Below are 114289 nucleotides of genomic sequence, written 5' to 3' on the forward strand. Positions count from 1 at the left end.
CACCGACACGCCGAGGCGTATCCGATATGCCACACCCCGGGGGATTCGGTCGGTGGACACGCATAGACTCGCTACACCAACCCCCGCGAGCCCTTGGGAGGAAGGACCGTCTTGGCCGCTCCGTCCGGATCGTTCGTTCACCTGCACAACCACACCGAGTATTCGATGCTCGACGGTGCGGCCAAAATCTCGCCGTTGTTCGCCGAGGCGAAGCGGCTGGGCATGACCGCGGTCGGGATGACCGACCACGGCAATATGTACGGGGCCGCCGAGTTCTACAACTCCGCCAAGAAACACGACATCAAGCCGATCATAGGCATCGAGGCGTACATCGCACCCGAGTCGCGGTTCAACACCAAACGCGTCCAATGGGGCGATCCGAGCCAGAAGAGCGACGACGTCTCCGGCTCCGGCGCCTACACCCATATGACGATGGTCGCCGAGAACGCGACCGGCCTCCGGAACCTGTTCACACTGTCCTCGCTCGCCTCCATCGAGGGCCAGCTCGGCAAGTGGGCGCGCATGGACGACGAGATCATCGCCCACCACGCCGAGGGCATCATCGCCACCACCGGCTGTCCGTCGGGGGAGGTGCAGACCCGGCTGCGGCTCGGCCACGAACGTGAGGCCCTGGAGGCCGCGGCCAAGTGGCAGGAGATCTTCGGGAAGGACAATTTCTTCCTCGAGGTGATGGACCACGGGCTGTCCATCGAACGGCGGGTGCGCGAGGGGCTGCTCGAGATCGGCCGCAAACTCGGTATCCGACCGCTGGCCACCAACGACTGCCACTACGTCACCAAGGACCAGGCGGGCAACCACGAGGCGCTGCTGTGCGTGCAGACCGGTAAAACCCTGTCCGACCCGACGCGCTTCAAATTCGACGGCGACGGCTACTACCTGAAGTCCGCCGAGGAGATGCGCGCCCTCTGGGAGGCCGAGGTCCCCGGCGCCTGCGACAACACCCTCTGGATCGGCGAGCGGGTGCAGTCCTACGCGGAGGTGTGGGAGCACCGGGACCGGATGCCGGTCTTCCCGGTGCCCGAAGGCGAGACCCAGGCCAGCTGGCTGCGTCGGGAGGTCAAGCGCGGGCTGGAGCGGCGGTTCCCGAACGGGGTGCCGCAGGAGTATCTGTCGCGCGCCGACTACGAGCTCGACGTGATCATCGAAATGGGCTTCCCCGCCTACTTCCTCGTGGTCGGCGACCTCATCGGCCACGCGCGCGAGGTCGGTATCCGGGTCGGTCCCGGCCGTGGTTCGGCGGCCGGTTCGCTGGTCGCCTACGCCATGGGTATCACCAATATCGACCCGATTCCGCACGGTCTGCTGTTCGAGCGGTTCCTCAACCCCGAGCGCGTGTCGATGCCCGATATCGATATCGACTTCGACGATCGCCGCCGCGGTGAGATGGTCCGCTATGCCACCGAGCGGTGGGGCAGTGACCGGGTCGCGCAGGTGATCACCTTCGGCACCATCAAGACCAAGGCCGCCATCAAGGACTCCGCGCGCGTCCAGTTCGGCCAGCCCGGTTTCGCCATCGCCGACCAGATCTCCAAGGCGCTGCCGCCGCCGATCATGGCCAAGGACATTCCGCTGTCCGGGATCATGGACCCCGAGCACGAGCGGTACAAGGAGGCCACCGAGGTCCGCGAGCTCATCAACAGCAACCCGGACGTCGCGAAGATCTACGAAACCGCCCGGGGCCTCGAGGGCCTGATCCGCAACGCCGGTGTGCACGCCTGCGCGGTGATCATGTCCTCCGAACCGCTCATGGACGCGATCCCGCTGTGGAAGCGAGCGCAGGACGGCGCCATCATCACCGGCTGGGACTATCCGTCGTGTGAGGCCATCGGCCTGCTGAAGATGGACTTCCTGGGCCTGCGCAACCTCACCGTCATCGGTGACGCCCTGGACAACATCAAGGCCAACCGCGGTATCGACCTGGATATGGACAACCTGCCGCTGGACGATCCGCCCACCTATGAGTTGCTGTCGCGCGGTGACACCCTCGGCGTGTTCCAGCTCGATGGCAGTGCCATGCGGGACCTGCTGCGCCGTATGCAGCCCACCGGCTTCGAGGACATCGTCGCCGTGCTCGCGCTGTACCGTCCGGGCCCGATGGGCATGAACGCGCACAACGACTACGCCGACCGCAAGAACGGCCGGCAAGAGGTCAAACCCATCCATCCGGAGCTCGAGGAACCGCTGCGCGACATCCTGGCCGATACCTACGGGTTGATCGTGTACCAGGAGCAGATCATGCAGATCGCGCAGAAGGTGGCCGGGTACTCGCTCGGTCGAGCCGATATTCTGCGCCGCGCCATGGGCAAGAAGAAGGCCGAGGTACTGGAGGCCGAGTTCGAGGGCTTCGAAGCGGGCATGCTGGCCAACGGCTTCTCCAAAACGGCCATCAAGGCACTGTGGGATACCATCCTCCCGTTCGCCGGTTACGCGTTCAATAAATCGCATGCGGCGGGCTACGGTCTGGTGTCGTTCTGGACCGCCTATCTCAAGGCCAACTACCCGGCCGAGTACATGGCCGGTCTGCTCACCTCCGTCGGCGACGACAAGGACAAGGCCGCGGTCTACCTCTCGGACTGTCGCCATCTCGGAATCACCGTGCTGCCACCGGATGTCAACGAATCCGAACAGAACTTCGCCTCGGTGGGCGCCGATATCCGTTTCGGGCTGGGCGCGGTGCGCAATGTGGGGACGAATGTCGTCTCCTCGATTATCGCCGCCCGCAGGGAGAAGTCGAAGTTCGCCGACTTCTCCGACTATCTGAACAAGATCGACGCCATCGCCTGCACCAAGAAGGTCACCGAATCCCTCATCAAGGCAGGTGCGTTCGACTCTCTCGGTCATCCCCGTAAGGGTCTGATGATGGTGCACTCCGATGCCATCGATGCGGTGATGTCCACCAAGAAGGCCGAGGCCATAGGCCAGTTCGACCTGTTCGGCGGGATGGACGACGGCGACGATTCGGTGGCGTCGGTGTTCAGCGTGAAGGTTCCCGACGAGGAATGGGAGACCAAACACCGCCTCGCGCTGGAACGGGAGATGCTGGGCCTGTATGTTTCCGGGCACCCCCTCAACGGCATCGAACATGTGCTGGCGGCCCAGGCCGACACCCAGATCCCCGCCATTCTGGAAGGCGATGTCAAGGACGGCACCCAGGTGACCGTCGGCGGCATCCTGGCATCGGTGAACCGACGTATCAACAAGAACGGTCTGGCCTGGGCCTCGGCCCAGTTGGAGGATCTCAGCGGTGGTATCGAGGTGCTGTTCTTCCCGCAGTCCTATTCGGTATACGGGATGGACGTCGTCGAGGACGCGGTGGTGCTGGTGCGCGGGCGGGTCTCGGTGCGCGACGACCGGGTCTCGTTGATCGCCAACGATCTCGCGGTACCGGACCTGTCCACGATCGGTGTGGCGAAACCCCTGTCGGTGACCATCTCCACCCGGATGTGCACACCGGAGAAGATCCGCGAGCTCAAACGGGTGCTCATCCGGCATCCCGGAACGTCCGATGTGCACGTGCGCCATATCGGGGCCCGGGACAAGGCGACCGTGCTCAAGCTCTCCGACAGTCTTCGGGTTTCGCCGTCCTCGGCGCTGATGGGTGATCTCAAGGCCCTTCTCGGCCCGAACTGCCTGGCGAGCTAGCCGGGCATGAAAAGGGGCGGGACGCGGAGGGTCCGCGCCCGCCCCGGAGCAGAAGAGTGATCGATCGATGGAAAACGGGCATCACCTCGCTTTCGGTCGATACCGAGTGTGGATCGGACACGCCGTCACTGCGGCGGAGGTCCACGCTGGGTCGCGCGCGGACCGGGTGTTGGTCGGCCACACAGCCATCGCACCGGTTTCCGGGGTGCGGTATCGGTGCGGGGCGGTATCAGCCGTGCCGGAGCCTGCCGACGGGGGCGAAGCGGCGCCCGGGTCGGCGCTTCGGCTGCGACCATGATCGCGTCGACCTCGGCGAACAGCAGTTCGAGATCGGGGTCGAGCGTCGGCACACCCGGTTCGGGTGCGTCCGGTCGGATATTCGCGCCGATCACGGCCCACCTCCGGACAAGGTCGAGCTCGACGGCTCAGACGTCGATGGCCTGCTGCCGGTTCGTGCGGGCGATCTCGATCTTGCGTGGCTTGGCCTTCTCCGCCACCGGGATCACCAGTCGCAGCACGCCATCGGCGTAGTCGGCGCTGATCCGGTCGGTGTCGAGATTCTCACCGAGGAACAACTGCCGGCTGAACACGCCGCGCGGCCGCTCGGCCGCGAGCATCTCCCGGTTCGAGTCCAATTCCGGCCGGGATGCCCGCACCGTCACCACATTGCGTTCGATGTCCAGGTCCAGGGATTCGGGATCGACACCGGGAAGGTCGAGTTCGACGACGAACTCTTCGCCCTGCCGCCAGGCGTCCATGGGCATCGCCGCCGGTCGCGCCGCGGTGCCGAACACCTGCTGGGTCAAACGGTCCAGATCGCGGAACGGGTCGGTGCGCATCAGCATTGTGGCCACCTCCAACTCACTCCAATCTCAACTCGTACTGGGCAGATTATCTATGTAATCTGGCATAGATTTTTTATAGCACTCATCTGGCATAGACGCAAGGACCTAAAATAGGAAATCTCAGCGCCTACCAGCAGTGATATGGAGCAGTGGGAAGGAACGACATGTATGGTGTCCGAGCAGACTGAACCGCTACGCCCGGATTCGGCCAGAGGGGTCTACGGGATATCGATCGCCGCCGATCTGGCAGGGGTCGGTGTGCAGACACTCCGACTGTACGAGAGGCACGGGTTGCTCACCCCTGCCCGCAGCGAGGGCGGCACCCGCCGCTACAGCGACGACGATCTGACCCGTCTACGCCGTATCACCACTCTGGCCGCCGCGGGAGTGAATCTCGCGGGTATAGGCCGGATCCTGGATTTGGAGGACACCGTCGCCGAACTGCACGCCGTCAACGCCCGTCTGCGCAAGACGTATCCAGGGCGTTCTCGGAAGACCGAGATCTAGGGCCCGCCGGGCGGGTATCACCCGGCCCGAAATCCGGCGGGCGCCGCGGGGGCCGGTATGTAGGGAGTTCATCGATCATCGTGCGTACCGGACCCTTCTTCGCCTGTGCGATGTCGTGATCCCCGTGGTCATCCCGACCGGTCACCCGGGTGGAGGTTGTGGGCGTACAGGGTGGGTTCACCGTGTTCATAGCCCAGGACACTGATCGCCGCGGTGAAGAGTGCGAAGCGGCGACCTTCGCGGACCTCGAAACCGAGCCAGCGGGCGATGAGGGCGCGGGAGAAATGTCCGTGCCCGACCAGGATCACATCATGGGCCTCGAGGCCGGCGGTAGCGGTGGCCAGAACCCGGTCGGCGCGAGCGCGGATCTGTTCGGTGGATTCACCGCCGGGTACGGTGCCGGTCCAGATGGTCCAGTCGGGCACCTGTTCGCGGATCTGTGGAGTGGTCAGGCCTTCGTACTCGCCGTAGTCCCATTCGGCCAGATCGGGTTCGATTGTCACCGGAGCCAATCCGGCCAGCTCTGCGGTGCTGCGGGCACGTAGCCGCGGACTGACGTATACCCGTGGGGCGCGCAGACGCAGCCCGGTGACGATCCGGCCGGCCGTCGCGGCCTGTCGGGCCCCGGCCGAGGTGAGCGGCAGATCGGTGCGGCCGGTGTGCCGGTGCCGGCTCGACCAACTGGTCTCGCCGTGGCGGACCAACACCACGCGTGCGTCATCGGAGCCGGGCATGAGGTTCATAATGCCCGGTAAACCATCCGGGAGGCCGCCAGGAGGAAACCGCGTGTGGCGTACGAGGGTGGCGTCTCGGGGTGGAATTCCGCAGCACGGACGGCATCAGGCCGCGAGGTCGATGGTGGGATGCCACCGTTTGGCGTACTCGTCGACATATCGCTGTCCGGTTCGGGCGGCGATGGCGCGCATCGGTGTATCGGTTGCCATCCGGGAGATCGACGTGTTCAAGGGCACGTGGCCGCGGTTCATCGATACCCTGTCCCTCGGTATCGTCGTCTCGCCCTGAGCTCGGCCGGGCGATCCGACGGCCGGAACCCGCCGGGTCCGGCCGTCGGATCGCTGATACATGTTCATAAGTGCGGCTGGATAACCACAGGTTGATCGTGGCGAGGCGGACAGTGGCCGGGTACCGGGCGGCGAGTTCGTCATACCGGGTGGCCACTGCCCGAGGCTGTTCGAGGCGGCTGATCGCGCATTCCACAGCGTGCGCCGGGCGTTGCAGCGTAGAACGGTCGCCGGCAAGCACGGGTCCTCGGTGCCGGCCATCCCGACACCTCACATGCCGGATCGAGAAAGCGGGTCCAGGCTCTTCGGCCTCGGGACACGCGGCTCCGCAAGAATTTTCGGTGCGGCGATTCGCCTCGACTTCCAGGGTATGCCGATCTCATGAAGGCGTTGCGCCTCAGGTAACTTGTGTTACTTCCTCTGAGAAACCTTGCTCCTCGGCTCCCAACTCGTGAGCGCTAGGGTGTGTTTCGTTCCGCACGCGTGGCCGCCACAGTGGTTGCCGATGTGGGACCCTGCTCGGTCAAGAGCGTTCCTTCGACGTGCGCTGACAATGTCACAAGACCTAGGAGAAACCGATCGAGTCCGAGACCTCGTTGGCCGATCCAGTGGTCTTTCATATCGCTCTCGGCCCAACCGATGTCATCTGTGGATCAGTCACGGAGCTCCGGATCGGTATCGACGACCGGCCCGCCGCGCTCGCTGCGCACCCACCAACCCCCACCGGCCGGCTCGGCTGCTTCACCGGCGAACTCACTTCCCGACTCGATCCGACGTCGGCCGAACTCGGCTTCTCTTCCCTCGACCCTACTGTCTGACAGTGTGATCACAGCAACAGGAAACCTCGGTGAATGGGTCGGACGGCAGCGAGATCATCGCGAAGATGCTGCAGGCGGCCCAACGCCTCGTCGACGCGCTCGCTAAAAAAGGTGCCACGCGAGTGAGCGAATCCCATCACGAATTGCCGCAGGGAGTTCGGGATGGCCTCGACCGGACCATACACGGTGCAGAGCAGGCCGTAGCCGAATTGGACAGGCTCGATCCGGCCGGGCACGTGAACCGAGATACCGACGCCACACAGTCCGCCACCGAGGGGAGATCACCGGACTCGTCTATCGAGGAGCACACGCGGCGCGGAGGTCGCGACCGATCCGAAATATCTGCGGAAGAGGCCCGAGAGCTGTACGAACAGGTCCGGGATCGGGAACCGGATTTCGCCGGCACCGGGAACCGGGTGAGTCTTGTCGACACGAGCGCGGGACCGGCGGTGATCAGATTCGGATTAGAACGACCGATCGGGACCCTGTTGAAGAAGTGGATGCCGGAGAACGCGGCCATCAACTACGCACGCGAGTGCGGTGTACGAACACCCAAGATCCTCCACGCCGGAACGGATCCCTCGACCGGCCGCGAATTCACGATCATGCAGTACGTCCCCGGTGAAACGTGTAAATTCGATGACCCCGAGGTGATGAACTGGTTGCCTGATCTGCTGGATCAGGTGCAATTGACGTCCTCCGCCCCCTACCGGCGGGAATGAACCTCGATATTCCAGGGTGGCAGCAGCAGATGATCCGGCATGGCGACGAGGTGTACCACAACCTGCCACCGGAGCAACGGTCGAGGCAGGACCAGCTCGGAATCGGGCCGCTGTCGGACTATGTCCGGCCGGACCTCGGCCGCTCGGGCGAGCCGGTTGTCTTCGCCCACAACGACCTCTATCCGCTCAACCTCCGGCTCGATGACCAAGGGAAATTGTGGCTTCTAGATTGGGAAACCGCCGGACCCGGTGATCCGCTCTACAACGCAGTGATGTTCCTCGATCGTATGGGGACAGGGGTGGATGACGCGACCCGCGCTCAGGCAACCAACATGTGGCTCGATCGGATAATGCCTGCAAACTCTGCTGTCGATACCGGAGCAACCCTCGGTATGTACCGCACGATGGAAGACTGGAGGGCAGTAACGATGTGGTCCGGGACGATGCCACGCGACGTATCCGCCGACCCGGGCGGCTTTGAGCAGTGGGTCGACTGGTACGACACGAAATTGTCTCGACATCCCGAACAACCCTGGCCCGATATCCCGAAGGATGAACTGCGCGCACTGCTCCGCGGATGGGTTGAATAACCACTTACCACAAACGGTGGCGCCTCGACGGCGCTTACCGGCAACTACGCGCAGTGGTCCCCGCTCACGGCAACCGGGGTCCCCCTGCCGCCGAGGGGGATTCGCCTTATCCCGGTCGCTTCCCCGACGCCTCTACGGCCGCACACGCACTGCACCAGCACTGACGCCCCGCACCTGACCACGGCAGTACGGACACCAGGCGACCGGCAACGCCGAAACGGAGTATCGGTAAGGAATGTGTCACCGGCCGCAAACGAAAGTTACGCCGACCTGCTCCAGAAATGGCACATCGAGTGGCGGCATGGCCGAACGCTAGCGGCGATAGCCGGCCAGGAAGCGGCCGATACGTTCGATGATCGCCTCGAGGTCGTCGGCGTGGGGGAGGGTGACGATACGGAAATGGTCGGGGCGCGGCCAGTTGAAGCCGGTGCCCTGCACGATGTGCAGTTTCTCCTGGAGCAGCAGGTCCAGGACGAATTTCTCGTCGTCGTGGATGGGATACATGTCGAGGTCGATCCGCGGGAAGGCGTAGATCGCTCCCCTGGGTTTCACGCAGGAGATCCCGGGGATGGCGTTGAGCGCTTCCCAGGCGCGGTCGCGCTGTTCGCGCAGTCGCCCGCCGGGCAGGGTGAGGTCGTAGATGCTCTGATGTCCGCCGAGCGCGGCCTGGATCGCCTGTTGAGCGGGCACGTTCGCGCACAGCCGCAGGCCGGCGAGCATGGTGAGCCCTTCCAGATAGTTCTCCGCGTGGTGTATCGGGCCCGAGACCACCAGCCAACCGGAACGGAACCCCGCGCACCGATATGACTTGGACAGGCCCGAGAAGGTGAGGCACAGCAGGTCGGGGGCGAGCGTGGCGACCGTGGTGTGGGTGAGATCGTCGTAGTAGATCTTGTCGTAGATCTCGTCGGCGAAGACCACGAGGCTGTGCCGGCGGGCTACCTCGAGAACGCTGCGCAGCACCTCCGGCGGGTAGACCGCGCCGGTGGGGTTGTTCGGATTGATGAGGACGATCGCGCGGGTGCGGTCGGTGATCTTGGCCTCGATATCGGCCACATCCGGGTACCAGTCCGAGCCCTCGTCGCAGATGTAGTGCACAGGGCGGCCGCCGTTGAGAGCGGTGGCCGCGGTCCACAGGGGGAAGTCCGGCGCGGGGACGAGTATCTCGTCGCCGTTCTCCAACAGGGCCGTCATCGCCATCATGATCAGTTCGGAGACGCCGTTGCCGAGGAACACCTGCTCGACGTCGATATCGCCGAGGCCCAGGGTCTGGTAGTACTGCACCACCGCCCGGCGGGCCGACAGCAGGCCCTTGGAGGAGGAGTAGCCGCTGGAGATGGGCAGGGTGCGCACAATGTCCTGCAGGATCTCCGCCGGCGCCTCGAATCCGAACGGCAGTGGGTTGCCGGTGTTCAGCTTCACCACATGATGGCCTTCGGCTTCCAGTCGCGCCGCCTGCTCGGCCACCGGCCCGCGAATCTCGTAGGAAATCCCGGCCAGTTTGCTCGACTGTTTGACCTGCATGAACATCCCCTTTCGGCGTTTGTGCCGCCTACTCTACTTGGAAATACCAAGTTATCACTTGGATTTTCCAAGATCTCGGCTACAGTGGTGATGTGCCCCGCCGAAGCTACGACCACTACTGCCCGGTGAGCCGAGCACTCGACGTCATCGGCGACCGGTGGAGTCTGCTGGTGGTCCGTGAACTGAGTTCCGGCCCCCGCCGCTACAGCGACCTGTTCGCCGACCTGCCGGGGATCAGCACCGATGTGCTCGCCGCGCGGCTGAGGGAACTCGAACGCGAGGGCATCCTCACCCGCCGCCGGGTCGGCCCCCGCGCGGCGACCGCGGTCTACGAGCTCACCCCCGCCGGAACGGCCCTGCGCCCGGTACTCGACGCCCTGTCGGGGTGGGGGACGGCGCGCCTGGGCGAACGGCGCGCCACCGACGCCGTCCGCGCGCACTGGTTCGCCCTGCCGCTGGGACACGCCGTCGCCGACCTCGTACCCGAGGGGGTCGTCACCGTTCGGATCGGGGAGACCGTGTTCCACTACGTGATCACCGCAACGGGCCTCACCCATTACGACGGTCCCGCCGATGCCCCGGATGTGGAACTCCACCTCGATCTCGCCGGGGCGACGGAGGTGGCCACCGGGGCGCGCTCGCTCGCGGACGCGGCACGCGAGATCCATCGGCTCCCGAGCCCGACGCGGAACTGAGGCCGGCGGGCCGCGGTGTCGCCCGGACTCGGCGTCCTCTCGCCTTGACGGCGTATATGCCAGGTCAACGCGGTGAATGGGGGCAACACCGTCATTGCCGAAAGTCACCGGATGACCTTACTGTGTAAGTATGAGCAGCGTCGCTTGTGCCGGCACCGCCGGGCCCGAATTCCAGCGTCTCACGTCCGCGTTCGCGCGGGTGTTCGGAACCCGGAAGGGTGCCGGTGCGGCGCTGGCGGTGTATATGAACGGGGAGCCCGTCGTCGATATCTGGACGGGGTATTCCGCTCCCGGGCAACCGTGGACCCGCAATACCGGCGCGCTCGTGTACTCCGCGACCAAAGGTGTGGCCTCCACGGTTATCCACCGGCTCGCCGATCGCGGGCTGATCGACTATTCCGCGCCCGTCGCCGAATACTGGCCCGCCTTCGCCGCAGGCGGCAAGGAGCGGATCACCGTACGCCAGGTGATGACACATTCGGCGGGGCTGTCCGGAATCTCGACCCTGGCCGCGAACGCCGAAGAGGTTCTCGACCACGAGCTCATGGAGGAGCGGCTCGCCGCCGCCACACCGGATCGGCTCCTCGGCGTGCCTGTCTACCACGCGATCACCTACGGGTGGCTGCTCGCCGGAATGGCCCGGTCCATCACCGGCAAGAGCATGAAAGAGCTTTTCCGCGAGGAAGTGTCGGGGCCGCTGGGCACCGACGGTATCCATCTCGGCCGCCCGGACGCCGGTTCCACCGTGACGGTGGCACGAGGGACAGGTTCACATATGAACGCGGCGGGTACGCCATTGGGCCTGTGGCTGCTGGGTGGGCTCGCCCGGGTACCCGGCGCCGCCGGGGCCGCCACCCGGTCGCTGTTCACCCCGGGACTGGAGAAGATCCTCACCGGGGAGGAGCCGCCGATCCTGACCACCGAGATGGCCGCGGGCGGCGGTGTCTGCACCGCGAACGGGCTGGCCACCCTGTACACCCCGCTCGCGTGCGACGGGCTGATCGACGGCCACCGGTACCTGTCCGGGGCCGCCATGCAGGCCATCCGGCGGATCGAGCGGTACCGCCCCGACGGCGGACTGTTCTTCTACCTGCCGCCGCTGTGGCATCTGGGCTATCACACATTCCCCACCAGGGGTGGATGGAGCGCCTTCGGCCATATCGGGCTCGGCGGTTCGTTCGGTCTGGCCGACCCGAGAACGGGCCTGTCGATCGGATTCGTGCACAACCGGCTCTCGCTCGAACGCATCGGCTGGGATATGGCCACACCCGCGTGGCTGCTGCCGCTCATCCTGTCCGGACTGCGGGCATCCGGGCGGATCAGCCGCGATCAGGTACCCGACATCGCGGCCTGAGCCGGCGCGGTACCGGCCGTACCGGTACTCCGCGCGGCCCGGCTCAGGTGAGATAGCGGTAGGCGGACGAGCCCGGTTCGAGCCGTTCGCACTGGACGGGAGAGGCGGCGATCCGCGCGAGCAGCGGGTCGAGTCCCTCCTGGGAGCCGAGTTCGATACCCACCAGGGCGGCGCCGGTTTCCCGGTTGTTGCGTTTGACGTACTCGAACAGGGTGATGTCGTCCTCGGGGCCCAGCACCTCGTCCAGGAAGCGGCGCAGCGCGCCCGGCTCCTGCGGGAAATCCACCAGGAAGTAGTGTTTGAGCCCCTGATAGACAAGGGAACGCTCGATCACCTCGCTGTAACGGGAGACATCGTTGTTGCCGCCGGAGACCAGGCACACCACTGTCGAAGAGGGGGCGAGATCGATTGCGGTGAGCGCCGCGACCGACAGTGCCCCGGCGGGTTCGGCGATGATGCCCTCGTTCTGGTACAGGTCCAGCATGGCGGTGCAGACCGCGCCCTCGTCCACCTGCATCATCCGGAACGTGCCCGCGCCGGGCGGGGGTTCGGTGGCGGTGAGCAGCGGCAGCGAGGCATGCGAGACCACCCGGCCACCGAATCCGGACACCGCCGCGTACGGCACCGAGCCGACCCGGCGCACGGCGGCACCGTCGACGAACGGGTCGATCTCCGGCAGAGTCACCGGGCCGCCCGCGATCAGGGCCGCGGTCATCGAGGCCGCCCCCGCGGGCTCGACACCGAGGATGCCCGTGGCGGGAGAACGTTCCCGCAGATAGGTGCCAATTCCGGCAAGGCAACCCCCGCCACCCACCGGAACCACCACCAGATCGGGCGGGGTGCTCATCTGGACCAGGATCTCGGCGGCGATGGTGCCCTGGCCGGCCGCGGTGCGGGTGTCGTCGAACGGAGGAACCATGGTGGCGCCGGTGCGCTGGACATCGTCCTGGGCGGTCGCCGCCGCGGCGTCATAGGTTTCGCCGACGGCGATGAGCTGTACGTATTCCCCGCCGTGCGCCCGGATTCGGTCGCGCTTCTGTTTGGGGGTGGTGGTCGGCACATAGATACGGCCGGTTATGCCCATGGCCCGGCAGGCGAAGGCGACGCCCTGGGCGTGGTTGCCCGCGCTGGCGGCGACCACGCCCGCCGCGCGTTCGCGTTCGTCGAGCTGCACCACCAGGTTGTAGGCGCCGCGCAGCTTGTAGGAGCGCACCACGGACAGGTCTTCGCGCTTCAGATACACCTGCGCGCCGGTGATCTCGGATAGCCGCGGACAGGGCTGTAGCGGCGTCGCCTCGATAATGTCGGCGAGGCGCTTGGCGGCGGCGTCGATCTCGTCCGCGTTCAGTACGGGACGGGTCAGTGACATGTCTTCGAGCACATCAAGGGGATCGGCCACCCGACCATGCTGCCACCTGCCATATCACGTTGATGCAGTGGGGCCGGCCCTGCGAACAGCCCACCTCCGACCGGGTGGTCTGCGGTCCGCCGCAATCCACCACGCCGGGAACGGCCCGGTGCCGACGGGCCGGTGGAGAGACGGCCCGAAGTCCATGAGCGCTTCGCCGTCCCGGTGGGTAGCGCCCCGGACACCGTGGGGGTCGCCCGGTCCGGGGCAGCTTCGTGCAGAGAAGGGAGGCCCGGACCATACGGTCCCGACCGGCCCGCGCGTACCGATGATCGGACAACGCCCGGGGCTCATGCCGGGCCTGAAGCGGCCGGGACGGCCCCGCACGGTCGGCTTGCCCGGACTCGAGGCGACAACCCGGGGTGACGAGGGCCGAGACCCGTGCGGGCGATGTCGCGGTCGGCCGACGCGAAGCGCTCAATCCTGGGGCGTCAGAACGAAGACCGGGATCTGCCGGTCGGTCTTCTTCTGGTAGTCGGCGTACGGCGGGTAGGCGGCGACCGCCCGCTCCCACCACGCGGCCTTCTCCTCGCCGAAGACCTCGCGTGCGATGTAGTCCTTCTGCGCTGTCCCGTCGCGCAGTTCCACATGCGGTTCGGCGATCACGTTGTAGTACCAGACCGGATGTTTGGGTGCGCCGCCCAGCGAGGCGACCACCGCGTATTCGCCGTTGTGCTCCACCCGCATGAGTGGGGTCTTGCGCAATTTACCGGTCCTGTTGCCCTTGGTGGTGAGAACCACCACGGGCATGCCCTGCAGGGTCGTGCCCTCGGTACCGCCGGAGATCTCATACTTTTCGGCCTGTTCGCGGGCCCAGTCGGACGGGCTGGGTGCGTATTCTCCTGAAAGTGGCATGTCAGCGGCAACGTGTCGGAAGGCCGAAGTGTTCCCGCGGGCCGAGTGACGTGCCGGACGGCGGCAAGTTCGACTTCCCGAACTTCTTCGCGGGGGTATCCTGAACCGGTGGCAGTACTTGGTTCCGCGCAGGCCCATTCCGTCGTCTCGGCCGCGGCGGTGTCCTACGGTGCCGTCGATATCGCGGGTACACGGTGGCCGCTGTACAAGCTGGAGGCGCTGGTGATCGCACTGCTCACCGTTCTTGTTCTGGGGCTCGTCACCGGGTCCGCGCAGACCGCGGTATTGGTGGGGACCGCGGTGGGTGTGCTGCTGTGGGCGATGGGACACTACCGCGCTACGCACGGCAGCCCCCACCCGCGTCCGTGACCAAGTGCGGGTCGAACGTCCGCGGTTAGTACCGAATTTCCCGGGTTCGAGTAGCGCACTACTCGGGAGTCGGCCGTCCGATAGCGGGAAGATCGACGGATGAAGCGTCTCGTAGTGTGCTGCAACGGAACGTGGAAGGCGGAATCCAGCAGGACGGTCTCCACTATCGGCGAGATCGCCCAGACCGTCCGCTATCGGCGACCACGCCGAACGGAGAACCGGTCCAGCAGTGGGTGACCTGTGTGTCCGGGCCCGGCACCCAGGGCTTTCCGGCCGACCGCCGCATAGGCGGTGCGTTCGGAACGGGTGGTCGCTCTCCCGGCCGGCGGTGCCTCGAACGATCCCGCGGACTCGCGCGGACCCGGAGCACCCGGCCGGCTCGTCGACCGGGCATGATCTTCGCTCAGCGCACCAGCAGCGCCACCGGCAGCCGGGCGAACAGTTTCTCCATCCGGGCCCGGCCCTGGAAGGTGTGTCCGGTCAGCCGGTCGGTCCAGCTGCCGCCGGGCAGTTCGAGGAAGGTGTCGCCCCATCCGGTTTCGGCCAGGGCGACGCTGAGCCGCGTGGCGGCGACGATGACCTCCGGCTCCGACCCGAACCGGCCGCGGACGTAGGCGACCAGTTTGTCCTCCTGCTCACCGTAGGCGAACAGGGGTGTGTAGGTGCCGCCGACGAAACAGTCCGGTTTCTCCCGGCGCAACCACAACGCGTAGGCGACGATCCACATTTTCGCCGCCCCCGTGACATCCGGTTCCGGGGTACTGGTCAGCGAATGCAGCATCGCGGCACGCGCGCCGAAGTCCACCGGTCGTCGATTGTCCGGATCGACCAGCGAGTCCTCCCACAGCTCGCAGCCCTGGTAGATATCGGGGATACCGGGGGCGCACAGCTGTAGCAGTTTCTGCGCCAGCGAATCCGACCACGCGTGCGGTGCCAGGTCGTGTGCCAGATCGCCGAGTTGTCCGCCGACCGGTCCGTCGATCACCGTGTCCAGCCAGGTGTGCACCGCGGACTCGAACTCGGTATCGGGGTCCTCCCAGGAGGTGTGTTCGCCGGCTTCGCGCATCGCCTTCTCGGCGAATCGGTGTAATCGCTCGCGCAGGCCCGGCACCGAAGAGGCGGGTCTGCCGTCGGCGGGCCAGATGCCGAACATGTTCTGCAGCAGGAACAGCGCCGTCGCGCCGTCCGGTGGCGGGACCGCCTCCAGCCAGGACGTCACCAGCCGGGCCCAGGTTCGCGATACCTGAGAGAGCACCCCGATCCGGGCACGCACATCCTCGCCGCGTTTGGTGTCGTGGGTGGACAGCGTGGTCATGGAGGCGGGCCAGCGGGCAGCGCGGCCGATATTGGCCAGGTGGAATTCGTTGACCGAATGGCCGAATCGAGCCGGGTTGCCGCCCACGTCCTGCAGCGATACCAGCCGCACCGCCCGGTAGAACATGATGTCCTCCACCGCTTTCGCGGTGACCGCCCCGCTCACCTGGGAGAACCGGGTCGTCGCGGGGCCGCCCGCGGCCAGCGCCCGCACCAACACCGACAGCGGGACCCGGAGTTCGCTGTTGCGCCGCTGCACATCGGCCATCACGGCGCCGATCATCCCGGCCAGCGGCGTGTAGTCGGAGCGGTACACCGGCATGAAGGCCAGCACCTCGATGGTGGCGTTTGTCAGGGCCATGGTGTCGAAATCCTCGGCGTCCGCGTCCTGTTTGATCGCCGTGACCAGGCGGCGGACCTCCGGTGCGAGAACGCTTTCGGCGACCGCGCGTTTGATGCGGTGTTGTTTCTCGCCGATCCAGACGCGGTCGCTGCCGTGGCCGGCGACGGCACGCGACAGTTCGGTGAGCGGTCTCTCGCCGGCCGGGTCGATCAGCACTCCGCCGAAATCGGCGAGTGCCTCGTAGCCGGTGGTGCCGTCGATCGGGAGGGTGGGGTCCAAGGGCTCTCGGTTGGACAGGATCTTCTCCACCAGCAGCAGTCGGTGCGGACCGATGACCCGGCGCAGCCGTGCCAGATAGGACGCCGGATCGGCGAGGCCGTCGGGATGGTCCACCCGGACGCCATCGATCAGGTCGTGATCGCACCAGGCCACGAGTTCCCGGTGGGTGAGGTCGAAGACCTCGGCTTCTTCCTGACGCAGCGCGGCCAGGGTGTTCACCGCGAGGTAGCGGCGGTAGCCGCACACCCCGGACTTCCAGCTCACCAGCCGATAGTGCTGTTTGTCGTGGATGCGCAGGGCGTTGTCGCCGTCGGTGCCGGGGGCGATGGGGAACCGCATATCGTGCAGGGCCAGCATGGGTTCGGGGCCGGTGCGGTCGACGGTGAGCGCGGCGGGGTCGTTCTCGCTCTGCAGCACCGGCAGTGCCAGCCGCCCGCCCGCCCCGTTACCGGGGCTCCAGTCGATATCGAAATAGTGGGCGAACGCCGAGCGGCGGCCGTTGCGCAGTACCTCCCACCACCACCGGTTGTGCTGCGGGTCGCCGACGCCGACATGGTTGGGCACCAGGTCGATGATCAGGCCCATACCGCGGCCGCGTACCTCGTCGGAGAGGGCCTTCAGCCCGCCCGGTCCGCCCAGCGCCGCGGAAACGGTGGTGGGGTCGGTGACGTCGTAGCCGTGCGTGGAACCGGGCAGGGCGGTCATCACCGGCGAGAGGTACAGATGCGAGACGCCCAGTTGCTGCAGGTATTCGGCGATGGCGGCGGCACCCGCGAAGGTCAGTACATCGGGACGCAGTTGCAGGCGGTAGGTGCTGCGCACCGGGGTGTGCCGGACACGACGTCGGGTGGGCACGGTCGGCGGGGCTTCGAACATGCGGTTCTCGGGAATTGGCTCGGTCTTGCGGGGCAGCTCGGTCATGTGAACGGCGCGTCATCCGGAGCGGTGGATGACGAGCCGCGGCAAATCGAGCGCACACATGACATCGACAGTAGCGCCAATGACCGCGGAACCGGTCGGGTGGTGGTCTTTTGGTCAGAGTCCCGCAGAGGGATTCCCAATCCATCGGCGCTCGTAACCGATTCTTCTGGCGAGCCCGGCCAGGGGGCCGAGAACCGCCCGTTGCAGCCATGCCGGGACACCGGCGAGGTAACCGTCCTGCTGTTCCCACAGCAACGCCAGTGCCAACGGGTCGCGCGGGATACCGGAGCGGGTGGTTTTGCCGGCGTTGTCGAGCGCGCACCACAGTTCGAACATGCGCCGATGCCGCAGTGGGGGGCGGATCTCGTGCTCGAGCACGGTATCGGGTTCGTCGCTCCAGAATTCGTGCACCGCGCGCGCGGGCGCCGTCACGGTGTCGCCGGGGCGGACATGGACGGTGCGGCCGTCGATGCGAAAGCGCAGGGCGCCTCGGTGGACGGTCCACTGTTCGGTGAGTACCGGGTGCCAGTGCGGTCCGGCCTGGCGGTCGGGGTTCGGCAGTTCGTGGCGCAGGCGCAGGTATGGGCCCTGCTCGTCGATGCCCTCGGTGAGCAGCGTGACACGGTGTCCGCTCCGGAAGGTGAGTGTGCCGCCGGCTTCCATACGAACATTAGAAAGGTAAGCTTCATAATATGTCAACTCCCGAAGGGCCTTCGCTGCTGAAACTGCTCGTCCGGGCCGCCCGCGCCTTCGAGGACGAACTGAACCGGGAACTGCGCGCCCGGCTGGGTGACGGGCTGCGGCCCGCGCACTACGCGGTCTTTCGGTACCTCGATCCCGCGGGATCGCGGGTAGGGGCGTTGGCCGAGGCGGCGGGAATGACACAGCAGTCGATGGGGGAGTTGATCGGACAGCTGGAGCGGGTCGGGCTGGTGCGGCGGCAGGTGGACCCCGCCGACCGTCGTGCTCGGTTGGTGGTGTGCACCGACGCCGGAGCCGCCGCGCTGCGCATCGCCGGCACGCGGATCGTTCGGATCGAGGGGGTGCTGCGCGCCGACCTGGGCGCCGAGGGATTCGACGAGTTGCGGAACCGACTGGCCCGGGTGATCGATGTCCTGGCGGGGATGCCCGCGGCGGTGTCGGATGGCGGTCCCCGCCCCCTGGATGCGAACACCCCGGGCGATTGCTAACTTGAACAGCGTTCAGGCCGCTGCGGTGCGTGCCGTGCGGCTCTCGCCGACAGCGAAGGACCCGAGCTCTCGTGGCACTGACCCCCGCCGAGATCACCGCCCTCGACGCGAAATATGTTTGGCATCCCTACGGAGGCTTCCCGGCCACCACGGAACCGCTGGTGGTCGCGTCGGCCGCCGGCACCCGCCTGACCCTGGCCGACGGCCGAGAACTGGTCGACGGAATGAGCTCCTGGTGGGCGGCCGTTCACGGCTACCGGCACCCGGTCCTGGACGCGGCCCTGCGGGACCAGTCCGGGCGAATGAGCCATGTGATGTTCGGCGGGCTCACCCACGAACCGGCCGCGCGATTGGCGGAACTGCTGGTGCGCCACACCCCGGAGGGATTGGACAAGGTGTTCCTGTGCGACTCCGGATCGGTATCGGTCGAGGTCGCCGTGAAGATGTGCCTACAGTACTGGCGCTCGCTCGGCCGCCCCGGCAAGCGGCGCCTGCTCACGTGGCGCGGCGGCTACCACGGTGACACGTTCACTCCGATGGGCGTCTGCGACCCGGAGGGCGGGATGCACGCGCTGTGGACCGGTGTGCTGGCCGAACAGGTCTTCGTCTCCGCACCGCCGCGCGACTACCGCGACGACTACGTCCGGGAGTTGGCGGCCGCCCTGGCCGCCCACGCCGATGAGCTGGCGGCGGTGATCGTCGAGCCGGTGGTGCAAGGCGCGGGCGGGATGCGCTGGCACGATCCGCGGTATCTCACCGATCTACGACGGCTGTGCGACGCGCACGAGGTACTGCTGATCTTCGACGAGATCGCCACCGGGTTCGGCCGTACCGGTACCTTCTTCGCCGCCGAACAGGCCGGGGTGGCTCCGGATGTCATCTGTGTCGGCAAGGCTCTGACCGGCGGATATCTCACCCTGGCGGCCACATTGTGCACGGCGGGGATCGCCGAGACGATCAGCGCCGCACACGGCGGGCTCATGCACGGGCCCACCTTCATGGGCAATCCCCTGGCCTGCGCGGTCGCCGTCGCCTCGGTCGAACTGCTGCTGTCACACGACTGGCGCGGGGAGGTGGCGCGTATCGAGGCGGAACTGATCGAGGGCCTGGCACCGGCACGCGAACTGCCGGGCGTGGTCGATGTGCGGGTTCTCGGCGCCATCGGGGTGATCGAACTCGACCGTCCCGTGGATATGCGCGCGGCGACCGGCGCGGCGGTGGCGGCCGGTGCCTGGCTGCGCCCGTTCCGAAATCTCGTCTATGCGATGCCGCCGTTCATCAGCGGCTCGGACGATATCGCGACGATCACCACGGCCATGGTGGCCGCCGCGGCCGCGTGCTGATCAGGCCATCCACGCCGGCACGATCGGATCGCCGCCGTCCGGGGTGCGCACGGCGGCACCGCCCGGGGCGGTGACGAGAGCGGTGTAACCCTGCGATCCCGCGGATATCCGCCGTGGGGTCTCGGCGGGCAGGACGACGGTATCGCCCTCGGTGGCGTCGAGGGGTGTGCCGTCCAGGTCGAAGGTCGCCTGTCCGGTGAGGATGGTCCAGATCTGCTCCGCGTCGCAGTAGTGCACGGGTCCGGAGTTTCCCGCGGCCATATCGACCCGCCACAGGGCCAGCGACGACCCGCCCTGGGTGGGGGAGGCGAGGGTGGTCATCACGGCGTTGGGGGTTTCGGTGCGGCGGGTATCGGACTGTCGGATGACGGGCATGAGCATTGCTCCTTAGAATGGACAACGATACTGTCCATATAGTCAACGAGGTTGTCCATTATGTCAACGGGGTCCCGCGGCTCCGGGTATTCCGGGGAGGCCGGCGGTTATGAGATGCCGCTGCGCATGCTGCTCGGATTCCGTGCCGCCATCGACGAGGTGCATGCGGAACTGGTCGAACACGGGCACGCCGAGTTGCGGCCGATGCACGGTTTCGTCTTCCAGGCCATCGGCCGGATCGGCGGCGCGGACGGCTGTACCGCCGCCGACCTCGGTCGCGCCCTGGGAATCTCGAAACAGGCCGCGGGCAAACATGTCGAGACATTGGAGCGACTCGGATATCTGAAACCCGGACGCGACCCGGCCGATGCCCGACGCAAGGTCTATACGCTCACCGGACGGGCCCTCGACGCGCTGGACAGCTCGGCACGCGCCTTCGACCGCCTCCACCGTCGGTGGGCCGAGCTCATCGGGGCCGCCCGGTTGGCCGCGTTGGAGGCCGATCTGCGCACCCTCACGCCCGGCGAGGTGTTCCGGCTGGATACGCCCGGTTGGTTCGCCTCGTCGTGACCTCTCCGGGGATCCGTTCCGGGCGGCGACGACCGAATGTGTGGACGGCGTGCCGGTGCCTCCGGGGGGTGGGAACTTCCGGCCGGGGTGGGTTCCTGAACGGTGTTCAAGTATGGTGTGCAGCTGTGATGACCGACCCATTGGCCTGGCTGGACGAGCGCGCTGCCGAACGGGTGGATGCCGGACTGCGACGACGGTTGCGGCCCCGGGCGGTGGAATCGGCGGCGCTGGATTTGGCCTCGAACGACTACCTGGGACTGGCGCGCCGGCCCGAGGTGATCGAGGGGGCGATCGATGCGGTGCGCCGCTGGGGCGCCGGCTCGACCGGATCGCGGCTGGTGACCGGGACCACCACCGAACACGAACTGCTCGAAATGGAGCTGGCCGAGTTCACCGGGGCCGAGGCGGGGCTGGTCTTCGCCTCCGGGTACGCCGCCAACCTCGGGGTGGTGACGGCATTGGCCGGGCGGGGTTCGCTCGTGGTCTCCGATGCGAGAAGCCACGCCTCGCTGGTGGACGCCTGCCGGCTGTCGCGGGCACGCGTGGAGATCGCCCCACACTGTGACGTGTCGGTGGTCGACCGGCTGCTCGCCGAGCGCACCGAGGAACGCGCGCTGGTGCTCACCGACTCGGTGTTCAGCGCCGACGGGAACCTGGCGCCGCTCGCCGAACTGCACCGGGTGACCCGGGCCAATGGCGCGGTGCTGATCGTGGACGAGGCGCACGGCATCGGGGTGCGCGGTGCCGGCGGCCGCGGCCTGGTGCACGAGGTGGGCCTGGCGGGGGAGCCGGATCTGGTGGTCACCGCCACCCTGTCGAAAGCCCTCGCGGCGCAGGGGGGCGCGGTATTGGCGAGTCATCGGGTGCGGGCGCACCTGATCGATGCCGCGCGCACATTCATCTTCGATACCGGTCTGGCGCCTGCCGCGGTGGGTGCCGCCCGGGCGGCGCTGCGGGTGCTTCGCGCGGATCCGGGGATGGCCGGGCTGGTCCTGGAGCGGGCGGCCGAGATCGCGCGAATCGCGGACGTGCCCGCACCGGACTCGGCGGTGGTCTCGGTGGTGCTCGGCGACGCGCAAGTGGCCTACGCGGCCGCCATGGCCTGTCGGGAGCGGGGACTGGAGGTGGGCTGTTTCCGTCCGCCGAGCGTGCCGGAGGGCACCTCCCGGCTGCGGATCACCGCCCGCGCCGACCTGTCCACCACCGATATCGACACCATCGCGGTCGTACTCGGCGAGGTGCTGGCGCGTGCCCGCGCCACCGACGCGGTGGCACTGTGAGGCGCCGATGAGTCTGCTGTTCGTCACCGGAACCTCCACCGAGGTCGGGAAAACCGTGGCGACCGCCGCCCTGGCCGTCACCGCCCGTGCCGCCGGACGCACCGTCGCCGTCTGCAAACCGGCCCAAACCGGCGTCGCCGAAGGCGAACCCGGAGATCTGGCCACCGTTGTCGGTCTCGGCGGCGCCACCCACACCGTGGAACTGGCCCGCTACCCCGAGCCACTGGCCCCCGACACCGCCGCCCGTCGCTGCGGCGCGCCCCTGCTCACCCTGACCGAAACCACGGCCGCCGTGGACGATCTGGCCGGCGCCGATGTGGTGCTGGTGGAGGGTGCGGGCGGGTTGCTGGTGCGGCTCGGCGATTTCACCCTGCTCGACCTGGCCCTGGAATTGGAGGCACCCGTACTGGTGGTCACCGCCCCCGGACTCGGCACCCTCAACCACAGCGAGCTGACCACCCGTGTGCTGAACACCGCGGGTGTTCCGTGCGCTGGACTGGTCATCGGCTCCTGGCCGGACAATCCGGATCTGGCGATGCGGACCAACCGCTTCGACCTGCCCCGGGTCACCGGCGCAGACCTGGTCGCGACCCTGCCCGCGGGGGCCGGCTCCTGGCCGCCGGAGAAGTTCCGGGGCGAGGCGCCCACCTGGTTTCCCCAGGCCTGGGTCGAACACTATCTGGCGGCCGGGTAACCCGCTCCTGCTCTTGGGGCGCGGAGTTCGTTGTGCGGCGAGTGGTCGACGCATAAGGTTTCGTCATGTCGACCACCACACGCATCGAATGGGATATCACCGTGTCTCCGGACGCGGGGTACCGGGCCCTGGTCGACGGCGAGGCAGTGCCGATCTGGATGGTGCCCACGGGGGTGACCGGCCGGGCCCACGAATTCGGCGCCTGCGAAGGTGGGCGGTTCGGCATATCCCTCCCCTACGACGACCCGGCGTCCGCCGGGAAATCCGGCGGTGCCACCGACACCCGGCACGGGCGGTTCGAGAAACCGGTAGCCGGTGCGCAGGTGGTGCAGACGATCGAGTTCGAGACGGACGATCCGCAGGTCGCCGGCGTCATGCTAATCACCTACACGCTCACCGGCACCCGGCTGTGCGCCGAACACGACGGAGTGTCCGACGGTGTCCGGCCGGAGGACAACGAACTCGGTTGGCGGATATCGCTGGGCAAACCGACCGCGCTGGTCGAGGGCCGCGCGATACCGGCCTGAGCGGAGCGCCGGACGGTGACCGACAGCAGCGGAGCGGGAGCCCGGATGGCCGAGCCGGACCCGGCCGACGCGGCGACCGGCCCGCTCTGGCAGGCCGTGCAGGCGTTCCGGCTGGTGACCCTGCTGTATGCGATCGGCCAACAGTTCGCCTCGGCGCCGCACTATCACAACCAGCGGCTGAGCTGGGTTTTCATTGCCCTGATGGCGGTGTGGTCGGGGGTGTCGGCGCCGGCGTTGGCGCAGTGGCACACCACGGATGTCGCGCGCACCCGGCGACGGGTGGTGATCGGTGACCATATCGTGGTGATCGGGTTGATCGCCGCCACCCGGCTGGTCGCCGACTACGACTGGTATCACGGACATCAGCCGTTGCCGACCACCATGTGGGCGACCAACGCGGTGATCTCCGCGGCGATCCTGCGCGGGCCGGTGGTCGGCGTAGGGTCCGGGTTGCTGATCGCGGCGGTGATCATCACCGTGCGCGAACAATGGGGCGAGGACGTCTGGAGCGATGCGACCGCACCGGTGCTGGTATCGGTCGGGCTGGCACTGGGACTGGCGGCCAACACCGCACACCGCGCCCAGGAGCAGTTGCAGCGCGCGGTGCGGATGACCGCGGCGGCCGAGGAGCGGGAACGGTTGGCCCGCGAGGTGCACGACGGGGTGTTGCAGGTGCTCAGCTACATCAAACGCCGCGGCAGCGAGATCGGCGGTCCCACCGGCGAGCTGGCGCGGCGGGCCGGCGAGCAGGAAGTGGCGTTGCGGGTGTTGATCTCCGAACAGGGGGCAGGAGGCGACATCGGCGGCGGTGAAGTGGATCTGCGCTCACTGCTGACCGGGTACGCCACCCCGAGGGTCTCGGTGTCGCCGCCGGGCGAACCGGTACCCATCGGGCGGCGGACCGCCGGTGAGATCGCCGCCGCGGTGGCCACCGCACTGCACAATGTCGAATTGCACGCCGGCCCGGACGCCCGCGCCTATGTGCTGGTGGAGGATACCGGGACGGACCTCATTGTCAGCGTGCGCGACGACGGCGTCGGTATCCCACCCGGTCGGCTGGCCGAGGCGGAGGCCGAGGGCCGGATGGGGGTGTCACGGTCGATCACCGGGCGCATCGCCGCGCTCGGTGGCACCGCCGAACTACTCACCGAGGGCGCGGTGGGGGAGGGCACCGAATGGGAGTTCCGGGTGCCGCGCACATCCTGACCTGTCTCGATGCGGTCTGGCACGATGAGTGGGACGAGAACGGCGGAGAGGAGACCTGCGGTGACCGACCCGACCGCGCCCGAGGGGATTTCGGTTATGGTGGTGGACGACCATCCGATGTGGCGCGACGGGGTCTCCCGCGATCTCACCGAGGCCGGTTTCGACGTCGCGGCCACCGCCGCGGATGCCGCCGCGGCCGTCCGACGGGCCGCGGCCGTTCGCCCCACCGTGGTGCTCATGGATATGCGGCTGCCCGACGGCACCGGGGCCCAGGCCACCGCCGAGGTGCTGCGGGTATCGCCCGGCAGCCGGGTGCTGGTGCTGTCGGCGTCGGCGGAACGCGACGACGTCCTGGACGCGGTCAAGGCGGGTGCCTCGGGCTATCTGGTCAAAAGCGCCTCGGTGGCCGAGTTGATCGAGGCCGTGCGGGCCACCGCCGCCGGACAGGCGGTGTTCACTCCGGGCCTGGCCGGGCTGGTCCTCGGCGAATACCGCCGCATGGCCAATGCACCCGCCGATCCCGGCGAACCCCGCCCCGCGCTCACCGATCGGGAGACCGAGGTCCTGCGCATGGTGGCGAAAGGGTTGTCCGCCAAGCAGATCGCGACCCGACTGGGACTGAGCCATCGAACCGTCGAGAACCATGTGCAGGCGACACTGCGCAAACTTCATCTGGCCAACCGGGTGGAACTCACGAGATACGCCATCGAACAAGGTCTCGAATAGTCGGGTCGCGCAAGGCGATGCGGAACCGGGAATCCCGCTGTTCGACGGGCTCGCCTCGGCCGGCGGAAACGCCGTGAAGCGGGAGAAATCGGGTAGATCCCGGCTCGGTGCCGAGTATTCCTACTCATGTCCGGCCGGGCTCGGCACCCGAGCATCGATGATATGACCACGATTATCGATCCGGCGCTGGTCGAGCGCCTGTCCGGCGAGTTCACCACGCTGGGAACGCAGATGGGGGCGCTCGGGCGCGATCTGGGGCTGCTGCGCACGCAGATCCTCGCGAGCGCGCCGGGTGCCGGTCGTGCCGAGACGGTAGCGGCCGAGGACGGTTATCGGGTTGTGGCGGGGGAATCGGCCATATACGCGGAGGCCCCACCGGGAGAGCGGATTGCCGGTGCGGGCACCCGTGGACAGGTCGAGCACCGTACGGTCGCGGAAACCACAGGAGCGGACGAAACCATGTTCGCCGGTGCCGTGAAGCCCGAAGCGGTCGGATCACCTCCGACGGATGCCGAAGCGCGTGCGGGCGATCGGGCGGTTTCGGCAGCGGCGGAGGTCGACCTACAGACCGAGGCGGATGCGCTCGGTGAAGGGGCGGGGACCGCGTCGGCACAGGCGCCGGTGGGTCCTGTCCCGCCCCCGGGCATCACACCCGGGTGGCCGGGGGCGCCGGCGCACACACCGGGCGCGGCCGGTATGCCACCCGGCGGGTGGATTCCGCAATCGCCGTACCGGCCCGGATACGCCGGCGGGATCCCGCCGCGGTACGGCGGCCCGGGCGCCGGAGTACGATCCGACGCGGTACCACCATCCGGTGGATGGCCGAAACCCGTTCCACGGACTCCGTGGTGGCAGCGGGACGGGGTGATCAGCCGGCTACTCGCCGTCTCGGGCGTGGGGGTCACGCTGATCGGTATCGTGATGCTGCTGGTGCTCGCCGCGCAGGCGGGAGTGTTCGGGCCGGTGCCAAGGGTTGTCGCCGGGGCGGCCTTCTCGGCGGCGCTGGTGGGCGTGGGGGTACGGGTGTACGGGCGCGACGGGGGACGGGTGGGCGGTATCGCCTTGGCCGCCACCGGTATCGCCGGCGGCTACCTGGATGTGATCGCGGTGACGGCGATCTACGGATGGATGCATCCGGTGCCGGGATCGGCGGCGGCGTTGGCGGTCGCGGCGGCCGGTGTCGGACTGGCCGTGCGGTGGCGTTCCCAGCCGTTGGCGGTGCTCGTGGTGGCGGGTGCGGCGGCACTGGCGCCGTTCGTGACGGTCGAATTGACACTGCTCGCCTTCCTCATCGCCTTGCAACTGGTATGTCTCCCGGTGCAACTCGGGCGGGACTGGCCGTTCCTGCACCTGGTCCGCACCGTTCCGGCGGTATTGGCGACGCTGGTGACCTGCGCGGTCGCCGCCTTCGACACCGTCGAACGGCACCGGCTGTATCTCTTGCTGCTCGCCGCGGTCGCGGTGGCGGTAGTCGGGCTGGTCGGCGCCGTGGCGGTGGTGCGGCGGCGTCCGTCGGATGTGGTGGCCACCCTGGCCTTCGCAGCCGCGGCCACGCCGCTGCTCGTCGTGCCCGGCCTGTTCGACGGGAGTACCGCCGGTATCGTCGCGGGCTGTTACGCGGGTGTTCTGCTCACGGTGGCGGCCTCGCCGCTGGTGCCGAAACTGCGCGATATCGCTCGCATACCCGGCCATACCGCGACCGCCGCGGCCGTGGTGGGGGCGTTCGCGCTGTTGGAAACCTGTATGCGGGTGGCCGATTCCCGGACCCTGCCCATTGCGCTGTTTCTCGTCGCGCTCGGTTTCTTCGGCGTGGCCGGGCAGCGGCTGTCCCGGGTATCGGCCGGAATCGGCGGCGTTTTCGCGGTTCTCGGCGGGCTGTCCTTCCTCGCCCAGGCCGATCCGGACACCCTCACCTCGCAGCGGATGGCCGAACTGCGGCTGGTGCCGGCCACGGCACTGGCGGCCTTCATCGGTCTGGCACTCGTCGTGGTGGCGGTATGGGGGCTGCGGAAACTGCTCCGGTCGGCCGGACGCGGGGTGGGGAGCTCCGAGGAGCGAGCACTGTGGATCGTGGGCGGTGCGGTCGCGCTGTATCTGGTGAACGCGGCCTCCGTCGCGATCGGCACGGCGACCGGTGTAGCCGATGGTTTCGTCCTCGGCCACAGTGTCGCGACCATGGTGTGGATGGTGGCCGCCACCGGCGCGCTGCTGTACGGTCTGCGCAATCCCACGGCCGTTGTCGCCAGGTCCGCCCTCGGCTGCGGGCTGCTGGTGACGGTCGCGGCGCTGGTCAAACTGTTCACCTTCGATCTGGCCACCCTCGACGGACTCATCCGGGTCGCCGCGTTCCTGGTGGTGGGCATTCTGCTGCTGCTGGCGGGCACCCGTTACGCCCGGGCCTTCGCCGAAGTCGGTAGGCGAAACGAGACGCCGGACAGTCGATGACGTCGCAGGGGATCGGAGCGTCCCGATCGAAACCTCTGATCGGACGCTCCGATGCGCGGGAGCGACGTCGCGGCGGCCGGCCCCCCTCGGCGCCGAACCGTCCCATATCGATCGTGGCAAGGGGGCGGTGGGCGTGCCTACCCTGGCCCGTATGTCGCCGATGAACCCTCGGCCTCCGTCGACCGTCGCCGATTGGGACGATGCGCGGCGCCGGGCCCGACTGCGGGAGACGCGGTTGGGGTACCGGTGGACGACATTGCGTCGCACCCGATTGGCGGTACTGCGGGTGGCTGTGCTGCTGATGTTCGTACTGGTGCTGTTCGCCCAGTACCTGATTCGTGACGTCGCTCCGGAACAGGTCCGGCTGGCCCGCACCGCGCCCGCGCTGCTGCCGGTGGCCGGGCCGGTCGACGACACCGGTTGGGATACCGCGGTGATCGATATGGTCGGTCTCGGCGGGCTCAATGCTGCCGATACCGCCGCGGCGCTGCCATCGCTGCGGCGGATGGGCGTGGTGTGGGCGATCCGATACGACAACACCGGTATCGACACGAAGGTCATCGCCGACCTGGTCATCCGGGCCACCGTCATGTCCGGGGTGCGCAATATCGTCCTGGTCGGACACAGTATGGGCGGGGTGGTGGCGCTCGAGGTCGCCCAACACATCCACACCGGCAGCGACCGCCGACTGGTCGGGGTGTTGTTGGACTGCACCCCGCTGAACCTGGACGCGGTACGTCCGGAAAGCCGCAGCCTGGGCGAGGATATGGTGCGCTGGATGCGGTGGCTGCCCGGCGCCCGGGAAAGCCGTAGCCTGCGCTTGGCGGTGGAGACCTACGCCCGCCGGGACCGATTCCTCGACCACATCGGCGTTCCCGGTATCCGCGTCGACGAACTGGGTGAGACGGTCGCGGATGTGCTGGGGGAGAAGATCTTCAACGACGATGCCGCGAGCAACGGTCTGATCGAGGCGCAGTTCCTGGCGATCGTGGCAGGTGGCGGCGGTGATCATCTGCGGGCGCTGTCCCACTCGGCCCGCGGGAAACCGCGTCCCGCCATCGTGTTCATCCGCCCCCGCGACCCGGCGAACGATCCGGTCGTCGACGTGGCGTATTCGCATCGGGTGCTGATCGAGCGAGTCGGCGGACCCGACGGTTCGCTGCTGGTGGTGCGGCCCCGCAATACCGGCCACGCCAATCCGCGGGAACGGCCCCGGGAATACAACACGGTGATCGAACAGCAGGTACTGCCGTTCATCGAGCGGTACCGGGAGCAGGCCCTCGCCGCGCCGCTGTCGCAGCGAGACAGCGGAGGCGCGTGAGAAGCTCGCCGGCGTCGAGTGACCGAGCGGTACCCCTTCTCCCGCTCAGTGTTTCGTGTTCTCGTTCGCCCGTGTCGTCGGATCGCCGGCGACAATGCGGCGCAGACCGTAGACGAGCGCTCCCGCGGCCACGACCACCGAACCGGTGGCGATGGAGGACAACGGCAGGGTGAACACGAGAGCGAGGCAGCCTGCCAGGCCGAGAGCCGGGAGCAGGCGGGGTGGCCGATTCTCGCTGCGGGTGAGTGTGCAGGCCGAGGCGTTGGCGATGGCGTAGTAGAGCAGTACACCGAAGGAGGAGAAGCCGATTGCCGCGCGTATGTCGGCGGTCGCGGCCACCGCGGCAGCGGTTACGCCGACGGCGATTTCGGCGCGATGCGGCACCCGGTAGCGCGGATGGACGGCGGCCAGGGCGTGGAACAGGTGCCGGTCGCGGGCCATTGCCAGGGTGGTGCGCGAGACGCCGAGGACGAGTGCGAGCAGCGACCCGAGCGCGGCCACGGCGGCCCCGGCCCGCACCACCGGTTCCAGCCAACCGGCTTCCGCGGCCCGCACCACCTCCGTCAGCGGCGCGGGGGTCTGTGCCAGCCGCTGCGGACCCAGCACCAGCAGTGCGGCCACGGCGACCACCGCGTACACGACCAGGGTGATGGCCAGGGCGGTCGGCACGGCACGCGGGATGGTGCGGACGGGATCGCGGACCTCTTCGCCGAGGGTGGCGATGCGCGCGTATCCGGCGAAGGCGAAGAACAACAATCCTGCCGCCTGCAGTACTCCGCCGGCGGTGACGTTGGAACCGAGGTCGAGCCGCGCGGTGTCGGCGACGTCCGAGCCGAACGCGGCCACTGCGACGGCGGCGAGCACCGCCAGTACCACCGCGACGATGAGTCGGGTGAGCCACGCGGATTTCTGCACCCCCGCGTAGTCGACCGCGATCACCGCGACCACCGCGGCGGCCGCGACGGCGTGCGCGTGGGCGGGCCAGGTGTAGAGGCCGACGGTGAGCGCCATCGCCGCACAGGATGCGGTCTTGCCGACCACGAACGCCCACCCGGCCAGATAACCCCAGAATCGGCCGAGCCGTTCCCGCCCGTAGATGTAGGTGCCGCCCGAGGCCGGGTAGCGTGCCGCCAACCGCGCCGAAGAGGTCGCATTGCAGTAGGCGACCATCGCCGCGATCGTCAATCCGATCGGCAGCCCCGACCCGGCGGCGCGGGCGGCGGGCGCGAGAGCGGCGAAGATACCCGCGCCGATCATCGCGCCGAGTCCGATGACGACGGCATCGGTGACACCGAGCCGGCGACGCAGCCGGCCCGCGGTCCCGGGGAGTGCGGGCTCGGGTCGGCCGGCGCCGGTCACCACGTCGGGGCGGGGAGTGAGGTTCGGCACAAGATGCGCCTCACCGCGCGTCGTGGGGTGCGGGCTGGAACAGTTCGACAAGGTTGCCCGCGGGGTCGTGCAACAGGATCTGCTGCCCGCCGGGGCCGCTGATGATGTCGTTGCGGAAACCGATCCCGGCCGCCTGCAGCCTTGTCGTTTCGGCGCGGATATCGTCGACGACGAGTTGGATGCGGTTCCAGCCGGTGCCCGCTGCCGGGACGGCGCCGTCGGGCATGGGACGTCCGGCGGAACTCTGGGGCCCGGCGAGAAGCAACTGCAGCGGACCGCGCCTGACGGCGGCGAAGGCGGGTGCGGCGTCGAAGTCGAGGTCGAAGCCGAGATGGGTGGTGTAGAAGTCGACAGCCGCGCGCACGTCGTCGACGAGGTATCGGACGCGGGCGAGTTCGGTCGGTGCGGTTGCCATGTCCGGATCTCCTTCGGATTATTAGAGGGGTGGGAACCCGATGCGGGTGTCGAGTTCTCGGGCGACGCGCCGGAATTCCGGGTAGGTCGCCGCATCGGAGGTGCCGGAGGCGGAGGGATTGGGCAGGCTCCAGTGCACCGCGACGGCCGGTCCGTGGTCGTGGGGAACCTCGCGGATCCTGTCGCACAACGTGATCACGTAGTCGAAGCGTCGCCCCGCGACAGCGTCCAGTGACTGCGGCTGCCGGAGTTGCGGGTCGATGCCGTAGTCCTCGCGGAGGACCCGGGCCGTGTTCGGGTGCAGCCGCGGTGCGGGATGGCTGCCTGCGCTGGTGACGTCGATGCCCTCGACGCGGTGCCGCAGCAGCGCCTCGGCGATCGGCGACCGCGCGCTGTTGCCGGTGCACAGGAACAGCACCGAACTGCCGTCGTGCCACCGACCGCCCGTGGGCGCCAGTGCCGGATGCAGCGCGGCGGCCGCGTCACCGAACGCGGTGGCGCAGCGCGCCGTATCGAGGTGGTAGTAGCTGTCGCGGCCGTCGAAGCTGCTGCGTCGTGCGGCGACCAGCCCGGCCGCACGCAACAGCCGCAGGTGATACGAGACCAGGTTCTGCGGCTCACCGACGGCGTCGACCAACTCCCGCACCCGGCGGTCGCTGGAGGCCAGTTCGGTCATCAGTGCCCATCGCAGGGGATGGGCCGCCATCCGCATCAGCATCGGGACCGGTACTCGATCGGAAGTCCGCACCCCGCAATATATATCAAACCAATTTGATGCGAAATGATTTGATGGGATTGCCTCGGCTCGGGCCGTGAGTTCGGTCCGGCCGCTCCTCCGGTTCGTGAGCCGTTGTCGGCTGGTGCCGCGGCCGAGCCGACCCGCGACTCCCACCGCCTCCCCGCGCTGCCTGAGGCGGGTCTGCGCCCCGGCAAGCGGCGGGAATCGGCGCGTGCGGGACGTCCCACGGCCGGTGGGCGCGCCGCGCCGGTTCAGCGGAGCGCGGCGCCCAGGCGTTGGCGGATACCGCCGATGAACAGCTGGAGACCGAAATCGAATCGGGCAGTGGGGTCGGGGGTGTCTGCGCCGGGATCGGGGGAGTCGGGGAGGGCGCCGACGGAGTCCATCTGCATCCGGGACTGTTCGTCGACGGTATGGCCGAGCACGTAGTACAGCAGGGCGTAGGCGGCCAGTTCGGCTTCGGCGCGGGACATACCGGCGCGGATCACGGTGCTCGCCATACGCTCTCGGCCCTTGCTGGTGGTGAGGCGGGAGGCGTAGGTGGCGGAGACCAGTTCGGCACCGTCCCGGTAGGTGAGCAGGCAGTCACGGAGCCGGTGGGCGAGCTCGGCGAGGACGCCGGCCCAATCCTCGGCGGTCACCGGTTCTTCCATCGGGGCCAGTATCCGGTCGGCCACGGCACCCAGCAGAGCCTGTTTATCGGTGAAATGCCAGTACAAAGCACCCGGCTGTACCCGTAGGGCGCCGGCGAGGCGGCGCATGGTCAGGTCGGCGAGGCCGTACTGGTCGAGGATGGCGAGGGCCCCGTCGACCACATCGGCCCGGTGCAACTGCACGGTTCGGTCCTCCCGATGGTGTTTTGACTCACTCCTGCCGCTACCCTAGCCTGAACACCGTTCAAGTTCAGTGTCCCGGGATATCGGGACCGGGAGACACCGCCCGCCGGACGAAGGGATTCGCGCTGTGACCCAGGCACCCGTGAGGACCACCGACACCCCAGCGACCACCGACGACATCCTCGCCGTTGCCCGGGAGCAGGTGCTCGAACGCGGCGCCGGGCTCGATCGGGAGCAGACCCTGCGGGTGCTGCGACTCGGCGACGACCGGCTGGAAGAGCTCCTCGAGCTGGCACACGAGGTGCGGATGAAGTGGTGCGGGCCCGAGGTCGAGGTCGAGGGCATCATCAGCCTGAAGACCGGCGGCTGCCCGGAGGACTGCCACTTCTGCTCCCAGTCCGGTCTGTTCCAGTCGCCGGTGCGTGCCGCCTGGCTCGATATCCCCAGCCTGGTGGAGGCGGCCAAGCAGACCGCCAAGACCGGCGCCACCGAATTCTGCATCGTCGCCGCCGTGCGCGGCCCGGACGAGCGGCTGATGGCGCAGGTCGCCGCCGGTGTGGAGGCCATCCGCAACGAGGTCGACATCCAGGTGGCGTGCTCGCTGGGCATGCTCACCCAGGATCAGGTCGACCAGCTCGCCGCCATGGGCGTGCATCGCTACAACCACAACCTGGAAACCGCCCGCTCCCACTTCCCCAACGTGGTCACCACGCACACCTGGGAAGAGCGCTGGGACACCCTGCGCATGGTGCGCGAGGCCGGTATGGAGGTCTGCTGCGGCGGCATCCTCGGCATGGGCGAAACCCTCGAGCAACGCGCCGAATTCGCCGCCGACCTCGCCGAACTCGAACCCGACGAGGTTCCGCTGAACTTCCTCAACCCGCGACCGGGCACCCCCTTCGGCGACCTCGAGGTCCTGCCGGCCGCCGACGCGCTGCGCGCGGTCGCCGCGTTCCGGCTCGCGTTACCGCGCACCATGCTGCGGTTCGCGGGCGGTCGGGAGATCACCCTCGGCGATCTGGGCGCCAAGAAGGGCATCCTCGGCGGTATCAACGCCGTAATCGTCGGCAACTACCTCACCACCCTGGGCCGGCCCGCCGAACAGGACCTGGACCTGCTGGGCGAGCTGAAGATGCCCATCAAGGCTCTCAACGAAACCCTCTGACCGGGGCGAATCGGCCATGTCGGCTGGGAAGGGACCGGTGTCATGGGTACTGTCGACGCTATGGACGACGAGCGCTACAACCCGTTCACGGGCAAGCGGATCGTGCCTGGCATCGATGATCCGACCCCTCGGGCCGCGGTGTCGGGGCTGGAACCGCCGCGGTTCTGCGAACACTGCGGTCGGCGGATGGTCGTGCAGGTCAACCCGGACGGTTGGTGGGCCAAGTGCTCCCGGCACGGGGTGATCCATTCGGCGACGCTGGAACAGCGCTAGTGGTAGCAGGGGAGAACCCGTCCGCGACCGTGCGGGAGGTCCGCGCCGCCGCCGTCGTCCTCGCCGTCGTGGTGCTGTTGAGCGCCGTGGTCGGCGTGGTATGGGGCGTGCTGGCACCCACCAGGAGTTACCTCGTCGTCGAGCCGGATCGGCCGGTGCCGTTCACGGGGGAGAATCTGCACCACTTCGACGCGCTGGCGATATTCGTCTGCGCGGGCGCGGCGACCGGTCTGCTGTCGGCGGTGGGTGCCTGGCGGCTGCGCCGGATGCGGGGACCGATCCAGTTGGTCGGGCTGGTACTCGGCTCGGGCATCGGTGCCGTGGTGATGGCGTGGCTCGGGGAGATCGTCGCCGACCGGCGGCATCCGTTCCCCGACGAGCTCCGGGTGGGGGAGATCGTCATCGAGGCGCCGAGCGTCGAGACCTGGCTCGCTCTCATCGCCCAGCCACTCACCGCCTCGCTGGTGATGCTTTTCCTCGCGGCGCTGAGCACGGGCGTCGACCTCGGGACCGGGTTCGTCAGCGCCTTCGACGAATCCCGGCCATTGCCGCCCGAGTTCGCGCCTTCCACCGGACACCCCCACCACCCGGCTCCGGTGTCCACATTGGTGAGCACCCATCCCCATTAGGTGCTCGCACCGCAGCACAGCGCCTACGGGCCGGGCGAAGGCAGTCCGTCGGAGGCCGGCCGAATGAGTGGCGCGACCGGTTAGGGATGCGCCGCTGCCGGGATCGTCGGCGGTCGGGGAAGTGGACACCCGGCTTCCACTTCATCCGCTCCCGGGTGCGCGCCGTCGTTCGCGTTTCTCCGGGCCGTCCTGCGAGTCCGAGCCGAAGTTCGCGTCTTTCACACGCTGTTCGGCGTGTAGGTTGGTTCCATGGTGATCCGTCGGTTTCGGGACGGCGACCGAACCGAACTGCGGGAGCTGTTCGCCCGCGCGGGGCAGGGTTCGCCGACCGAAAGTCTTTGGGGGAACCCGGCCGCCGAGGCGATGGTCTATCTGGACCCGTATATGGATGTCGAGCCGGAGTCGTTGTTCGTCGCCGAACAGGACGGGATGTTGGTCGGGTACCTCACCGGCTGCGTGGACAGCGCGGCCTTCCCCGATGAGAGCGTCCGGCTGGAACAGGTGATTCGCCGTCACCGCTTGGTCTTTCGTCGTCGCAGCACGGCATTCTTCGCCCGCGCTATGGTCGACGCCATCGGCGCCGCCGTGCGCCGGGTGCCCACCGCGGGCGACTTCACCGATGCTCGGTGGCCCGCGCATCTGCATATCAATGTGGCGCCGGAGGCCCGGGGCACCGGCGCGGCGGATGGGCTGATGCAGCGATGGTTCGAGCGGTTGCGCGAGGTGGGTTCGCCGGGTTGCCATCTCCAGACTCTGGTGGAGAACACCCGGGCCGTACGGTTTTTCGAACGAATGGGTTTCCGGGCCCACGGTTCCGAGCCGCTGGTCCCGGGGCTGCGGTATCGGGGTGCGCGAGTACATCAGCGCACCATGGTGCGTGACCAGGAAACGTAGCGCGCAAGCTTGGTTCTTCAGGGACGGAATGGTGCATCGATTCCGGCGTAAAGGGTGCGAAGGTCGCGCCGCCGCGGTTCCGGTCCCGCAAGGACAACTGTCAGGCGATCCGGCTCACCCGCAACGGGTTCTCGCTGCGTGGCAACGGGAAACTGTATGTGGCCAAGGTCGGCGAATTGCGGGTCCGCTGGTCGCGGCAGCTGCCGTCGGCGCCGTCGTCGGCCACGGCGCCGTACACGACCGCGACCATAATGCCGCGAAGAATATTCTCGCCGCCGGACGGGCGGAGAGGTTGAACGCTTGTGGAGCAGATGTAAGACCCTCACGGGTGGGGGCGGTCGGCGATGAAGCAGAAACCCACCGAGATGCCGCGTAGCGGCATAGTAGGAATCCCGGCCGTTCACGGCCGGGAAGACGTCGAGGTCGGTCGCGCCACTCGGTCCTCTCCGTCTCGAGTGCGATACCGTACGACCACTTCTCGAACGACGCGAAGATCGCCGACACGGCGGCGACCGAGGTGGTCACTTCGATGCTTCCGTGGTGGCGTCATACCCGCACCCCGTACGCTGTGAGCGGTTTCATACGGTTGGGAGGGAGTGATCGTGGTCTTCACGAATTCGCTTGTGGTCGAGGAGATCGACGCGAAGTTCTGGCGGGTTGTCGAACCACTGCACTATGCGGGAGCGGACCGGGAGTTCACGGTGCCCGTCGGGTTCCGCACCGATTTCGCGTCGGTGCCGCGGCCGGTGCTGTGGCTGGTGCCGCGCTACGGCGTGTACACCAAGGCCGCGATCCTGCACGACTATCTGCTGAAATCGGACGAGGTGAGCAAAGCGGACGCGGACGGGATCTTCCGGCGGACGCTGCGGGAGTGCGATGTCTCGGTGCCGCGCCGCCGAATGATGTGGGCGGCGGTGCGTTTCAACAGCAGACTGACGGGCGCCACCGCAGGCGATGTGGTGGCGTTCGCGATCACCGCCGTGCTGTCGCTGCTGTTCCTCGCGATCCCGGCGGCGGTCGTCACCGTTTTCCTGCTGCTGTTCTGGGTGATCGAACTCATTGCCTGGGTGATCACCTGGGCGCTGCCATCGCTGCCGACCCAGGCTCCGCCGCGGCCGGAGATGAAATCCGCCTGAGCGCACCGATCCTCGGCGAAGGTATACGGAATGTCCATGGCGGGAGCGGTCGACGTGTACGGTGACGAGCCGGCCACCGGGAAGCTCGAATACGCGGTCTATCCTTCGCCGTCTTCGAAACGGCTGTCGAATTCCGCGTCGGTTAACCATTCTTTTTCCGGTACGGAATAAACACCTGTATAGTCGTGTCTCTGGATCGCGTAAGAGATCGGAAGGTCTGCATTCAGTTCGTGAAGCAGGTCCGCGAACCAATCGCATAGGTAGTCGATGGCGAGATCGTCCAGGTCCCCGATTTCTTCGGGACTCATTCGATTCACTTCGTCCAGCTGGTCGTAAGCAGAGAACCCGCAACCGAACTCGTCGAATCCTGTCTGGTACAGGGGGGTGCCGGATGCGTCGATATCTATATGGTAGTCGCCGTCTTTCATGGGCCAGGGATTGAGTCCGAAGACGCCACCGTTACCATGCAGCTCGAACATGACGAGCCGGGTATCCGGATGGAAAGGGAAACTCAATATCTGCTTCAGTTCGTCCAGCGTATCTTCACGATCCGCTTCGAACGAAGCGATGATCTTTTCTCGCCATTCATGGTCGAAAATTGGACTCACAGTCTTTCTCGGTTTCGTCGCTGCGGGCCGGACGGGTGTCGGGGCGGGCGGGGATGGGCCTCGACCACGCGCATGGCAGGAAAGTGTAGCCGCAGAAGCTCTTTACATGTCGAGACCGAGGTCCAGCACCCGCACGGAGTGGGTGAGCGCGCCCACCGCCAGATAGTCGACTCCGGTGCGCGCGTAGTCGGCGGCCATATCCAGGGTCAGTCCGCCGGAGGATTCCAATTCGGTCCGCGGGGCGGTGGCGTTGCGGCGCTGCACCGCGGCCTGGGTCTGCCAGAGCGGGAAGTTGTCCAGCAGAACCAGTTCCACGTTCTCGGCGAGGACCGCGTCCAACTGGTCCAGGTTGTCCACCTCGACCTCGCATTCGATATCCGGCGCGAGATCGCGCACCGCGCGCAGGGCGTTCACCACCGATCCCGCGGCGACCACGTGATTGTCCTTGATGAGCGCGGCGTCGCCCAAGCCCATGCGGTGGTTCACGCCGCCGCCGGCGCGGACGGCGTATTTCTGCAGGGCACGCAGGCCCGGTAGGGTCTTGCGGCTGTCGCGGATACGGCATCCGGTGCCGGCCACCGCGTCCACCCATGCGGCGGTGGCGGTGGCGATCCCGGACAGGTGGCACAGCAGGTTGAGCATGGTCCGTTCCGCGACGAGCAGCCCGCGGGTGGGGGCGACGAGGCCCAATACCGTTTCACCGGGCGCGATCCGGGTGCCGTCGGCGACCCGTTCGGTGATCTCGTAGCCGTTCGCGCCGATCACCTCGTCCAGCACCAGCAGGCCCACATCGATACCGGCGACCGTTCCGGGCTCTCGCGCGACCACCGACGCCTTCACTGTCGCGTCGGCGGGGACGGTCGCGGTGGTGGTCACGTCCGGGCCGTACCGCAGATCCTCGCCGAGCGCCGTCCGGGCCACGGCCAGCACCTCCGCGTGGTCGAGCCCCGCATCCAATGCCATTGCTACTCCTGTCTTTCGGTTCGGGCGGGCAGGTGGTGTGCGCTGTCGCCGCCGGTGTGGTCGTGACGCACGTCCGTTCCGCGGTCCGGCGCGGTGCCGCGCCGGGGATTCGTCATATCGGTGCGGGCAGCGTCCGGAATGGCTCGGGTTCGCGGACGACATGCGGCACGCCGCGTTCGTCCAACCGCACCACCGTGCTGCGGCCGAGCGCCGCCACCGGATCCGGATGATCGGAGCGGGTGTGACAGCCGCGGCTCTCGCGCCTGTCCGCCGCCGCGAGCACCAGGACACGTGCGGTCAGGGTCAATGCCGCGTCCTCGAATTCGCCGATCAGGCGGGTCTGTGGCGCTTCGCCGCAAAGCGTCTCGTCCGGTGCGCCCGGGCCGGGCGGGAGTCCGCCGGGAGCCGCGGCCTCGCCGGTGGCCCGGCCCGATTCGGTGGTTCGCAGCGCGTCGGCGAGCGTGCGCGCCGCATGGGCGAGGCCGTCGCCGTCCCGGACCACCGAGGCGTGGGCGGTCATCAGGCGTTGTACCAGGCCACGCGACACGCGCGGTGCGACCCGTGCCGATGAGCGGGTGACCCGGGCGGGTTCGCCGACCCGTTCGACGGCGGCGGCGCCGACCCGTTCACCCATCACCAGTCCCTCCAGCAGACTGTTGGACGCCAGCCGGTTCGCCCCGTGCAGGCCGGTGCGCGCCACCTCGCCCGCGGCGTACAGGCCGGGCACGCCGGTGCGGCCGTGCAGGTCGGTCACCACTCCGCCGCATTGGTAGTGGGCGGCCGGCGCGACCGGGACGAGGTCGGCACCGGGATCGATACCCGCGGCCAGGCAGGAGGCGGTGATGGTGGGGAAGCGGTGGGTGAAACCGGCGACTCCACGCGCGTCGAGGTAGACGTGGTCGTCGCCGAGCAGCCGCATCCGGTCGGCGATCGCCCGGGACACCACATCGCGCGGTGCCAGGTCCCCGCGCGGATGCACACCCGCGGTCACCGAAGCGCCGCGCGCGTCGACCAGTACCGCGCCCTCACCGCGCACCGCCTCGCTGATCAGCGGTTGTCGGCCGAGACCGCCCGGTGTGTAGAGCACGGTGGGGTGAAACTGCACGAACTCCAGATCCGCCACCGTGGCACCGGCCCACAGCGCCAGTGCCACCCCGTCGGCGGTCGCGCCGGGCGGGTTGGTGCTGAGCGCGTACAGCTGACCGAGCCCGCCGGTGGCCAGCAGCACCGAGGGCGCGTGCACGACACCGAGCCCGCGCTCGGATGCCGCGATCACTCCCTGCACCCCGGTATCACCGGTGACGATCTCGAGTACGGCGGTGCCGAACAGCACCGGCAGACCGGCCGCGTTCAACGCCCGCTGCACCTCCGCGCCGGTCGCGTCGCCACCGGCATGGATGATGCGCCGGGTACTGTGCCCGCCTTCGCGGGTCCGCGATACCTGCCCGTCGCGGCCGAGATCGAAGACCGCGCCCAGATCGGTGAGCGCGGCCACCGCGTCCGGTCCGCCCGCGACGATGGATTCGACGGCGTCGAGATCGCACAGCCCGCCTCCGGCCGCCACCGTATCGGCGACATGGGAGTCCACCGAATCCCCGTGCGGCGCGACGACCGCGATACCACCCTGTGCATACTGGGTGGCGGTATCGGTGGGACCGCCCTTGCTCAGGATCAGCACCCGAAGCCCGCGCAGCGAGGCCGCCCGCGCCGCGGTGAGTCCGGCGACTCCGCCGCCGACGACGACCAGGTCGGCCTCGGCGGTCCACCCCACGCCGGGTGTCGGGTCCGCGAGCGGCCGGATGGGGTTCATTCCCCGCCGCCGGGGTTACCGACCTCGATCATGCGCTGGACCGAATTGCGGGCCAGTACGGCGGTTTCCGGGTCGACATGCACCTCGTCGCGGTTCTCGGCCAGGCAGCGCAGCAGCGCGGCGGGCGTGATCATCTTCATGTACTTGCAGGACGCCCGATCGTTGACGGCCCGGAAATCCACGCCCGGGGCGGCCTTGCGCAGCTGGTGCAGCATGCCGACCTCGGTGGCGACCAGCACCTGGTTGGACGTGGCGGCCCGGGCCGCGTCGATCATGCCGCCGGTGGACAGGATGTGCACCCGGTCGGCGGGGAACTCGCCCGCCCCGGCCAGATACAGCGCGGAGGTGGCGCAGCCGCATTCGGGGTGCACGAAGAGTTCGGCGTCGGGGTGGGTGCGGGCCTGTTCGTTCAGTTCATCGCCGTTGATACCGGCGTGGACGTGGCATTCGCCCATCCAGATATGCATGTTCTCCCGGCCGGTGACCCGCTTGACATGTGCGCCGAGGAACTGGTCGGGCAGGAACAGCACTTCCCGGTCGGGGTCGATGGACGCGACCACGTCGACAGCGTTGGACGAGGTGCAGCAGATATCGGTGAGCGCCTTGACGGCCGCCGTCGTGTTCACATACGAGACCACGACCGCGCCCGGGTGCTCGGCCTTCCAGGCACGCAGTTCGTCGGCGGTGATGGAGTCGGCCAGTGAACAACCGGCCCGCTGGTCGGGGATGAGGACGGTTTTCTCGGGGCTGAGGATCTTGGCGGTTTCGGCCATGAAGTGCACACCGCAGAACACGATGGTGTCCGCGTCGGCCTCGGCGGCGATCCGCGACAGCGCCAACGAGTCGCCGACGTGGTGGGCCACGTCCTGGATCTCGGGCAGCTGGTAGTTGTGCGCGAGAATGGTGGCATTGCGCAGCCGGGCGAGGCGCTCGACCTCGGCCGCCCATTCGGGCGTGGCATCGATACCCGTGTAGCCCGACGGACCGTCGTCGATCTGTACCGGCAACGTGGTACCCGCGATCGGGTTGACTGCCGTCGTCGCCATGGTGGCTCCTTCCTTCGTGCGGTCGACGGGCCCGCCGATTCGCACCAAACCAGGTTTTCGACTTATGATCGAAAACATGGCCCATGGTAGCACCATCCATGAATCGCTTACCGCGGTGTTCCAAGTTCGTCGCTTCCCGGCAAACATCACGGCAGATGAAAATCCCGACGACCCCTCCGACGGGAGAGGCAAACGTCGCCCACCCACCCGGCGCAGTGAATTGGCGGTGCTGCTGTGGCAGCGGGCGCTGGACCCACAGGCCGGGAGTTGGTCGCTGCCCGGCGGCCGACTGGGCGATGACGAGGACCTGGACACCTCCGCGCGTCGGCAGCTCGCGGAGAAGGTGGACGTCCGTGAGCTGAGCCATCTCGAGCAGCTCTCGGTGTTCAGCGCCCCCGACCGGGTGCCGGGCCCGCGCCGTATCGCCTCGGCCTACCTGGGCCTGGTCCCGCTCACCGCCGACCCGAGGCTGCCCTCCGACACCGCCTGGCATCCGGTGTCGGCGCTGCCGCGGATGTCGTTCGACCACGGTGTGGTGGTCGAACATGCCCGCGCCCGGCTGGTCGCCAAACTCTCCTATACGAATATCGCGTTCGCGCTGGCACCGAACCGCTTCACCATGTCGACGCTGCGGGAAATCTACTGCGCGGCCCTCGGTTACGATGTCGACACCACCAACCTGCAGCGAGTCCTGACCCGTCGCAAGGTGATCACGCCCACCGGCGCCACCGCCGCCCCCGGCCGCGCGGGCGGACGTCCGGCGGCCGTGTACCGCTTCACCGATTCGGGTCTGCGGGTCACCGACGAGTTCGCGGCTCTGCGCCCACCATCCTGACCGGTAGCGGCCGTGGTCGGTGATGCTTCGTCAGGCCGTGAGCTCCCGCTCCAGCGGCGTGCGGAAGCGGGGAACCGGACGGGTATCGCCGTACCAGGTCGCGGTCCGTTCGGCCTCGGCATCGATCAACACCCGCGCGTCGGCGCCGATGTCCTCGAGCACACGCACCACGATCTCACCGTCCTTGCGCTGTGCCCACCCGCCGACGATCCGGCCGTCGTACCAGACGCTGGGCCCGATATTCCCGTTGCGGTCGAACAACAGGGGCGCGTGCTCGCCGAGATACCAGGAGCGGGACTGCCACCCCATCGGGGTGGGGTCGAGGGCGGGCAGCAGGGCGGCCCAGGGGTCGGGAGCGGGCACCGGATCGAGGTCGTCTGCGAGCAGCAGCCCCGGTTCGCCGTCCAGGTCGACCTCCACCACATCGAGCAGCGACAGCGTTTTGCGCACCTGGCCCGCCGTCCATCCGGTCCACCATTTGAGGTCCCCGATCGGTGCCGGTCCGAAGGCGCGCAGCCACCGGCGCAGCAGTTCGGCGCGCGCCTGATCGGCCGGGAGCGGAGCCAGGCCGGTGGGCAACCAGGATTCTATGGGCGCCCAGGTGTATTGGCTGCTCGACCACCCGCCGTTCGGGCGGCAGCGCACGATCCTGCCCTCGGCGCCGAGCAGGACGAGCACCCAGGTGGTGATATTGGTCGGACGCGAATAGGCCTTGTCCGGCGCGGTATTCAGTTGGGTGCGCAACAGCGGAACATCCTTGCTCAATTGGGCGCCGGTGGCCGCACCCCGTGCCACCAGCGCCCGGTGGGTCTCATCGGCCACCGCGGCGAGCCAGCCTTCCGCGTCACCGTCACCGATCCCGGCCTGTTCCAGGAAACGGGCATAGGTGCGACGCTGTTTCGCCGCCAGGTCGGTACCGCACGCCGCGTGCAACACCGGTACGAGGTCGACCGGTGCGACGAACATGGTGCGCCGCATGGCGAGCATCCGCAGCAGGGTTCGCTCGTCGTAGAGGGCGCGTTCGACATCGGCGGGAACGACCCGCATTCCACGCGCCGCCGCGGACAGATGGACCGTCGCCGGATCGGTGGCGTGCAACACCACCATCGACCGTGCGATCTCGGCGATATCGTCGGTGCGGGCCGGGACGGCCAGACGATGTCGTATCCCCAGGCGAGAGCGCCGTTCCGTTGTGCTGATCGAACGCATGCGCGAATCCTAACGGGCAGGTCCGACAGGTGGCGCGAACTCGGCCGCGCCTCGGACTTTGTCTGCCGCTTCGGTTTCCGACGCCGGCCGGAATGCCGACCGGCCGAGCGAATTCCCCGGTGCGGCACGGCGTTCGTGCCATATTCGAGTTATGAGACGAGGCGTGGGATATGTGGTCGGATGGCTGCTGTCGGTGCTGCTAGCGATATTGCCGGTAGGGGTCCCCACGGCGGCGGCCGCACCGGGGTGCGCGGTCGATGTGCGAAACGTATCGGTATCGGTGGACGGGGAACGTGCGACCGGACGGCTGTACGAGCCGCGTGGCTGCGCCGTCGGCGACGCCCTGGTGGTCGTGGCCCACGGGCACAAGGGTTCCGGCTCCCAGTACGCCGACTATCTGACCGCCATCGCCGCGCGCACCGCGACCCCGATCGTGTCGATGGATATGCGCGCCGCCGACAGCGTATGGCGCACCGGCGAATGGAACCCCTGGGCGGGTTGGCGTGATCTGGTGGCGATCACCCAGTGGTACCGCGGCGGGCATCCCGCCATCGCGCGCACCATCCTGTGGGGATGGAGCCAAGGCGCTTTGACCTCCGGGCTCGCCGTCGCACACGGACCGCGTGGACTGTTCGACTACTGGGTCGACACCTACGGCCCCTCCGACCTCTTCGGCTACTGGCAGGGCCCGGCCGCCGACAGTCCCGCGCTGCGGGCGCAGATCGAACGCGACGCCGGCGGATGCACCCCCATGGTCTGCCCACTCGCCTATGCCGAACGCTCCCCGGCGCTGCTCGCGCCCCGCATGAGTATTCGGCACGCGTTCCTCGTGCACGGCACCGCCGACCATGTGATCCCCTTCGAATCGTCGCGCCAGATGCGCTCGGCTCTGATGGTCGCGGGGAAACCGAGTTCGATGTACACCATCGCCGGCGGGCGCGACCTCAATGGAGCGATCGTCCCCGGTTCACACAATATGGGCCCGGTCTTGTTCGAGGCGGGGTGTGTGGTGGAGCGGTTGATCCGCGGTACCGAACCGCTCGACGGCAACCGGGACTACCTGGTGGATATCGGACGCGGTATCGCCACCGCGCCGCCCGCGCCGGCGAACGCGAAGTGCGCTGCCTGACCGGTGGCCGGATACCGCCCGGCCGGTTCGCGGCCATCGCGGGATATCCGGATGCGGGAGTGGCGGTCTTCCGGCCGTACGAGATTGCGGCCGGAGTGGGTCCGAAGAGCTTGCCGGCACCACGCCGCGCCGGGATCTGTTTCGGTCCGCGCGGCCGCCGGCTGCGACCCGCCTCACCTATCCGGCAACCTTCGGAGGCGGACCGGTTCGGTGCCGCTCTGTCCGTTCCGGCGCCGCGGTGCGCCGATTCCGCACCTCTCGGTGTACCGGGCCGACACCGCCGCGGTCGAGGTTCCGGCGCGGGTGGCATCGATATCTCCGGGTCGAAACCGTTCATCGGTTCTACCGCTGTGATGCTGCTGTAATAGCGATATAGCTTTTCGGTATCTTTCGGTGATCGTGGTGAAACGCTGCACGACACCCCGGACGAGTGGATGTCCGAGATTCACCGCCACCGTCGGCGGTTCCGACCCGGTGACCCGGGTATTGCCCGGATGCCGAGGTCACCGCGCTATTCGAGTCCACCGCGGACGGCCGGAAACCTGTCACTTGTGGGACGGGACACCCGCTATGGGTAGATCGCTCGATGCTGTCGGTTCGGAGCCCGCTACACTCATCCGGAACGCGTGAGTGGTCAAGGACGCGGCATGTCACGATTTCGAGAAGGTTCGGAGTAGGCGCCATAGATACCGGTCAGTTGATCGCGGAGCACTACCGCCTGGTCGAGCAGATTGGTAGCGGCGGCACAGGCGTAGTCTGGCGTGCCGTCGACGAGCGCCTGCAGCGGTCGGTCGCGATCAAGCAGATTCACATCAAGCCCAGCCTGCCCGAGGCCGAGCGCGATGTCCTACGCCAGCGGGCCATTCGCGAGGCCCGCAATGCGGCACGTTTCCAGCACCCGAACGCGATCGTCGTCTTCGATATCACCGAGCACGGCGGCGATCCGTGCCTGGTGATGGAGTATCTGAAATCGCGCAGCCTGGCGATGGTGCTGTCGGCCAACGGTCCCCTGCCGCTACCGCAGGTCGCGCGGATCGGCACCCAGGTGGCGTCCGCGCTCATCGCCGCCCACCAGGCGGGGATCGTGCACCGCGACGTCAAACCGGGCAATGTGCTGCTCGACGAACACGGCACGGTGAAGATCACCGATTTCGGTATCTCCCGCGCCGCCGGTGACGTCACCCTCACCGAGACCGGCCTGATCTCCGGTACCGCCGCCTATCTCGCGCCGGAGGTCGCCCGCGGCTCCGACCCCACCCCGGCCGCCGATGTCTTCTCGCTCGGGGCCACCCTGTTCCACGCCCTGGAGGGTGAACCGCCCTACGGTTCCGGGAACCCCCTGAAGGTGCTGTACGCCGCGGCGAACGGCCAGCTCAGCGAGCCGCGTAATGCCGGTCCCGCCACCGATTTCCTGCTCGACCTGCTCGATCCGAAGCCGGAGAACCGGCCCACCATGCGCGAGGCGCGTGACCAGCTGGCCCGGTTCGCCGAGGTCGGCCCCGTCCGGGAGGCCGTCGGATACGTACCCGCCGGGGAACAACATGGCCGCAACGGCCGGGAACACCGTGAACAGGCGGGCGCGCTGAGCACCATGGAGGCCACGGCACCGGTGACGTCCCCGCGTCGCCGCTCCGCGTCGCCCCCACATACCGAGCGGTCGCACCTCAACGACAGTGCGAACCCTCCCACCACGACCCAGCCCACTCCGCTGCTCGACCGGCCCGCCGGGAAGAGACGCACCATGGTCATCGGTGGTGTGGTCGGCGCGGTGGCCATCGGCGGAGTGCTGCTGTTCAACCCCTTCGGCTCCGACGATTCCGGCGCCACGAGCGAGGGAACGACCACCTCCTCGGTCACCAGCGCGCCGCGGCCGACGGGCACCGAGGACGCGGGCGGCGCGGTCGCCCTCGGTGAGACCCCGAGCAACGGCACCGTCGACTGGGGCGCGGCCGGACAGCTCATCGAGAACTTCTATACCGATCCGACCGGTTCCTGGTCGCTGCTGACCCCGGCCGCGCAGCGGGTGTACGGCACCCAGCAGCAGTTCCGCCAGTACTGGGGCCAGCGTACGGTGCAGAATTTCTCCACCATTACCGCCGACCACGGCAACAACCCCGACGGTTCGGTGGATATGCGGGTCAGCGGCCTCACTTACGGCGGTCAGACCAAGAATCCGGTACTACGGGTCGTCTCCGTCGACGGGGACCTGCTCATCGACGGCGACACCCGCTGACGACCCGGTTCCGGCCGCGCCGCCGGAGGTTCCCGCGCCGCGACCGTCGCCGGCACGCGATACGGTGCGCGGCATGGATGTTCGGGGGTTGCTCGCCGCGGAACGGGCCGGGCCGATCGACCTGCTACGCACCTTGACGGACAAGCAGTGGGAGGCGCCGACGCTGTGCGGTGGCCGGCGGGTCCGCGAGGCGGTGGGCCATATGCTGCACGACACCATTCCGCTGTCCACGCATACGGCGATATGTGTCCGGCCCGGAAGTCCGCGGCATCGGCGGTCGTCGGGCGAAGCGTTGTCCTCGACGAACTCGAGGGCGATGGAGTACCGGAGCTGCGGCGGCGCTACGGCCGAGCCCGATACGTCACCCACCCGCCCGGGGCGGGCGAGGCCGCCGGCGTTCGACGAGACGGAAAACACACCGCCCGGCGCCGGGATATCGGAGTGAACCCTTCCGCGGGACCCGGAACGCGGCCGCACCCGGGTCCATTCCTGGTTCGGCGGGAACCCGGCGGGCGAAGGATCGGAGAGGCCGTCCGCACGGTGTAGCTCCGGTCATGCGCGGTTTCGCGGTGAGATTCGCTGCGGCCGAACCCGTTCGGGTAAATCTGCGCCTGCCCGCCGGACAGCGCACCCTCTTCGGGCGCCCGGTGTTCGGTTGCGTCCATCGGGATGGACCCTCGCCCCGGCTCCGGCCAGGTGCCGGGTGTCGGGCGAACGTCGTTCGGCGCCACCACGGCGTACCGCGTCGGCACCCGGGCCACCGGGCGAAATCCGCTCGACCGCGCCCATTAGGCTGGTAGCGGCAACTTTCCCATTGTTATCCACCCGCAGACCAAGGACTGATACCGCTATGACACCCCGTATCGAGCTCGCCCGCGTCGATCTGCGCGGTCGTACTCCCACCGCCGCCGAGCTGCGCACCGCGTTGCCGCGCGGAGGAGTCGACGTCGACTCGGTGCTCCATCGGGTGCGGCCGGTGGTCGAGGCGGTCCGGGACCGAGGGGTGGCCGCCGCGCTGGAGTTCAGCGGGCGGTTCGACGGTGTGACGCCCGCCGCGGTGCGGGTTCCGGCCGAGGAACTGGCCGCCGCCCTGGACGGGCTGGATCCGGCGGTGCGCGCCGGGCTGGAGGTGGCCATCGAGCGCACCCGTGCCGTGCACGCCGACCAGCGGCGCACCGATACCGCCACCGAGGTGGTGCCCGGCGGGACCGTTACCGAACGATGGGTTCCGGTGGAACGGGTGGGGCTGTACGTGCCCGGCGGCAATGCCGTCTACCCGTCGAGTGTCGTGATGAACGTGGTCCCCGCGCAGGCGGCCGGGGTGGACTCGCTGGTGGTGGCCTCGCCGCCGCAGGCGCGGTTCGGCGGCCTGCCGCATCCGACCATCCTGGCGGCCGCGCGGCTGCTCGGTGTCGAGGAGGTGTGGGCGGTCGGCGGTGCGCAGGCGGTGGCCCTGCTGTCCTACGGCGGCACCGATACCGATGGAACTCCGCTCGTGCCGGTCGATTTGATCACCGGCCCCGGCAATATCTACGTGACCGCCGCCAAACGGCTCTGCCGCGGCCTGGTGGGCATCGACGCCGAGGCCGGGCCCACCGAGATCGCCGTCCTCGCCGATGCCACCGCCGATCCGGTGCATATCGCGGCCGATCTGATCAGCCAGGCCGAACACGATGTACTCGCGGCCAGTGTGTTGGTCACCGACAGCGCCGCGCTCGCCGATGCCGTCGACGACGCGATCACCACGCAGATGACCGTGGTGAAGCACGCGCAGCGGGTGACCGAGGCGCTGACCGGCACCCAGTCCGGGACGGTACTGGTCGACGATATTGATCAGGGGCTGCGGGTGGTGAACGCCTACGCCGCCGAACACCTGGAGATCCAAACCGCCGACGCTGCGGCCGTCGCCGCCCGGGTGCGCAGCGCGGGCGCGGTCTTCGTCGGACCGTACGCGCCGGTGAGCCTCGGCGATTACTGCGCCGGCTCGAATCACGTCCTGCCCACCGCCGGCTGCGCGCGGCATTCGTCCGGGCTCAGCGTCCAGACATTCCTGCGCGGTATCCATGTCGTGGAATACAGCGAGGCGGCGCTGAAGGACGTCGCGGGGCACGTGGTGGCCCTGGCGAACGCCGAAGACCTTCCCGCGCACGGTCAGGCCGTGCGGGCGCGTTTCGAGGCTCTGTCGTGAGCGCTCGGAACGCCGAAGAAGGCGCCGTGCCGACCGCCGCCGCAACCGTTCCGGGCGCGGGTATCGGCCTGGACGCGTTGCCGCTGCGGGAGAACCTACGCGGCAAATCCCCCTACGGCGCACCGCAATTGGCGGTTCCGGTGCAGCTCAACACCAACGAGAACCCGCATCCGCCGAGCCGTGCGCTGGTCGACGACGTCGCCGAGGCCATCCGCACCGCCGCCGCCGAGCTGCACCGCTATCCGGATCGCGACGCCGTCGCGCTGCGTGCCGATCTGGCCGCCTATCTCACCCGGCAGACCGGTATCGCGGTGGACACCGCCAATGTGTGGGCGGCCAACGGCTCCAACGAGATCTTGCAGCAGCTGCTGCAGGCGTTCGGCGGACCCGGCCGGCGCGCCCTGGGGTTCATACCGTCGTATTCGATGCACCCGATCATCTCCGAGGGCATCGACACCGAATGGATCGAGGCGAAACGCGCCGCCGACTTCTCCCTCGATATCGACGCCGCGCTGGCCGTCACCGCCGAACGCCAACCCGATGTGGTGTTCGTGACCAGCCCGAACAACCCGACCGGGCACAGTATCCCCGGCGACGAGCTGGCCCGGATCCTGGAGGTCGCCCCGGGCATCGTCATCGTCGATGAAGCGTACGGTGAGTTCTCCTCCGCGCCGAGCGCCATCGGGCTCATCGACCGGTTCCCCGCCAAACTCGTGGTCACCCGCACGATGAGCAAGGCGTTCGCCTTCGCCGGCGGCCGCCTCGGCTATCTCGTCGCCGCCCCCGCCGTGATCGACGCGCTGCTGCTGGTGCGGTTGCCGTACCACCTGTCGGTGGTGACCCAGGTCGCCGCCCGCGCCGCGCTGCGGCACGCCGATGAAACTCTCGGCAGTGTCGCGGAATTGGCCGCGCAGCGGGACCGGGTCGCGCGGGAGTTGGCCGAACTCGGCTTCGAGGTGGTTCCCAGCGACGCGAACTTCCTGCTGTTCGGGCGTTTCCGCGACGCGCCGCGCGCCTGGCAGCGCTATCTGGACAATGGTGTGCTCATCCGCGATGTCGGCCTTTCCGGCTATCTGCGCGCCACCATCGGGCTCGCCGTCGAGAACGACGAATTCCTGCGGGTCAGCGCGAAGCTGGCCGCCACCGAACTGATGGACCAGGGCTGAGACCCAGGGCCGAGAACGACACGGAAGAGAGTATGAACCGAACCGCGCGGGTGGAGCGCACCACCAAGGAATCCGGCATCGTGGTGGAACTGAACCTGGATGGCACCGGCCGCACCGATGTCTCCACCGGTGTCCCGTTCTACGACCATATGCTCACCGCGCTCGGGGCCCACGCCAGTTTCGACCTCACCGTCCGCGCCGAGGGCGATATCGAGATCGAGGCCCATCACACCGTCGAGGACACCGCCATCGTCTTCGGTCAGGCCCTCGGTCAGGCCCTCGGCGACAAAAAAGGCATCCGCCGTTTCGGCGACGCCTATATCCCGATGGACGAAACGCTCGCCCACGCCGCCGTCGACGTCTCCGGCCGTCCCTACTGTGTGCACACCGGCGAACCCGATCACCTATTGCATGCGGTGATCCCCGGCTCGCCGGTGCGCGGCCGCGGTGAACCGGGCGCACCGTACTCGACGGTGCTCAACCGGCATGTCTTCGAATCCATTGCCCTCAATGCCCGAATCGCCCTGCACGTGCGGGTGCTGTACGGCCGTGACCAGCACCATGTCACCGAAGCGGAGTACAAGGCGGTCGCGCGGGCCCTGCGCGCCGCCGTCGAACCCGACCCCCGGGTGCAGGGTGTGCCATCCACGAAGGGAGCGCTGTGACCTCGGTTGTGCTGCTGGACTACGGTTCCGGCAATCTGCATTCCGCTCAGCGCGCCCTGATCCGCGCCGGCGCCCAGGTGGAGGTGACCGCTGACCCTCAGGCCGCCTTGGCGGCCGACGGTTTGGTGGTTCCCGGTGTCGGTGCCTTCGCCGCCTGTATGGCAGGACTGCGTGCCGTGCGCGGTGAGCGCATCATCGGTCAGCGCCTCGCCGGTTCCCGCCCGGTGCTCGGTATCTGCGTGGGCATGCAGATCCTCTTCGAGCGGGGCGTCGAATTCGGCGTGGAAACCGAGGGCTGCGCCGAATGGCCCGGTACCGTCGACCGCCTCGAGGCGCCGGTCCTGCCGCATATGGGCTGGAACACCGTCCAGGCTCCTGCCGACACCGTGCTGTTCGCCGGTATGGACCCCGACACCCGCTTCTATTTCGTCCACACCTACGCCGCCCGGACCTGGGAACTTCCCCCCAGCGATCATCTCGCCGAACCGAAACTCACCTGGGCCCACCACGGTGGGCCCTTCCTGGCCGCGGTGGAGAACGGTGTGCTGTCGGCCACCCAGTTCCATCCGGAGAAGTCCGGCGACGCCGGCGCCCAACTGCTGCGCAACTGGATCAAGTCGCTCTGAGACGCAGCGGCCGCATCGTCATGTTGTACTGCGGTGCGGTCTCTCGATCGTGTATCGCGCGCGGGTCAGTACCTCGTCCGTCACGAAACGCTCGGCCTCCCAGGAATCGGTGGCCAGGCGGACGCGCCCGCGCCAGGTTCGCATGATCTTCGCGTGCACCGGCCAGCGGACGAATCGCCGCATATCCTGTTCTGTCTTCCAGACCGAGATCGAGCCGCCGCGTAGTTCGGCGGGTCTTCCCCACAGCCACAGTCCGACCGCGCCGTGCATTACCGGCCAGGTGCGTGCGAGGTCCATGCCCGTCGCGTAGATCCGGCGGGCATCCTCGGCGGATACCGAGAGGAAGTCGGTGACGCCGACGAACACCGTTCCAGGGTCGTCGGCGCAGGGACCGGCGGCCCAGGGCATGAGCACCGTCCCCTCCGATGTCAATTGCTCAGTACTCATGGCTCTCCTCTGTTCGCTGTTCGTCGGCTCGACACGAGCTTATAATAAGCAATCGCGTACAGTAAGCTAGCGCTTATTAAATATCAACGCCACGGTCGCATCCTCGCCGTGGGCCCATTGCCACTCACGGGCGAATGCCCTGCGCCCAGACCGGGTCCGTCGCGACACTCGACAGGCGTCAGCCCTGTGTGGTGCGGATCGCGTCGAAGTGATAGACCTCGCCGCGGGTGTACTGCGGTGCCGATGGCGGGGTGGTGGCTTCGGTGTCCTTGCGCGCGAAGACCACCAGAAGGTTCGCCCGCACGGTCGCGCTGTCCCCGTCCAGGTCGATTCGCACATTGGTGACGAAGTGCTGAATCGCGTAGTCCGGCCGGTGGTTGCGGGACGCCTGTGCGATGAGCGCATCTCGCCCTCGGGCCTGTCCGCCCGGAGTCCGGGCGGTGGCGTCCACGGTGTAGGTGGCATGCAGATCGGCGAACCGGCCCTCGTCGAGTGAGCTGCCGAGGCGGTCGACCAGGGCGGTGATCTCCATTCGGTCGCCCAGGTGCCGGTGCGCGTCGGCGGCCTCGTCGGGGCGGGTGCCGGTGCATGCGGCGACGAACGCGGGCGGGAGCAGTGCCGGCGACAGGATGCGCCTGATGTTCATCTCGAACCCCTATCTCCTAATGTTGGCCAGTCCAACATTGGCGTTGCCAACAATACCTATTGTGGGCCACGCCAACAAGAGAGGTAGGTTGTCGGTCATGCAGATCGCGCACGACGGCGCCGCGGACCGGTTACGTGAATTGCCCACCCGGCTGGTGGGTCAGGCCGCCATACTGGCGGACCGCGCAAGCGACCGGGCCTTCGCGGGTACCGGCTCACGCCGCCACCATTTCGCCCTGCTCGCCACACTCGCCCAGTTCGGCCCGCTCAGCCAGGCCGAACTCGGCCGACGCACCCATATCGATCGCAGCGATATCGTCGCGGCCGTCAATGACCTGGTCGCCCGCGACCTGGTCCTACGCGATCCCGATCCCGCCGACCGGCGCCGCAATATCGTCACGCTCACCGACGCCGGCGCGCGGCACCTCGCCGTCCTGGACGACCGTCTGGCCGCCGCGCAGGACGAACTGCTGCTCGGCCTGTCCGCCACCGAGCGCCGCCAATTCGTTCGTCTCCTGACCCGCGTCCTCGACGCGCACGCGGGTTGCCCGCCGGCCTGAGCCGGCCCGCGCTCACCGCCGGCCGAGGGCCGTGGCCACCGCCTCTTCCGGGCCGGACGCCACAATGGCCGCGTCGAGCCGGTCCCCGTCCGCGTCCACGATCTGCCAACCGCCGAGCGAGACCACGGGAATTCCGCCGCGCCCTCCCGAGGACACGGTGCCGGTATCCGCGGGCCGACACGTGGTTGTCGAGGTCGAGCCACTAGGCTGAGCGGAGTGAGTCTAGTGCTGTTACCCGCGGTCGATGTCGCCAATGGAGAGGCCGTGCGTCTCGTTCAGGGAGAGGCCGGCAGCGAAACCGGCTACGGGTCGCCCCGGGATGCGGCGCTGGCCTGGCAGGAGGCCGGCGCCGCATGGGTGCACCTGGTCGATCTGGACGCCGCGTTCGGGCGCGGGTCCAACCGTGAGCTGCTCGCGCAGGTGGTCGGTGAGCTCGATGTGAAGGTGGAGCTGTCCGGCGGAATCCGCGACGACGAGTCCTTGAAGGCCGCGCTGGCCACCGGATGCGCGCGGGTGAACCTGGGCACCGCGGCGCTGGAGGATCCGACATGGTGCGCCCGCGCCATCGCCGAATACGGTGACCGGATCGCGGTCGGCCTGGATGTGCGGATCGTGGACGGCGAACACCGGCTCCGCGGCCGCGGCTGGGTCAGCGACGGCGGGGATCTGTGGGAGGTGCTGGAGCGGCTCGAACACGACGGCTGCTCGCGCTATGTGGTCACCGATGTGACCAAGGACGGCACCCTCACCGGCCCCAACCTGGACCTGCTGCGCGATGTGTGCGCCGCCACCGAGGCCCCGGTCATCGCCTCCGGCGGCGTCTCCACCCTCGACGACCTGGTGGCGATCTCCGAACTCGGACCCGACGGCGTGGAAGGGGCGATTGTCGGCAAGGCGCTGTACGCGGGCCGGTTCACCCTGCCCGAGGCCCTGGCCGCGGTGCGCTGATCCGCGATGGCCACCACCGACCTGTCCGCGCTGCTCAGCCTGGCCGCCGAGATCCTCGACGGGATCGAACCGCGTTTCCGGGAAGGGCAGGGTGCGCCCAGCGCGGTCGCGAAGGGCTCCAAGGACTTCGCCACCGAACTCGACCTGGAACTGGAGCGCACCATTGCCGAACAGCTGACCCGGCGCACCGGAATCGAGGTACACGGCGAGGAATTCGGTGGCCCCCGGCTGATCGGCGGCACCGCCTGGGTGCTCGACCCCATCGACGGCACCTTCAACTATTCGGCCGGGCATCCCCTGTCGGGCACCCTGCTCGCCCTGGTGCGCGACGGTGAGCCGGTTCTCGGCATGACCTGGCTGCCGGTCCTCGGACAGCACTACGCCGCTGTCGACGGCGGGCCGCTGTTGCTCAACGGTAAACCGCAGTCCTCGCTGGCGCGGGGAACCCTCGCCGAGTCGATGATCGGGTTCGGGGCGTTCAATATCGACTCCACCGGCCGGATCCCGGGCCGGATCCGCTTCGATATGCTCGGCACGCTGAGCCGACTGTCGTCGCGGGTGCGGATGCACGGTTCCACCGGCATCGATCTGGCCTACACCGCCGCCGGGATCCTGGGCGGCACCATCGTATTCGGCCATCACCCCTGGGACAACGCCGGCGGTGTCGTCCTGGTGCGCGCCGCGGGCGGCGTGATAACCGACCTGGCCGGGAACCCGTGGACCATCGAATCCGGGTCCGTGCTGGCCGCCGCGCCCGGCGTGCACACCGAATTGGTCGAGATGATCGCCGCGACCCGCGGCAGTGAGGTGAGGCGATGACACTGGCGGTCCGCGTGATTCCGTGCCTGGATGTCGACGCCGGACGCGTGGTCAAGGGGGTCAGGTTCCAGAACCTGCGCGACGCCGGCGACCCGGTGGAACTGGCCGCGGCCTACGACGCCCAAGGCGCCGACGAACTCACCTTCCTCGACGTCACCGCCTCCAGCGGGGACCGCGACACCATGCTCGACGTGGTGACCCGCACCGCGGAACAGATCTTCATCCCGCTCACCGTGGGCGGCGGTGTGCGCACCGTCGAGGATGTGGACCGGCTGCTGCGCGCGGGCGCGGACAAGGTTTCGGTCAATACCGCCGCCATCGCTCGACCGGAGGTGCTGCGGGAGATGTCGCAGCGGTTCGGCTCGCAGTGCATCGTCCTGTCGGTGGATGCCCGCACCGTTGTGGAGGGAGAGCCGGACACCCCGTCCGGGTGGGAGGTCACCACCCACGGCGGTAAGCGCGGCACCGGTATCGATGCCGTGGAATGGGCGGTCCGCGGTGCCGAGCTCGGCGTGGGGGAAATCCTGCTCAACTCGATGGACGCCGACGGCACCAAGGCCGGATTCGACCTGCCCATGATTCGTACCGTCCGCGCGGCCGTGTCGATCCCCGTGATCGCCAGCGGCGGCGCGGGTGCGGTCGAACATTTCGTACCGGCGGTGCAGGCGGGTGCCGACGCGGTGCTCGCCGCCAGCGTGTTCCACTTCGGTGAACTGACCATCCCACAGGTGAAGGACGCGATGCGGGAGGCGGACCTGGTGGTTCGCTGACGCCACCGATGCGGTGTTCTCACCCGTCCGAACCGCCCCCCCGGGGGCAACCGCCGCCACATGGCGCCTGCTCGGCGAACCGGCCCGCACGACCACCGTGGTGCCCTCCTCGGTATAAAGGGACACCATGAGCCTCGATCCCGCTATCGCCGCCCGCCTCAAGCGCAACGACGCCGGTCTGGTGGCCGCGGTGGCGCAGGAACGGAGCACCGGCGATGTGCTGATGGTCGCCTGGATGGACGATGAGGCGCTGGCCCGCACCCTGGAAACCCGTAGGGCCACCTACTTCTCGCGGTCGCGCGGGCGGCACTGGGTCAAGGGCGAGACCTCCGGGCACACCCAGTACGTGCACGAGGTGCGGTTGGACTGCGACGGTGACACCGTCCTGTTGGTGGTGGATCAGCAGGGCGCGGCCTGCCACACCGGGACCCACACCTGTTTCGATATCGATGTACTGCTGACCGACTCCTGATACCCGTCTTCGCCGACGTGCCCGGACCGGCGCGAGCTCGGGTCAGTTGTCGGGGGACGGGTAGGGGGCGCGTTCGATCCCGACGGCCAACTGGGTGTTGAGCGCCTCGCCGAGTTCGGCCAGGGTGGTCGTCTGGTCGGTGTCGAGGCCGTCGAACACCAGTCGTCGGATCATGTCCAGATAGCCGGGGGCGGCCTCCACCACCTTTCGATGTCCCGCCTCGCTGAGCACCGCCTGGACTCCGCGCCGGCCGCTGGTCGACGAGCGGCGCGCCCAACCCATCCGTTCCAGCTTGGAGACCACATGAGAAAGCCGTGATAGCGATGAATTTGCCCTGTGGGCGAGCTCGCTCATCTGCAGTCGGCGTTCGGGAGCTTCCGACAACAGGGTCAGGACCCAGTACTCGAAATGCGTCACGCCGGATTCGCGCTGGAGTTCGGTGTCCAGCGCACCCGGAAGCCGGGTCATCAGCGCGACGATAGAGCGCCACGCACGTTCCTCGACAGGGCTCAGCCACTTCGTCACGTGTGCCTTCTCTCCAGACAAGTGACGTGGTTCGAATTCAGTCACCCGCTCTCTCGAGTTTGCCACGGCTTCGCTCGCTCGTGTGGGAGGTGTGAATGACAGTTCTCACTCGGACGTGAGGTCATTCACACAGCGGTCCCTCGAGCCCGGTCACCGACTCGCGGCGAACGCGACAATTCAGGACGCCGACCGCTCCCGCAGGAACCTCAGCGCTTCGTCGGCGTGTATGTTCGCGCGTAGTTCACCGCTCACCACGGTGAGTATCCGCCGATCGCGGTCGATGACGAAGGTGCGCCGTTTGACCGGCATCAGCAGGCCGAACAGTCCGCGTTTGACGCCGAATCGCCGCGCCACCGACCCGTCGGTGTCCGACAGCAGCGGATAGTCCAGCCGCTGGGCGCCGGCGAAACCGGCCTGGGTGTCCACCGCGTCGGTGCTGATCCCGGCGCAGCTCGCGCCCAGTTCGGCGAACTCGGCGCTCAGATCGCGGAAATGGCAGGCCTCCGCCGTGCACACCGGGGTGTTCGCGGCCGGATAGAAGAACAGGACGAGCAGGCCCGCGGCCAGCAGATCGTCCAGGGAACGCCGGGTGCCGGTCTGGTCGGGGAGTTCGAATGCGGGAGCGAGTTGTCCGGTTCTCATACGGCGACGCTACCGGTGCCCGCCCTACCAGGCGGGGTGTGACGAGCGGTCCTCGAGCCGTCCTGGGATGATGGGCGGATGCACGGTGTGCTCTCTTCCACGACAACCCGCGAACGTTTCCGAGAACTGGCCGCGGAACACCGCGTTGTCCCGGTGACCCGGAAGGTGCTGGCGGATTCGGAGACCCCCCTGTCGGCCTATCGCAAACTGGCCGGTGATCGGGCGGGGACCTTCCTGTTCGAATCCGCGGAAAACGGCAGATCCTGGTCGCGTTGGTCATTTATCGGGGCGGGCAGTCCGTCCGCGCTGACCGTCGTGGACGACGCCGCCGCTTGGCTGGGCGTCACCCCCGCGGACGCACCGACCGGCGGCGACCCGCTGGACGCCCTGCGGGAAACCCTGGAATTGCTGCGCACCGAACGTCTGCCCGGACTGCCGCCGCTCACCGGCGGTATGGTCGGATACCTCGGCTACGACGCGGTGCGGCGTATGGAACGCCTCCCCGAGATCGCCGTCGACGACCTGCGGCTGCCGGAGATGGTGTTGCTGCTGGCCACCGACCTGGCCGCCTTCGACCACCACGAGGGCGCGATCACCCTCATCGCGAACGCGGTCAACTGGAACGGCACCGCCGAACGCGTCGACGAGGCCTACGACGACGCCGTCGCCCGACTGGACCGGATGACCGCCGCGCTGGCCGCGCCCGCGCCGTCCACGGTATCGGTGTTCGATCAGCCCGAGCCGGTGTTCCGCCGCTCCCGTACCCCGGAACAGTTCGGGGCCGGGGTGCGACACCTGGTGCGGGAGATCGAGGCGGGTGAGGCGTTCCAGGTGGTGCTGTCGCAGCGGTTCGAGATGGACTACGGCGGCACCCCGATCGATTTGTACCGGATGCTGCGCGCGGCCAACCCGAGCCCGTACATGTACCTGCTGCACATCCCCGACTCCGCCGGCGGCACCGCGTTCTCCATAGTCGGTTCCAGCCCGGAATCCCTGGTGACGGTGAAGGACGGCGTGGCCACCACGCACCCGATCGCGGGCACCCGCTGGCGTGGTGCCGGCGAGGAGGACGATCTGCTGCTGGAGAAGGGTCTGCTGGCGGACGAGAAGGAGAACGCCGAGCATCTGATGCTGGTGGATCTCGGTCGCAACGATCTCGGACGGGTCTGCATACCCGGTACGGTGCGGGTGGGCCAGTACCGGCACGTCGAGCGGTACAGCCACGTCATGCACCTGGTCTCCACGGTGAGCGGGCACCTGGCCCCCGGCCGGACCGCCCTGGACGCTGTGCGGGCCTGTTTCCCCGCGGGCACCCTGTCCGGTGCGCCCAAGGTGCGGGCCATGGAACTGATCGAGGAACTCGAACCCACCCGGCGCGGCGTCTACGGCGGGGTGATCGGTTATCTGGACTTCGCGGGCGACGCCGATACCGCCATCGCCATCCGCACCGCCCTGCTCAAAGACGGTGTCGCCTACGTTCAGGCGGGTGCGGGGATCGTGGCCGACTCCGAGGCCGGATACGAGGACACCGAATCCCGGAACAAGGCCATGGCGGTGCTGCGCGCCGTCGCGGCGGCCGAAACGGTGCACGCCTTCGGCGAGGACATGGAGACCGGCAACGGACATTCCTCGGTGGCCGCGGGTACTTCCGCCGCGGTATCCGGGGAAACGGTGGGACTATGACGGATCCGGCCAACCCGCCCGAGCCGACCCCGGAGCCGGGCGGGGGGGCGTCCGGGGGCCCCGGTGCGGACCCCGGGGCCGGGACGCCGGCGGACGAGACGGCCGCATCCTCCGGTGCCGCCTCGCGCGGCCGCGGTCCCGTCGTCCCGCTCGTGCTGCTGGCTGTCGCGGCCGCCGCGCTGTGGGGTTCGTCCCGGCTGACGTGGGTCACCGTCACCTCGGCCGACGGCCTCACCGAACCGCGCACCGACGAAATCGACGGCGGCGTGTGGTTCGGCGCCCTCACTCCGCTGGCCCTGATGCTGCTTGCCGCCGTCGCCGCCGTTCTGGGTACCCGCGGCTGGCCACGCCGGGTGGTCGGGGTGATCATCGCAATGGCCGCGGCGATCACGGCCGTTCCGCCGCTGGCCCTGCTGAACGGTTCCGGGGCCACCGCCGAACGCGCGGCCGCCCTGGCCGAACTGCCGGGCCGCGCCGCGGTCCAGGAGGTAGTGACCTCCACCGGTCCGGCCCTGCTGGCCATGGTGGGCGCGGTGGCCGCCTTCCTCGCCGGGGTATTGCTGGCCCGGATGCCGGAACGCACCACACGCCTGTCCGGCAAGTACGACAATCCGGTGTTCCGACGCGCCGCGGCCACCGATCTGGTCACCAAGCGCCACAGCGGCGCACCCACCGCCGAGCCGGTCTCCGAACGGGTGCTCTGGGACGCGCTGGACGCCGGTACCGACCCCACCGAGTCCGATACCGCGGACCGGGATCCCGACGCCACGACATCCGCGTCCGGCGACCGTGCGGACACGCCCGCGGAGAAGCCGGACGGTTCGGCGGCCCGTGGGGGTGAAGCCGATACCGGCCGCGGCGACGATCCGACCGACGGCGGGGACCGACACGCCCGGTAGTGGCCGCCCGCGGATCCGGCACCCGCAGACCGCGGCTGCCGGGCCGGAGCCGTGGTATCCGACACGCCGGAGACCTGCCCTGGTCACGTGGTCGCGGGCGGGGGTGCTCGCCCTGTCCCCGGTCTCGTGTAACCATGAATTGCACCACATTCGGGTTTCGTTTCGAACGGACCCGCCCCCGACGTAAAGCCCCGACAACGCTCCCTTTACTCTTGATCAGCATCGGTGAGACAGCGCCTGGGGGAAATTCTCCGGCAGTACTCGCGTCTCCCCAGAAAGGATTCGAGCCAGATGACGGTACTCGACTCGATTCTCGACGGGGTCCGCTCGGATGTGGCCGCTCGGGAAGCCCTGCTGGACTTCGCCGCGGTCAAGGCCGCCGCGGCCGCCGCGCCGCCGCCGTTGGACGCGAAGGCAGCCCTGCTCGAAGACGGCATCGGCGTGATCGCCGAGGTCAAGCGGGCCAGCCCGTCGAAGGGTGCCCTCGCCTCGATCACTGATCCGGCGAGCCTGGCCAAGGCCTACGAGGACGGCGGCGCGCGTATCGTCAGCGTGCTCACCGAGGGACGCCGCTTCCACGGATCGCTCGACGACCTCGACGCCGTTCGCGCCACCGTGAACATTCCGGTGCTGCGCAAGGATTTCGTGGTCGGCCCCTACCAGATCCACGAGGCCCGTGCGCACGGTGCGGACGTGATCCTGCTGATCGTGGCCGCGCTGGAACAGGACACCCTGGCCTCGCTCATCGACCGCACCGAATCGCTGGGGATGACCGCGCTGGTCGAGGTGCACACCGAGGAGGAGGCCGACCGCGCGCTCACCGCCGGCGCCTCGGTGATCGGGGTGAACGCGCGCAACCTCAAGACCTTGGAGGTGGACCGGGACTGCTTCGCCCGGATCGCGCCCGGACTGCCCACCGAGATCGTCCGGATCGCCGAGTCCGGTGTCCGCGGCACCGCCGACCTGCTCGCCTACGCGGGTGCGGGCGCGGACGCGGTGCTGGTCGGCGAGGGCCTGGTGACCAGTGGCGATCCGCGTGCCGCGGTGTCGGAGCTGGTAACCGCGGGCACGCACCCTTCCTGCCCCAAACCGGCGCGTCGGGGGCGGTGATGGCAGCGACCGGACGGACCGCTCCCGACGCCCTGCCCCAGGCCAGTGACGGGATCTCGCATCGCAGCGGGCACGAGCCCGACGCGGGCGGTCATTTCGGTGTCTACGGCGGTCGGCACGTTCCCGAGGCGTTGATGGCGGTGATCGAGGAGGTCACCGCCGAATACGACAAGGTCCGCCTGGATCCGGATTTCCTGTCCGAACTGGACCGCCTACAGCGCGACTACACCGGGCGCCCGTCGCCGGTGTTCGAGTGCACCGGTCTGACCGAGTACGCGGGCGGCGCCCGGATCCTGCTCAAGCGGGAGGATCTCAACCACACCGGCTCGCACAAGATCAACAATGTGCTCGGGCAGGCGTTGCTGGCCAAACGCATGGGCAAGCAGCGGGTGATCGCCGAAACCGGTGCCGGTCAGCACGGGGTGGCCACCGCCACCGCGTGCGCGCTGCTCGGCCTGCGTTGCGTGATCTACATGGGCGCCGTCGACACCGCTCGGCAAGCGCTCAATGTGGCCCGAATGCGGCTGCTCGGCGCCGAGGTCGTCTCGGTGACACTGGGATCGCAGACACTCAAGGACGCCATCAACGAGGCCCTGCGCGACTGGGTGACCAACGCCGAGGACACCTACTACTGCTTCGGCACCGCCGCGGGACCGCACCCGTTCCCCATGATGGTCCGCGATTTCCAACGCATCGTCGGTTTGGAGGCCCGCGCACAGGTCAAGGCCATGACCGGCCGACTGCCCGACGCGGTGGCCGCCTGCGTCGGCGGCGGCTCCAACGCGATCGGCATCTTCCATGCCTTCCTCGACGACCCGGACGTCCGGCTGGTCGGCTACGAGGCGGCCGGTGACGGCGTCGACACCGGACGCCATGCCGCGACCTTCACCGGCGGCACGCCCGGTGCGTTCCAGGGCGCCTACTCGTACCTGCTGCAGGACGAGGACGGTCAGACCATCGAATCGCATTCCGTCTCCGCCGGTCTGGACTATCCCGGCGTCGGACCGGAGCACGCCTACCTCAAGGACATCGGGCGCGCCGAATACCGGCCGGTCACCGATGCCGAGGCCATGGACGCCCTGCTGCTGCTCAGCCGCAGCGAGGGCATTATCCCGGCGATCGAATCGGCGCATGCCGTGGCGGGGGCCCTGGAACTCGGCAAACAATTGGGGCCCGGCTCGATCATCCTGGTGAACCTGTCCGGGCGGGGGGACAAGGATATGGATACCGCCGCCCGCTGGTTCGGTCTCTTCGACGAACCCGGCGACCACGCCGGCTCCGGGGATACCGCGGCCGACGGCAAGGAGAACGACCGGTGATCGAGCAGTCCCACCTCACGGCGACCTTCGCGGCCTGCCGCGCCGAGCACCGGGCCGCGCTCATCGGCTATCTGCCCGCGGGCTATCCGGATCTGGCGGGTTCCATCGCCGTTGTACAGGCCATGGTCGAATCCGGCTGCGATATCGTCGAAGTCGGCGTCGCCTACTCCGATCCGGTGATGGACGGTCCCACCATCCAGGCCGCCGCCGAACAGGCGCTGCGCGGCGGGGTGCGGGTCCACGACGTGTTCTCCGTGGTCCAGGCCGTCGCCGATGCCGACGCCCGAGCCGTGGTGATGACCTACTGGAATCCGGTACTCAAATATGGCGTCGACCGGTTCGCCCGTGATCTGGCCGCCGCCGGTGGCTCGGGCCTCATCACCCCGAACCTCATTCCGGAGGAGGCCGACGACTGGTTCGTCGCCTCCGCCGCCCACGAACTGGACCGTATCTTCCTGGTCGCTCCGTCGTCCACCGAGGAACGTCTGGTCAAAACCATCGAGGCGAGTTCCGGATTCGTCTACGCCGCCTCCACCATGGGCGTCACCGGCGCCCGCAAGTCGGTGTCGTCCATGGCGCCCGCGCTGTGCGCCCGGATTCGCACACACAGCGATATTCCGATCGGGGTGGGGCTGGGGGTGCGCTCCGGCGTCCAGGCCGCCGAGATCGCCGGATACGCCGACGGGGTGATCGTCGGGTCGGCATTGGTGACCGCGGCCGCCGACGGCCTGGACGCGGTACGCCGGTTGACCGCGGAACTCGCCGAGGGCGTTCGGTCGGCCACGGTGGCCGGTTGATCCGGCCCGCGCATTCGCGCGGGCGTGTTCGCGGCCCCCGACGGGGTTGAGCACGGCGGGGGCCGATAGCCGGGAAGACGCGCGGGAGACGACCGTCGGACTTGCCATCGTGACCGGCTGGACTACGGTGGCCCCGTGACCGTTCAAGTCCTGGCCGATACCGTTTCGACTATTCGGGCCCCGCAGGGATCCGTACCGTATGCCGGCGTCGCCGACGTGCTGGCCTATATCCCCAGTCCACCACAGGGGGTCTGGCAGCTGGGGCCGTTCCCGCTGCGGGCGTACGCGATCTGCATCATCATCGGAATCGTCGTCGCCATCTGGTGGGGCGAGCGGCGCTGGCAGGCGCGCGGCGGAGAGCCCGGGACCATCCTGGATGTCGCCGTGTTCGCCGTGCCGTTCGGTCTGATCGGCGGCCGGCTCTACCATGTCGCCACCGATTGGCAGAAATATTTCGGCGCCGACGGCGACCCGATGGATGTTCTGAAGATCTATCAGGGCGGCCTGGGTATCTGGGGTGCGGTCTTCCTCGGTGGTATCGGTGCCTGGCTCGCCTGCCGGATCTACCGGATCCCGCTGCCCGCCCTCGGCGACGCCGTCGCCCCGCCCATCCTGCTGGCCCAGGCCATCGGCCGGCTCGGCAACTATTTCAACCAGGAACTGTACGGCCGGGAAACCGATGTGCCGTGGGGGCTGCAGATCTTCCTGCGGTTCGACGATGCCGGAAAGCTCGACATGATGAACGGCGTGTCCTCCGGCGAGGTGCAGAAGATCGTGCACCCGACATTCCTGTACGAGCTGCTGTGGAACGTGCTGGTCGTACTGCTGTTGCTCTGGGCGGACCGACACTTCCGTATCGGCCACGGCCGGCTGTTCGCCCTCTACGTGGCCGGCTACAGTTTCGGCCGATTCTTCGTGGAACTCATGCGCGACGACGAGGCCACCCTGATCGCCGGTATCCGCATCAACTCGTTCACCTCGGCCCTGGTGTTCCTGGCCGCCCTCGCCTACTTCCTGCTCGCCACCAAGGGCCGGGAAACTCCCGCCCAACTGCAGCCCGGGGCGATGAACCATCCGTGGCCGTGGCAGCCGCGTGCGTTGCGGCAGGCCGGGGAGACGTCCGGGGCGAAGCCGGCCGATCGCGTCGACGGCGTGGAGCCGGGCTCGTCGGAGGCGGAGACGAAGAAACCCGGCCTGAGCAAATCGAACGCGGCGGGCGTCGACGCGGAGGACTCCGACCTCGACGGGGACCCGGGCGTCGACCCGAACAGCGGGGACTCGACCTCGGATGCGAAGGACCTGAATCCGGAGGTGAAGGACTCGTCTCCGGAGGGCTCCGCTGCGAAAGAGCCGGGTGCGATGGATTCCGGTGCACAGGGTGCCGACGAGGCGAAGACCGCCGATGACGCGGAGAAGTCCGACACCGGACCGGAAGCGGGGTCGGGCGAGGCGAGTCCGGCGGACGACCCCGCCGATGTGTCGGACACGACGGACGAAAAGGCGGGACGAACTCGCGCTTAGCGGTATCGGGCGGCCGGCTCGCAGGTCCGGGGGGGGTGATTCTGCTTCCGATATTCGCCTCACCCGTGAAACGAGGCCGGGCTCACCGGCGATCCAATGGGAAAGCGTGTATCGGCACCGCCGCGCGACGGTGCCGATACCTGTCCCGCCGCCCGTGCGGCGCCGCCCCACCACTCGCGAGTACATCGATCGACCAACTCGGCCGGGCAGCCACCCGCGCCGGAAACCGGAGAACGCGGATGTTGTCACCGGCACCGACCTTCCCCATTGCGCACCGAGCGCCGAACTCGGGCAGAATCTGGCGTGGCCTTGCGTCGGGGAGGAGAGCACCGGGTTGTCCTCCGCTACCGGGGGCCCGAACACAGGAGGAAACCGATGACCGATCCGTACCAGAACTATCCGCAGGGTGGCCCGCAGTACGGCCCGCCCGGTACCGGCCCCGGTGTGCCGGGCCAGTACCCGTCGCAGCCCCAGCCACAGCCCGGCTACCCCTCCGGCCCTTACGGCCAGCCGCAGCCGATGGGCTACAATCCGGCCGATCCGGAGGCCCCGTACGGCCGCGACTGGAACGGTGTGCCGTATTCCGACAAGCAGAAGCTGGTCGCGGGCCTGTTGCAGATCTTCCTCGGCGCCTTCGGCGCGGGCCGGTTCTACACCGGCCACAATGGCATGGCCATCGGGCAAATCGCGGCCACCTGGTTGACCTGTGGTCTCGGCGGTATCTGGCCGTTGATCGACGGGATCATGATGCTGACCGGCAAGGTAACCGACAGCTACGGGCGCCCGCTGCGCGACTGACGGTGCGACCGGCCCACCGATTACTCGCGATTCACACCGGCCGCAGCGCGCCGTCCCGACCGGGCGCGGTTAGGCTCGACTCGTGATGCGACGGACGAAGATTGTGTGCACCCTCGGACCGGCCACTGCCACCGAGGACCGTATTCGAGAACTCGTCGAGAGCGGTATGGACGTCGCTCGGCTGAATTTCAGCCACGGCGAGCACTCCGACCATGCCGAGAACTACAAGAAGGTGCGGCAGGCGTCCGAGCACGTCGGCCGTGCCGTCGGCATCCTGGCGGACCTGCAGGGGCCGAAGATCCGGTTGGGCCGGTTCACCGAGGGACGTACCGTCTGGGCAGCGGGCGAAGAGATCCGCATCACCGTCGACGATATCGACGGTAATCACGATCGTGTCTCGACCACCTACAAGCAGTTGGCCGTCGACGCCAAGCCCGGGGACCGGTTGCTGGTCGACGACGGCAAGGTCGGCCTCACCGTGACCGCCGTGGACGGCAACGACGTGGTGTGCCGGGTCACCGAAGGCGGGCCGGTCAGCAACAACAAGGGCGTATCGCTGCCCGGTATGGACGTCTCGGTGCCCGCGCTGTCCGAGAAGGATGTCGAGGACCTGGAGTTCGCCCTGAAGCTGGGCGTGGATTTCATCGCGCTGTCGTTCGTGCGTTCGCCCGCGGACGTCGAACTGGTCCACGACGTGATGGACCGGGTGGGCCGCCGGGTCCCCGTCATCGGCAAACTGGAGAAGCCCGAGGCCATCGACAATCTGGAGGCCGTGGTGCTGGCCTTCGACGCCGTGATGGTCGCCCGCGGCGATCTGGGCGTGGAACTGCCGTTGGAGCAGGTGCCGCTGGTGCAGAAGCGGGCCATCCAGATGGCGCGGGAGAACGCCAAGCCGGTCATCGTGGCCACCCAGATGCTGGAATCGATGATCGAGAACTCACGCCCCACCCGCGCGGAGGCCTCCGATGTGGCCAACGCGGTGCTCGACGGCGCGGACGCGGTGATGCTGTCGGGGGAGACCTCGGTCGGCCAATACCCGATCGAGACCGTGCGGACCATGGCGCGGATCGTGTACGCGGTGGAGACCGAATCCACCCGGGTACCGCCGCTGACCCACGTACCACGCACCAAACGCGGTGTCATCTCCTACGCCGCCCGCGATATCGGGGAGCGTCTCAACGCCAAGGCCCTGGTGGCGTTCACCCAGTCCGGTGACACGGTGCGTCGGCTGGCCCGGTTGCACACCCCCCTGCCGCTGCTGGCATTCACCCCCTTGCCGGAGGTGCGCAGCCAACTCGCGCTGACATGGGGTACCGAAACGTTTATCGTTCCCACCGTGAGCAGCACGGATGCCATGATCAAACAGGTCGATCAGGCGTTGCTGAGCATGAATCGATACCGAAAGGGTGACCTGGTGGTCATCGTGGCGGGCTCGCCACCCGGTACCGTCGGTTCCACCAACCTCATTCATGTGCACCGAATCGGCGAGGAGGACCACTAAGTGATCGAGCACCGCGGAGTAATGCCGTGACCGCGTCGTTGGATATCGTTCGCGCGAAGTCCCCGAGCGATCTCGAGGTTCTGCTCGACCTGCTGGACCTCGAACAGACCGATGATGACGTGTTCGTCGGCCGGCACCCGGAGAAGGTGTGGAGCCGCACCTTCGGTGGGCAGTTGGTCGCGCAGGCCATCATGGCGGCGGGTCGCACGGTCGGCGACCGCCCGATTCACGCGGTGAACGCCCATTTCGTGCGCGGCGGGGATGTGAAGCAGCCGATCGAGTACCGGGTGGACCGGCACCGCGACGGTCGCGCCTTCGCCAACCGCACGGTTACCGCGAGCCAGGACGGGCAGGAGCTGTTCGTCATGCTGGCCGCGTTCCAGGATTGGGGCAAGGGCCTCGAACACGCGCACGACCGGCCGGAGGTGCCCGACCCGGAGACGCTGCCCCGCGTGGAGGAGAGCTTCCAGGGATTCGAGGACAAACTGGAGATGTTCGTCAAGGCGCCGCGTCCGATCGATATGCGGTACACGAACGATCCGGCCTGGATTCTGAAGGGCACGGGGGAGCGGCTCAACCACAACCGGGTGTGGATGCGCGCCGACGGTACCCTGCCCGATGATCCGCTCGTCCATGTCGCGGCGCTGGGCTATTCGTCCGACACCACGGTGCTGGACTCGATCATCACCACCCACGGCCTGTCCTGGGGCCTGGACCGGATCGTGGCGGCCACGGTGAATCATTCCATCTGGTTCCACCGCCCGTTCCGTTTCGACGAATGGGCCCTGTACTGCACCGAATCACCGGTCGCCGCGGGCTCGCGTGGTCTGGCCACGGGCCGCTTCTACTCACGCGGTGGGGACCTGTTGGCCACCACCGTGCAAGAGGGTCTGATCCGGCACTTTCCATCCCGGCACTGACCGGCGTCCCGTTCCGGGGCGCCGGCCGGCGACCGGTCAGATCGGTTCGGGGATGGGCTCCCGGTCGGTATCGATACGCTGCCGGGCGCTGATGGTGAACGGGACGCCGGTCGCCGCGGCGTCGAGGCCCGCGGTGAGCCGGCGTTCCAGTGTCGTCATATCGGTATCGGTGAGTTCGGCGGGGTCACCCACCAGCCCCAGTGCGATCTCGTAGGTAGCACGCCCGTCCGGGTCACGGTCGGGGTTGTGGCGGCGCCACCGGGTGTCGAATTCCCGGTGACGAGGATCGTCGTCGGCGACCGGGAGGGTGAACCGCCAGGCGAAGATATCGCGGTCGGACAGGTGGTCGTCCAATGCCGTGCAGACGGTGGCGACAATCCGTTGGAGCGTTTCCGGTGTCACGTAAACATGAAGCGAAACATCCGAAATGCGTTTCGGCATGCCTGATTCCTGTCGTGTGTCGAACCTTCAACGGCAGTGTGCTTCGTCGGGCAGTCTAGTGCCTTCCGGTGGCGCGAGTCAGGCGTACCGGCCTGCGTGCTGAGCCGACACCAATGCCGGCCACGGGGTGGGCGTGGTCGGACGCACTATCGGCTCGGCGCGGTCGGCCGCCGGACACGGAGGTTTCTCGATAGGCCGCAGGAGGGGGCCGGCCGGGATCCGTCGTTGTGCCGCGGCGTCGATGGGGGCAGTGGGTCCGCGCTGTGCCGTGGTCGGGCGCTGTGTCGTGGTCGCATGTCGGGCCCGGACCGCACGGCCGGCCACGGCTCGGTGTCGGGCCGTTCGTGTGCCGCGGGCCGCTGCCGCACAATCGGCCGCGTTGGCCCGGCGGGCCAGAATTGTGTACCCGGTTGCGATAGTGTGTCGGGAGTGTGTCGGGCCGGTGTTCCACGTGGGGTCGTGGCTCCGCGACAGACCGCGGTTCGGAAAAGGCCAGGCCGAGCAGCAGCGGTCGCAGAGCCTCGGTGATCCGGTCACCGACTTCGCAGTAGGCGGCGGCGGACGGCCGACCGGATCGGCGATGTTTTCCACCCCCGCCCGCGACAGATCGTCCCGGGCGGCGTGCAGTCCGGCGGTGGTGCGGGTGGGGGTCGGTCTCGTCGTGTGATGCCGTGGACCGGGGTGCCGGTACCGCAACGACCCCGCGAGTCGATGCTCGTGAATGTGGTGTGCGGTAGCGGGAGAATAGGGGTATGGATCTTCGTGCTCACGCAGATGCATGGTTGACGGCGTGGAACGCGCGCGATCTCGATGCCATCATGGCCTGCTACTCCGATGACGTGGAGTTCGTGGCTTCGACCGTCACGCGGCGTTGGGGTCGTCCGGATGGGCGTCTGCACGGCAAGGCCGAACTGCGCAGGCATTTCGAGTCCGGGTTGGCTCTCGCGCCGAATCTGGTGTTCACCGAAGAGGCGCTGTTGACTCGACCGGGTGGGTACGCGCTGCTGTACCGGCGGGACAACGGCAACCGTGTTCTCGATGTCGTGGAGCTCGATCGGCTCGGTCGCGCAGCCTCCGTCCGGGCGTTCTACGAGTACGACCAGCAGTAGAGCGCGTGACAGCGTCGGTTGGCGTGATGCCGGCTCGGGAAGACGCCGGACATTCGGCGCGGCCAGGTCACCCGATCGGAACCACAGCCGGTGAACCGGGCAGGGAATCGGTGAGCCGAAGTCGACGGCGGGAGGCCGGGCCGGACACGGCTGCTGCGAACTATCCGCGGCCTGGGTAAGGCAACGGGATGGGGTCGTCGGCAAAATGCCTGTTCACCTGGTGCCGAGTGTGGGACTCGAACCCACACGCCCTTTCGGGCAACGGTTTTTGAGACCGTCGCGTCTGCCAGTTCCGCCAACTCGGCGCACCGGGTGCTCATGATAGCCGGTGTGGAGGCCGTTTACCGAATGGGCGTCCCCGCGGAGTGATGATCCCGGAGTTTACGCAGGGTATATGCGGTGCGTGCCGGGGTGAACGGTAGTCTCTATGGCACTCGATCGTGTGGCGGCGGATCGTCGGCCGGGTTTTCTGGTCGGGTCCGCGTCCGTTGTGTCGGGACAGGCATCGGAACCAGAGGGGTCTAGCTATGAGCAGTACTGCGAACGCCGGGGCGAAGCGTGTCGTCGTCGCCGAGGACGAGGCGTTGATCCGGATGGACCTGGTGGAGATGCTGACCGAGGAGGGCTACCAGGTCGTGGGGGAGGCCGGTGACGGCCAGCAGGCGGTCGACCTGGCGACGGAACTACGCCCGGACCTGGTGATCATGGACGTGAAGATGCCACGCCGGGACGGGATCGACGCCGCCGCCGAGATCGCTTCGAAACGTATTGCGCCCGTGGTGATCCTGACGGCGTTCAGCCAGCGTGACCTGGTGGAGCGGGCGCGTGACGCGGGGGCCATGGCGTATCTGGTGAAACCGTTCACGAAATCGGATCTGGTGCCCGCTATCGAATTGGCGGCCAGTCGTTTTCACGAGATCACCGCATTGGAGACCGAAGTCGCCACACTTGCCGAGCGATTGGAGACCCGCAAACTCGTGGAGCGGGCCAAGGGTGTGCTGATGCAGACGCAGGGGCTGTCCGAACCGCAGGCGTTCAAGTGGATTCAGCGCACGGCCATGGACCGGCGGACCACCATGAAAGCGGTCGCCGAAGTCGTCCTGGAGAACCTCGCGCCGCAGTGACGCCGGTCGTTCCCGCGATGCGGGGACGAGGCTGCGCCGGGGCGGGGTGGGTGTCGGCCGCCCGGGCTGTCGGGGGTGGTCCCTAGACTCTCGGATGTGACCCCACCGACCGCCCGGCAACCAGCAGCGCAGCCCACCTCCACCGGCGTCGTCTCCGAGGCGCCCGATATTTCCGGGGAGCGGCCCACCCTGCTGCTACTGGACGGCCATTCGCTGGCCTACCGCGCGTTCTACGCGCTGCCCGCGGAGAACTTCAAAACGGTCACCGGCCAGACCACCAACGCGGTGTACGGGTTCACCGCCATGTTGATCAACCTGCTGCGCGACGAACAGCCCACGCATGTGGCCGCCGCCTTCGACGTCTCCCGGCAGACCTTCCGTGTGGAGCGATACCCGGAGTACAAGGCCAACCGCCTGACGACCCCCGACGAGTTCCGCGGCCAGGTCGAGCTCACCAAGGACGTGCTGGGCGCGCTCGGTATCCCGGTGCTGGCGGTGGCGGGCTACGAGGCCGACGATGTGATCGCCACCCTCGCCGGCCAGGCGGTGCCCCAGGGTTACCGGGTGCTCATCGTCACCGGCGACCGTGATTCCATCCAGCTGGTCAACGACGATGTCACCGTGCTGTACCCGCGCAAGGGCGTCTCGGACCTGACCCGGTTCACACCGGAGGCGGTGGAGGCCAAATACGGGCTGACACCGGTCCAGTATCCGGATTTCGCGGCGCTGCGCGGTGACCCGAGCGACAACCTGCCCGGTATCCCCGGGGTGGGGGAGAAGACCGCCACCAAATGGATTCGCGAATACGGTGATCTGAACACCCTCATCGACCGGGTCGACGAGGTGCGTGGCAAGGTCGGCGACTCGCTGCGCGCCAATCTGAGCAGTGTGGTGCTCAACCGTCAGCTCACCGAGATGGTGCGCGATGTTCCGCTGCCCTACACCCCCGCTCAGCTGGCCCGGGGGCCCTGGGACCGTGATCGTATCCACCGGCTGTTCGACGACCTGGAATTCCGGGTGCTGCGCGACCGGCTGTTCGAAACCCTCGCCGCGCCCACGCCGGAAGCCGAGGCCGGTTTCCGGATCAGCGGTCAGGCCCTCACCCCGGGAAGTGTCGCCGACTGGCTGGCCGAACACGCGAAACCCGGTGCGCGCCACGGGATCTCGGTATCCGGCAGTGGGTCGCCCGGCCGCGGCGATATCCGTGCGCTCGCTCTCGCCGCCGCCGACGGCGAGGGCGCCTACCTCGATATCGTCGCGCTGACTCCCGAGGACGAGGCGGCCCTCGGTACCTGGCTGGCCGACCCGGACGTCCACAAGGCGCTGCATGAGGCCAAGTCCGCCGTCCATGCACTACGCGGGCGCGGGTGGACTCTGTGCGGAGTCACCAGCGATACCGCCCTGGCCGCTTATCTGGTCCGCCCCGGCCAGCGCAGTTTCGACCTGGAAGACCTCTCCCTGCGCTATCTGAGCCGGGAACTGCGCACCGACACGGACGAGACGCCACAGCTGTCGCTGCTCGACGAGGAGGACGCCGCCGACACCCGGCTCGCCGAGGGGGAGATGTTGCGTGCCCGCGCCGTCGCCGACCTCGCCGACGCGCTCGATGAGGAACTGGCGAATATCGAATCCACCGCGCTGCTGCGCGAGATGGAACTGCCGCTGTTCGAGGTACTGGCCACCCTGGAGGATGCCGGTATCGCCGTCGATATCGACCGGTTGGAGGCGCTGCAGCGGCAATTCGCGGACAAGGTCGCCGAGGCGGCGAACGCGGCCTACGTCGTGATCGGCAAGCAGATCAACCTGGGATCGCCGAAACAGCTGCAGGTGGTGCTGTTCGACGAGCTCGATATGCCGAAGACCAAACGCACCAAAACCGGATACACCACCGACGCCGACGCCCTGGAATCGCTGTACGAGAAAACCGAGCATCCGTTCCTGGCGCATCTGCTGGCCCACCGCGACGCCACCCGCCTCAAGGTGACCGTGGACGGCCTGCTCAAATCGGTCGCCGACAACGGCCGCATCCACACCACCTTCAACCAGACCATCGCCGCCACCGGCCGGCTGTCGTCCACCGAACCGAACCTGCAGAACATCCCTATCCGCACCGACACCGGCCGAATGATCCGGGATACGTTCGTGGTCGGACCCGGCTACGAATCGCTGATGACCGCCGACTACAGCCAGATCGAGATGCGGATCATGGCGCACCTGTCCGGCGACGAGGGCCTCATCGAGGCCTTCAATTCGGGGGAGGACCTGCACAGCTTCGTCGCCTCCAAGGCGTTCGACATCCCGATATCCGAGGTGCACCCGGAAATGCGCCGCCGTATCAAGGCGATGTCCTACGGCCTGGCGTACGGTCTGAGCTCCTATGGCCTGTCCACGCAGCTGAAGATCAGCACGCAAGAGGCCAAGGAACAGATGGACATCTACTTCGCCCGCTTCGGCGGTATCCGCGACTATCTGCACGAGGTGGTCGAACAGGCCCGCAAGGTCGGCTACACCCAGACCCTCTTCGGTCGCCGCCGCTACCTGCCCGACCTGGACCACAGCAACCGCCAGCGGCGCGAGGCCGCCGAGCGCATGGCCCTCAATGCCCCCATCCAGGGCACCGCCGCCGATATCATCAAGGTGGCGATGATCAATGTGCACAAGGCCATCGTCGACGCGGGACTGCGCTCACGCATGCTGCTGCAGATCCACGACGAGCTGGTGTTCGAGGTCGCTCCCGGCGAACGCGAGGCCCTGGAGGCCTTGGCGCGTGAGCAGATGTCCTCCGCCATCGAACTCTCGGTTCCGTTGGACGTCTCGGTCGGCACCGGCCCCAGCTGGGACGCCGCCGCGCACTGAGTTGTTTGGCCGCGCCTTCGGCGCGGCGTGTTCGCGGCCCTCTGGTGTCTCGTGTTTCCGCACCCCGAGACTTGTGCCCTGTTGTTTGGCCCGCGCGTTCGCGCAGGCGTGTTCGCGGCCCTCTGGTGTCTCGTGTTTCCGCACCCCGAGACTTGTGCCTTCGGCACTGCGCTTCGGGGTGCGGAAACACGAGACGGGCCGCGAACGGGGTCGCGACGGCGCGACCCTCGACGGGGTGCGTGAGGTGGGGGTGTGGTCTGTTATCGGTAGGTGATTTATTGGGGGTGTGGGGTGGGGGTGGAGATGGGGCGGGTGTGGCACGGGATGTTGAGTGGGGATGGGTGGGCGGCTGTGATCAGGGGAAACGGTGCTTGCCGGGCGGGGAAACAGGGGGTGAATATGGTTGCTATCGGGATGCGAAGTCTTTATCCTCGATCACGTGCAGATTCCCGCCGACCCCCGTGCCGCGCTGAAGGTTGACCTCGGCAGCGTTGTACTTCCGCTCACCACCAGGGTGTCGGGTCGGCTACTGCTCGTAGTAACTCGCCCGTAGCGGGGTCTATCCGGACCGGCCCCTCGCTGCGGGCTGTCGCTTGTTTGCTGGTCCCATCTGCCTACCGAAAACTATTCTTCGGGAAGACCCACGTGCCATGACCATGCTGACTCTGGACAGTAATGAATTCAACGCGTTCGCGCCGAGGAGCCTGCGGGCCGAGAGCGCGGACCTGACCCCTGCCCAATTCCACGACAAATACGGTGAATGCGCCGGCTCCATTCGACTCGGTGCCTGGTCGTCGACCGGTGACCGTAACGGTGCGTTCACCGCCACCCTCGAATTCGCCGGACGCGCGACCACCGTTGTCGCGGCCGGTAGCCCGGTGGCCGCCATGACCTCGGCCCTGTACGAGGCCGGCTATCCGGTCGAGATCCTGCAGTTCCACCAGCGCCGGACCGGCGAAGGCACTGCGACCTATATGCAGTGCGAATTCGACGGGCGCCGTGGTTGGGGCGTCGCCCTGGCCTCCGACGGTGCGGAATCCTCGATGCGCGCCATGATCGCAAGTATCAACCGACTCGGCGCTTGATTCGCTTCCGTCGTAACTATATGCGCGGCAATGTGTTTCGGTGGTAATGGCGGCGCGGACGACAGATCTCGGCCGAGCCGGGCGGCCGGCGGCGCGGCCGAGAACAGCGCCGGGGGTTCGAACCGCGAACCCCGAACGACGACGGTGTGACAGTGAACGACGATGGCGGGCCGTTCACCTCGAAGGGTGAACGGCCCGCCATCGTACTGTCTGCTTCCGGGGCGTTTGTTCGGCCTATTCGGCGGACTGGCCGTTCTTCGTCTGCTGGTCGGCGATCTGCCGGCGAACCTCGTCCATATCCAGTGCCTTCACCTGGGTCACCAGATCCTCCAGTGCGGCGGGCGGCAGTGCGCCCGGCTGCGCGAAGACCAGCACGCCTTCGCGGAAGGCCATGATGGTCGGGATGGACTGGATATTGGCGGCCGCCGCCAATCCCTGCTCGGCCTCGGTATCGACCTTGCCGTGCACCACATCGGGGTGCTTCTCCGACGACGCCTCGAAGGTCGGCGCGAAGCTGCGGCACGGGCCGCACCAGGAGGCCCAGAAATCGACGAGTACCACGTCGTTTCCGGTGACGATCTCATCGAAGTTCTGCTGTGTCAGCGTCTGGGTGGCCATGGCGTCCTCTCATCTCGGTATGCGGTGCAACGCCGACGCCGGCCGCGATGTTCCACAGCGGTGTCGGACGCCGCGGGTGGTCGGGTCCTGTTCGAGCGATCGGCCGGTCGAGGTGACGATCACCCATCGTGTCGAACGGGCCGCCGAACTGCGCCCGGCGTGGTTACGCCCGGCTACCTCCTGTGACGCCGATGCTCACCCGACCTGGGTGACCGGCCATGCTCGCCGCTGATCACCGTCCCATCTCCGGATACCCACCACCGTAGCCGTGGAATCCCGATCGGAGGCCACCGCCTGTACCGCCTCGCCGAGTCGATGCGGCAGGATGCGCCGGGCCAGGGTGATATGGGGTGTCCAGTGATCCGGTCGTAGATTCGCCGGTATCCCGGGGCACGGCTCCAGGATCTGGTACACCCGTCGGTGCCAGCCCAGCAGTGGTTCGGACGGAACCACCAGCCGCACCAGGATGGGCCGCCGGGCACCGAAGATCAGCACCCCGCCCAACCGTACCGGGAACGGCCGGAACTGCAGGACTTCGAGTTCGTTCTCGATCCGCGGCCGGATCTGCCGGGCAACGCCCACCGTGATGTGCGGTCGGTGCCGTTGGGCCTCCGGGCCGCGATTGGTGGAATTACCGCTTCCGAGGCTGGGCAGCCCGGCCTCGGTGAGCAGGTTCCACTGCTGCCGGATCGCTCCCTCCGCCGTCTCGTCCAGCACGAGTTCGACCGACTGCACCATGTCGTGAGCTTATGTGCTGTGGCGGATCGGGGCGGTTCGGCGAGGACTATCGCGTTCGCTAGCGTAATGATATTGTGGTGATATCACTTTGATAGTGGAGGATGTCATGGAGTTTCGGAACGCTGCGCGGGCCAACGGGTTCGTGGTGCTACTGGTGTGGTTGGTGCCGTTCGTCGCGCTGACCGTGGCCGCGGTATTGGGATTCATCGCCGCCGGGCGCGACCACAACGCGGGAGCGCTGGCCGGGGCCATCGCGGCCTGTGTGCTGTTGGTGCTGCTGCTGTTCGCAATCACCGGGTTGACCGTGGTGAATCCGAACGAGGCCAAGGTGGTGCAGTTCTTCGGCCGGTATATCGGCTCGGTCGGCGAGCCCGGCTTCTTCTCGGTGCTGCCGCTGACCGATCGGCGCAGTATCTCGCTGCGGGTGCGCAACTTCGAGACGCAGAAACTCAAGGTCAACGATGCCGACGGCAATCCGGTCGAGATCGCCGCAGTGGTGGTGTACCGGGTAGTCGACAGCTTCAAGGCGGCCTTCGCCGTCGATGACTACGAGGAATATGTGGCCACCCAGTCCGAGGCCGCGGTGCGTCATCTGGCCACCACCCACCCCTACGACGCGCACGAGGCCGATCGGACCAGCCTGCGCGACGGTACGGAGGTCGCCGAGGAACTGACCGTCGAACTGCGGGAACGCACCGAGACCGCCGGAATCGAGATCATCGAGGCCCGGATCACCCACCTGGCCTATGCTCCGGAGATCGCGCAGGCGATGCTGGTGCGCCAGCAGGCCGCGCAGGTGGTGGCCGCCCGCGCCCGGATCGTCGAAGGCGCGGTGGGCATGGTGGGTCTGGCGCTGGAACGGCTGGTCGAAGAGGGCATGGTGGATCTGGACGAGGAACGAAAGGCCGCCATGGTGTCGAATCTGCTGGTCGTCCTGTGTGGGGACCGGCCGACCCAGCCCGTGGTCAACGCCGGATCCCTCTACGCCTGACCGCCACCGATGGCCGATCGCAAGAAGGTGCTGCTACGGCTCGACCCGGCCGTATACGACGCCCTCGCCCGGTGGGCGGCCGACGACCTGCGCAGCGTCAACGCGCAGATCGAGTTCGCCCTCCGGCTGGCGCTCGAACAGGCGGGACGTAAACCGCGCACCGGCCGCGGGGACTCCTGAGCGACCGCCCGGACCGCGAAAGCGGCCGGGCGGTCGCGGCCGTCAGCTCGGTTTGTGGCTGACGAAGATCGCGGTGCCGGGGAAGTACTGTCCCCGCAGTGGGCTCCACTGGCCCCATTCACGGTCCAGCCACTCCGGCCATTCCGGTTCCACGATGTCGTCCAGCACCAACCCGGCACCCACGATCTCCCGTACCCGGTCGCCGATGGTGCGGTGATGTTCCACATAGACAGGGTTGCCGTCGCCGTCGACCTCGGTATAGGGGGTGCGGTCGAAGTACGGCACGGTGGCGACGAGCCCCGTCGGCCCCGGATCGTCGGGGAAGATCCACCGCATCGGATGGTTCACCGAGAAAACCCACCGCCCGCCGGGCCGCAGGACCCGGGCGACCTCCCGCATCACCAGCGCGGAATCGGCGACGAACGGCACCGCGCCGAATGCCGAACACGCCAGATCGAACGATTCGTCCGCGAACGGCAGCGACTCCGCGTCGGCCTGGACGAGCGGTACCCGCGGTCCGCCCCGTGCCATGGCGGCCAGCCCGCGGGAGAGCATCCCCATCGAGAGGTCCAGTCCCACCGCCGCGGCGCCCTGCCCGGCCAACCAGCGGGAACACGGCGCCGACCCGCAGCCGATCTCGAGTGCTCGTTTGCCCGCCACCTCGCCGAGCAGCCCCATATCGCCCTCGTGCAGGCCCTCCGGACACCAGATGAATTCGCCGCCGAGGGAGTCCACGCCCAGGAATTCGGCATGGGCGTCGTGGTACTGCTCGACGTCGGCATCCCACCAGCGGCGGCTCGCGCGCCGGCTGTCGGTGGAGCCGATCCGGTCTCGGCCTACCCCCGCGGTTCCCAACTGTGCGTTTGCCAGCGCATGGCGTTCTTCCGGCATCGGGCGATACTATGTGGAACGTTTTCGGTGGATGTAGGGAAGGTCCTCGGCGCGCCGTAGGGACCGGTTTGCCCGCCTCGCCGAAGGTCGCGTACGCTGAACGCGCGAATGATCACACCATATGCAGAGTGGTGTATCGCAGCGTACCGAAAGTTCCAATGTCCGCAACCGACCACAATCCGTCCGGAGCAAACCGCCACATGCCCACCACCATCACCTCGCCGCAGGTAGCCGTCAACGATATCGGCTCCGCCGAGGACTTCCTCGCCGCCATCGACGCCACGATCAAGTACTTCAACGACGGCGATATCGTCGAAGGAACCATCGTCAAGGTCGATCGTGACGAGGTTCTGCTCGACATCGGCTACAAGACCGAGGGCGTCATCCCCTCCCGTGAGCTCTCCATCAAGCACGATGTCGACCCCAACGAGGTCGTTTCCGTGGGCGATGAGGTGGAGGCGCTCGTCCTCACCAAGGAGGACAAGGAAGGCCGCCTGATCCTGTCGAAGAAACGGGCGCAGTACGAGCGCGCGTGGGGCACCATCGAGGAGCTCAAGGAGAAGGACGAGGCCGTTCGCGGCACCGTGATCGAGGTCGTCAAGGGCGGTCTGATCCTCGATATCGGTCTGCGCGGCTTCCTGCCTGCCTCGCTGGTGGAGATGCGTCGGGTACGTGATCTGCAGCCGTATGTCGGCAAGGAGATCGAGGCGAAGATCATCGAGCTGGACAAGAACCGCAACAATGTGGTGCTGTCCCGGCGTGCGTGGCTGGAGCAGACCCAGTCCGAGGTGCGCAGCGAATTCCTGCACCAGCTGCAGAAGGGCCAGGTCCGCAAGGGTGTGGTCTCCTCCATCGTCAACTTCGGCGCCTTCGTCGACCTGGGCGGTGTCGACGGTCTGGTGCACGTCTCCGAGCTGTCCTGGAAGCACATCGACCACCCGTCCGAGGTCGTCGAGGTGGGCAACGAGGTCACGGTCGAGGTGCTCGACGTCGATCTGGACCGCGAGCGCGTCTCGTTGTCGCTGAAGGCCACCCAGGAAGACCCGTGGCGGCAGTTCGCCCGCACCCACGCAATCGGGCAGATCGTGCCGGGCAAGGTCACCAAGCTGGTTCCGTTCGGCGCGTTCGTGCGCGTCGAGGAGGGCATCGAGGGCCTGGTGCACATCTCCGAGCTGGCCGAGCGCCATGTCGAGGTGCCGGACCAGGTCGTGGCCGTGGGCGACGACGCGATGGTCAAGGTCATCGACATCGACCTGGAGCGGCGCCGTATCTCGCTGAGCCTCAAGCAGGCCAACGAGGACTACAGCCCCGAGTTCGACCCGTCGAAGTACGGTATGGCCGACAGCTACGACGAGCAGGGCAACTACATCTTCCCCGAGGGCTTCGATCCCGAGACCAACGAATGGCTCGAGGGCTTCGAGAAGCAGCGGGAAGAGTGGGAGAACCGCTACGCCGAGGCCGAACGCCGGCACAAGATGCACACCGCGCAGATGGAGAAGATGACGGCCGACGCCGCGGCCGAGGCCGCGAACGGCGGTGCGGGCAACTACTCCTCCGAGAGCGGTGCGCAGGCCCCGTCCGGTCAGGCCGAGCCGGCCGGCGGATCGCTGGCCAGCGACGCCCAGCTCGCCGCGCTACGGGAGAAACTGTCCGGTAACGCGTAAACCCGCGGCGGGTATCCGCCCGCCGCGATCGGCACAACACGCGAAGGCCCCGGTCTATCGAGGGTAGGTTCCAGGGGCATCGCAACACCGCTTGGTTCAGGTGGTCGGTAGATCACGCAGACGCTCGGCCGGGATATCCCGGCCGAGCGTTTTGCGTGGGCGGTCGTCGAGCTGCCGGGTGCACATGTTCGAGTTCTTCGGGTGGGTGGACGCCGAGGTCGCGGCCTCGAGGAAGAAAACGGCCGGCTCGGTTGGCGCTACCGCCGGATTCCGCGTGGATGCTCCTCACCTCCTGGACTGCGGCCGAGGACGTGGTAGCTAGTTGGTGGATAGCTTGGCAGGCATAGAGCGGTAGGCGTGCAGATTCCGCAGGGGATGAGGGATCGGCGGGCCGTCCAGGCGCAGATTCGGATACCGGTCGAAGAGCGTTCGCAGCGCGATGGTGCCCTCCAGTCGGGCCAACCTGGCTCCCAGACAGCCGTGTATCCCGCTGCTGAACGCGAGATGTTCCGTGGCGTTGTCCCTGGTCACGTTGAATTGTTGGGGATCGGGGAAGACTGCGGGGTCGTTGTTGGCGCCCGCCAACGACAGTAGGACCAGGGAACCCGATTTGATGCGCTGATCAGCGATGTCGACGTCGCAGTTCGCGACCCGGCCGGTCATCCGCACAGGACCGTCGTAGCGCAGGATTTCCTCGACTGCGTTCGGCCACAGCCCCGGCTGCGCGGTCAGCAGTTTCAGCTGGTCTGGGTGGCGTGTCAATAGGACGATTCCGTTGCCGAGCATGTTCACCGTCGTCAAGAATCCGGCGTCCAGTAGCAGGGCCGCGTTGGCCACCTGCTCGCGGCGGCTGAGCTCGCCACCTGCCACCAGCATGCCGAGTACATCGTTGTTCGGTTCGGCGGTGAGTCCGTCGAAGTAGTGGTCGAAGTATTGCTTGACCTCGACGAGGTCTTCCATGGCGTGACGGTAGGTGGTCCAGGCCAGGCCTCGTTCGAGCAACGGCGCGCCGGTGTTTCCCCATTTCAGCAAGGTCGAATGCATATCGGCCGGCAATCCGAGAATCTCGGCGATGACAGTGACGGGCAGCTGTGCGGAGAAGTCGTTGATCAGATCCGGGCGAGGCTTCGATTCCAGGTGTTCGAGTAGGTTTTCGGTCACTTCTGCAATTCGATCCTCCAGCGTGGCAATCGCCTTCGGGCCGAATGCCTGCCGGACCGAGCGTCGGTACCGGGTGTGATCCGGCGGGTCGGTCACCAGCATCGAGGGTGGTTCCGTGAGGTTGGGAAGTCCCGGATCCGTCTTGGTCAGCGTCCAGCGGATCGGCTTCGGCAGGGCCGGATGATTGGGCGTCACCACACCGAAGCGTCGGTCTCGCAGGATGAGTCGGCACAGTTCGTGGTCCGCGGTTACGTGTACCCCCGACATCCTGGGAATTCGGCCCCGCCGCCGGATCTCCTCGATGTACGGCGACGAGCCGAGCAAGCGATCCTGACCGACGGCGATTTGCCCGAGAGGATCACCTCGACGCGCCGACCACTGAAGATAGGTCCGTAACAGGCCGTGAGTGAGCAGCCACCGAATCCACGTACGAGTCAACATTGCCACCTCCTCGCTCCCGGACCCACTGTTCATGATAGAGAGTAGCTATGGCATGGCGCTGCTATGGAGCGGTCGGCGGTCGCCGGTGCTGTTCGAGCCTCGGCGATTCCAACGGCGCGAAGTTCGATCCGAACCAGAACTACCTGCGCTATGTCGAGGGCGCCGGTCGAGACCGGATCTACCCCCGGCCATCGCGTGGATGCCATCGCCGGAGAACCAGGAGCGTCGGGTCGCTATACCGTCGCCGTGACCAAACTCGTCCCGACCGGTGAGGTGCTCCGCACCCGGACGCTGACCTGCGACATACTGTTCCTGGCCGTGGGCCCCATCGGCGCCTCCGAGCTGTTGGTGCGTGCGCGGGCAACAGGCGCGCTGCCGAACCTGGACGAGCACGTCTCGATGACGCTGGTCACGCCTACCGGTCGCGGTCGCCATGACACGTGAATTCTCGGATCCGCCCTTATACAGTCGAGAGCTGTGAACGAGACTCCGGCCACGAACCGTGGGCGGTCGCTCGCCGAACAGCTGGCGATCCGGCTGCTGTACCCGACATCCCGGCCCACCGAGGAATCATTGCGGGGGGCTGTCGCCGGCAAGGTGGTGCTGGTGACCGGGGCCTCGCACGGTATCGGCAAGGCCAGTGCGCGGAAGCTGGCCGCGGCGGGCGCGGTGGTGCCGCTGGTGGCCCGTTCCCGTCCTGAATTGGAACAGCTGGCCGCCGACATCGCGGCCGACGGTGGCACCGCCCACGCGTACGCGACCGACCTGACCGACATGGATGCCGTCGACCTGCTCGGCCGGACGCTGCTGGCCGAGTACGGGCACATCGATGTCGTGATCAACAACGCGGGAAAGTCGATTCGCCGGCCCATCGCCGAGTCCTACGACCGCTTCCACGACTTCACCCGCACTATCGACATCAACTATCTCGGTCCGGTGCGGCTGCTGCTCACTCTGTTACCCCATATGCGCGCACGCAGGCAGGGGCACATCGTGAATGTCTCCACCTGGGGCGTGCTCATGCCGCCGAGTCCGCGCTGGTCGGCCTACTTCGCCTCGAAAGCGGCCTTCGACGTCTGGCTGCGCAGCGTCGCCGCCGAAATCGCCGGCGACGATGTCACCACCACCTCGGTCTACATGCCGCTGGTCCATACCAGAATGAGCGCCCCCACCGACTTCAGCCGCATCCCCGGTCTGACCATCGATGAAGCCTCCGACCTCATCTCCCACGCCGTCACCGCCAAACCCCGCGATATCGCCCCCTGGTGGGCGGTCCGGGTGCAAGCCTGGTCCGCTGTCCACCGCAACCAGGCCCGGCGCTTTCTGGAACGTAGGTTCCGCCGCTGAACACCGGACCGGGAGTGCGGGGCCCGCACCCGAGGCCCCCGACCCACCGGGATACCAACTGCCGTGGACTCCGCCGGAACCCGGTCGGTAACCGGCCTCGCCTGATCCGCTACCGGTACTCTCCTGCTCTGTATGGCAGAAGACCCCGCAAAGATCGAGGCCTTCTGCCGTTTGCGGGGGGATACGCGCGATCGTGGCCCGGTCCCCGGGGAAAGGACCGGGCCACGACGGGCGCTGCGATCAGCCGGCGGTTGCCGGTGCCCACCGGGCGCGCGCCGGAACCGGACGCCTGAGGCGGGTGACGAAGCCGTGGCGGGCGGGGACGGTCAGCGCCGCGAACCACGAGCGTCGATATCTGGCCAGCGCGGCCGCGGCGGCGGGGAACTCGAGACAATACACTCCGTCCGGCATACCCAGTCGGTGTCGACCCGTCGTGCTCTTCCTCGTGCGCATGGCCTGTCCTCCGTCTCGCCGGGTCTTCCTTCTGCTTCACGGGGTGTGTCCTGGACGCGGCCGAAGATTAACCGAACTGTGGTCTTCGGCCCCGTATCCATGCCGAAGAATCGCCGCGTCGTATCGGAAAAGTTATTGGCAAACCCCCCGGTATCGAAGCGGCAGCGAATGCGACACTGAGCGCATGTTACGAATCGGCCTCACTGGAGGTATGGGTGCGGGTAAGTCCACGGTCGCGCGGACGCTCGTCGACCGCGGTGCGGTGCTCATCGACTCCGATGTCATAGCCCGGGAAGTGGTCGCCCCCGGCACCGAGGGACTCGCCGCGCTGGTCGACGCCTTCGGCGCGGATATCCTGGCCGCGGACGGCAGCCTCGACCGTCCGGCGCTCGCCGTCAAGGCGTTCGCCGACGACGAGTCCCGCGCCCGACTCAACGGGATAACCCATCCTCTGGTGGGCAAGCGCACCGCCGAACTGCTCGCCGCCGCAGCCCCCGACGCGATCGTGGTGCAGGATATCCCGCTGCTCGTGGAGAACGGGCTGGCGCCGTTCATGAATCTCGTCCTCGTTGTCGACGCCGCGGTTCGGACCCGGATCCGGCGGCTGGTCGAATTCCGGAACGTGTCCGAGGCCGATGCTCGGTCCCGTATTGCCGCCCAGGCCACCGACGAGCAGCGCCGGGCGGTCGCGGACGTGCTGCTGGACAACAACGGCCCGGCCGGACAGGTGGAAAACGCGGTGCACCGGCTGTGGGACGAGCGCCTGGTGCCGTTCGAGGCCAATGTACGCAGCGGAACCGTGGTCCGTCCGGAGTTGAAGGTGGTCGAACACGATCCGGAGTGGGCGGCGCAGGCACAGCGGTTGATCGCCCGGCTGCGGGCGGCTTGCGGTGCCGCTGCGCGCGGCGTCGACCACATCGGCTCCACGGCAGTGCCGGGCCTACCGGCCAAGGATGTGATCGATATCCAGGTCTCCGTTGCCGATATGGCCGTCGCGGACGGCCTGCGCGCTACCCTGGCGGCCGCGGGCTTCCCGCTCATACCCGGACACACCCATGACACACCGAGAACGGCAGCCCGCGATTCGTCCGCCGCGGGTACCCGACACTGGGAGAAGCGCGTGCACGGCAGCGCGGACCCGGGCCGACCGGCCTACGTGCATCTGCGAGCGGCCGGGAGCCCCGGACAGATATTCGCGCCGGCCTTCCGTGACTGGCTCCGTGCCGACCGGGCCGCCTGTGACGAATACACCGAGGTGAAGCGAGAGGGCGAGGCCAAGGCAGCGGGCCTCACCGGAGATGCGGCGACAGCGGCGTATCTGGCGGTGAAGGAGCCCTGGTTCGACGCGGTGTATCCGCGTGTCATGGCTCATATCGAAGCCACGTGAGCGGCATGCCCAGGGACTCGGTCCAACGTTGGAAGTCGTAGCCGTGGGCTGCGATACCGTCGATGGCGGTGGTGGCGGTGACAATGGCGCGTTCGGCGGTGCCGGCATCGATGAGGCCCGCGGTATGGGCGGCGAGCAGTTCGTCGACGTCCAGTAGCTCGGTGCCGCGACCGGTGCGGACCACCAGGTCGAGGTAATGGTCCTCCGAGCGCCACCGGTGCGGCTCGATCGGACCGAAGTCACCGATATCGAGGTAGTAGTCCTGGTCGCGGCGGTGGGCGGGACGGAAGTGGAATACAGTGGCGCGCAGCGACAACTCGGGCAGCAGCCAGGACTCCAGATAGTGGAATTCCGGATGGTCGGCGGTGCGCGCCATGTACAGACCCCACGGTTCGACGTGGTATCGCTCGACCTTGCGGACGAAACCCTTGGGGTCGATATTGGTCAGCTCCGACACATTGAAGTACTCGACCTTGGGATGGTGGACGTCCACGGAAGGTGCCTGCGACATATTTGCCGAATCTACCGTCGGCTACGGTACGGGCGGCAATGTGTCGGTGGCCGGGCCTAGGCTGGTGGGTATGGCATTCGCAACCGAACTCCGCGCCTCGGGTACGACCGGCGGCGAGGCGGACGGCGAGACCCCCCTGGCCCGTTCGGAGTTCCGGCCGGTCGGCGAGATCGAACGCGCCGACGGCAGGTTCGAGGTGGTCAGCCCGTACGAACCCGCCGGCGACCAGCCGGCCGCCATCGACGAGCTGGAACGACGGCTGAAGGCGGGCGAACCGGATGTGGTGTTGCTCGGCGCGACCGGCACCGGTAAATCGGCGACCACCGCCTGGCTCATCGAACGGGTGCAGCGGCCCGCCCTGGTGATGGCGCCGAACAAGACCCTCGCCGCTCAGCTGGCCAACGAGCTGCGGGAGATGCTGCCGCACAACGCGGTGGAGTACTTCGTCTCCTACTACGACTACTACCAGCCCGAGGCGTATATCGCGCAGACCGACACCTACATCGAGAAGGACAGCTCGATCAACGACGACGTGGAGCGGCTGCGCCATTCGGCCACCTCCGGCCTGCTGTCCCGGCGGGATGTGGTGGTGGTCGCGTCGGTGTCGTGTATCTACGGTCTGGGCACCCCGCAGTCGTATCTGGATCGCTCCATCCGGCTCGAGGTGGGCGCCGAGGTCGACCGTGACGCGCTGCTGCGGCTGCTGGTCGACGTCCAGTACACCCGCAACGATATGGCCTTCACCCGGGGCTCCTTCCGGGTGCGCGGCGATACCGTCGAGATCATCCCCTCCTACGAGGAGCTGGCGGTGCGGATCGAGTTCTTCGGCGACGAGATCGAGGCGCTCTACTATCTGCATCCGCTCACCGGGGACGTGGTGCGCAAGGTCGATACGCTGCGGATCTTCCCCGCCACCCACTATGTGGCCGGCCCGGAGCGGATGGAGCGGGCGATCCGCGATATCGAGGCCGAACTCGACGAGCGGCTGGCAGAGCTGGAACGGCAGGGCAAACTGCTGGAGGCGCAGCGGCTACGGATGCGCACCCAGTACGACCTGGAGATGATCCGCCAGGTCGGCTTCTGCTCGGGTATCGAGAACTATTCGCGGCATATCGACGGCCGCCCCGCCGGGTCGGCGCCCGCGACTCTGCTGGACTATTTCCCCGACGATTTCCTGCTGGTGATCGACGAATCGCATGTCACCGTGCCGCAGATCGGCGGTATGTACGAAGGGGATATGTCGCGCAAGCGCAATCTGGTCGAATACGGTTTCCGGCTGCCGTCGGCGGTGGACAACCGCCCGTTGACCTGGGAGGAGTTCGCCGAACGGATCGGGCAGGTGGTGTATCTGTCGGCCACTCCCGGCCCGTACGAGCTGGGCCGCACCGGCGGCGAGGTGGTGGAGCAGGTCATCCGGCCGACCGGGCTGGTCGATCCGAAGGTGGTCGTCAAACCCACCAAGGGGCAGATCGACGATCTGCTACACGAGATCCGGCTGCGCACCGAACGCGACGAGCGGGTCCTGGTGACCACCCTGACCAAGAAGATGGCCGAGGACCTCACCGACTATCTGCTCGGCCTGGGGGTGCGGGTGCGCTATCTGCACTCCGAGATCGACACTTTGCGCCGGGTGGAGCTGCTGCGCCAGCTGCGGTTGGGTGAATACGACGTACTCGTCGGCATCAACCTGTTGCGGGAGGGCCTGGACCTGCCCGAGGTATCGCTGGTGGCGATCCTGGACGCCGACAAGGAAGGGTTCCTGCGCAGCAGTACCAGCCTGATCCAGACCATCGGCCGCGCCGCCCGCAATGTGTCGGGCGAGGTGCACATGTACGCCGACAAGGTCACCGATTCCATGCGTTTCGCCATCGACGAGACCGAACGCCGACGTGCCAAGCAGATCGCCTACAACGAGGAGATGGGGATCGATCCGCAGCCGCTGCGCAAACGGATCGCCGATATCCTCGACCAGGTCTATCAGGAAGCCGACGACGAGGTGGCCGTCGGCGGATCGGGCCGCAACGTCAGCCGCGGCAGGCGGGCCCAGGGCGAACCCGGACGCGCGGTGAGCGCCGGCATCGTCGAGGGCCGGGATGTATCGTCCATGCCCCGCGCCGAATTGGCGGATCTGGTGCAGCAGCTCACCGACCAGATGATGAATGCCGCACGGGAACTGCAATTCGAGCTCGCGGGACGGCTCCGCGACGAGATCGCGGATCTGAAGAAGGAACTACGCGGTATGGATGCCGCCGGGCTGCACTGAGTTCCGCGAGGACGCCGAGTAGCTGCGGGGCGTTCCGGCCCGTGGCGTCAGTACGCCCCGTCGCCCTTGGCGACGGTCCGTACCGTCCGGGCGATTATCCGTAGGTCCAGCAGCATGGACCAGTTCTCGACATAGGAGATGTCCAGCGCCACCGACTCCTCGGCTGAGAGGTCCGAGCGCCCGCTCACCTGCCAGAGTCCGGTGATACCGGGGCGCACCAGCAGACGGCGGCGCATGACCTCGTCGTAGGAGTGGACCTCGCGCCGCACCTGCGGGCGCGGACCGACGACGCTCATATCGCGGAGGAGCACATTGAAGAACTGTGGCAGCTCGTCGAGACTGTACTTGCGCAGAAACCGGCCCACCGGGGTCACACGCGGGTCGTTCTTGAGTTTGAAGAACAGTGGGTTGCCGCCGTTCGCGCTGATCAGCGAGGTGACTTCCTTATCGGCCTGCACGTACATACTGCGGAACTTGATCATTCGGAACGGTTTGCCGTCCATACCGATTCGCTCGGACAGGTAGAAGACCGGCCCGACGCTGGTGGATTTCACGGCGATGGCGATGGCGAACAGTACAGGGGCGATCGCCAAAAGGACCAGCATGGAGAAGCAGACGTCGAAGCAGGCCTTGCCGAACGAGAGCGCACGATCGTATTGGGGACGTTCGATGTGCAGCATCGGCATACCGGCCAGCACTTGGCCGGCCACCCGGGTGCCGGAGATATCCATGACGCCGGGGGCCACGATGAGGTCGGTTCCGAAGGCGTCGAGTTCCCAGGCGAGCCGGCGGATGTCATGGGGACCGAGCCGGTCTGTGGCCATCACTACGACGGTATCGGCGCCGGTGCGACGGACCGCGCTGCGAACGGAGCGGTCGTCGCCGACGATCGGGATGTCCCTCCGGCCGGCGCGGAGGGTGGCGGATCCGGTCGGCGCGGCGTCGGTGGGGGTGCATACCCCGACCACGTGATAGCCGTGGGCATCCTGCTCGGAGAACGCGGTCGCGATGGCGCGGGCGGCGTCGAGGCCGCCGACGACGAGAACCGAGCGGCGGTACCGGCCGAGTGCCCGGTGCCGGGCTGCGTGCCCGCGCCAGAGCGCACGGGTGACGACCAGTCCGAGCAGACCGAGTGGCAGCGCGATCACCAGGTAGTTCTGTGCGATATCGATGCGTAGGATCAGCGAGGCGATCGCGATCACGCCGAACAGTTGCAGGGTGGCCGAGAGGAGGTGGCGATATTCCGCGCTGCCGACGCCGGCGGTGTGCGGGGAACGGGATCCGTTCCAGCCCAGCAGTACCGACCAGCCGAACGCGATCCCGATCGTGAGCGCGGTGGTGCGCGGTTCGAGTTCCCAGGTGAGGGGTGGGGTGGCGGTGATACCGAACAGTTGCGCGCCCAGGGCCGCCAGGGTGACCACGAGGGTGTCGGTGCCGGCGAGCCGGCGCAGATAACCAGCGCGCCATGAGTCCCGGTCATCAGGACTCGGCAGATGCAAGTTGACGGCGCCCTCGACCACCCGCAGATCCAGAACCATGAAACGTACTCGCTCGAACTTCTCACCGTTCGTGTTCCCGACTGCCTTGCGCAACAACGGGCTCACACCATTTCCAGGAAGATCGGCCTCGAAAATACGAGAAGGACATCGTTGCCGGGGCCGGTCTGTTGCAGAAGTATTGCCCTGATCTTCATCCGACACAAGTGGGGAAAATCGGTTCGTGGACCGAAGTGGTCATTCGCGGGCGGGAATACCCGTCGACCGCTGATTCGGTTGCCCGCCATCGTTTTATAGGGGCCGAGCGTTACGAGTTTTGCCGAAAATATGCCAATGATCACTTGAACGCAATTGGCTGCCACCGTTGTGTCGCAACTACGCCAGATCGGTGCTACTTTCCCGTCGATCGGCAGAGAAGTTGCTTCTCGGGATGCCCAGCGGCGCCGATACATGTGACCGTTCGAGTGGAGCCCAAGTGCGTTGTCGACTATGTGATTCATCCCGTCTGGCCGGTGTTCTGGACCTGGGGGCCACACCTCCCTGCGAGAGTTTCCTGTCCGAGGCGCAGCTAAACATGCCGGAAACCACCTACCCGCTGTACCTGCGGTTGTGCACGGACTGCCTGCTGCTCCAAATCCCGGCGCTGATCACACCGGAGCAGACATTCACCGAATACGCCTACTTCTCCTCCTATTCCGACAGTTGGGTGCGGCACGCCCGAGAGTTCGTCGATGCGGCGGTCGCCCGGCTCGGGCTGGGCACGCACTCGTTTCTGGTGGAAGTCGCCAGCAACGACGGCTACCTGCTGCGCAATGCGGTGGAAGCGGGCATCCCCTGCCTGGGTATCGAGCCTTCGGAGAATGTCGGCGCCGCTGCGCGGGCTGCCGGCGTGCCGACACTGACCGCGTTCCTGGACGAGGAATCGGCGACACGGGTGCGCGCCGAGTACGGGCCCGCGGATCTGGTCGTGGCGAACAATGTGTACGCACATGTCCCTGATCTACGCGGTTTCACTCGTGCCCTGCGAACGCTGGTCGCCGACGACGGATGGCTGTCCATCGAGGTCCATCACGCGCTGAACCTGGTGCGGCACGGCCAGTTCGACACGATCTACCACGAGCATTTCCAGTACTACACGCTCGCCTCGGCGCAGCGGGCGCTGGCGACGGCCGGCTTGACGGTGACGGATGTGGAAACACTTCCGACGCACGGCGGATCGCTGCGGATCTGGGCCCGGCCCGAGGCGGTGGCCGAGCCGACGCCGCGGGTGGCGCGGTTATCGGCGCTCGAGGCGGAGGCGGGCCTGCATTCGGTGGAGGGTTACCGCCCGCTGCGCGAACGGACCGAGGCGGTGCGTCAGGAGCTGCTGCGTTTTCTGCTCGAACAAAAGGCAGCCGGTAAACGGGTGGTCGGTTATGGGGCGCCCGGTAAGGGCAATACCCTGTTGAACTACTGCGGTATCCGCCCCGACCTGCTCGAGTACACGGTGGACCGCAACCCGTACAAGCACGGCTGCTACACGCCCGGCACACGCATACCGATCCATCCGGCGGAACGGATCGACGTCGACCGTCCGGATGTCGTGGTCGTCCTACCGTGGAATCTGGAGGCCGAGCTCACCGCACAGTTGCGGCATATCGGTGAGTGGGGCGGACGGCTGGTATTCCCGTTGCCCACCGTTCGCGTGGTCGAACCGAGCGGCGTGGAGGCCGGCGCTCGATGAAGGTCGTGTTGTTCTGTGGTGGATACGGTATGCGGATGCGCAGCGGCGAGACCGACGGTGCTCCCAAGCCGATGCAGATGGTGGGCCCGAGACCGCTGATCTGGCATGTGATGCGCTACTACGCGCATTTCGGGCACGCCGAGTTCATTCTCTGTCTCGGATACGGGGCCCATCACATCAAGAACTTCTTTCTCACCTACCAGGAGACGATGTCCAACGATTTCGTCATCCACAACGGTCGAGTCGAGTTGCTGCATTCCGATATCGCCGACTGGAAGATCACATTCGTCGACACCGGACTGGAATCGGCTATCGGGGAACGGTTGCGCCGCGTGCGTCCGTACCTGGAGGGCGACGATATGTTCCTGGCGAACTATTCCGATGTGCTCACCGACGCACCACTCGACCGGATGATCGACCGATTCGCCGCATCCGGTGCCGCCGCGTCGATGATGGTCGTGCCACCGCAGTCGTCGTTTCACTGCGTGGATGTGCTGCCCAGCGGGGAGATCAAGCAGATCACCCCGGTCGCCGACCTCGCGATCTGGGAGAACGGCGGCTATTTCGTGCTCACTCAGGAGATCTTCGACCACCTGCCGGAGGGCGGTGACCTGGTGGAGGACGCCTGCGCGGCGCTGGCCGCGAGCGGGCGGCTGTTGGGGTATCGGTACGACGGGTTCTGGAAACCGGCCGACACGTTCAAGGAACGCGCCGAACTCGACGCCGGGTATCACCGTGGCGACCGGCCGTGGATGGTGTGGGAGCGGGCGGCGTCGTGATCACTCTCGGCCCGGAACGCCTCACCGAAATCGCGCTGCTCGGCGCGCACTGTGACGATATCGCCCTCGGCATGGGCGCGACCCTGCTGACGTTGACCCGGCGGTATCCGGGGTTGCGGGTACATGCGCTGGTGCTCTCCGGCAGCGGCACCGGACGCGCGGTCGAGGAGCGTGCGGCGCTCGACTCCTTCTGCGTGAACACGCATCCCGAGTTGACGGTACTGGATGTGCCGGACGGGCGGGCACCCGCGCACTGGGATCGGGTGAAGACCGCGCTTGCGGAGTTCCGGCGCGGTATCGAACCAGAGATCGTCTTCGCCCCGCAGCGCGACGACGCCCACCAGGACCATCGGCTGCTGGCCGAACTGGTGCCCACGGAATTCCGGGATCACCTGGTGCTCGGCTACGAGATCCTCAAATGGGAGACCGATACGCCCCGGCCGGCCGTGCTCCACCCGGTGTCGCGGGAGGCCATCAGGGAAAAGGCTCGGCTGCTGGCCGAGTGCTATCCCTCGCAGACCCACCGTGACTGGTTCGACGACGAGGCGTTTCTCGGGTTGGCGCGGATTCGTGGGGTGCAGTGTCACGCCGCGTACGCGGAGGGGTTCGAACTGGACAAGGCCGTCCTCGATTTCGGAGGTGCGTAGGTATGCGTGTTCTCGTCACCGGTCATCAGGGTTATCTCGGCACCGTCATGGTTCCCGTGCTCCGGGCTCGCGGGCACGAGGTCACCGGGCTGGATACCGGATGGTTCGCCGACTGCGTTCTGGGCGCCGATCCGCAGGATCCCCCGGGACTGGCCGTCGACCTGCGCGATGTGACGCTCGAACAGCTCGTCGGCTTCGACGCGGTGATCCATCTGGCGGCCCTTTCGAACGATCCGATGGGTTCTCTGGCCCCCTCGATCACCCACGAGATCAACCATCACGCGTCGGTGCGCCTGGCGCGACTGGCCAAGGACGCCGGGACGCGTCGCTTCCTGTACGCCTCGACATGCTCGGTGTACGGTGCGGCCGGGGACGGGCTGGTGGACGAGAACACGCCTCTGCGGCCGCTCACCCCGTATGCGGAGAGCAAGGTGCGGGTGGAGGATGATCTCATCGCGCTGGCAGACGCAGATTTCGCACCGGTGTTCCTGCGCAATGCGACCGCGTTCGGGTTCTCACCGCGACTGCGTGCCGATATCGTGCTCAACAACCTGGTCGGCCATGCCGTACTGGACGGTGTGGTGAAGGTGCTCTCGGATGGCACGCCGTGGCGACCGTTGGTGCACGCCGAGGATATCGCCGAGGCGTTCGCGATATGCCTGGAGGCGCCGCTCGACGCGATCCGTGGTCGGGCCTACAACATCGGCACCGAGACCAACAACCGCACCGTCGCCGAGATCGCGCGGGCGGTGGCGGAGGTGGTACCCGGAGCCGAGGTGCTGATCACCGGCGAATCCGGAGCCGATCCGCGTTCCTACCGGGTCGATTTCGGCGCGGCGCGCCGAAGCCTGGGTTTCGAGGCGCGCTGGACGGTGGCCGAGGGCGCGGCGCAGCTCTATACCGAATACATCGCCCGCGGTTTGACCGCGGCGGATTTCTCGCAGCGGTTCGTGCGACTGGCGTGCCTACGGCATCTGGGCGAGTCGGGTGCGCTGGACGCGACGCTGCGGCGGATCAGGGCCGGTGCGTGAGGTGACCGGATTCCAACAGTGCCCGCCAACTGCCCGCGGCCCGATCACGCGCGGAGACCGCCGTGACCTTTCGGGGCCAGGTCAGGGCGAGGTCGGGGTCGTCGTAGGCGACGGCGAGGTCCTCGGCAGGGTCGTGCGGGCGGTCGATGCGGTAGCAGACATCGGCCGTCTCGGTGAGGGCCTGGAAGCCGTGCAGGAAACCGGCCGGGATGTACAGGTGGCGGAACTCGGCGTCGTCCAGCAGGAATGCCTGACTACGGCCGAAAGTCGGCGAATCGGGACGGATGTCGACCACGACGTCGTGGACCGCGCCATGGGCGCAACGCACCAGTTTGGCTTCCCCATGACCGCCACGACCGTGCAGACCGCGGACCACGCCACGCGCCGACCGCGACTGCGAATCCTGCACGAACGCGGCCGATGCGCCGGGACCGAGGTGAGCGTCGAAGATTTCGGCGTCGAAGGTGCGGGTGAACAGGCCGCGAGCGTCACGGAAGGGTTCGGGCACCAGAAGCAGCACGTCGGCGAGTTCGGTCTGTTCGATTCGCACCGGGTGATCATGCCATGAGCGACCGTGGACTCGAGGAGTCAGCGTGCGTAGGGCATACGGTCACACTCGACCACGGCCGCCCGCCGGCTGCCGACCCGTCCGGCTGTCGGGCGTGCGGCGGTGGTGAATCGGTGACGGTTTTGGATCTCGGCCCGATGCCGGCAGCGGACCACTTCCCCCTCGCCGCTGATCCCCCGCATTCGGGCGAGGCGGCACATCAGCTGGCAATGGCAGTGTGTCGAGGCTGTGGACTGGCGCAGCTGGTGCAGGACGATACGGTCACCGACGAGCCGCGCGGGGTGGAGCCACGCGCCCTGCGTGAACAGGCCGTCGACGCGGTGCGGCGGGTCGCGGCAGCCGGGCTGTTGCGGGGCCGGACGGTGCGTGAGTTCGCCAGCCCGCACGGCGGCAGCTGGCTGAATCTGCTGGCGGAGCGCGGTATCGCGTCGACCGACGGACCGGCGGAGCTGGTGCTGGACTGTTTCGGTCTCATGCACGAACGTGACCAGGCGGCGGCCGTGGCCGAGCGGGTGGCGGCGACTGCGCCGGATGGCGTGCTGCTGCTGCAATACCACCCGCTGCGCACCATTGTCTCCGCGGGGCAGTGGAATGCCTTGCGGCACGGGCATTTCGCGTACTACACGCTGAAAGTTCTGCGGGGCATGCTGGGGAGGGCCGGGATGTCGGTGGTGACCGCGTGGGACTTCGGATTGTACGGGGGCACGGTACTTATCGCGGCCGTGCACGGCGCCGACGAACCCGACGACACGGTGCGGCGAATAGTGGCGCGGGAGGCCGGGATGGACGATCCGTCGGTACTGAGCGGACTGCAGCGTGCGGCCGACCGGCACGCCGAAGCCTTGCGCGCGACGCTGGAATCGGAGGCGGCGCGGGGGTCGCGCGTATACGCCTACGGGGCGGCGTCGCGGGCGGTGGCGTTGTTCTGCCGGGCGCAAGTGCGGCGTGAACTGCTGGCGGGAGTCGCGGACGCGTCACCGGCCAAACAGGGCCGGCGGATGCCGGCCACGGATGTGCCGATCATCAGTCCCGCGGAACTGATCGCGGCACGGCCGGACCGAGTGCTGCTGACGGTGCCGGATCTGCTCACCGAGGTGTCCGAGCGTTTTCCGGAATTGGCCGGGCGTTGGCTCGTCGACGAGCCGACCGATCACGTGCGGGAGCGGCTCATCCGGTAGTGCTGTGGTTGCCGTCGGGTGTGCTGCCCTGGTGCGGGGGAAGGATTTCCACTCCCGAAAGAGATAGCTTGTATTTTGCTGGTGAGATTCCGGCACCTTCGGAGTCTTCGATAGTTTCTATGAGGTCGGCATGATCGTGAATCTGATATCGCTCGGGTTTTTCGGCCCTTTCGGATCGTTGATTCCGGAATTGGCTCGAGTGCAGTCGATCTCGCTTCCTCCATTCACTTCTCCGCATGTGTGGGAGCCTTTCGGCATATCGGCCGACAGTGGTTCCCTTCCGATCGAATAGCTCGTTGCTATTGATTTGCCTGTTCTCTATCGCCTTGTTCCGTTCACTTCATCGAGAGGATGAGCAGTGGTCAGTGTGTCGGTGTGTGTCCCCGCCTTCGAGGCCGAGCGGACGCTCGAGCAGACGCTGCGTTCGATTCTGCGCCAGGATGTCGACCTCGAACTGCTTGTGCTCGACAACGCCAGCACCGATGGCACCGGTGAGATTGCCGCTTCCTTCGACGACCCGCGGGTGCGGGTGGAGCGTAACGACACCACCTTGCCCATCGGGGACAACTGGAACCGCGCGGTCGCGCTGTCCACCGGGGAACTGGTGAAAGTGGTGTGTGCCGATGACCTCCTGCTGCCGGGTTCGCTGGTGGAACAGCTTGCGGTGATGGCCGATCCCGCGTTCGCGGTCAGCTCCAGTCGTTTTCAGGTGATCGACGAGCAGGGCGACCTGGTGGAGACCGGCCTCGGGCTGGTGGGCCTGGACGGGGTGCGGACTCCCCGGGCTCTGGCCCGCACCATCGTGCGGCGTGGGCCCGCCGATTTCGGTCCCACCGCCGCCGCGATGTTCCGGCGCGAGCACTTCGACCGCGTCGGTGGGCTGCGCGGGGACCTGGTGTTCCCGATGGATGTCGACCTGTTCGCGCGGGTCGGACAGTTCGGACTGTTCTACGGTCTGCCCGATGTCGCGGCGGCCTGGCGGACCTCCAGCTTCAATTTGTGCGCGCGTACCTCGACGGTGAGCAAGATGACCGACTCGCTGCGGTTCCATCACCGTCTGGCCCGTGACTGCCCACGGCTGCTGTCGCCGCTGGATGTGACGATCGGCGATCTGCGGTTGGCACGCATGGTGCTGGAACGGGTGCGGGTGCGGGCAGGTCGGTTCCTCGGGTCCTGGGTGGGGTCGCGCCGATGACCGCGACGGCTGCGCCGCCGCGGGTGCATATGACAGGTTCGGAGTGGTTCGGATCCGCCCCGGGCGGGTTGAACCGCTACTTCACCGACCTGTTCGGCGCGCTGGCCGGTCGCTGTGAGGTCCGCGTCTCGGCCGCCGCGTTCGGCATGGCGCCGCCGGGCGGGCTGTCGTGGGGACCGGTCGGGGGCTCCACCTGGCGCCGCGCACGTACCGCGTTCCGCGACGAGCGGGCTGCTTCCCCCGATGGCACGGTGGTCCTGGACCGGCATTTCGCGCTGTATGGGCCACCGGTGCGTGGACCCCGGTACCGCCGGCGGTTGGTGGTGCATTTCCATGGGCCGTGGGCAGCGGAGAGCCGATGGGCGGGCGCCGGCGCCATGGCGGGCGGAGCGAAATACGCGCTGGAACGCTTGCGTGCCCGGCCTGCGGACAAGTTCGTGGTGCTGTCCGAATGTTTTCGGGACCTGCTGGTGCACGACTACCGCGTGCACCCGGACTCGGTGGCGGTGATCGCGCCGGGCGTCGATCTGGATCGTTTCCGGCCCGCCCCTCCGCCGGAGCAGGACGCGCCGGTCGTATTGTGCGTGCGACGACTCGAACACCGAATGGGCGTCGACGTGCTACTGCGTGCCTGGCCTGCCGTGCGGGCCGCCCATCCGGAGGCCCGGCTGGTGCTCGTCGGCACCGGCACGGCCGAGGCGGCGTTGCGTGAACAGGCGCGGCACCTCGGTGCGAGCGTCACTTTCACCGGCGCGGCAACCGACGCCGAGCTCACCGACCGGTACGCGCAGGCCACGCTCACGGTGGTGCCGTCGGTGGCGCTGGAGGGCTTCGGTCTCATCGCGTTGGAATCGCTGGCGGCGGGGCGTGCGCCGGTCGTGACCGCATGCGGCGGACTGCCCGATTCGGTGCGCGAACTGGATCCGTCGCTGATCGTTCCCGCCGGTGACGCCGAGGCGCTCGCCGACCGGCTGGTGGCCGCACTCGATGGTGCGGTACCCGACCCCGGTCGTTGCCGTGCCCACGCGGAAACCTTCTCCTGGACAGCGGCCGCTGACCGACATATCGCGCTCTACCGGGAGCTGGTCACATGATTCGCGCCGTCTTCCTCTCGCACACCGCCGCGCCGTCCGGCGCCGAACTCGCGACGCTGCGGCTGCTGACCGCGCTCCGTGACGGCGGTACGGTGCACGCCTCGATGCTGCTCACCGCGGACGGCCCGCTGGTGGACCTGCTGCGCGCCCGCGACATCCCGGTCACGCTGTGCCATAACGATTTCGACAGTCGGTCGTTGACCGTCACCGGGTCGGGGCCGGGGCGGCTGATCACCGGCGCGGCGGAACTGGCGCGCTTGGGGGCGCGGCTCGGTGAGACCGTACGCGCGGAACGCGCCCACGTCGTGGTCGCGCAGAGCACCAAGGCACTGCTGATGGGCGCGGTGGCGGCGCGGCGTGCCGGGGTGCCACTGGTCTGGCAGGTGCACGACCGGGTCAGTGGCGAGTACTTCGGCGGTGCGCTCGCGTTCGCGTTGCGGATGCTGGGCTGGACGGCCGCCCGCGGCATCATCGCCAACAGCCGTTCCACACTGCGCACCCTCCATACCCGGGGCCGGCCCGTGGCGATCGCCTATCCGGGAGTCGAGGACGGCGCGGTTGTCGAGCGGGTGCCGCAGCGCGAACCCGCTCGGGTGCGTATCGCCATGGTCGGACGAATCACCCGGTGGAAGGGCCAGGACGTCCTGCTGCGCGCACTCGCGCTGCTGCGCTACCGGCCCGCCGAGGTCCACGTGGTGGGCGGGACCTTCTTCGACGAACAGGACTACCGCGCCGAACTGGAACGCACCGCCGCCGAGTTGGGACTGCCGGTCGAATTCACCGGTCACCTCGACGATCCCGCCCCGGTTTTCGCCCAGGCCGATATCGCGGTGCACTGCTCGGTGCTCGCGGAACCGTTCGGCCAGGTCGTGGTGGAGGCCATGCGCGCCGGTTGCGCCATCGTGGCCGCCGACGCCGGTGGCCCCACCGAGATCGTGCGACCGGAAGTGGACGGTCTGCTGACGCCCCCCGGCGATCCGGTCGCGCTGGCGGCGGCGCTGGACCGCCTGATCGCCGACCCCGCGCTGCGCCGCCGGCTGGGCACGGCGGCGCGGGAACGCAGCGCCGAATTCGGGATCGCGGCGACCGCGCGGGCCGTCACCGGCCTGGTCCAGCAGGTCACCGGCCGACGGATGGTGCCGGTGTGATGAATCCGCCCGACCAGAACACCATCCCGATTCGTATCATCGCCCGTCACTATCCGGTCGCGCTGGACGGACTGCGGCTTCCCGACTACGACCTGCCGACCGAGGTTATCCCGGCTTTCGCGGACTGGCCGACCGAGAAACTGCCGGTCGTCACGAAACAGGACCCGGAACAACCGCGAACCGTGTCGTCGCGGCTGTGGGAAGTGGCGACCGTCCTGCGCGATATCGCCTATGTCAGTTTCGGCAAGTACGGCCAATATCTGGTCACGGTGGCGACGTTGCCGATGATCGCGCGGCTGCTCGGCGCCTCTGGAATGGGCATGCTGGCCATCGGGATGTCGGCCTACTTCCTCGGCTCGCTGATCGTGGACCTGGGTATCACCTCCTATCTCGCCGCGCGCGTACAGGAGTCGAATATCGACCGGGACGTGGTGAACCACACCCGCGGCACCTACCTGGTCATCCGGGGCGGCATTCTGGGTGTGCTCGGCGCGGCGCTGGTGGTGGCGGTGGCCGTCGGGGTCCCGGACTACCCGGTCATGGTGCTGCTGGGTTTGTTCGTCGGTGGCTTCTGGTCGCTGTCGGAGGACTGGGTGTTGATCGGCCAAGGCCGGTTCGGCGCGTCGACGCTGTACCAGTCGATCGCCCGGGGGGGATACCTGATCCTGCTGCTGGTGCTGCTGCCGCGGTTCCCGACCGCGGCGATGGCGCTACTGTGCCTGCTCGCCTCCTCGGTGATCAGCCTCGGCCTCACCTGGTGGGACGTCTGGCGTGCGTTCGGCGCGCCCGGACCGCCGCGCGGAGTGTGGAAGCTGATGCGCGCGGCGGTGCCGGTGGTGACCGGACGACTGCTTGTCACCGGCTACGGCCAGGGCTCGGCGGCGGTGTACGGCGCGGTGCTGAACGCGGTATCGCTCGGTTTGTACTCCGCGTCGGACCGGCTGGTGCGGGCGGTGCAGTCGCTGCTCGACCCGATCGGTTTCGCATTATTGCCCCGGATGGCGAAACACGGCCGCGAGGATCGGTTCTGGCCGGTCGCGCTGCGTGCGCTGACGGCGTGTGTGGCGACGGCGTGTGTGGCGGCCGCGGTGGTGTGGCTGGCGGCGCCGCTGATCGTCCCGCTGGTGTTCGGGGCCGAGTTCGGCGCGGCGGTGGGGGTGCTACGTCTGGAGGCGCTGATCCTGCCGGCCACCACGGTGACCTCGTTCGTCACCACCGCTGTCCTGCCGGTACGCCAGGACACCGTCGGGGTTCTGATCGGTTCGGCCACCGGTACCGCCGTGGCGGCCTGCGCGCTGTTCGTCACGATGCGCACCCATTCGGTGTGGACATTGGCGGCCGGCATCGTGGCCGCCGAATTCGCGGTGGCGATCTGGTATCTCGCGCGGATGCGTGGGCTGATCGTGCGAGAACGTGCCACGGGTGTAACGCCGCCCGCCGGTGCGGAGGAAAGAAGGACACGATGAGAATTCTGTTCGTCGGCGACGACTGGCTCGGCAGCAACGCCCGCTCGCTCGCCGAGGGTTTCCGCCGACTCGGCCATGAGGTGATCGTGGTCGACTCCACGCCGGTGACCCTGCCGCCGCGGCTGTCGCCGTCGTGGTCGTACGCCAAAACCGGTGATCGGCGGGCACCGTGGACGGTCGACCGGGTGCACACCCGGCTCGAGCGGGCCGCCGCGGAACTGCGCCCGGACATGGTGTTCGGCTTCAAATCGGTGTATCTGGACCAGACCCGGCTGCTGGAGACCCCGGCCGCGCTGCACGTGCACTACAGTCCCGACGACGTGTCGAATCCGGTGAATGTCACCGCGGATTATCTGGCGCACGAATCGGAATGGGACATGGTGGTGACCACCAAACGGCACAACGTGGCCGAACTCACCGAACGCGGTGCCCGCCGGGTCTTGTTCGTGCGCTGCGCCTACGATCCGGCCTGGCATCATCTCGCGGCCCGGCGCAGCACCCGGCAGTTCCTGGTCGGCTTCATCGGCGCGTGCCGGCCGGACCGCCGCCCCGGTATGGTTTCCCTGGCCCGCACCTACGGGGCGAAGCTGTTGGTGTGTGGACCGGGGTGGCGGCGGGTGCGACAGTTGCGGACCACCCGCGCCGCGGTTGCCGGTCCGGTGTACGGGGAGGATTTCGCGATCACCGTGGCCTCGGTGACGGCGAATCTGGTGCTGCTCAACTCCGAGAACCGCGATACCCACACCTGCCGCACCTTCGAGGTGCCGGCCTCGGGTGGGCTGTTCGTCGGCGAACGCACCGACGAACACGCCGAACTGCTCGACGACGGCACCGAGGCCTTCCTGTTCTCCAGCCGAGACGAACTCGACGAGATCCTGGAACGCTGCTCGCTGTATCCCGATCAGGCGGCCAAGACCGCCGAGGCCGGTTACCGGCGGATCGTGGGAGGCGCGAACACCTACACCGACCGGGCGAAGGAGATCCTGCGTGCGCTGGACTGAACCGGCCGGACCGGTCGCGGCGAGTCGAGCCCGATGCTGAACCAGGATGTGTCCCTGCCGGCTTCGAATACACCGTTGTTGGTGATCGGGGCGGCGTTGGCGACGATGATCATCGCGGCGCTGTTGAGCCGGGGGGTGCTGCGGGTACTGCTGATCGCGCAGGCGCTGTATTGGACGATGTCGTATGTCGCGCGACCGATCGTGTTGTTGACGGTGCGTCCCGAACCCCGTTTCGGCGACAATGTCGCGGACCCGCGGCTGGCCGAGATCGGCTACGACTTCGGTATCGAGGCGGCGCTCGAGCCGGTGGCATTCGGCCTCACCGTGTACGCGCTGATCGTCCTCGGCTACGTCCTCTGGACACGGCGTCGGCACCGGCCCGGTCCCGCACCGTTGGCCGGCGACCCGGATCTGATCGGCACCCTGTGGGTCCTCTACGTACTGGGCACTTTCGCCCGGCTGCTCAGTGCGGCCACCGGCGCGGCGGGTCGGGCCGGTGACGTGCAGAGCGCTTCGCCGATACTGAGTCTGCTCACCATGCCCGCCACCCTGGGCGCGGTCGGGTTGATCGTATTCGCCCGCTCGCCACGGCAATCCACCACCATCGCCCTGCTGGGCGCGCTGACGGCGGGCGAACTCTGGTGGACCACGGCGACGGAGTCGAAGACGCCGGTCCTGGGGGCGGCGTTGGCGGTTGCCGTGCGGTTCGCGCTCACCGGCTGGACGCGGGCGAAAGTACTCGGCATCGGCGCGGTGTCGGTCGCCGGTATCGTCGGCTTCGACTGGCTGCAGTCGTTGAAGACCTCGCCGCATCTGCGTGCCGAGGCGGCCGCGATCGACGGCTCCTATCCCGACGCCGTGCGCCCGTTCCTGAGTCTGCTGCGCCGCTTCGACCTGCTCGAAGCCGCGACCGACGCCTACTATGTGGGCCCGAGTTCCTGGTTGGGCCCGGGCGAAGTGGTGGGGCATCTGGCCCGCAGTATGGTGCCGGCGCAGTTGTTGGCGGAGGAGAAATTGCACGCCGGGACCGCCTGGGCGGCCGAGGTGCGCGGCGCCTCGGTCGATATGAGTCAGGTCTCGGTCTCGCTGGCGGAAGGCAATATCCCCGAGGGATATGTGATCGGTGGGACGGCAGGGGTGGTCGTCGGGGTGACCTGCACCGCGATCATCCTGCTGGGATGGGCGCGCACGCTGTACGCACGGCATCTGGTGCCGGTGCTGTTCGGGATCGCGCTGATCGAGATACCGGTGGTATTCGAACGCGGCATGCTCGGCAGCGCCGAAACCCTGGGCAAATATCTACAGGTCGTAATGCTGGCCTGGCTCGTCCGGCTGGCGGTGGGGCAGTGGCGGCGCACGCACGGTTCGCTCGGGCCGCGGCCCGGCGAACCCGATCGAGAACCGACGACCCGGCCACTCACGGCACCGGCCGGCGCGACCGTGGGAAGTGAAGGAAGACAATGATGGAACTGCCCGATTACCTGCGCCTGGTGCGCCGCTACTGGGCGGTGCTGCTAGCGGGTCTGGGACTCGGACTGGGATCGGCGATGTTCCAGGTCGAATCGACGCCGAAAACCTACACCGCCACCAGCACCATGTATGTGACGATGGCGACCGGCACCTCGGTGGCCGACTCCTATCAGGGCGGTCTGGCCGCCCAGCAGCGGGTGCGGTCCTACCTCGAGCTGACCACCAGCGACTATGTCGTGGACCGGGTCATCGGTCAGCTCGGCCTCGACCTGGACCGTGACGAACTTCGTGCCAAGGTCACCGCCGACACTCCACCCGCGACCTCCCTGCTGCGCGTCTCGGTGACCGACGATGACCCGGAGACCAGCCGTATCCTGACCGACCAGGTGGTGGCGCAGTTCCGCGCCCTGGTCGACACATTGGAGACCATTGAACTCACCGCGGCCCCCGCCGCGCGGGTCGCGGTTGTCGATGCCGCGCGGGTTCCGGCCGAAGCGAGCGGTTCGGGCGGAACCCGGCTGCTGGTCGTCGGTGGGCTCGCCGGGCTGCTGTTCGGCGCGCTCGCGGCCTATCTGCTGGACCGGCTGGACAAGCGGGTGCGCGATGTGGCGGGACTCGAAGCGCTCGGGCAGCCCGTGCTGGGCAGAGTCGTACTCGGCGGCTCCGGCGAAATATCGGACCTGCGGTCGGTGCGGGCGCGCCTCCCGCGGGCCGAGCGGATCGTGGTGACCGGGCTCGGCCGGCGCGCCGAACCCAGGTTGGCGCTCGGTCTGGCTTCGGTCCTCGGTGCGACCGGTGAGCGGGTGCTCGTGGTCGACGCGAACACCACCGGCAAGGGTGTGTCCGTCCTGTTGCCCGATCCCCTCCCGCGGTCGGCGGCGCCCGTCGACTGGCCCGTCCGCAACGGGCGGCCGCGCCATGATCCGGTCGTCGCCGTATCGAGTCGCACCACCGCCGCCGTCCGCGGCGAGGTTTTCGACCCTCCGACGGTCAAACTGGACCTGCGTGCCGCCGGCGATATCTCGCCCGACGAGCCGGCCGTGGCGGCCGATCCGCCTCCGGCCGAACTCGGTGCGCGCGCCGCGGACGGTTTGGCAGCGGTACTGCGTGAGGACGCTCGCCTCGAGGAAATTTTCATCCCGTGGCCGGACAGGTCGGTCACCGTCCTGGCGCTCGGTGACGCCGACGAGCGCACCCCGGATCTGCTGGCGTCGACCCGTTTCGACGCGATCCTCGCCGAGGCGGCGAAACGTTTCGATCGGGTCGTCGTCGACACCGCCCCCGCGGATGCCCCGGCCGTCGCATCGAAGGCGTCCTGCACCGTCGGTGTGGTGCTGCTGGGCCGTGACCGCGGCGACCGGATCGCGTCCACGCTCACCGCGCTGACCGGGGCGGGCGCCTCGATGGCCGGTACGGTGGCGGTATCCACCCGGCGGAACTGGTGGCGGTGATCGTGAGCGAGAGACACACCGGGGAACCGGCCGGGCGTGGCCGGCGGTGGATCCAGCGCCGCGATCTGCTCGCGACCGGGCTGACGGCCGCCGGAATCGGTGCCCTCACAGCGCCGTTGGCGTCGTCCGGCCCACCGCCCGCACCCGTTGTCGTGCCCATCGGCGCGCCCACTGGATCGGGGTCGGACACCGTGCGCGATATCCGCGCATTCGGCGCGGTCGGCGATGGCGAGGCCGACGATACGGAGGCCTTGGCCGCCGCCTGCCGCACCGGGGGCGCACCGCCGGTGGTGTATCTTCCGGCCGGCGACTATCGGATCACGGCCTGGCCCGACCTGCCCGATTACGCCGTCGTCTACGGTGACGGCGCCGATGCCACCACGGTGTTCTGCGATCAGGACACCACCCTGGTCGACCTCGAAGGCAAGCAGCGGATCCGATTCGCGCGGATGGGCTTCTACCTGACCGGGCCGACGGCCACGGCGGTGCGGCTGGCGGGATGCTTCCGCTGCGGTTTCGACACCGTGCTCATCCGCGGCAACCATCTCGGCGACAACTACCCCCGATACGCCGAGCAGCGGGGCGTGGTGCTGGAGGCCAATACCGGCGGCACCTCCTTCATCGACTGCGATATCAACAACTTCGGGGTCGGCCTCGTGACCTCCTGTATCCAGAACTACGTCACCTCCTCGAAGTTCACCGGCAACCGGATCGGCGTGCTGGGTACCGGTAACGACCACAACGCCGGTCTGTCGCTCACCAATGCCGAGTTCGTCTCCGACACCGACCCGGCCACCACCGACCGGCACCTGGTCGTCGAGGGCGCGGCCAACAACTGGTGGCTGACCAATGTCTGGTTCGAAGGCGCCGAGGTCGCGGTGCAGGTGGGCACCGCCGGTCAGGGCGGGCCGTCGCAGTTCGGGATGGTGAACTGCAAGGTCGCGGCACGAGCCTGCGATATCGATCTGGTCTATTGCCGTCAGCCTTATCTGGCGAATATCGCCTTCGACGCCGACCCGGACAGCCGACCGATCGAGTTGCGGATCGACGAGGCCGGGTGTCCGGAGGGCATCGCGATCAACCTGATCTCCGGTTCCGGCGACGAGATCGTCCCACCGGTCTTCCCGCGCAATTGGCAGATCATCGGTCGCGGCCATATACATCGGCCGACGTTCACCGGCACCGTTACCGCGCGCGGTAGCGGCCCGGACGAGATCCTGCGCGCCGTGGCCCCCGACGGGGCCGGACTGGCTTCGGTGTTGGCCAGTGGGGCGTGGCTGTCGGATCGAGCCGATGCCGGTGTGGTGCTGAAGGACCCGGAGGGCGGGTACTGGCGCCTCGTGGTCTCTCCCGACGGCGCCCTGCGCACCGCCCCGCTGGGCCGGGATCGACCGGTGCGCTAGATGAACGGGGACACACGCAGAGCGCACGGGCTCCGGTGGTGGCAGGCGGCGGTGGCGGGCCTGATCCTGGTGACCGTCGCGGCCGTCGCCGGCCTGCCGGTGTTCGTGCACCCACAGCTCGATCCGCTGCGTCCCGCCGACGCCATCGTTGTGCTCGGCGGGACACCGTACGAACGTTTCGAAGTCGGGCTCGAGCTCGCCCGCGAACGGTGGGCGCCGGAGTTGCTGATCTCCGCATCCACCGGCCTCGACGATCCACGCATGGACCGCTACTGCCGCACCGAATACCCCTTCCGGGTGACGTGTTTCGAGCCGCGCCCGTGGACCACACGCGGTGAGGCCCAGGAGATCCGCCGGCGCGCCGCCGCCCACGGCTGGCGGCATATCATCGTCGTCACCTTCACGCCGCACGTCTCGCGTGCCCGCTACATCGTGGGCCGCTGTTTCGACGGCGAGCTCACCATGGTCGCCAGTCCCAGCCGTACCGACCCGCTGTTCCAGGCGTGGATGTACGTGCGGCAGAGCGCCGGATATCTGAAGGCGTTCACCGAGTTCGGCTGTTGAGCCGCGAAACGCAGGAGCGAGTGTGATCACCGATTTCGGTCGAAGTGATAGCGTCCAAGCGCGGATGCACGAGCTGGTGCCCGGCGGCGCCCATACCTATGCCCGCGGCCCCGACCAATACCCCGAGCATATGGCGCCGGTGCTGGTGCGCGGGCACGGTTGCCGCGTCACCGACTGCGATGGCAACGAATTCGTCGAATACGGGATGGGGTTGCGGTCGGTGACGCTCGGGCACGGCTACCGCCCGGTGGTCGACGCCGTGGCCGCGGCGATTGCCGACGGCGTCAGCTTCTCCCGGCCCACAACGATGGAATTGTTTGCCGCCGAAGACTTCCTGGATCTGGTCCCGGGCGCGGACATGGTGAAATTCGCCAAGAACGGATCCGACGCCACCACCGCCGCGGTGCGGCTGGCGCGAGCCGTGACCGGGCGAACCGTCGTCGCCGCCTGCGCGCAAACATTCTTTTCGGTCGACGACTGGTTCATCGGCACCACGGAGATGTCGGCGGGTATCCCCGAGCAGCCGACCGTGTGCTTCCCCTACGGCGACCTGCCGGCGTTGGAGCAGGTGTTGACGGGACGGACGGTCGCGTGTGTGGTCATGGAAGCCGCGACCGCGCTGCACGAGCCGCCGCCCGGCTATCTGGCCGGGGTGCGGGAGCTGTGCGACCGGTACGGGACGCTGCTGGTGTTCGACGAGATGAGCACCGGATTCCGGTGGGCGGCCGGCGGCGCGCAACAAGTGTACGGAGTAGTGCCGGACCTGTCGTGCTGGGGGAAGGCCATGGGCAACGGGTTTCCCATCTCCGCCCTGGCCGGGCGGCGCGAGTATCTCGAACTGGGTGGATTGCGCACCGATGACCGACGCGTCTTCCTGCTGTCCACGACGCACGGTCCGGAAACCGGTGGGCTGGCCGCGTTCCGAGCGGTGGCGCACGCCTACGCCACCACCGATCCGATCGCCCGGATGGACCACGCGGGCCGGCGGCTGCGTGCAGGAATCGAGGAGATCACCGCCGAACTCGGCATCGGCGACCATCTCCGCCTCGCCGGGCGTCCCGCATGTCTGCTGTTCCAAACCCTCGACCGGCAGGGACGGCCGTCTCAGGAGTTCCGCACGCTGTTCCTGCAGGAACTTCTGCGTCGCGGTGTGCTCGGCCAGTCCTTCGTCACCTCCGCCGCCCACACCGACCGCGATATCGACCAGACCGTGGAAGCCTGTCACGGCGCCGCCGCCGTCTACCGGCGGGCCCTCGAGCAGGGCACGGTGGCCGGCCTGCTCGAGGGACGCCCTGTAGCCCCGGCGCTGCGCCCGTACGCCGCGCCGCGTCGACTCGCGGGGGTGCTGCGATGAGTCGGCGCGCTCGGCGGGAGGTGAACTCGGCGGGGCGTGTCCACGAAGGTCGGTCGGTCGGCTGCGACGCGCCCGCCTCGAACGGTGCGCGCCTGGCGATCGTGCACGAACGGTTCACCGAATACGGCGGATCGGAGGCGGTTGTCGGCGAACTGTCCCGCACCTGGCCGCAGGCAGCGGTGTTCGCGCCGATCGTCGATCCCGTCGCCGCACCGGCGTTCGCCCACCCGCCATGGGATATGGTCTCCGACACCTGGCTCTCCCGCGCCTACGCCACCATCGGTCGGCGCTCGCACGCCCCGTTGTTGCCGCTGGTTCCCCGCGCCCTGCGCCGTCTGCCGCTGCGCGACCGCTTCGACGCGGTGGTGGTCAGCCATCACGCGTTCGCGACGCAGGCGGTGTTCGCCACCGACGCCCCCGTGATCGCCTACGTGCACAGCCCGGCCCGCTGGGCGTGGGAGCCCGCGTTCCGAGCCCAGGAGGCGAGCGGCCCGGTCGGACGCGCCGCCCTGGCCGCCCTCGGTACCCTGGCCCGTCGTGCCGAGATCGCCGCCGCCGGCCGCCTCGCCGCCGTGGTGGCGAATTCCCGTGTGGTCGCCGACCGGGTGCGGGACCGATGGGGCCTGCCCGCCGTGGTGGTGCATCCCCCGGTGCGCCTCGATCGTTTCTCCCCCGATCCGACGGTGCCGCGCGAGGATTTCCTGCTGTTCGCCGGTCGGCTCGTCCCGTACAAACGCCCTGACCTTGCCATTCGCGCCGCGCAGCGGGCGGGCCGCCGCCTGGTGGTGGTCGGTGACGGCCGCTACCGTTGTCGGCTCGAGGAGATCGCCGGCCCCGAAACCACCTTCCTGGGCGCCGTGCCCGACGCGGTGCTGGTCGATATGTACCGCCGCTGTCACGCGCTGCTCATGCCCGGTATCGAGGATTTCGGCATCGTTCCGGTGGAAGCGATGGCCTGTGGTGCACCCGTTCTCGCGGTGGGCGAGGGCGGCGCCCTGGATACCGTGCTGCCCGGTCTCAGCGGCGCGCATATCCCGTACGGCTCCGACGACGAGGTGGTCGATGGCTTCGCCGCCGTCCTGCGTGACCCGTCCACCACCACCCTCGACCCGGACCGGGTCCGCGGTCATGCGGAATCCTTCGGACCCGAGGTGTTCCGAGCCCGCATGGCCGAGATTGTCACCCGCGTCCTGGAGACCGCTGCGTCGATCGCCTGAACCGTGGTGCCCTGCCCCGGCCGAGCCCGGGTCGGCCTGTCCGGGGCAGGACAAGTGGCCGTGGGACGGCCGCCGTGGTCGTGATCTCTGCCGCTTCGCCGACGTCGTATACCCTTCCCTCGGCGGGTAGGCCACTGTGATCAGCGGTGCGGTTACCGCCGAGCAAGGTGATCGGGTGGGTACCCGATTGGTGGGATACGAGCGGTTTTCACCGGTCGAGCGTAGTTTCGAGGCATAACGGTGGAGCGAGCAGAGATGGGATCGGGTCGGTGATCCGCTACTGCCGGACGGGGAATGGAACACACGCGCTTCGCGCGGCCGTGCCGCTCGGCGCGGCTCGTTTCGCTGCCGAGGTCGGCCTTGCCGTACGTGTCGTCGAGTGCCGGAAAACCGGGGAACCCGGTCGCCGGCGTCCCGGAACGTTCAGGGCCGCCGCCCGGGGCGCGGTCCGATCAGGACTGGGTGGCCAGCCACTCGTTCACGCGGCGTTCGGCTTCTACCCGAGAGACGTCCTCGACGCGGGTCATCACCACCCAACGGTGCCCGAACGGGTCCATGACGACGCCGTAACGGTCACCGGTGACGAAGGTCTGCGCTTCTTCGACCGAGCGGGCCCCGTTGTCGGTCGCCCGCGCGATTACGGCATCGACATCGGGGCAGTAGTGCACGATCGAGGTGTGCACCCATTCGCCGTTGGGTGCGAGCACCCCGGTCTCGGGGATCGGCATACCCATCTGAATGGTCGAGTCGCCGATTTTCAGTTCCGCGTGCACGGGCTGTCCGTCGGGGCCGTCGTTGCGGGAGAGCACCTCCGCACCGAATACGGCGGAGTAGAAGTCGAGCGCCTTGTTGGCGTCACCGACCGCGATGAAACAGTTGATGGAGTGGTAGCCCTCGGGGATGGGATTCACGGTATCGCTCATGCGGACAACTCTGCCCGCGGCCCACGCTCCGGTCTTGTAAGAAAGCGACACCATGCCCGTGCCCGGTGACCCGGCGGCGCCGCCACCGCACGCGGCGTCGATGACCGACGACCGCAAGGGCATTCTGCGTCCCTACGAACAGGGCAGATACCGCACGCTGAACCGCTTGCCCGCCGGCCCGGCGACGGCCGCCTATGTCGAATGGTATTGGTCGGTGCGGTGGGATCTGCACGGTCGGTCGGCCTACCCCGCCGAGGTGCTGCCGTACCCGTGTGTGCACATCACATTCGAACGCACCGAAACCTGTTCCGGCGGTTTCGTGAACGGGGTCTGCACCAAGAAATTCGTTCGTGAACTCCGCGGGCGCGGTGAGACGTTCGGGGTGCGGTTCCGCCCGGGTGGTTTCGGCGCGTTCACCGGCCTGGATGTGGGCGCCTTCCGGGACAGCGTGGTCGTGCTCGACGAGGTCCTGTCCGGCACCGGTGACCTGACCGAGCGGGTGCTGGCCGAACCCTCCGATACCGGGCGCCGGCGAATCGTCGAGGAATTCCTGTCGACCCGTCCGGTGACCGTCGACCCCTCCTATCGACTCGTCCTGGATATCGTCGCGACCATGGCCGGCGACCAGCGGTTGACCCGAGTGGATCAGGTCACCGAGCGATTCGGGGTACCGACGCGGACACTGCAACGGCTGTTCCGCCGCTATATCGGGGCCGGTCCGAAATGGGTACTGCGCCGTTACCGTTTACAGGACGGTGCCGATCTGCTCGCCCACGGCAGAAGCGACGATCTCGCCGCTTTGGCGGCCGAACTGGGATATTTCGATCAGGCGCATTTCACCAAGGAGTTCACCGCCGAGATCGGAATGACGCCGGGGGAATATGCCAAGACTTCGTTACGTTCTCGCGACGAAGTGATATCGAAAGTCATACCCACGACGCGATAGTGTCCGTCCGCCGAATGCAACGTGCGAGCGTTGAGATGGGCAGGGGCGGCCCATCGACGGCGATGAAGGAGCGGGACATGGATGTCGTGGTGTTGATCGGCCGGGTGTTGTTCGTGATTTTGTTCCTCAGTTCGGCCTTCGGGCATTTCGCCCAGACCAAGAACATGGCCGGATATGCGCAGAGCAAGGGCGTGCCCATGCCCGAGATCGCCGTCCTGGGCTCGGGCGCCCTGCTGCTGCTCGGTGGGCTGAGCATCCTGCTCGGCATCTGGGCCGATCTCGGTGCGCTGCTGCTGGTGATCATGCTGATCCCCACGGCCGTGGTCATGCACCGGTTCTGGGACGAAACCGATGCGGAGGCCACCCGGACCGAGATGGTCCAGTTCAACAAGGACATCGCCCTGGCCGGCGCGGCTTTGATGCTGTTCGCTTTCTTCGCGCATACCGAGGATCTGGGTTTGACGATAACCGGCCCGCTTTTCTCGATGTGATCGCGGCTCCGCGAAAGAAAACGTCCGGCGTCCCCGTGGGCGGAAAACCTCACGCTCCTTCCGGGGTAGGGCGGTTGTGTGATGAATATCCCAGGGCACCAACGTCGTTCAAAGCGGTTGTGGCGTATCACAACAATCGTTTCCGGTCGGTGAATCGGCCCAGGTAGGCAGGGTCCCGTCGTGGTTCGAGCGGCGGGGGTGACGCACGCGTGCGGTGGACACGCCGATGTGATGCGTTTCGAATCGAAATAATCCACGGCGGGTTGCCGCTATGGTCTACGCAGTCGCTGTGCTGCTGTATGCCCTCACATGGCGGGGCTGCGGCGCAGACGCGTTTATACCCTGCACAGTTGGAGGAGAAATGACCGCCTACCGGACTATTGTCGTCGGTACCGACGGCTCGGACTCGTCGTATGTCGCCGTGGACAAGGCCGCCGCACTGGCCGGGAGCGCGGGCTCGACGCTGATCGTCGCCTGCGCCTACTACCCGACCGACGAACGCGAGGTCGCCGTGGCGGCGGATATGCTCAAGGACGAGGCCTACCAGGTTCGCGGTTCGGCCCCCACCAACGAGATCCTGCGCGCCGCGCGGGACCGGGCGGCCGCCGCGGGCGCCAAGGAGATCGTCGAGCGCGGCATCGTCGGGGAACCGGTCGAATCGTTGCTGAACCTGGTGAAGGAGACCCAGGCCGATCTGCTGGTGGTCGGCAACCGGGGCCTCAACACCCTCACCGGCCGGCTGCTGGGCTCGGTGCCCTCGGACGTCGCGCGCAAGTCCCTGTCCGACGTACTGATCGTGCACACCGTCCGCTGACAGGGCCACCGCGCCTGCCCGGTGTGGCCGCGAACGCCCGCACACCTCATGAGGCAGGCGGGCGTTCACGCTGTGGGAATCCCGCGCCGAGACCGTCGGACCGGTGGTTCCGACGACTCAGTGCGCCAGTGCGCGCAGGACTTCCGGCAGGTCACCGGTGTGCACGACGGTGAGCCGCTGGGTGGCGCGGGTGAGCGCGACGTAGAGATCGTTGAGACCACGCGGGGATTCGGCGACGATATCCCGCGGTTCCACCAGACAGACCGCGTCGAATTCCAGGCCCTTCACCTCCGACACCGTCAGTACCCGCACCGATTCCCCACCGTGCGCGGACAATTCGCCGACCAGAGTGTGTGGCGCGATCACCGCGGTGGTACCGGGACCGTGCTCTTCGGTGAGCACCGCCGCCACTGCGGCACCACGTTCCGATTCCCGCACCCGGCGGGCCCGCGGCCGGTGTCCAGAGGCGCGTACCGACCGGGGAACCCGCGCCGACGGGTCGATGGCGGCGAGTACATCGGCGGCCACGGCCATGATTTCGGCCGGGGTGCGGTAGTTGACGGTGAGTTCGGTGAGCTTCCAGCGTGTGGCCACATACGGTTCCAGCATCTGCTGCCACGACGAGGCCCCGGCCGGATCACCGGTCTGGGCGATATCGCCCACCACCGTGATCCACCGGTTCGGGATGCGGCGCATCACCATACGCCAGGCCATTTCCGACAGTTCCTGCGCCTCGTCGACAATGACGTGGCCGTAGGTCCAGGTGCGGTCTCCGGCCGCGCGTTCGGCGGTGCTCTGCCGGGTTCGGACCTGCTGTCGCTCCGCCAGCTGGCTCGCGTCGATCAGGTCGTAGGCCATGAGGATCTCCGGGTCCAGTTCGTCCTCCAGATCCTGAGGTGCGGAACCGGTCAGGATGTCCAAGGCGTCCTGGGCCTCGGCGAGCTGGGCGCGCCAGCGGCGGCGGGCGCGTTCGCGTTCGGCGGTATCGTCCACGCCGAGCAGTTCGGCTAACTCGTCCAGCAGCGGGGCGTCGGCGGCGCTGAACTCGCCGGTGTCCGGGCGCAGCAGTTCCGCGCGGTCGGCGGGATCGAGCACGGCCGCGGCGCGATCGAGCCGCTCCCGGTCGGCGAACAGATCGGTGAGCACCTGCTGCGGCGACAGGATCGGCCACAGCGTGTCGATGGCCCGCTGGATCTGCGGGTCGGCGCGCATATCGTCGGTGATCTCGGACAGGTCCTCGGCACTGAGCAGGCTGTGCCGGCCACCCATCGGGTCGGCGCCCATGGTGCGGGCGAGCTGATCGGTGAGGGCCTCGATCACGGCAGCGGCGAAGACCGGGCGGGCCAGGTTGTGGGGGCGACGGGAGGACCGGCCGCGGCCACGGGCCCGGGTCGCGGTCTTGCGGTCGATGGTGACCGGGTAGCCGTCGAAGGTGAGTTCGACGGGTTCGGCGGGCACCTGCTGGCGGTCCCGGACGGCGTTCTTGAGGATGTCGAGCACGGCCGGACAGCCTTTGAGTTCCCCGGCCCGCAGCGAGTCCGCACGGGTGGCCTTCACTCCGGGGTACAGATCGCCGATGGTGGACAGCAACACGCCGGTCTCGCCGAGGGAGGGGAGTACCTGGCCGATGTAGTCGAGGAAGGTGGCATTGGGTCCGATGATCAGCACACCGCTCTTGGCCAGCTGCCGACGGTAGGTGTAGAGCAGGTACGCGGCGCGGTGCAGGGCCACCGCTGTCTTGCCGGTGCCCGGACCGCCCTGCACCACCAGCACACTCTTGTGCTCGGCGCGGATGATCGCGTCCTGTTCGCTCTGGATGGTTTCGACGATGTCGTGCATATGACCGGTGCGGGCCGCGTTGAGCGCCGCCAACAGCGCGCTCTCGCTGCCCACGCCGCTGTCGGCGGTGATCGCGCGGGCTCGTTCGGCCGCCTCGAGGTCGAGATATTCGTCGTTGACCCCGGTGACCCGGCGGTTGCGGGACCGGATGTGGCGGCGGCGTACGACCCCGTCGGGGGCGGCGGTGGTGGCCAGATAGAACGGGCGGGCCAGCGGGGCGCGCCAGTCCAGCAGCAGGGACTCGTAGTCGTGCTCCTCGTCGAGGATGCCGAGCCGGCCGATATAGCGGCGCTCCGGTTCGGTGTCGCCGTCCGACCCGTCGTCCGCGGCCATATCGATCCGGCCGAAACATAGGCCGTGCTCGGCGGCATCGTATTTCGCCAGATCCTCGGTGTAGAGCTGGGTGAACGATTCGCGTTCGCTGCGGGCCTGCGGGGTGCCGCCGGTTTCCAGCAGCACGGTGCGCAACCGGTTCTCGGCGTAGGCGCGCATATCGTCGAGGCGGCCGTAGAGCTCCGTCAGATACTCCTGTTCCTGCGCGATGTCCCGGGTCGCGTCGTTCACCGGCGCCGCGTCGGGGCGAGCGGTGCCATGGCGCTCCTGAGTGCGATGGTCGGGCAAAACTGGACTCCTTGTCACCCCGGGCGTACCTTCCCTCCGCCGCGGCTGTGCGCGGGTCGTCGTCAGGGGAGGACAGTTGACTGCGCATGCCGAGCGGACGGCTTTCATGGCCGCGGCACATGTGTGCACGGAATTGTCGAGTTTACTGCGAGTCCGGGTGGCTTGCCGGTCCCCGCCGGTCGCGTCGTGGGTCCGGGGGCGCCGGATCAGCTCACGTGCTCGTTGTCGGGTCGCCGGCCGCCGAGCGGGTTCTCCCGGGGGTTCGGCGTCTTGTCCCGGTACATGGCGATATCGGCGTCGTGCAGCACCGCCTCCGGCATGCGTCGGTCCTCCGGGTCCAGGGTTGTCACCCCGATGGAGGCTGTCAACGCGATCCGGTGCCCGCGCGCCACGATAGGTTCGGCCATCGCCGAGCGCAGCCGCTGGACCAGGGGTTCCAGGTTCCCATCGGTGGGATCGCCGGACAGCAGAACCAGGAATTCGTCGCCACCGAGCCGGCCCACCATATCCTCGGCGCGCAGCGCCCGCTGCAGTCGTTGCGCCACGATCTGCAGCACCGTATCGCCGATGGCGTGGCCCATGGTGTCGTTGATCGATTTGAACTCGTCCAGATCGATGAACATCACTGTGGACACGCTCCGGTGCGCGCCCGCGTTGAGCGCCCCGGCCAGCTGGGACAGGATCAGCGAACGGTTCCCCAGCCCGGTCAACGAATCGTGGGTGGCCTGGTATTCGAGCTGGTCGCGGCTGGCGCGGAGCTCGGTGATATCGCCGAACGAGGACACCGCCGCCGAATCGGGGTCGCTCGGGATGAGCAGCCCGGACGATACAACCAGCCACCGCTCCTGCCCGTCGGGACGGGTGATGCCCATAACGAAGCCGCGGATCGTCTCGCCGGTAGCGAGGGTCCGCGCCACCGGATGACGGGACCGCGGCAGCGGCCGGCCATTGGTGTCCCGCATCGGCACCGGCAACCGGGTGATGTCCGTGCCGACCAGCTCGCGCCGCTCGTCGAGACCGAGGATGCGTCGCGCGGCGGGATTCGCCGAGAGGATGAGGCCGTCGCGCTGGATCACCGCTACGCCTTCATCCAGCTGCGACACCACGGCGGTGAAATGCTGTTCGGCGCGGCGCTGGGCCTTCTCGGCTGCGCGCTGTGCGGTGAGATCGTGGATGGATATCTGATAGGCCAACCGGTCGTGCCAGGGGATGACCACCGAAATCGTGGCCACCGGTACCTCACGTCCGTCCACTCCCATCAGCGTCATCTCGGTACGCGGTGAGGCGGTGCCCGGCCGGCCGGCGGACAGCTCGGCGATGCAGCGCTTCATGGCGGGAACCGAATCCGGGTGCACGAAACGCCTCATCTCCTGAC

At 68.0% G+C, this 114289-nt stretch carries 107 protein-coding genes, 1 tRNA gene and 2 pseudogenes (1 of these 110 running past the window's edge); 74 read left to right on the forward strand and 36 right to left on the reverse strand.

Translation table 11 applies throughout. The features are described from left to right. Window positions 1–111: 111 nt before the first annotated feature. Window positions 112–3663, forward strand: coding sequence for a DNA polymerase III subunit alpha (gene dnaE, locus ON20_RS08885; RefSeq protein WP_040834536.1), 3552 nt, complete (start codon window positions 112–114; stop codon window positions 3661–3663). A 125-nt stretch (window positions 3664–3788) separates the two neighbouring features. Here the strand turns inward: dnaE and ON20_RS08890 are convergent, their stop codons facing one another. Together ON20_RS08890 and ON20_RS08895 are read right to left on the reverse strand one after the other, a co-directional pair. After that, complete coding sequence (locus ON20_RS08890) at window positions 3789–4055, reverse strand: hypothetical protein (protein ID WP_040834537.1); 267 nt, start codon at window positions 4053–4055, stop codon at window positions 3789–3791. Window positions 4056–4088: 33 nt separating this feature from the next. After that, on the reverse strand, window positions 4089–4508 hold the full coding sequence (locus ON20_RS08895) for an Hsp20/alpha crystallin family protein (RefSeq protein ID WP_040834539.1): 420 nt from the start codon (window positions 4506–4508) through the stop codon (window positions 4089–4091). 168 nt (window positions 4509–4676) lie between these two features. Here ON20_RS08895 and ON20_RS08900 point away from each other — a divergent pair, with 168 nt between their 5' ends. Beyond that, window positions 4677–5015 (forward strand): MerR family transcriptional regulator, encoded by a 339-nt coding sequence (locus ON20_RS08900; RefSeq protein ID WP_040834540.1) that lies wholly within the window; start codon window positions 4677–4679, stop codon window positions 5013–5015. Between the two features lie 128 nt (window positions 5016–5143). Here ON20_RS08900 and ON20_RS08905 read toward each other — a convergent pair whose 3' ends face one another. Beyond that, window positions 5144–5749, reverse strand: a complete 606-nt coding sequence (locus ON20_RS08905) for an acid phosphatase (RefSeq protein WP_040834705.1) — start codon at window positions 5747–5749, stop codon at window positions 5144–5146. Between the two features lie 941 nt (window positions 5750–6690). Further along, the gene (locus tag ON20_RS37875; RefSeq protein WP_218002477.1) at window positions 6691–6867 is read right to left on the reverse strand and encodes a hypothetical protein; all 177 of its coding nucleotides are present in this window, start codon (window positions 6865–6867) and stop codon (window positions 6691–6693) included. A 17-nt stretch (window positions 6868–6884) separates the two neighbouring features. Here ON20_RS37875 and ON20_RS08920 point away from each other — a divergent pair, with 17 nt between their 5' ends. After that, complete coding sequence (locus ON20_RS08920; RefSeq protein ID WP_157228761.1) at window positions 6885–7577, forward strand: protein kinase family protein; 693 nt, start codon at window positions 6885–6887, stop codon at window positions 7575–7577. Beyond that, window positions 7574–8167: a phosphotransferase family protein gene (locus ON20_RS08925; protein ID WP_040834546.1), complete on the forward strand. Its 594-nt coding sequence runs from the start codon at window positions 7574–7576 to the stop codon at window positions 8165–8167. Before ON20_RS08920 ends, ON20_RS08925 begins: the two co-directional genes overlap by 4 nt. A 312-nt stretch (window positions 8168–8479) precedes the next feature. Here the strand turns inward: ON20_RS08925 and ON20_RS08930 are convergent, their stop codons facing one another. Next, window positions 8480–9691 carry a pyridoxal phosphate-dependent aminotransferase gene (locus ON20_RS08930; protein ID WP_040834707.1) on the reverse strand — a complete coding sequence of 404 codons (1212 nt, stop codon included), beginning with the start codon at window positions 9689–9691 and terminating at the stop codon, window positions 8480–8482. Window positions 9692–9783: 92 nt separating this feature from the next. On the opposite strand from ON20_RS08930, the gene ON20_RS08935 reads away from it, so the two are divergent. Further along, entirely contained in the window at window positions 9784–10386 is a 603-nt protein-coding gene (locus tag ON20_RS08935; protein WP_040834547.1) for a winged helix-turn-helix transcriptional regulator, read from the forward strand. Window positions 10387–10516: 130 nt separating this feature from the next. Then, complete coding sequence (locus ON20_RS08940) at window positions 10517–11740, forward strand: serine hydrolase domain-containing protein (protein WP_040834548.1); 1224 nt, start codon at window positions 10517–10519, stop codon at window positions 11738–11740. A gap of 43 nt (window positions 11741–11783) precedes the next feature. Here the strand turns inward: ON20_RS08940 and ilvA are convergent, their stop codons facing one another. After that, window positions 11784–13109, reverse strand: a complete 1326-nt coding sequence (gene ilvA / locus ON20_RS08945; protein WP_040834709.1) for a threonine ammonia-lyase IlvA — start codon at window positions 13107–13109, stop codon at window positions 11784–11786. 456 nt (window positions 13110–13565) lie between these two features. Continuing rightward, window positions 13566–14003, reverse strand: a complete 438-nt coding sequence (locus tag ON20_RS08950) for a nitroreductase family deazaflavin-dependent oxidoreductase (RefSeq protein WP_040834549.1) — start codon at window positions 14001–14003, stop codon at window positions 13566–13568. Between the two features lie 108 nt (window positions 14004–14111). On the opposite strand from ON20_RS08950, the gene ON20_RS08955 reads away from it, so the two are divergent. After that, entirely contained in the window at window positions 14112–14372 is a 261-nt protein-coding gene (locus ON20_RS08955; protein ID WP_438803393.1) for a hypothetical protein, read from the forward strand. 403 nt (window positions 14373–14775) lie between these two features. Here the strand turns inward: ON20_RS08955 and treY are convergent, their stop codons facing one another. Both treY and ON20_RS08965 read right to left on the reverse strand, forming a co-directional pair. After that, entirely contained in the window at window positions 14776–17184 is a 2409-nt protein-coding gene (gene treY / locus ON20_RS08960) for a malto-oligosyltrehalose synthase (protein WP_051162036.1), read from the reverse strand. Window positions 17185–17343: 159 nt separating this feature from the next. Beyond that, a complete protein-coding gene (locus tag ON20_RS08965; RefSeq protein WP_040834550.1) occupies window positions 17344–17892 on the reverse strand; it encodes a cupin domain-containing protein in 549 nt (182 codons plus the stop codon). A gap of 29 nt (window positions 17893–17921) precedes the next feature. Between ON20_RS08965 and ON20_RS08970 the strand changes: the two genes are divergently transcribed. After that, complete coding sequence (locus tag ON20_RS08970) at window positions 17922–18419, forward strand: MarR family winged helix-turn-helix transcriptional regulator (protein WP_051161974.1); 498 nt, start codon at window positions 17922–17924, stop codon at window positions 18417–18419. A 71-nt stretch (window positions 18420–18490) separates the two neighbouring features. Further along, window positions 18491–19762, forward strand: coding sequence for an adenosylmethionine--8-amino-7-oxononanoate transaminase (locus ON20_RS08975; RefSeq protein WP_040834551.1), 1272 nt, complete (start codon window positions 18491–18493; stop codon window positions 19760–19762). Here ON20_RS08975 and ON20_RS08980 read toward each other — a convergent pair whose 3' ends face one another. Next, window positions 19763–20137, reverse strand: coding sequence for a cupin domain-containing protein (locus ON20_RS08980; protein ID WP_040834717.1), 375 nt, complete (start codon window positions 20135–20137; stop codon window positions 19763–19765). It abuts the gene before it with no gap. Window positions 20138–20197: 60 nt separating this feature from the next. On the opposite strand from ON20_RS08980, the gene ON20_RS08985 reads away from it, so the two are divergent. The 8 genes from ON20_RS08985 (at window position 20198) to ON20_RS09020 (ending at window position 28906) form a co-directional block, all read left to right on the forward strand. Then, a complete protein-coding gene (locus ON20_RS08985) occupies window positions 20198–20707 on the forward strand; it encodes a MarR family winged helix-turn-helix transcriptional regulator (RefSeq protein WP_051161975.1) in 510 nt (169 codons plus the stop codon). 128 nt (window positions 20708–20835) lie between these two features. After that, a complete protein-coding gene (locus tag ON20_RS08990) occupies window positions 20836–21987 on the forward strand; it encodes an 8-amino-7-oxononanoate synthase (protein ID WP_040834553.1) in 1152 nt (383 codons plus the stop codon). Window positions 21988–21994: 7 nt separating this feature from the next. Continuing rightward, window positions 21995–22681, forward strand: a complete 687-nt coding sequence (bioD, locus tag ON20_RS08995) for a dethiobiotin synthase (protein ID WP_040834556.1) — start codon at window positions 21995–21997, stop codon at window positions 22679–22681. A gap of 65 nt (window positions 22682–22746) precedes the next feature. Then, the gene (locus ON20_RS09000) at window positions 22747–23208 is read left to right on the forward strand and encodes an SRPBCC domain-containing protein (protein WP_040834558.1); all 462 of its coding nucleotides are present in this window, start codon (window positions 22747–22749) and stop codon (window positions 23206–23208) included. Window positions 23209–23253: 45 nt separating this feature from the next. After that, complete coding sequence (gene macS / locus ON20_RS09005) at window positions 23254–24414, forward strand: MacS family sensor histidine kinase (RefSeq protein WP_083864765.1); 1161 nt, start codon at window positions 23254–23256, stop codon at window positions 24412–24414. Window positions 24415–24510: 96 nt separating this feature from the next. Then, window positions 24511–25140 carry a response regulator gene (locus ON20_RS09010; RefSeq protein WP_051161977.1) on the forward strand — a complete coding sequence of 210 codons (630 nt, stop codon included), beginning with the start codon at window positions 24511–24513 and terminating at the stop codon, window positions 25138–25140. Between the two features lie 162 nt (window positions 25141–25302). Continuing rightward, a complete protein-coding gene (locus ON20_RS09015) occupies window positions 25303–27585 on the forward strand; it encodes a DUF2339 domain-containing protein (protein WP_245547124.1) in 2283 nt (760 codons plus the stop codon). Between the two features lie 151 nt (window positions 27586–27736). Further along, window positions 27737–28906, forward strand: a complete 1170-nt coding sequence (locus ON20_RS09020) for an alpha/beta fold hydrolase (RefSeq protein ID WP_040834721.1) — start codon at window positions 27737–27739, stop codon at window positions 28904–28906. Window positions 28907–28951: 45 nt separating this feature from the next. On the opposite strand, the gene ON20_RS09025 is transcribed toward ON20_RS09020, so the two are convergent. The 4 genes from ON20_RS09025 to ON20_RS09040 form a co-directional block, all read right to left on the reverse strand. Next, window positions 28952–30214 (reverse strand): APC family permease, encoded by a 1263-nt coding sequence (locus tag ON20_RS09025; RefSeq protein ID WP_218002483.1) that lies wholly within the window; start codon window positions 30212–30214, stop codon window positions 28952–28954. 91 nt (window positions 30215–30305) lie between these two features. Next, window positions 30306–30710, reverse strand: a complete 405-nt coding sequence (locus tag ON20_RS09030) for a VOC family protein (protein WP_040834562.1) — start codon at window positions 30708–30710, stop codon at window positions 30306–30308. 21 nt (window positions 30711–30731) lie between these two features. Further along, window positions 30732–31415 (reverse strand): arsenate reductase/protein-tyrosine-phosphatase family protein, encoded by a 684-nt coding sequence (locus ON20_RS09035; protein ID WP_245547125.1) that lies wholly within the window; start codon window positions 31413–31415, stop codon window positions 30732–30734. A 284-nt stretch (window positions 31416–31699) separates the two neighbouring features. Continuing rightward, entirely contained in the window at window positions 31700–32284 is a 585-nt protein-coding gene (locus ON20_RS09040; protein ID WP_040834564.1) for a TetR/AcrR family transcriptional regulator C-terminal domain-containing protein, read from the reverse strand. Window positions 32285–32411: 127 nt separating this feature from the next. Here ON20_RS09040 and bioB point away from each other — a divergent pair, with 127 nt between their 5' ends. The 4 genes from bioB to ON20_RS09060 all read left to right on the forward strand — a co-directional run bounded on the left by bioB (window position 32412) and on the right by ON20_RS09060 (window position 35245). Beyond that, a complete protein-coding gene (gene bioB, locus ON20_RS09045) occupies window positions 32412–33449 on the forward strand; it encodes a biotin synthase BioB (RefSeq protein WP_040834565.1) in 1038 nt (345 codons plus the stop codon). Between the two features lie 42 nt (window positions 33450–33491). Continuing rightward, the gene (gene bsaP, locus ON20_RS09050) at window positions 33492–33722 is read left to right on the forward strand and encodes a biotin synthase auxiliary protein BsaP (protein WP_040834567.1); all 231 of its coding nucleotides are present in this window, start codon (window positions 33492–33494) and stop codon (window positions 33720–33722) included. Then, window positions 33722–34351, forward strand: a complete 630-nt coding sequence (locus tag ON20_RS09055) for a DUF2567 domain-containing protein (RefSeq protein WP_051161979.1) — start codon at window positions 33722–33724, stop codon at window positions 34349–34351. Before bsaP ends, ON20_RS09055 begins: the two co-directional genes overlap by 1 nt. 249 nt (window positions 34352–34600) lie before the next feature. After that, the gene (locus tag ON20_RS09060; protein ID WP_040834568.1) at window positions 34601–35245 is read left to right on the forward strand and encodes a GNAT family N-acetyltransferase; all 645 of its coding nucleotides are present in this window, start codon (window positions 34601–34603) and stop codon (window positions 35243–35245) included. A 100-nt stretch (window positions 35246–35345) separates the two neighbouring features. Here ON20_RS09060 and ON20_RS36210 read toward each other — a convergent pair whose 3' ends face one another. After that, window positions 35346–35495, reverse strand: coding sequence for a hypothetical protein (locus ON20_RS36210; RefSeq protein WP_218002478.1), 150 nt, complete (start codon window positions 35493–35495; stop codon window positions 35346–35348). 352 nt (window positions 35496–35847) lie between these two features. Here ON20_RS36210 and ON20_RS09065 point away from each other — a divergent pair, with 352 nt between their 5' ends. Beyond that, complete coding sequence (locus ON20_RS09065) at window positions 35848–36381, forward strand: DUF1353 domain-containing protein (protein WP_040834725.1); 534 nt, start codon at window positions 35848–35850, stop codon at window positions 36379–36381. A gap of 98 nt (window positions 36382–36479) precedes the next feature. Here the strand turns inward: ON20_RS09065 and ON20_RS09070 are convergent, their stop codons facing one another. The 4 genes from ON20_RS09070 to nadA form a co-directional block, all read right to left on the reverse strand. Next, window positions 36480–36989, reverse strand: coding sequence for a hypothetical protein (locus ON20_RS09070; RefSeq protein ID WP_040834569.1), 510 nt, complete (start codon window positions 36987–36989; stop codon window positions 36480–36482). A 102-nt stretch (window positions 36990–37091) separates the two neighbouring features. Next, entirely contained in the window at window positions 37092–37952 is an 861-nt protein-coding gene (gene nadC / locus ON20_RS09075) for a carboxylating nicotinate-nucleotide diphosphorylase (RefSeq protein ID WP_040834570.1), read from the reverse strand. A 112-nt stretch (window positions 37953–38064) separates the two neighbouring features. Next, on the reverse strand, window positions 38065–39762 hold the full coding sequence (locus tag ON20_RS09080; protein ID WP_040834572.1) for an L-aspartate oxidase: 1698 nt from the start codon (window positions 39760–39762) through the stop codon (window positions 38065–38067). After that, complete coding sequence (nadA, locus tag ON20_RS09085) at window positions 39759–40808, reverse strand: quinolinate synthase NadA (protein WP_040834727.1); 1050 nt, start codon at window positions 40806–40808, stop codon at window positions 39759–39761. Before nadA ends, ON20_RS09080 begins: the two co-directional genes overlap by 4 nt. Before the next feature lie 76 nt (window positions 40809–40884). Between nadA and ON20_RS09090 the strand changes: the two genes are divergently transcribed. Further along, entirely contained in the window at window positions 40885–41643 is a 759-nt protein-coding gene (locus tag ON20_RS09090; RefSeq protein ID WP_040834728.1) for an NUDIX hydrolase, read from the forward strand. A 30-nt stretch (window positions 41644–41673) separates the two neighbouring features. Here the strand turns inward: ON20_RS09090 and ON20_RS09095 are convergent, their stop codons facing one another. Next, window positions 41674–42852, reverse strand: coding sequence for a winged helix DNA-binding domain-containing protein (locus tag ON20_RS09095; protein ID WP_040834573.1), 1179 nt, complete (start codon window positions 42850–42852; stop codon window positions 41674–41676). A 151-nt stretch (window positions 42853–43003) separates the two neighbouring features. On the opposite strand from ON20_RS09095, the gene ON20_RS09100 reads away from it, so the two are divergent. From ON20_RS09100 to hisH, 7 genes are all read left to right on the forward strand, one after another. Beyond that, window positions 43004–43981 carry an alpha/beta hydrolase family protein gene (locus ON20_RS09100; RefSeq protein ID WP_040834576.1) on the forward strand — a complete coding sequence of 326 codons (978 nt, stop codon included), beginning with the start codon at window positions 43004–43006 and terminating at the stop codon, window positions 43979–43981. Between the two features lie 697 nt (window positions 43982–44678). After that, the gene (locus ON20_RS09110; RefSeq protein ID WP_040834579.1) at window positions 44679–46214 is read left to right on the forward strand and encodes a serine/threonine-protein kinase; all 1536 of its coding nucleotides are present in this window, start codon (window positions 44679–44681) and stop codon (window positions 46212–46214) included. Window positions 46215–46287: 73 nt separating this feature from the next. Then, a complete protein-coding gene (locus tag ON20_RS09115; protein WP_040834581.1) occupies window positions 46288–46659 on the forward strand; it encodes a maleylpyruvate isomerase N-terminal domain-containing protein in 372 nt (123 codons plus the stop codon). Window positions 46660–47064: 405 nt separating this feature from the next. Beyond that, window positions 47065–48402, forward strand: a complete 1338-nt coding sequence (hisD, locus tag ON20_RS09120) for a histidinol dehydrogenase (protein ID WP_040834583.1) — start codon at window positions 47065–47067, stop codon at window positions 48400–48402. Continuing rightward, window positions 48399–49568, forward strand: coding sequence for a histidinol-phosphate transaminase (locus ON20_RS09125; RefSeq protein ID WP_245547126.1), 1170 nt, complete (start codon window positions 48399–48401; stop codon window positions 49566–49568). The genes hisD and ON20_RS09125 overlap by 4 nt, the downstream gene beginning before the upstream one ends. Window positions 49569–49600: 32 nt before the next feature. Then, on the forward strand, window positions 49601–50233 hold the full coding sequence (hisB, locus tag ON20_RS09130) for an imidazoleglycerol-phosphate dehydratase HisB (protein WP_040834584.1): 633 nt from the start codon (window positions 49601–49603) through the stop codon (window positions 50231–50233). Continuing rightward, window positions 50230–50859: an imidazole glycerol phosphate synthase subunit HisH gene (gene hisH / locus ON20_RS09135; protein WP_040834585.1), complete on the forward strand. Its 630-nt coding sequence runs from the start codon at window positions 50230–50232 to the stop codon at window positions 50857–50859. The genes hisB and hisH overlap by 4 nt, the downstream gene beginning before the upstream one ends. Window positions 50860–50877: 18 nt before the next feature. Here the strand turns inward: hisH and ON20_RS09140 are convergent, their stop codons facing one another. Further along, complete coding sequence (locus ON20_RS09140) at window positions 50878–51306, reverse strand: hypothetical protein (RefSeq protein WP_157228763.1); 429 nt, start codon at window positions 51304–51306, stop codon at window positions 50878–50880. A 178-nt stretch (window positions 51307–51484) separates the two neighbouring features. Next, window positions 51485–51952: a nuclear transport factor 2 family protein gene (locus tag ON20_RS09145; protein WP_040834586.1), complete on the reverse strand. Its 468-nt coding sequence runs from the start codon at window positions 51950–51952 to the stop codon at window positions 51485–51487. Between the two features lie 97 nt (window positions 51953–52049). Here ON20_RS09145 and ON20_RS09150 point away from each other — a divergent pair, with 97 nt between their 5' ends. From ON20_RS09150 to hisI, 5 genes are all read left to right on the forward strand, one after another. Further along, window positions 52050–52511 (forward strand): MarR family winged helix-turn-helix transcriptional regulator, encoded by a 462-nt coding sequence (locus ON20_RS09150; RefSeq protein WP_040834587.1) that lies wholly within the window; start codon window positions 52050–52052, stop codon window positions 52509–52511. 216 nt (window positions 52512–52727) lie between these two features. Beyond that, complete coding sequence (priA, locus tag ON20_RS09155) at window positions 52728–53459, forward strand: bifunctional 1-(5-phosphoribosyl)-5-((5-phosphoribosylamino)methylideneamino)imidazole-4-carboxamide isomerase/phosphoribosylanthranilate isomerase PriA (protein ID WP_040834588.1); 732 nt, start codon at window positions 52728–52730, stop codon at window positions 53457–53459. Window positions 53460–53465: 6 nt separating this feature from the next. Next, window positions 53466–54278 (forward strand): inositol monophosphatase family protein, encoded by an 813-nt coding sequence (locus ON20_RS09160; RefSeq protein ID WP_040834589.1) that lies wholly within the window; start codon window positions 53466–53468, stop codon window positions 54276–54278. Then, the gene (hisF, locus tag ON20_RS09165; RefSeq protein ID WP_040834590.1) at window positions 54275–55048 is read left to right on the forward strand and encodes an imidazole glycerol phosphate synthase subunit HisF; all 774 of its coding nucleotides are present in this window, start codon (window positions 54275–54277) and stop codon (window positions 55046–55048) included. The genes ON20_RS09160 and hisF overlap by 4 nt, the downstream gene beginning before the upstream one ends. 127 nt (window positions 55049–55175) lie before the next feature. Beyond that, a complete protein-coding gene (gene hisI / locus ON20_RS09170; protein WP_040834591.1) occupies window positions 55176–55520 on the forward strand; it encodes a phosphoribosyl-AMP cyclohydrolase in 345 nt (114 codons plus the stop codon). Between the two features lie 42 nt (window positions 55521–55562). Here the strand turns inward: hisI and ON20_RS09175 are convergent, their stop codons facing one another. Both ON20_RS09175 and ON20_RS09180 read right to left on the reverse strand, forming a co-directional pair. After that, window positions 55563–55988: a MarR family winged helix-turn-helix transcriptional regulator gene (locus ON20_RS09175; protein WP_245547144.1), complete on the reverse strand. Its 426-nt coding sequence runs from the start codon at window positions 55986–55988 to the stop codon at window positions 55563–55565. A gap of 234 nt (window positions 55989–56222) precedes the next feature. Further along, window positions 56223–56687 (reverse strand): peroxiredoxin, encoded by a 465-nt coding sequence (locus tag ON20_RS09180; protein ID WP_040834593.1) that lies wholly within the window; start codon window positions 56685–56687, stop codon window positions 56223–56225. An 87-nt stretch (window positions 56688–56774) separates the two neighbouring features. Between ON20_RS09180 and ON20_RS09185 the strand changes: the two genes are divergently transcribed. From ON20_RS09185 to ON20_RS09225, 9 genes and pseudogenes are all read left to right on the forward strand, one after another. Then, on the forward strand, window positions 56775–58370 hold the full coding sequence (locus ON20_RS09185) for an anthranilate synthase component I (protein WP_438803394.1): 1596 nt from the start codon (window positions 56775–56777) through the stop codon (window positions 58368–58370). Continuing rightward, complete coding sequence (locus tag ON20_RS09190) at window positions 58367–59269, forward strand: TIGR02234 family membrane protein (RefSeq protein WP_083864770.1); 903 nt, start codon at window positions 58367–58369, stop codon at window positions 59267–59269. The genes ON20_RS09185 and ON20_RS09190 overlap by 4 nt, the downstream gene beginning before the upstream one ends. Before the next feature lie 291 nt (window positions 59270–59560). Further along, complete coding sequence (gene trpC, locus ON20_RS09195; protein ID WP_040834596.1) at window positions 59561–60379, forward strand: indole-3-glycerol phosphate synthase TrpC; 819 nt, start codon at window positions 59561–59563, stop codon at window positions 60377–60379. Further along, window positions 60379–61698, forward strand: a complete 1320-nt coding sequence (trpB, locus tag ON20_RS09200) for a tryptophan synthase subunit beta (protein ID WP_051161983.1) — start codon at window positions 60379–60381, stop codon at window positions 61696–61698. The genes trpC and trpB overlap by 1 nt, the downstream gene beginning before the upstream one ends. Further along, window positions 61695–62495 (forward strand): tryptophan synthase subunit alpha, encoded by an 801-nt coding sequence (trpA, locus tag ON20_RS09205; protein WP_040834598.1) that lies wholly within the window; start codon window positions 61695–61697, stop codon window positions 62493–62495. The genes trpB and trpA overlap by 4 nt, the downstream gene beginning before the upstream one ends. 171 nt (window positions 62496–62666) lie before the next feature. After that, window positions 62667–63554, forward strand: a pseudogene (gene lgt / locus ON20_RS38655) (prolipoprotein diacylglyceryl transferase); the annotation flags it as partial. An 837-nt stretch (window positions 63555–64391) separates the two neighbouring features. Beyond that, window positions 64392–64814, forward strand: a complete 423-nt coding sequence (locus ON20_RS09215; protein ID WP_040834599.1) for a TM2 domain-containing protein — start codon at window positions 64392–64394, stop codon at window positions 64812–64814. An 82-nt stretch (window positions 64815–64896) separates the two neighbouring features. After that, complete coding sequence (gene pyk, locus ON20_RS09220) at window positions 64897–66315, forward strand: pyruvate kinase (RefSeq protein ID WP_174361875.1); 1419 nt, start codon at window positions 64897–64899, stop codon at window positions 66313–66315. A gap of 26 nt (window positions 66316–66341) precedes the next feature. Further along, complete coding sequence (locus ON20_RS09225; protein ID WP_438803395.1) at window positions 66342–67235, forward strand: acyl-CoA thioesterase; 894 nt, start codon at window positions 66342–66344, stop codon at window positions 67233–67235. Window positions 67236–67271: 36 nt separating this feature from the next. Here the strand turns inward: ON20_RS09225 and ON20_RS09230 are convergent, their stop codons facing one another. Then, the gene (locus ON20_RS09230; protein ID WP_040834601.1) at window positions 67272–67676 is read right to left on the reverse strand and encodes a hypothetical protein; all 405 of its coding nucleotides are present in this window, start codon (window positions 67674–67676) and stop codon (window positions 67272–67274) included. A 752-nt stretch (window positions 67677–68428) separates the two neighbouring features. Here ON20_RS09230 and ON20_RS32980 point away from each other — a divergent pair. Beyond that, on the forward strand, window positions 68429–68785 hold the full coding sequence (locus ON20_RS32980) for a YybH family protein (protein WP_083864774.1): 357 nt from the start codon (window positions 68429–68431) through the stop codon (window positions 68783–68785). A gap of 218 nt (window positions 68786–69003) precedes the next feature. Here the strand turns inward: ON20_RS32980 and ON20_RS09245 are convergent. After that, a tRNA-Leu gene (locus ON20_RS09245) sits at window positions 69004–69090 on the reverse strand. Between the two features lie 222 nt (window positions 69091–69312). Here ON20_RS09245 and ON20_RS09250 point away from each other — a divergent pair. From ON20_RS09250 to ON20_RS09260, 3 genes are all read left to right on the forward strand, one after another. Next, window positions 69313–69909: an ANTAR domain-containing response regulator gene (locus ON20_RS09250; protein WP_040834604.1), complete on the forward strand. Its 597-nt coding sequence runs from the start codon at window positions 69313–69315 to the stop codon at window positions 69907–69909. Window positions 69910–70077: 168 nt separating this feature from the next. Beyond that, the gene (gene polA, locus ON20_RS09255) at window positions 70078–72765 is read left to right on the forward strand and encodes a DNA polymerase I (RefSeq protein WP_040834737.1); all 2688 of its coding nucleotides are present in this window, start codon (window positions 70078–70080) and stop codon (window positions 72763–72765) included. Between the two features lie 650 nt (window positions 72766–73415). Then, a complete protein-coding gene (locus tag ON20_RS09260) occupies window positions 73416–73850 on the forward strand; it encodes an alpha-isopropylmalate synthase regulatory domain-containing protein (RefSeq protein WP_040834605.1) in 435 nt (144 codons plus the stop codon). Between the two features lie 234 nt (window positions 73851–74084). Here ON20_RS09260 and trxA read toward each other — a convergent pair whose 3' ends face one another. Both trxA and ON20_RS09275 read right to left on the reverse strand, forming a co-directional pair. Then, the gene (gene trxA, locus ON20_RS09265; protein ID WP_040834606.1) at window positions 74085–74468 is read right to left on the reverse strand and encodes a thioredoxin; all 384 of its coding nucleotides are present in this window, start codon (window positions 74466–74468) and stop codon (window positions 74085–74087) included. A 195-nt stretch (window positions 74469–74663) separates the two neighbouring features. Further along, window positions 74664–75206, reverse strand: a complete 543-nt coding sequence (locus tag ON20_RS09275) for a 2'-5' RNA ligase family protein (RefSeq protein WP_040834609.1) — start codon at window positions 75204–75206, stop codon at window positions 74664–74666. Window positions 75207–75312: 106 nt separating this feature from the next. Here ON20_RS09275 and ON20_RS09280 point away from each other — a divergent pair, with 106 nt between their 5' ends. Then, window positions 75313–76197, forward strand: a complete 885-nt coding sequence (locus tag ON20_RS09280; protein ID WP_040834611.1) for an SPFH domain-containing protein — start codon at window positions 75313–75315, stop codon at window positions 76195–76197. A 9-nt stretch (window positions 76198–76206) separates the two neighbouring features. Beyond that, entirely contained in the window at window positions 76207–76377 is a 171-nt protein-coding gene (locus tag ON20_RS37320) for a type II toxin-antitoxin system antitoxin (protein ID WP_169332325.1), read from the forward strand. 42 nt (window positions 76378–76419) lie between these two features. Here ON20_RS37320 and ON20_RS09285 read toward each other — a convergent pair whose 3' ends face one another. Continuing rightward, window positions 76420–77268 carry a class I SAM-dependent methyltransferase gene (locus ON20_RS09285; RefSeq protein ID WP_040834612.1) on the reverse strand — a complete coding sequence of 283 codons (849 nt, stop codon included), beginning with the start codon at window positions 77266–77268 and terminating at the stop codon, window positions 76420–76422. 200 nt (window positions 77269–77468) lie between these two features. Between ON20_RS09285 and rpsA the strand changes: the two genes are divergently transcribed. Further along, window positions 77469–78932 carry a 30S ribosomal protein S1 gene (rpsA, locus tag ON20_RS09290; RefSeq protein WP_040834613.1) on the forward strand — a complete coding sequence of 488 codons (1464 nt, stop codon included), beginning with the start codon at window positions 77469–77471 and terminating at the stop codon, window positions 78930–78932. A gap of 318 nt (window positions 78933–79250) precedes the next feature. Here the strand turns inward: rpsA and ON20_RS09295 are convergent, their stop codons facing one another. Further along, a complete protein-coding gene (locus ON20_RS09295; protein WP_040834614.1) occupies window positions 79251–80534 on the reverse strand; it encodes a cytochrome P450 in 1284 nt (427 codons plus the stop codon). Between the two features lie 246 nt (window positions 80535–80780). Between ON20_RS09295 and ON20_RS40235 the strand changes: the two genes are divergently transcribed. From ON20_RS40235 to coaE, 3 genes are all read left to right on the forward strand, one after another. Beyond that, entirely contained in the window at window positions 80781–80978 is a 198-nt protein-coding gene (locus tag ON20_RS40235) for a hypothetical protein (RefSeq protein ID WP_306306833.1), read from the forward strand. Window positions 80979–81011: 33 nt separating this feature from the next. After that, a complete protein-coding gene (locus ON20_RS09305) occupies window positions 81012–81881 on the forward strand; it encodes an SDR family NAD(P)-dependent oxidoreductase (RefSeq protein ID WP_245547127.1) in 870 nt (289 codons plus the stop codon). Window positions 81882–82518: 637 nt separating this feature from the next. Then, window positions 82519–83721 carry a dephospho-CoA kinase gene (gene coaE, locus ON20_RS09315; RefSeq protein WP_040834619.1) on the forward strand — a complete coding sequence of 401 codons (1203 nt, stop codon included), beginning with the start codon at window positions 82519–82521 and terminating at the stop codon, window positions 83719–83721. Here coaE and ON20_RS09320 read toward each other — a convergent pair. Next, a complete protein-coding gene (locus ON20_RS09320; protein WP_040834621.1) occupies window positions 83696–84232 on the reverse strand; it encodes a ribonuclease FAU-1 family protein in 537 nt (178 codons plus the stop codon). The two genes, coaE and ON20_RS09320, sit on opposite strands and share 26 nt — an antisense overlap. Window positions 84233–84302: 70 nt before the next feature. Between ON20_RS09320 and uvrB the strand changes: the two genes are divergently transcribed. Next, window positions 84303–86495: an excinuclease ABC subunit UvrB gene (uvrB, locus tag ON20_RS09325; RefSeq protein WP_245547128.1), complete on the forward strand. Its 2193-nt coding sequence runs from the start codon at window positions 84303–84305 to the stop codon at window positions 86493–86495. Window positions 86496–86542: 47 nt separating this feature from the next. On the opposite strand, the gene ON20_RS09330 is transcribed toward uvrB, so the two are convergent. Then, window positions 86543–88099 (reverse strand): sugar transferase, encoded by a 1557-nt coding sequence (locus ON20_RS09330; RefSeq protein WP_245547129.1) that lies wholly within the window; start codon window positions 88097–88099, stop codon window positions 86543–86545. A gap of 367 nt (window positions 88100–88466) precedes the next feature. Between ON20_RS09330 and ON20_RS09335 the strand changes: the two genes are divergently transcribed. The 4 genes from ON20_RS09335 to ON20_RS09350 are packed head-to-tail and all read left to right on the forward strand — an operon-like array spanning window position 88467 to window position 92171. Next, a complete protein-coding gene (locus tag ON20_RS09335) occupies window positions 88467–89714 on the forward strand; it encodes a class I SAM-dependent methyltransferase (protein ID WP_040834622.1) in 1248 nt (415 codons plus the stop codon). Continuing rightward, a complete protein-coding gene (locus ON20_RS09340) occupies window positions 89711–90493 on the forward strand; it encodes a glycosyltransferase family protein (protein ID WP_040834625.1) in 783 nt (260 codons plus the stop codon). The genes ON20_RS09335 and ON20_RS09340 overlap by 4 nt, the downstream gene beginning before the upstream one ends. Further along, on the forward strand, window positions 90490–91140 hold the full coding sequence (locus ON20_RS09345) for a PIG-L deacetylase family protein (protein WP_040834741.1): 651 nt from the start codon (window positions 90490–90492) through the stop codon (window positions 91138–91140). Before ON20_RS09340 ends, ON20_RS09345 begins: the two co-directional genes overlap by 4 nt. Before the next feature lie 2 nt (window positions 91141–91142). After that, a complete protein-coding gene (locus ON20_RS09350; protein ID WP_040834626.1) occupies window positions 91143–92171 on the forward strand; it encodes an NAD-dependent epimerase/dehydratase family protein in 1029 nt (342 codons plus the stop codon). Here ON20_RS09350 and rfbC read toward each other — a convergent pair. Continuing rightward, window positions 92155–92721, reverse strand: a complete 567-nt coding sequence (gene rfbC / locus ON20_RS09355; protein ID WP_040834627.1) for a dTDP-4-dehydrorhamnose 3,5-epimerase — start codon at window positions 92719–92721, stop codon at window positions 92155–92157. The two genes, ON20_RS09350 and rfbC, sit on opposite strands and share 17 nt — an antisense overlap. A 104-nt stretch (window positions 92722–92825) precedes the next feature. Here rfbC and ON20_RS09360 point away from each other — a divergent pair. The 12 genes and pseudogenes from ON20_RS09360 to ON20_RS09415 form a co-directional block, all read left to right on the forward strand. After that, a pseudogene (locus tag ON20_RS09360) lies at window positions 92826–93917 on the forward strand (class I SAM-dependent methyltransferase); the annotation flags it as partial. A gap of 358 nt (window positions 93918–94275) precedes the next feature. Then, a complete protein-coding gene (locus ON20_RS09365; protein WP_051161991.1) occupies window positions 94276–95112 on the forward strand; it encodes a glycosyltransferase family 2 protein in 837 nt (278 codons plus the stop codon). 29 nt (window positions 95113–95141) lie between these two features. Next, a complete protein-coding gene (locus tag ON20_RS09370) occupies window positions 95142–96206 on the forward strand; it encodes a glycosyltransferase family 4 protein (protein ID WP_040834743.1) in 1065 nt (354 codons plus the stop codon). After that, window positions 96203–97354, forward strand: coding sequence for a glycosyltransferase family 4 protein (locus ON20_RS09375; RefSeq protein ID WP_040834629.1), 1152 nt, complete (start codon window positions 96203–96205; stop codon window positions 97352–97354). The genes ON20_RS09370 and ON20_RS09375 overlap by 4 nt, the downstream gene beginning before the upstream one ends. After that, complete coding sequence (locus ON20_RS09380; protein WP_245547130.1) at window positions 97351–98820, forward strand: lipopolysaccharide biosynthesis protein; 1470 nt, start codon at window positions 97351–97353, stop codon at window positions 98818–98820. Before ON20_RS09375 ends, ON20_RS09380 begins: the two co-directional genes overlap by 4 nt. Continuing rightward, window positions 98817–99821 carry a CgeB family protein gene (locus tag ON20_RS09385; protein WP_040834630.1) on the forward strand — a complete coding sequence of 335 codons (1005 nt, stop codon included), beginning with the start codon at window positions 98817–98819 and terminating at the stop codon, window positions 99819–99821. The genes ON20_RS09380 and ON20_RS09385 overlap by 4 nt, the downstream gene beginning before the upstream one ends. Before the next feature lie 48 nt (window positions 99822–99869). After that, window positions 99870–101285 (forward strand): hypothetical protein, encoded by a 1416-nt coding sequence (locus tag ON20_RS09390; protein WP_218002479.1) that lies wholly within the window; start codon window positions 99870–99872, stop codon window positions 101283–101285. Then, window positions 101282–102742 carry a hypothetical protein gene (locus ON20_RS32985; protein WP_083864778.1) on the forward strand — a complete coding sequence of 487 codons (1461 nt, stop codon included), beginning with the start codon at window positions 101282–101284 and terminating at the stop codon, window positions 102740–102742. The genes ON20_RS09390 and ON20_RS32985 overlap by 4 nt, the downstream gene beginning before the upstream one ends. 2 nt (window positions 102743–102744) lie before the next feature. Next, entirely contained in the window at window positions 102745–104145 is a 1401-nt protein-coding gene (locus tag ON20_RS09400) for a glycosyl hydrolase family 28-related protein (protein WP_245547131.1), read from the forward strand. Then, the gene (locus ON20_RS09405) at window positions 104146–104709 is read left to right on the forward strand and encodes a YdcF family protein (RefSeq protein WP_083864779.1); all 564 of its coding nucleotides are present in this window, start codon (window positions 104146–104148) and stop codon (window positions 104707–104709) included. 25 nt (window positions 104710–104734) lie between these two features. After that, the gene (locus ON20_RS09410; RefSeq protein WP_086008947.1) at window positions 104735–106063 is read left to right on the forward strand and encodes a glutamate-1-semialdehyde 2,1-aminomutase; all 1329 of its coding nucleotides are present in this window, start codon (window positions 104735–104737) and stop codon (window positions 106061–106063) included. Continuing rightward, the gene (locus tag ON20_RS09415) at window positions 106060–107280 is read left to right on the forward strand and encodes a glycosyltransferase (protein WP_083864780.1); all 1221 of its coding nucleotides are present in this window, start codon (window positions 106060–106062) and stop codon (window positions 107278–107280) included. Before ON20_RS09410 ends, ON20_RS09415 begins: the two co-directional genes overlap by 4 nt. A gap of 452 nt (window positions 107281–107732) precedes the next feature. Here ON20_RS09415 and ON20_RS09420 read toward each other — a convergent pair whose 3' ends face one another. Further along, entirely contained in the window at window positions 107733–108203 is a 471-nt protein-coding gene (locus ON20_RS09420) for a VOC family protein (RefSeq protein ID WP_040834633.1), read from the reverse strand. A gap of 52 nt (window positions 108204–108255) precedes the next feature. On the opposite strand from ON20_RS09420, the gene ON20_RS09425 reads away from it, so the two are divergent. The 3 genes from ON20_RS09425 to ON20_RS09435 all read left to right on the forward strand — a co-directional run bounded on the left by ON20_RS09425 (window position 108256) and on the right by ON20_RS09435 (window position 110454). Then, window positions 108256–109149: an AraC family transcriptional regulator gene (locus ON20_RS09425; RefSeq protein ID WP_245547132.1), complete on the forward strand. Its 894-nt coding sequence runs from the start codon at window positions 108256–108258 to the stop codon at window positions 109147–109149. Between the two features lie 77 nt (window positions 109150–109226). Beyond that, a complete protein-coding gene (locus ON20_RS09430) occupies window positions 109227–109640 on the forward strand; it encodes a DoxX family protein (protein ID WP_040834755.1) in 414 nt (137 codons plus the stop codon). A gap of 361 nt (window positions 109641–110001) precedes the next feature. After that, complete coding sequence (locus ON20_RS09435; protein WP_040834634.1) at window positions 110002–110454, forward strand: universal stress protein; 453 nt, start codon at window positions 110002–110004, stop codon at window positions 110452–110454. A 117-nt stretch (window positions 110455–110571) separates the two neighbouring features. Here ON20_RS09435 and ON20_RS09440 read toward each other — a convergent pair whose 3' ends face one another. Further along, on the reverse strand, window positions 110572–112914 hold the full coding sequence (locus ON20_RS09440) for a HelD family protein (protein ID WP_438803396.1): 2343 nt from the start codon (window positions 112912–112914) through the stop codon (window positions 110572–110574). Window positions 112915–113120: 206 nt separating this feature from the next. Beyond that, window positions 113121–114289: the 3' portion of a diguanylate cyclase domain-containing protein gene (locus ON20_RS09445; protein ID WP_040834636.1), read on the reverse strand. The gene runs 178 nt beyond the window's last position; the window shows 1169 of its 1347 coding nt (coding positions 179–1347); its start codon lies beyond the right edge, outside the window; the stop codon is at window positions 113121–113123.

Source organism: Nocardia brevicatena NBRC 12119, from assembly GCF_000308495.1.
GTDB classification, from domain to species: Bacteria; Actinomycetota; Actinomycetes; order Mycobacteriales; family Mycobacteriaceae; genus Nocardia; species Nocardia brevicatena.

Bases quoted from the DNA above. Each gene is read 5' to 3' on its own strand.
- ON20_RS09160 (WP_040834589.1), top strand. From the start codon at position 53,466: ATGGCCACCACCGACCTGTCCGCGCTGCTCAGCCTGGCCGCCGAGATC.
- ilvA (WP_040834709.1), bottom strand. From the start codon at position 13,109: ATGTCACTGACCCGTCCCGTACTGAACGCGGACGAGATCGACGCCGCC.
- hisB (WP_040834584.1), top strand. From the start codon at position 49,601: ATGAACCGAACCGCGCGGGTGGAGCGCACCACCAAGGAATCCGGCATC.
- ON20_RS08925 (WP_040834546.1), top strand. From the start codon at position 7,574: ATGAACCTCGATATTCCAGGGTGGCAGCAGCAGATGATCCGGCATGGC.
- ON20_RS09350 (WP_040834626.1), top strand. From the start codon at position 91,143: ATGCGTGTTCTCGTCACCGGTCATCAGGGTTATCTCGGCACCGTCATG.
- ON20_RS09420 (WP_040834633.1), bottom strand. From the start codon at position 108,203: ATGAGCGATACCGTGAATCCCATCCCCGAGGGCTACCACTCCATCAAC.
- ON20_RS08990 (WP_040834553.1), top strand. From the start codon at position 20,836: ATGACCGACCCATTGGCCTGGCTGGACGAGCGCGCTGCCGAACGGGTG.
- ON20_RS09385 (WP_040834630.1), top strand. From the start codon at position 98,817: ATGAGAATTCTGTTCGTCGGCGACGACTGGCTCGGCAGCAACGCCCGC.
- ON20_RS09250 (WP_040834604.1), top strand. From the start codon at position 69,313: ATGAGCAGTACTGCGAACGCCGGGGCGAAGCGTGTCGTCGTCGCCGAG.
- ON20_RS08985 (WP_051161975.1), top strand. From the start codon at position 20,198: ATGTCAACGGGGTCCCGCGGCTCCGGGTATTCCGGGGAGGCCGGCGGT.
- ON20_RS08895 (WP_040834539.1), bottom strand. From the start codon at position 4,508: ATGCTGATGCGCACCGACCCGTTCCGCGATCTGGACCGTTTGACCCAG.
- ON20_RS09280 (WP_040834611.1), top strand. From the start codon at position 75,313: ATGGAGTTTCGGAACGCTGCGCGGGCCAACGGGTTCGTGGTGCTACTG.
- ON20_RS09340 (WP_040834625.1), top strand. From the start codon at position 89,711: ATGAAGGTCGTGTTGTTCTGTGGTGGATACGGTATGCGGATGCGCAGC.
- ON20_RS09095 (WP_040834573.1), bottom strand. From the start codon at position 42,852: ATGCGTTCGATCAGCACAACGGAACGGCGCTCTCGCCTGGGGATACGA.
- ON20_RS09150 (WP_040834587.1), top strand. From the start codon at position 52,050: ATGCAGATCGCGCACGACGGCGCCGCGGACCGGTTACGTGAATTGCCC.
- trpB (WP_051161983.1), top strand. From the start codon at position 60,379: ATGGCAGCGACCGGACGGACCGCTCCCGACGCCCTGCCCCAGGCCAGT.
- ON20_RS09140 (WP_157228763.1), bottom strand. From the start codon at position 51,306: ATGAGTACTGAGCAATTGACATCGGAGGGGACGGTGCTCATGCCCTGG.
- ON20_RS08980 (WP_040834717.1), bottom strand. From the start codon at position 20,137: ATGCCCGTCATCCGACAGTCCGATACCCGCCGCACCGAAACCCCCAAC.
- hisF (WP_040834590.1), top strand. From the start codon at position 54,275: ATGACACTGGCGGTCCGCGTGATTCCGTGCCTGGATGTCGACGCCGGA.
- ON20_RS09430 (WP_040834755.1), top strand. From the start codon at position 109,227: ATGGATGTCGTGGTGTTGATCGGCCGGGTGTTGTTCGTGATTTTGTTC.
- nadC (WP_040834570.1), bottom strand. From the start codon at position 37,952: ATGGCATTGGATGCGGGGCTCGACCACGCGGAGGTGCTGGCCGTGGCC.
- hisD (WP_040834583.1), top strand. From the start codon at position 47,065: ATGACACCCCGTATCGAGCTCGCCCGCGTCGATCTGCGCGGTCGTACT.
- ON20_RS37320 (WP_169332325.1), top strand. From the start codon at position 76,207: ATGGCCGATCGCAAGAAGGTGCTGCTACGGCTCGACCCGGCCGTATAC.
- ON20_RS09425 (WP_245547132.1), top strand. From the start codon at position 108,256: ATGCCCGTGCCCGGTGACCCGGCGGCGCCGCCACCGCACGCGGCGTCG.
- ON20_RS08965 (WP_040834550.1), bottom strand. From the start codon at position 17,892: ATGGAAGCCGGCGGCACACTCACCTTCCGGAGCGGACACCGTGTCACG.
- ON20_RS08940 (WP_040834548.1), top strand. From the start codon at position 10,517: ATGAGCAGCGTCGCTTGTGCCGGCACCGCCGGGCCCGAATTCCAGCGT.
- uvrB (WP_245547128.1), top strand. From the start codon at position 84,303: ATGGCATTCGCAACCGAACTCCGCGCCTCGGGTACGACCGGCGGCGAG.
- ON20_RS08950 (WP_040834549.1), bottom strand. From the start codon at position 14,003: ATGCCACTTTCAGGAGAATACGCACCCAGCCCGTCCGACTGGGCCCGC.
- ON20_RS08970 (WP_051161974.1), top strand. From the start codon at position 17,922: ATGTCAACTCCCGAAGGGCCTTCGCTGCTGAAACTGCTCGTCCGGGCC.
- ON20_RS09285 (WP_040834612.1), bottom strand. From the start codon at position 77,268: ATGCCGGAAGAACGCCATGCGCTGGCAAACGCACAGTTGGGAACCGCG.
- ON20_RS08905 (WP_040834705.1), bottom strand. From the start codon at position 5,749: ATGCCCGGCTCCGATGACGCACGCGTGGTGTTGGTCCGCCACGGCGAG.
- ON20_RS09035 (WP_245547125.1), bottom strand. From the start codon at position 31,415: ATGGCGGCCCATCCCCTGCGATGGGCACTGATGACCGAACTGGCCTCC.
- ON20_RS09180 (WP_040834593.1), bottom strand. From the start codon at position 56,687: ATGAGAACCGGACAACTCGCTCCCGCATTCGAACTCCCCGACCAGACC.
- ON20_RS09000 (WP_040834558.1), top strand. From the start codon at position 22,747: ATGTCGACCACCACACGCATCGAATGGGATATCACCGTGTCTCCGGAC.
- ON20_RS09100 (WP_040834576.1), top strand. From the start codon at position 43,004: ATGAGACGAGGCGTGGGATATGTGGTCGGATGGCTGCTGTCGGTGCTG.
- ON20_RS09115 (WP_040834581.1), top strand. From the start codon at position 46,288: ATGGATGTTCGGGGGTTGCTCGCCGCGGAACGGGCCGGGCCGATCGAC.
- ON20_RS09015 (WP_245547124.1), top strand. From the start codon at position 25,303: ATGACCACGATTATCGATCCGGCGCTGGTCGAGCGCCTGTCCGGCGAG.
- ON20_RS09030 (WP_040834562.1), bottom strand. From the start codon at position 30,710: ATGGCAACCGCACCGACCGAACTCGCCCGCGTCCGATACCTCGTCGAC.
- ON20_RS09090 (WP_040834728.1), top strand. From the start codon at position 40,885: ATGGCCCATGGTAGCACCATCCATGAATCGCTTACCGCGGTGTTCCAA.
- ON20_RS09175 (WP_245547144.1), bottom strand. From the start codon at position 55,988: ATGACCCGGCTTCCGGGTGCGCTGGACACCGAACTCCAGCGCGAATCC.
- ON20_RS09320 (WP_040834621.1), bottom strand. From the start codon at position 84,232: ATGTCGCAGGCACCTTCCGTGGACGTCCACCATCCCAAGGTCGAGTAC.
- trpC (WP_040834596.1), top strand. From the start codon at position 59,561: ATGACGGTACTCGACTCGATTCTCGACGGGGTCCGCTCGGATGTGGCC.
- hisI (WP_040834591.1), top strand. From the start codon at position 55,176: ATGAGCCTCGATCCCGCTATCGCCGCCCGCCTCAAGCGCAACGACGCC.
- ON20_RS09375 (WP_040834629.1), top strand. From the start codon at position 96,203: ATGATTCGCGCCGTCTTCCTCTCGCACACCGCCGCGCCGTCCGGCGCC.
- ON20_RS09405 (WP_083864779.1), top strand. From the start codon at position 104,146: ATGAACGGGGACACACGCAGAGCGCACGGGCTCCGGTGGTGGCAGGCG.
- trxA (WP_040834606.1), bottom strand. From the start codon at position 74,468: ATGGCCACCCAGACGCTGACACAGCAGAACTTCGATGAGATCGTCACC.
- ON20_RS08930 (WP_040834707.1), bottom strand. From the start codon at position 9,691: ATGCAGGTCAAACAGTCGAGCAAACTGGCCGGGATTTCCTACGAGATT.
- ON20_RS32980 (WP_083864774.1), top strand. From the start codon at position 68,429: ATGGATCTTCGTGCTCACGCAGATGCATGGTTGACGGCGTGGAACGCG.
- ON20_RS09260 (WP_040834605.1), top strand. From the start codon at position 73,416: ATGACCATGCTGACTCTGGACAGTAATGAATTCAACGCGTTCGCGCCG.
- bsaP (WP_040834567.1), top strand. From the start codon at position 33,492: ATGGGTACTGTCGACGCTATGGACGACGAGCGCTACAACCCGTTCACG.
- ON20_RS09080 (WP_040834572.1), bottom strand. From the start codon at position 39,762: ATGAACCCCATCCGGCCGCTCGCGGACCCGACACCCGGCGTGGGGTGG.
- ON20_RS09295 (WP_040834614.1), bottom strand. From the start codon at position 80,534: ATGTTGACTCGTACGTGGATTCGGTGGCTGCTCACTCACGGCCTGTTA.
- ON20_RS09020 (WP_040834721.1), top strand. From the start codon at position 27,737: ATGTCGCCGATGAACCCTCGGCCTCCGTCGACCGTCGCCGATTGGGAC.
- treY (WP_051162036.1), bottom strand. From the start codon at position 17,184: ATGTTCGAAGCCCCGCCGACCGTGCCCACCCGACGTCGTGTCCGGCAC.
- ON20_RS08900 (WP_040834540.1), top strand. From the start codon at position 4,677: ATGGTGTCCGAGCAGACTGAACCGCTACGCCCGGATTCGGCCAGAGGG.
- ON20_RS09230 (WP_040834601.1), bottom strand. From the start codon at position 67,676: ATGCCGAAACGCATTTCGGATGTTTCGCTTCATGTTTACGTGACACCG.
- macS (WP_083864765.1), top strand. From the start codon at position 23,254: ATGGCCGAGCCGGACCCGGCCGACGCGGCGACCGGCCCGCTCTGGCAG.
- ON20_RS09190 (WP_083864770.1), top strand. From the start codon at position 58,367: ATGACGGATCCGGCCAACCCGCCCGAGCCGACCCCGGAGCCGGGCGGG.
- ON20_RS36210 (WP_218002478.1), bottom strand. From the start codon at position 35,495: ATGGTCGCGGTCGTGTACGGCGCCGTGGCCGACGACGGCGCCGACGGC.
- bioD (WP_040834556.1), top strand. From the start codon at position 21,995: ATGAGTCTGCTGTTCGTCACCGGAACCTCCACCGAGGTCGGGAAAACC.
- ON20_RS09060 (WP_040834568.1), top strand. From the start codon at position 34,601: ATGGTGATCCGTCGGTTTCGGGACGGCGACCGAACCGAACTGCGGGAG.
- ON20_RS32985 (WP_083864778.1), top strand. From the start codon at position 101,282: ATGATGGAACTGCCCGATTACCTGCGCCTGGTGCGCCGCTACTGGGCG.
- ON20_RS09415 (WP_083864780.1), top strand. From the start codon at position 106,060: ATGAGTCGGCGCGCTCGGCGGGAGGTGAACTCGGCGGGGCGTGTCCAC.
- nadA (WP_040834727.1), bottom strand. From the start codon at position 40,808: ATGGCGACGACGGCAGTCAACCCGATCGCGGGTACCACGTTGCCGGTA.
- rpsA (WP_040834613.1), top strand. From the start codon at position 77,469: ATGCCCACCACCATCACCTCGCCGCAGGTAGCCGTCAACGATATCGGC.
- coaE (WP_040834619.1), top strand. From the start codon at position 82,519: ATGTTACGAATCGGCCTCACTGGAGGTATGGGTGCGGGTAAGTCCACG.
- ON20_RS09370 (WP_040834743.1), top strand. From the start codon at position 95,142: ATGACAGGTTCGGAGTGGTTCGGATCCGCCCCGGGCGGGTTGAACCGC.
- ON20_RS09145 (WP_040834586.1), bottom strand. From the start codon at position 51,952: ATGAACATCAGGCGCATCCTGTCGCCGGCACTGCTCCCGCCCGCGTTC.
- ON20_RS09435 (WP_040834634.1), top strand. From the start codon at position 110,002: ATGACCGCCTACCGGACTATTGTCGTCGGTACCGACGGCTCGGACTCG.
- ON20_RS09215 (WP_040834599.1), top strand. From the start codon at position 64,392: ATGACCGATCCGTACCAGAACTATCCGCAGGGTGGCCCGCAGTACGGC.
- ON20_RS09010 (WP_051161977.1), top strand. From the start codon at position 24,511: ATGGTGGTGGACGACCATCCGATGTGGCGCGACGGGGTCTCCCGCGAT.
- ON20_RS09275 (WP_040834609.1), bottom strand. From the start codon at position 75,206: ATGGTGCAGTCGGTCGAACTCGTGCTGGACGAGACGGCGGAGGGAGCG.